Origin of the sequence: Streptomyces hoynatensis (assembly GCF_003626535.1) — a bacterium.
GTDB lineage: Bacteria > Actinomycetota > Actinomycetes > Streptomycetales > Streptomycetaceae > Streptomyces > Streptomyces hoynatensis.
Window position 1 is genome coordinate 56,052 of the sequence record NZ_RBAL01000018.1, and the last position, 85,541, is coordinate 141,592.

Here is an 85,541-nt window from a genome sequence, read left to right on the forward strand (position 1 = left end):
GCGCGGGCCCTCCGGCTCCCGCGGCCTCCGCGCTCCGGCTCCCGCGCCCTCGGGCACGCCCCACAGGGGCGGCGTGCACCGGGGGCGGGCACCGAACGGGCGCGTGGGCAGGCGGTTTCGGCGGGCGGGCCGGGTGCGTCTGCCTCAGCCGGCCAGCGCCCGCGCCTCCTTCTCCGGCGCGAGCCCCAGGCCCGGGCGCTCCCCCGGCGCCTCCGGCAGGCCCCGCAGCCAGGCCCAGGTATCGGCGACGGTCTCGCGGACCGGCCGGCAGACGAGCCCCGCGGCCAGCGCCTTCCCGGTGCCGGACCGGTGCAGGGCGTCGTGCGCCTCGCCCGGCGGCGTCCACACCGGCAGCTCGGTCCAGGGGGCGATCTGGGCCGCGAGCACCCGTTCCGGCGGGGTCCAGCACAACTCGGCGCCGGAGCCGGTGAGTTCGGCGCAGGTTTCGAGCAGCTCCCCCATGGTGGCGTGCCCCGGCCTGCTCACCAGGTTGTAGGGGCCCGCCAGGCCGCGCTCCGCGGCGTCCAGCGCCCAGGCCGCCAGGTCGCGCGCGTCGACGTACTGGATCGGCAGCTCGCGGGGCCCCGGGGCCAGCACCCGGCCGCCGCGGGCCATCCGGTTCAGCCACCACGGCAGGCGGCCGACGTTCTCCCAGGGGCCGAGGATCAGCCCGGCGCGGACCAGCAGCGTGCGGCCGGGCCCGAAGGCGGCCTCGGCGGCGAGTTCGCCGCCCCGCTTGTCGGCGGCGTACTCCGTGGCCGCGGCGTCGGGCGACCCCGCCACGAGGGGCGCGTCCTCGCCGCTGCCGGCCGCCGTCGGCCAGGCGTAGACGGACCTGCTGGAGACGTAGGTGTAGTGCCGGGCCCGCCCGGCGAGCAGCGTGGCCGCGTCGCGCACGGCGCTCGGCGCCCCGCTCCAGGTGTCCAGGACCAGGTCCCACGTGCCCTGGGCCAGGGCGTCCAGGCCGCCCTCGGCCGTGCGGTCGCCGTGCAGCACGGTGACGCCCGTGGGCGCGGGGCGGGTTCCCCGGTGGAATGCGGTGACGTCCCAGCCGCGGCGCCCGGCCTCCGCCACGGCGGCGCGGCCGACGAACTCCGTGCCTCCCAGTACCAGAAGTCTCATGGCACCAGCCTGGCCGCCGGCCGCGGCGGGAGCCGGACCGCCTCGCCCTCGGCAGATTCGCGCAGGGCCGAATGCCCCGCCCCGGGGTGGCGCGGGCGGCGGCCGGGCGCCCCGCTCAGCCGGGGGCAGGCCGCCCGGTGAGGTCGAGCAGGGCGCGCACGGTGCGCCAGTTGCGGGCGGTGGCCAGGAGGCCGGGCGGCGAGGTGGCCAGCAGGGCGCCGAGCCTGCTGCGGCCCATGCCGCCCGGGAAGTAGGCGAAGATCTCCCGCTCGCCGAGCCGGAACTCGTCGGGCGCGTACGCCGCCGCCTCGGCCGCGTGCAGCGGGTGCGCCCCGGCCGGGCCGCCGAGGAAGACGACGGAGAGCTTCGCCGGGTCGAGCGCGTCGGCGGGGAAGGGGCAGCGCGCCGCGGTCGCCGCCAGTTCGGCCGCGCTCAGCAGCAGGCAGTCGACCCGGAAGCCGAAGCGCGCGGCGAGGGCGTCCTGCAGTTCGGCGGTCAGCAGGTCCCGGCCGCCCGCGGGCGCGGTGAACACCGCGTTCCCGCTCTGCAGCCAGGTGCGCACGCCCCGGTGCCCGAGGCCGGTGAGCACCTCGCGCAGCGCGGCCATCGGCATCCGGCGCCCGCCGACGTTGACGCCGCGCAGCAGCGCCACGTACTCCGTCGTCTCCGGGGCGCCCGGCCCGTCCTGCGCCGCCGGCCGGCCGGGGCTCTGCCCCGCCTCGGGCCGGGCCGCGCGGGCGCGGCCCGGCGCCGTGCCCTGGTCCTGGCCCGCCGCCTCACTGGTGTCCATGGCGGCAAGCCTACGGCCGGGCGCGGCTCAGCTTGTCGGGGTTGCGGACGGCGTAGAGGGCGCGCACCCGGCCCGCCTCGACGTCGAAGAGGATCGCCTGCTCGTCGCCCTCGGCGCCGACCGCCCACACCGCGGGAAGACCGTTGAGCTCCACGACCCGCGCCTCGCGCACCGGGTTGCCGTGCAGGAGCGCGCCGAAGACCTCGATCACCTGCTCGCGCCCGGCGAGCGGCACCGGGTAGGCGCGGGCCTTGCCGCCGCCGTCGCTCCAGGCGACGACGTCCTCGCTGAGCAGTTCCCGCAGCGGGGCCAGGTCCCCGCTGCGGGCCGCGTCCAGGAAGCGCGCCACCAGTTCGGTGTGCTCACCGGGCGAGGAGGCGAACCGGTCCCGGCCGCTGCGCACCCGCCGGCGCGCCCGGTGGTGGTACTGGCGGCAGGTCGCCGCCGGGGAGCCGACCACCTCCGCGATCTCCTCGTAGGGCAGCCCGAACGCCTCGCGCAGCACGAACACCGCGCGTTCCGGCGGGGACAGCCGCTCCAGCAGGTGCACCGCGGCGTAGGAGACGGTGTCGCGCAACTCCGCGGTGTCCAGCGGCCCCAGCGCGCCGTCGCCCACCGGCACCGGCTCGGGCAGCCAGGGCCCGGTGTACGCCTCGCGGGTCACGCGGGCCGACCTGAGCTGGTCGAGGGCGAGCCTGGTGACCGTGGTCGCCAGGAAGGCGCGGGGACTGCGCACCGTGGCGCGGTCGGTGCCGACCCACCTGACCCACGCCTCCTGCACGACGTCCTCCGCGTCCCACATGCTGCCGAGCAGGCGGTAGGCGAGCCCGAGCAGCAGCGGCCGGTGGGCCTCGAACACCTCCTCGGGCCGCGCCACGGCGTCGGCGGGCTCAGGCGCCGGCACCGACGCCCCCGAGTTCGGCGGTGAAGCCCGCCCGCCAGGTCGCGTAGCGCGGGCGCCAGTCGAGGCTGAGCTTCGCCCTGGCGTTGTCCGCGCCGCGCAGCCGGGTCATGAAGGCCACGCCGCCGGCGCCGACGGCCAGCCTGGCCAGGGCCGTCGGCACCCGGCGCGGCGGCCGGCCGCCGACGAGGCGGGCCAGCTCGGGCAGCCAGACCGCGATCGGCGCCGGCTCGTCGTCGACCACGTTGAGGACGCCGGTGACGCTCTTGTCGAGCGCGGCGACCACGGCGGTGGCCGCGTCGTGCGCGTGGGTGAAGGAGAAGGTGGCGCCGGGGCCGCGGCCGATCAGCGGCAGGCTGCCCTTGCGGGCCTGCCGGACGAACGAGCCGCCGGGGGCGAAGGCCGATCCCGAGCCGTAGAGGTGGCCGAAGCGCAGGGTGAGTCCCCCGGCGCCGGCGACCTGCCGCTCCAGGTCGTCGGCCGCGGCCAGGACGGGGGCCAGGGCGCGCGGCGGGTTGCGCCAGGCCGGCACGTCCTCGTTGGCCGGCTCCCGGTCGTCCGGCTCGTAGTAGTAGGCGACGCTCTGGGCGACGATGCGCCGCACCCCGGCCCGCTGCGCCGCGGCGAGCAGGTTGCGGGTGCCCTCCGTGCGCAGCCGGTTGGTGGGGGCGAGCGCCCGGTCCATGTGGCGCGGGTTGATCTCGGCCGGAATCGCGGTGAGCAGGTGGACCAGCGCCTGCGGCCGGGCCCGCTCCACCGCCGCGGACAGCGCCTCGCGGTCGAGCGCGTCGGCGAGGACGGTCTCCACCCCGTCCGGCCAGTCGGCCGGCACGCGGGAGCGGGAGCGGGCCAAGGCCACCACCTCGTGGCCCGAGGAGAGGAGCAGGGGGACGAGCCGCCGGCCGATGACGCCGGTGGCGCCCGCGACGAGAACGCGCATGGGAATCCCTCCTGTGGGGCGTGCGGCCCCGGTGCGAGGTTCTCTTGTACAGGTCGGCACTGGGACGGGACAGGCGGCGCGGACGTGACGGAACGCCGGTGTGCCCTGGCTCACATGCCGGGCCGGCGTCGGGAAGTCTGCCTCAGGAGACGGGGCGCGAGTCCTCCCAGGCCCACTCGAATTCCTCGCGGTAGGTCTCGAAGAGGCTCAGCTCTCCGTCGGCGGCCGGGTCGTCGCGGCCTATCAGCTCCCGCCCGGCGCGCCGCAGCACCAGCGCGGGCGTCTCCATGCCCCTGCTGCGCCGCAGGTAGGACTGCACCACGGCCACCCCGTCCGGGCCGTCGGCGTCCACGAAGTAGGCGCTGAAGCGCGGGGTGTCGTCGGAGACGTGGATCTCGAAGGCCTCCGGGTCCCTGACCCGGGCGCGGACCCGGCGCACGTGCAGGATGTTCGTCTCGACCGAACGCGCCAGCTCCCCGCGCTTGAGGCCGAGCTCGCGCTCCCGGCGCCGCATCGCGCCGCCGGCCGGGTTGAGGAAGAGCAGCCGCATCCGGCAGCCCGCCTCCGCCAGCCGCACCAGGCGCCTGCCCGGGTAGTTCTGCACCAGCAGCCCCAGGCCGATGCCGATCCCGTCGAGCCGCCGCGCGCCCCCGAACAGCTCCTCGGCGGGCAGCTGCCGCTGGAGCCGCACGCGGTCCGGATGGACTCCGGCCACGTCGGTGAACCGGTCCCCCACCAGCCGCTCCACCGCGTCCGCCGGCAGGCGCCCCGCCGAGGGGGGCGCGCCCGAGTCGAGCAGCCGCAGCAGGCGGGCGCAGGCGCGCTCGGCCTGTTCGAGCACGGCGCGGTTCATGCCCCGGTTGCGGCTGACGGCGCTGCGCGCCACCTCCAGCTCGTCGAGGGTCAGCTCCACCTCGCGGCGGTTCTCCAAATACGGCGCGAAGCAGGGCCAGTGCTGCACCATGAGTTCACGCAGCTGGGGAAGGGTGAGGAAGGCGAGCACCGTGTCATCGGCAGGATCGAGCAGATGCCCCTTGCGGCGGCTCACCTCGCGCAGGGCCGCCGCGCGCTGCACCCACTCCTGGCCGGTGGGCCCGGCCGCGGCGATCTCCCACTCCGGTCCGTGCACCGGTTCGTACACCGGGCGCAGCACCGCGGCCACCACGGACCGCAGCCGCTGTTCGACCAGATTCAGCCAGACGTACGCGCGGCCCGCCCGCTCCACCCTGGTGCGGACCTCGGACCAGTCCTCCGCGGTCCAGTCCAGGTCGACCCCTATCTCCACGGGCCGGGGTACGGCCGCGCCGGCCGGCGCCTCCGTGGTCTCGCCCCCGTTTCCCGGGGGTAGTTCAAGACCCGAAGAGCTCAACGCCCGCACCGCCTTCCGCCCCACCGATGGATCAAGGAAGCCTACTGCGGCGGCCCTCGCCCGTGCAGCCGACTCCCGAATCCGCCGGGCTCACGCGACCGGCGGCCCAGGGCGCGCGGGGACGCCGTGACCGGGGGCACCCGCGGGGCGCCGACCGCGACCTACCGGCTCCAGCTCCAGCCCGGCTTCCCGCTGGCGGCGGCGGAGGAGACCGTGCCGTATGCGGCCGCCCTCGGCGTCTCCCACCTGCACCTCTCCCCCGTCCTCGAATCGGTGCCCGGCTCGGGACACGGCTATGACGTCACCGACCACGCCCGGGTGCGGGAGGAGCTCGGCGGCGAGGAGGGGCTGCGGCGCCTGGCCGCCACGGCGCGGGCGCACGGGCTCGGCCTGGTGCTCGACATCGTCCCCAACCACATGGCGGTGCCCGCGAGGGCCGAGCTCAACGGGCCGCTGTGGGAGGTGCTGCGCGACGGCCCCGGCTCGCGTTACGCCTCCTGGTTCGACATCGACTGGGCGGCCGGCGGGGGCCGGGTGCTGCTGCCGGTGCTCGGGGCGCCCCTCGGGGAGGCCCTGGCCGATCTCGCCGTGCGGGACGGCACCCTGCGTTACGGCGACCGGTCGCTGCCGCTGCGCCCCGGCACCGAGGACCTGCCGCTGCCCGAGCTGCTGGACGCCCAGCACTACCGGCTCGCCTGGTGGCGCCTTGGCCGCACCGAGCTCAACTACCGCAGGTTCTTCGCGGTGTCCGAGCTGATCGGGGTGCGGGTCGAGGACGAGGAGGTGTTCGAGGCGACGCACGCGACGGTGCTGCGGCTGGTCGCGGAGGGGGTGGTGGCCGGGCTGCGCGTCGACCACCCGGACGGGCTCGCCGACCCGGCCGGCTACCTGCGGCGGCTGAGCCGCCGCACGGGCGGGGTGTGGACCGTGGCCGAGAAGATCCTCGGCCCCGGCGAGCGGCTGCCGGAGGACTGGCCGGTGGCGGGCACCACGGGCTACGACGCGCTCCGGCACGTGGACGCGGTGTTCGCCGACCCGCAGGGCAGCGCCGAACTCGCGGAGAGCTACCGGGAGTTCACCGGAGTTGCGGCCGATCTCGGCGGGGAGTGGGCGGCCACGGTGCGCCGCGCCTCGCACCACATGCTGGAGCGGGAGCTGGCCGCCGAGACCGCGCGGCTGACCCGCGACGCGACCGCGGCCTGCGCCGCCGACCCCGAGCTGCGGCTGCGCGACCACGCGCCCTGGGCGCTGCGCAAGGCCCTGGTCGAGACCCTGGTCAGGCTCCCGGTGTACCGGCCGTACGCCACCGGCGGCCGGCCGCCCGCGCCGGCGGACGAGGCGCTGCTCACCGCGGCGGCCGAGCAGGCGCGCGCCGCCTTCGCGGTGCCCGGGGAGGCGGCGGCGGTCACCACCGTGCGCGACCTGGTGCTCGGCCGGCTCGACGGCAGCCGGGAGGCCGCCGCCTTCCGGGTCCGCTTCGGGCAGGTCGCCTCGGCGCTGCGGGCCAAGGCCGTGGAGGACACCGCGGGCTACCGGTACGCGGCGCTGCTCTCGGCCGCCGAGGTGGGCGGCGACCCGGGCGCCCCGGCCCTGCCGCCCGAGGCGTTCCACGCCTTCTGCGCGCACCTGCAGCGCAGGTGGCCGCTGAGTGGGACCGTGCTGTCCACCCACGACACCAAGCGCAGCGCCGACGCCCGGGCCCGCCTCGCCACACTCACCGAACACCCCCATGTCTGGGCCGAGTTGGTCGCCCGCCTTACCGCGGAGACCGCCGCCGCCGGGGCCGGTGCCCCGGATGCGCACCTGGCCTGGACGACCTGGCAGACGGCGTTCGCGCTGGGCCGGCCGGATCGGGAACGGCTGCTCGGCGCGGTGCTGAAGTCGGTGCGCGAGGCCGCGCTGGCCACCAGCTGGACCGGGCCGGACGCGGCGTACGAGGCGGCGGCCGAGCGCTTCGTCGGCGCGGCCTGCGGCGAACCCGCCCGGCTCCTGGCGGCGTTCGAACGCCGCGTGGCCGGCGGGGTGCGGGCCAACGTCCTGGGCGCGGCCCTGCTGCACCTGACCATGCCGGGCGTCCCCGACGTCTACCGCGGCAGCGAGACCCTGTACCTGGCGCTGGTCGACCCCGACAACCGGCGGCTGCCCCCGCTGCCCGCCGGCCTGCTCGCGGACCTCGACGGCGGCCGGGTCCCCGGGGGCGCCGGGCGGGACCTGCCGGCCGAGAAGCTGTGGCTGACCGCGACCGCGCTGCGGCTGCGCCGCGCGCATCCCGCCTGCTTCGGCCCCGAAGGCGACTACCTGCCGCTGGCCGCCGAGGGCCCGGCCGCGGCGCACTGCCTGGCCTTCTCCCGCGCCGGGCGCGTGATCACCGCGGTCACCCGGCTCCCCGGGGCGCTGGAGCGCCGCGGCGGCTGGGCCGGCACCCGGCTGCCCCTGCCGCCGGGGCCGTGGCGCGACCTGCTCACCGGCCGCGTCCACCGCGGCGCCCCCGGCCTGGCCACGCTCTTCGCCGAGGCCCCCCTCGCCCTGCTGCACGCGGGCGAGGGCGAGGCGCTCAGCGCGCGGGCGTGACCAGGCCGGACTCGTAGGCCGCGATCACCAGGTGCACCCGGTCGCGCGCGCCGAGCTTGGCCCGCAGGCTCGCCACGTGGGCCTTGGCCGTGCCGGGGCTGATGCGCAGCCGCGCGGCCAGCTCCGCGTTGGTGAGCCCACGGCCGACGAGGGCAAGCACCTCCCGCTCCCGCGCGGTGACCCCCTCCAGCACGGGCGCGGGCGGCGCCGGCTCCGGCCGCCCGGCGAACTCCGCCACCAGGCGGCGGGTGACGCCCGGCGCGATCAGCGCGTCCCCGCGGGCGACCACGCGGATGGCCGCGAGGAAGTCGTCGAGGCCCGTGTCCTTGACGAGGAAGCCGCTCGCCCCGGCCCGGAGCGAGGCGTACACGTGGGGGTCCTCGTCGAAGGTGGTGAGGATCAGCACCCGCACCGTGGGCAGCTCGGCGGAGATCATGTGGGTGGCCTCGATGCCGTCCATGCCCGGCATCCGGATGTCCATGACGACCACGTCCGGGCGCAGTTGCCTGGCCAGCCCCACCGCCTGGCTCCCCGTCCCCGCCTCGGCGGCCACCTCCACGTCCCCTGCCTGCTCGACGGCCATGCGCAGGCCCGCCCGCACCAGCGGCTGATCGTCGGCGAGGAGGACCCGCACCCGGCCCGCCGCGCGGTCCTGCGGCCGGGGGTACCCGCCGCTCACGGCCGCTTTGCCGGCCGGGCCGCCGGCCGGGCCGCCGCGGCCAGGGGCAGGCGCGCGCTGACCAGGTAGCCGCCGCCGGGACGCGGACCCGCGGTGAACTCCCCGTCCAGCAGGGCGACTCGCTCCCGCATCCCGGGAATCCCGTACCCCGGCGCGCCCGAGGGTGCCGCCGGGCCACGCCCGTCGTCGGCCACCTCCACGCGCAGCTCCGCCGCGCGCCTCTCCAGCGTCACCACGCAGCGCCCGGCCCGCGCGTGCCGCACCACGTTGGCCAGCGCCTCCTGGACGATGCGCAGGGCCGAGCGGTCCACCGCGTCAGGCAGCGGGCCGCCCTCCTCCCCCAGCCGCCGCAGCTCGACCGCGAGCCCGGTGCGCGCCGTCGTCTCGACCAGCCGGTCGAGGTCGGCGAGCCCGGCGAGGGGCCCGAAGCCCACGGCCTGCGCCGCCCCGGCGCCCGGTTCGTCCCCCGCCCCGGGCCCGGCCCCGCGCAGGATCGCGAGCATGCCGCGCAGCCCCTGGAGGGTCTCCCGGCTCGTCGCCTCGATCGCCCGCAGCGTGCCGCGGGCCCGTTCCGGCTCGCTGTCGAGGACCCGGCTGCCCGCCCCGGCCTGGATCGCGATGACGCCGATGCTGTGGGCCACCATGTCGTGCAGCTCGCGGGCGATGCGCAGCCGCTCGTCCGCGACCACCCGGGCCGCGGCCTCGGCGCGCAGCGCCTCGCCGTGCTCGCGGCGTTCCCTCACGGACGCCCCGGCCAGCCAGGCGAGCAGCACGACGAGGGCGAGCAGCAGCGTCAGCGCCACGAACCCGGGCGCGAACACCCGCCGGCCGCCGCCGTCGGCGTACAGCGACAGCTGCACCGCCGCCTCCAGGACGGCCAGGGTGAGGGCCGCGGCGGCACGCCCGGCGCGGGGCGGTCCCAGCGCGGCCACGGCCCCGGTCACGAGGGCCGCCCCGGGCAGCAGCGGCCAGATCCGCTCGGCCGGCAGCCCCGCCGCCGTCCACCCGGCCACCTCCGCGAGCAGCACCGCGAGCACCGGCCACGGCCTGCGCCCGGCCCAGCCGAGCGGCGCCGCCAGCGCCGCGGCCAGCGCCACCAGGGCCGGGCCCGGCAGGTCCACCGCGCCCTCCCCGGGACCGCCCGCCGCGAGCGTGGCGCACAGCAGCACGCAGAACAGCAGCGCCGCGCACCACGAGACCGCCGCCGGCGGATCGGCGCGCCACCGGCGCGCGGACGCCGGGCCCGGCGACGGGCCCGGCGCCGGTCCTGACGAAGGTCCTGACGACGGGAGGGAAGGCGAGAACACGCGCCGATCGTAGGCGGGCGGGCCCCGCGCGGACATCGGTCCAGGGGCCTATCCCGCAGGGCCGAGGCGGCGGCCCCGATGCCCGCCGGGCGGCCGATGCGGCGCGGCCCGCAGCCGCGGCAGCGTGGGGCGGGTGATCGAAGTCAAGGGACTGACCAAGCGCTACGGCGGCGTGCTCGCCGTCAGCGACCTCAGCTTCACCGTGCGGCCCGGGCACGTCACGGGCTTCCTCGGCCCCAACGGGGCGGGCAAGAGCACCACGCTGCGCATGATCCTGGGCCTGAACCGGCCCACCGCGGGCAGCGCCACCGTCCACGGGGTCCCCTTCCCCGCGCACCGCGCCGGCCTGCGCCACGTGGGCGCCCTGCTCGACGCGGGCGACGCGCACCCGGGGCGCAGCGCCGCCGCGCACCTGACCGCCCTCGCCCGCAGCAACGCCCTGCCGCGCCGCCGGGTGGACGAGGTGCTCCACGAGGTGGGGCTGGCCGGGGCCGCCCGCCGCCGCGTCGGCGGCTTCTCCCTGGGCATGCGGCAACGCCTCGGCATCGCCTCGGCGTTGCTCGGCGACCCGCCCGTGCTGCTGTTCGACGAGCCGGTCAACGGCCTCGACCCCGAGGGCGTGCGCTGGGTGCGCGGCCTGTTCCGGCGGCTGGCCGCCGAGGGCCGCACGGTGCTGGTCTCCAGCCACCTGATGAGCGAGATGGAGAACACCGCCGACCGCCTCGTCGTCATCGGCCGCGGCGAACTGATCGCCGACGAGAGCCTGGCGGAGTTCGCGGCCCGCGGCGCGCACGGCTCGGTGACCGTGCGCACCCCGCAGGCCGCCGCGCTCGCCGCCGCCCTCGCGGAAGCCGGGGCCGAGGTGCGGCCGGCGGACGCCGCACTCCTCACCGTCCGCGGCCTGACCGCCGCCCGCGTCGGCGAACTCGCCCACGCGCGGGGCATCCCCCTGCACGAACTGACCCCGGAAGCCTCCACCCTTGAGGACGCCTTCATGCAACTGACCACGGACCGCGCCGAGTACCAGGCGGGTGAGCGCCCGTGACCGCCCCCGCCGCCTCCCGCCTCGCCGGCCCCCGGCGGCCGGAAGGCCCCGGCCGGCCCGCCGGGCCCACCGGCGAGCCCGGCGCCCGGCTGCGCGACCTGCTGGCCGCCGAGTGGACCAAGCTCTGGTCGCTGCCCTCCAATCGCCGGCTGCTCGGGCTCGGCGTGCTGCTGATGCTCGGGCTCACCGCCCAGAGCAGCCTCGACGCCTACCGCGGCTGGCCGGGGCTCGACTCGGATCAGCGCGCCCACTTCGACCCCATGGCGGAGGCGTTCAGCGGGGCCGGCATGGCCCTGCTGATGATCGGCTCGGGCAGCCTGGGCGCGCTGGCGATCGTCGGCGAGTACGCCACCGGCCTGATCCGCACCACGCTCACCGCCGTGCCGGCCCGCACCCGGGTGATGGCGGCCAAGGCGGCCGTCCTGACCGCCGTGACGCTCGTGGCCGGAACCGCCGTCTCGCTCGGCACCTTCCTGCTGAGCCAGGCCATCCTGTCCCGGCGCGGCATCGGCCTGGGCCTCGCCGACCCGGGAGTCGGGCGGGTGCTGGCGGCGAACGCCCTGCTCGCCCCGGTCTCGGCACTCGTGGGCCTCGGCGTGGGGGTGGTGCTGCGGCACACCGCGGGCGCCGTCGTCGGCACCTGCGCCCTCCTGGTCGTCGTCCCCGGCTTCTTCAAGCCGGGCGTCCACCAGTGGGCCAACGAGCTGTACGCGCTGTTCCCCTCCTACGCCTGGCGCAACTGCCTCGGGCTGCGGCACCCCCCGCACAGCGAGGCACTGCCCACGGTCGCCGGCTCCTGGTTCGCCTACGCCCTCTGGGCCGTCCTCGCCCTGCTCGCCACGCTGCTGGTGATCCGCCGGCGCGACCTCTGAGCGCGGCCGGGAAACGGGCCGCGGCGGCGGGCCGGGGCGGGGGGCCGCGGCGGCGGGCCGGGGCGGGGGGCCGCGGCGGCGGGCCGGGGCGGGGGGCCGCGGCGGCGGGCCGGGGGCCGGGAGAATGAGCCGGTCTGCCGCCCAAGCGGGGGCTGGGAGGTGGGGCGGCAGACCGGAGTCGTAGTCCGCGCGTGCGGGGCGCGTCTCAGCGGGGCAGCGTCCCGAAGCCGCCGGGGAAGGGGACGCCGGGCGCCGGCGGGGCGAACCGCCCCGCGGCGGCGGGCCGTGGGGCACGGGGCGCGGAAACGCCCGCGGCCCGGGGCCTCGCTCGGTCTCTCATCGTGCTGCGTCCCTTCAGCCGTGCAGAGAGGGGGCGGCCCGGCCCGCCCAGCGGGTGGGAGCGCTCCCAAGCGCGACCGTAGCGCCGGGCCGGCGCTTCTGTAAAGGGTTCGTACGCGGCCGGCGAGGCGGTCCCGGCGGCGGGGGCGGCCGCCGCCGGGACGTGGTGGGGCGCCGCCCCGGGGTCTCAGGCGCTGCAGGAGAACTGCGTGGCCGAGGTCGGCGGGCTGCCGTTGGAGGTGAAGCCGAAGGTCACCGAACTGCCCGCCGGAATACTGCCGTTCCAGGGCGCGTTGGTCACCATGATCATGTCACCGTCGGGGTCGAGTACGCCGTTCCAGAGGCTGGTGATGGAGTTGCCCGATGACTGACCCCACATCACCATCCAGGTCGGCAGGGTCGAGGTGCCGGTGTTGGTCACCTTGACCTCGGCCTGGAAGCCGCCGGACCAGCTGCTCACCGTGCCCAGGCTCGCCGTGCAGGCGGCCGGGACGCCGGGGTCGTCCGGGTCGCCGGGGTCACCCGGGTCGCCGGGGTCCACGTCGCCGACGCCCGGCACCGTCACCTCGCCGTGGCCGCCGTCGAAGACGACGTCGGAGCAGCTGTAGAAGGTCTCCTGGCTGTCGGAGCGCGACCAGACCGTGTAGATGATGTGCGGCCCGCTCTTGCCCGAGGGCAGCTGGGCGTCCCAGTAGTACTCGGCCTCCGCCGTGCCGACCTGTCCGCGCCTGGGCGGGTCGGTCTCCGCGTGGAAGGGCTGCTCCTCCAGGTCGTCCCAGGTCAGCGGCTGGGTCGGGTCCCAGCCGTCCTTGGTGACGTACTGGTAGAACGTGCCCGGGTGCGCCGCCCACGGGTTGTAGGTGAACTCGTAGTTCGCGCCCGAGGTCAGGTGCGTGTACGGCCAGTCCGTGCGCGGCAGGTCGAAGCCGGAGAAGTCGTAGACGGTGGCGCCGCCGCTGCACAGCTCGCCGTCGGGGATGAAGCCCTCGGTGCGGCCTCCGCCGTCCGAGCGCAGGACGGCGAACCAGTTGTAGAAGCCGCTCGCGCCGCTCTCGGCGAGCGCCGCCTGGCAGGCCGGGTTGGTCGGCGCGATCGCACCGCTGGCGTTGAGGCTGTACTTCCAGCACAGGTACGTGCGGCTGCCCGGGGCCATGGGAGCGCCGTGCGCCGACGCGGTGCCGCCGGTGAAGAACACCAGGCACAGCGCGGGCAGCGCGGCGAGAAGCGCCAGAAGAGAGACTCTCTTCAATCGGCGCGTGCGGGGGGTTGACGGGTCTCTCATCGCGTTGCGTCCCTTTCGCCGTGATGAGCCAGGCCCTCCTCACCTGAGGAGGAACTGTGAGTGGGAGCGCTCCCAAAACACTGGGACGTGGAGCCCAGGTGCCGTGACGGTAGCGCCGGGCAACGCTTCTGTAAAGACACGGCGCGGGTGGTGTGGACGCCGGGGCGGCCTGCCTTGCCGGCAACCATCGGGTTTGCGCCAGGCCGGAGTTGACGGCGCCTCGCCCCGCGGGGCGCGGGGCGCTCGGGTCCCGGCGCGCGGCCGGTGAGGCGGCGCCGGCGCGGCCGGTGGCGTGGGCGCCGGGGCGCGCGGCGGCGGCGGGGCGCGGTGTCGCCCGGGGCGACGCATCCGCACGCACGGTGGCGCGGGCGCCGGGGCTTGCGGCGGCGGCGACCAGTTCGCACGGACGGTGCGCGAAGCCGGGCGCACGGGGGTGACGCGTCGGCGCGCACGGCGCGCGAACGCCGGGCGCTCAGCGGCGGCGCGTCGCCGGTCCGGGGCGCGGCGCCGGGGCGTCCGGTGCGATGCGCGGGGGCGCACGACGGTGACGCGTCGGCACGCACGGCGGCGACGCGTCGGCGCATCCGGTGGTGCGGCGCCGGCGCGCACGGTGACCGCGCGCCGGCACGCACGGCGGCGCGGCGTAGTGCCGCACGGTGCGCGGCGTGTTGGGGCGCGCGGTGGCGTTGCGTTGGGGCGGACGGTGAGGGCGCGCCGGGGGTGGGGTGGCCGTGGCGGGGGCGCGTTCGGCGGGCGTGGGCGCGTGTCAGGGGCCCGCGGCCCGGGGAGGGGCTGTCCTTCCGGGGGGCCTCAGTCGCCGAGAAGGCTCAGGTCGTCCTTGACGAGGGTCCTGGTGCGGAGCAGTTCGGTGATGAGGTTGTGGTTTATCGCGTTGCCCGCCGGGGGCGCGACCTCCTCGTCCAGCAGTCCGCTCACGCCTCTCCCGCTGAGGTTCCTGCGCACCTTGGCCACGATGTGGGCCGCCTGCTTGGGGGTCCAGGTGTGCCCCGGGCCGAGGGCGTTCAGCCGGTCGGCGACCTGGGCCCAGGTGAGGGGCTGCGGCGTGGGGTCGTTGCGCAGGTAGCGCTGGGCGAGGCAGACGAGCACCAGCTTTTCCCGCTCGCCGAGTTCGTACGGCTCCTCGCCCGTCTCCTCCTCCCGGGAACCGTCCCGCGCCGTGGGGGGGCGCAGCCCCGCGGAGGCGGTGACGCGGATCTCCAGGAGGTACTCGGCGCGCCGCGTGACGACGAACAGCGGGGTGTAGCCGGTCGGCAGCTCGGCCTGGTTGCCGCCGAGCAGCAGCCGGGAGTCGGGGAACCTGATGGGGGCGCGGCCGATGTTGGTCAGCATCCAGCGGGAGTACTCGCGGGTGATCACCCCCTGCCGGCGGCTGACGTGCTTGTCGTGGCCGCCGACGGAGACGTGCACCTCGGGCTCGTTGCGGCCGAAGACCAGCGTGAAGCCGGCGTCGGGCGCCACGCTCATTCCCCCGTTGGCGCCCAGCACGAACAGCGTGCCGGCCGGTGCCGGCGCCGCGGTGGGGGGTGGGCCGCCGCTGAGGCTGCCCGTGCCCCTCGGCAGCAGGATGACCTTGCTCGCCCCGTTCGCCATGCACGTCCCCTTCCTCGGCGGGCCCTCCGGCCCCTCTCCCGGGTCCGACGGCGGCCGCTCACGCTAGCCCGCCGGGGCCGGGACGGGTCCCGGGCCGGCGCGCGAGGCTGGGCGATTCGGCGTTTCCCGCGGCGGCACGGTCCCAGCGCGCTCCCTCGCGTACCGGCGAACCGGCGAACCGGCGAACGGGCTCGGGCGCCGCCCCCCGGGCACCGCCCCCGGGCGGCGTCCGGCTCTCGCGGCCCGCCCCCGCCGCCCGCGCCGCCGTCGAGTGGTGGGGGCACGGCGCCGGTGGCACGCTGAAAGCAATGTTCCCGAATGCCACGAGGTGAGAACGGCATGACGATCACGAGCAAGCGCGAGGAAGCCACCGAGCAGATGGCCGGCACGTCCGGCATGCCCACGGCCAATTTCGTTCCGGACGCGCTGAGTCGCAGTAGCGAAGAGACCGGCAAGGTGGTGCGCTCGGGGGAACCGACCAGCACCTTCTGGCACTTCGCCGACTTTCGCTGGCACGGGGAATTCCTGCACACCGAGACGCTGCCGACCTCGCAGGTCAACGACTTCAGTCAGGTCGCCGTGTCGATTTGTGAGCTCGACGCGAACAGCAGGCCGTTCATCGGCAATGCCCGGCTTGAGGTCTACAACGTGGCGCCGTTCAGGGACGGCCGCATCATCGTGCGCGGGAACGTCGAGTGGCAGAGCGACCTCAACGTCCGGCTGAACTACATCATCGTCAACTAGGGTTTCTGTCCACGGAGGTTGGTGACAGCGATCGCTGAGGTCCGATCTCTGAAATGGGTGAGGGCCTTCTGGCTCGGTGTGGATTGCGACATCTGTACCGGCGACCGGACAGGCCCTCATGCCGCACCGTAACGCACCACTGACGGAGAGCGGCCGTCTGCGGGTGGACCACCCGCCGCCGCACGCTCCCGACTCTCACCCACCGCAGCTCCCTCACTGCGAAGAGCGACTACGATGGGAAGGGCCCGTCCCGGCGCGCGGGGAGGAACGAGCGGTGGCCAGTGGCGAGTTGGGCTTCTCCCTGCTGAACGACGAGCCGGTGCCGGCCGTGGACGCCGACCTGCTGGGCGCCGGCGGGGTCGCCCAGGAGCTGGCCGCCCTGCTCCTCGCCTCCCGGCAGGCGACGCCCTTCACGCTCGCGGTGGACGCCGGCTGGGGCATGGGCAAGAGCAGCCTGATGCGGATGATGGACGCGGAGCTCACGCGGGCCGAGGGAGTCCACACCGTCTGGTACAACGCCTGGACCTCGACCGGCGCCGATGCCCTCGAAGGGCTCATCAAGTCGGTGCTGACGCGCTTCGATCGCCGGCTGCTGCGCCGGGCGCTCGCGCGGCTCGCCGGGCAGGGCGCCCTCGCCCGCGCCGCGCGCGCCTCCTCCGTGCTGGCCGCCGGGCCGTTCGGGGTCGCCGGGCTGGTCGACCAGCTGTGGCGGTCTCTCTCGGCGAGTCCCGAGGCCCGCAACGAGATGCGGGAGGCCCTGCGGGACCTGACCCAGGAGTGGTCGCCGCCCGGCCCCGGCGACTCCAGGCGGCTCCTCGTCGTCTTCGTCGACGACCTCGACCGCTGCGCGGAGGAGACGGTGCTCGCGGTCTGCGAGGCGGTGAAGGTCTACCTGGACGTGCCGGGGCTCGCCTTCGTCGTGGGCTGCGACCGCACGGCGCTCGCCCCCGGCGGCCTGCTGCGTGAACTCTCCCCCGCGGGCACGGCGTTCATGGAGAAGATCTTCCAGACCAGTTACCGGGTGCCCGCGCCCGCCAACCGGGAGGTGCGGGCCTTCGTTCGGCACTGCGCCCGGCAGTCGGGCATCCACTCCCTGCTGAACGCCGACCTGGTCTCCCTCGTCGCCGCCCGCTCCGAGGGCAATCCGCGCCGCATCAAACGGCTGATCAACGGCCTGGTCCTGGAGATGAGACTCAACCCGCTGTGGCAGGACTTCGGGCCGAGGGCCGCGGACGCGGCGGTCAGGACCCTGCTGTTGCAGACCCTGTACCCGGGGTTCTACCGGATGCTGGCCGGTCCCGGCGCCGTGCACGGCGACGTCCTCGCGGAGTTCCGCACCTACCGGCGGGTCAGGCGGGTGCTGCTGCGGCTGCCCGAGGGCAGCCCGGGCGAGGTGGACGTGGCGCGGTTCCTGACGGAGCACGAGGTGCCGCCCCCGGCCGGGGACGACCCGGCGGAGAGCGCGGCGGCCCTGGAGCGGCTGGAGGCCCAACTCCCCAGCGGCTTCCCCGAACTGGCCGTCGACCAGGATTTCACCTCGCTGGTCGAGGACCTGATGGACCTGCCCAGGGCGGGCGAGTTGATCCGCCTGCTGAGGCGCCAGGCGCCCCCGCCGTCCTCCGGCCTCGGCGGCGGGCACTTCCCCGGGCACCTGCCGCACGGCCCCGAAGGCGAGGAGCGCACCGCGCGGGACGCCCCGCTCGCGGGACTGCGTGTGCTGTGGATCGACGACAACCCGTCGAGCGTTGAGGGCGAGGCCCTCGAACTGCGCCGCGCCGGGGCCCTGGTGGCGGTGGTCAGGAACCGGGCCGAGGCCATGATGCACCTCGCCGCCGGGCCCCGCGACCTGCTGGTCTCCGACATCACCAGGGACGGGGACAAGGAGGCCGGCTTCCTGGACGTGGCCCGGCTGCGGGAGGACGGCCACTACACGGGACCGGTGATCTTCTACACCGGCCGGGTGACTCCCTGGCGCGAGGCGCGGGCCGCCGCCCTCGGCGCCCTGGGCATCACCGCGGACCCGGACGTCCTCCAGCGCCTTGCCCTCGCCGCCGGACGCCGCCCCACCCGCTGAACCCGGCGGCCGGCCACGGGGTGGCGCGTGGCGTGTCCTTCCGCCGACGCCCTCCTTGTCAGGCTCACCGAGTGTGCGCCGGGCAGTGCGGTGGGGCCGGGCGGTCTGCGGGTCGGGTTCACGGGGTGGGGGTGGGGGCGCGGCCGTCGCGGGGGCCGAACACCTCCAGGGCGTCGGCGTCCGTGGCGCGGGCGTACAGGAAGTAGTCCGCCCACTCGGCGGCCTCGGGGTAGCCGGACTCGCGGCCGACGCGGGCGACGGCCTCCGCGATGCCGAAGTCGGTGGTGCGCAGTTCGACGCCGGGGCCGAGCAGGGCCCAGTGCGCGCCGCTTCGGCCGTACGGCATGCCGACGCTGCCGGGGTTGACCACCAGGCGCCCGTGGGCGAGCCGCACGAACGGCATGTGTGTGTGCCCGCAGACCACCGTCCGCAGGGCCGGGTCGAGGCCCTCGAACACCTCCTCCCAGCGATCGAGGCGCGAGTCGACGAGGACGACCTCCTCGTCGTCCCTGGGCGTGGCGTGGCAGAACAGCACCTCGCCGAGGCCGCGCACGGGCAGGGAAAGCCAGCGGGGCAGGCCGCCCAGCAGCTCCAGGTGGTCGGGACGCAACTGCTCGGCGGCCCAGGGTGCGATGGGGTCGGGAATCTCGCCGAGCCGTCCGGCGCGGTACTCCACCAGCTCCCGGTCGGCGTTGCCGCCGATCCACACGACGCGCTCGCCGAGTCCCCGCAACAGGTCGATTACCTCGGCGGGTTGGGGGCCCGCGGCGATGTCGCCGGTGAGGACGAGGCGATCGGCCGCCTGCACGTCGGGCTCGGCGAGCACCGCCTCAAGAGCGGGCAGGACCCCGTGGATGTCGGAGAGTACGGCTATCCGGTTCAGCATGGTGACACTCTGGGGCCGGTGGGGCCCGCGGCGGGAGGGGTGTTCGCCCGCCGCGGAGCGGAAGGAGGGCCGAACGCCGGTGAGGCGGCGAGCCGTTGCGCGGGCCGCCGCGCACGGCGGGCCGGTGGGCCGGGGAGCCGTGGTTCCCCGGACGGCCGGCGTCAGGGCGCCGTCGGCCCGGCGCCCTGACGCGGGTTCCGGTGTCTCAGGCCACGGCCGTGCCGGTGACCGTCGTGCCCGTCGCGTCCCCGAGCGCGGGTGGGCCGTAGGTGAGGACGTGCGGATCCCAGGCCGGCCGGAAGGGAACCACGGCCTCACTCCTCGCCCTCGGGCAGCAGGATCTCGAACTTCTTCGACCGCTCGCCCGTGGTCTCCTCGACGTAGGAGAGGATGCCGCCCGGGCCGCCGATCCGGAGGACCGCCTCTCCGGTGGCCGTGAATCCCGGCGGGTACCGGCCGGAGAGTTCCTCCCCCGCCGGGGACTCCTCCAGGGCGCCGAGGCTGGGGTAGGCGTCCTCGCGCGCCTTCCACTCGAAACCGTATCCATAGGGTGCGAACCAGCCCTCGTCCTGCCCGAGGTTGACAATCGTCAGCCGAAGACGCGCCAACACCCCGTCGTCGTCCGGCACATAATCGACGCCCTCCACGGTGAGCGAGAACTCGGTCCGGAGCGAACGATCCTCCGGGTGGGTGGACACCCAGGTCACCGTGTCCCCCGGCGCAAGCCGCGGCGGCTCCTCCGCCGGCTCTTCTTCCGCGGGGGACGCGGAGGCCGTGGCGCCTGGCTGCCCGTCCTCGGCAGAGGCCGACGTGGACGCCTCGCCTTCCCGCGCCTCCGGCTGCGGCTGCGAGGAACACCCCGCCCCACCGGCCACCGCCAGCACCACCAGCCCCGCCGCGAGCACGCCGCGTAACCGCATGTCTCCTCCCCTTCTGGCACCGTCCTTCGATGCCCAGCCCGCGAGGGGGGACTCCCCACCCTCGGCGCATCATGATCACACAAAGCACACGGCTCGCGCGCGCCCATTGATCGTCTGGACAGCCGGTGAAGACGGACTGCGCGGCCGCCCGTTCGCGGCGAGCGGTCAGAGGGGGCGGACGACGCGGGCCGGGTTGCCGACCGCGACCACGTTGGCGGGAATGTCCCGGGTGACGACCGCCCCCGCGCCGATGACGCTGTTCTCGCCGATCGTCACCCCGGGCAGCACGATCACGCCGCCGCCGAGCCACACGTTGTCGCCGAGGGTGATGGGCCGGGCCGCCTCCAGCTTGTCCCGCCGCGGCTCCGCCTCCAGCGGGTGGGTCGGGGTGAGGAGTTGCACGTTGGGCCCGATCTGGCAGTCCTCGCCGATGGTGACGGCGGCCACGTCCAGGGCGGTGAGGTTGAAGTTGACGAAGGTGCGGGCGCCGATGGAGAGGTGGCTGCCGTAGTCCACGTACAGCGGCGGCCGCACGTGCGCCTCTTCCCCGAGGTGGCCGAGCAGTTCGGCCAGGATCGGCCGGGCGGCGCCGGCGTCCTCGGCATAGGCGGCCTGGTACCGCGCGGCGAGGCGCGCGGCCCGCTGCTGCCGCACGGCGATCTCGGGGTCGTCGGCGATGTAGAGGTCGCCGGCCAGCATGCGCTCGTGCTGGCTGCGCGGGTCCTGGGCGAAGTAGTCCTTCGGCATGGCCACGACCGTATACGCAGGCAACGCGCCGTCCGCGCCACCCCCTTGCCCCCGCAAGGGCCGCCGACCGGCCTCCGACCGGGCTGCCGCCCGGGCCGCGGGGCCCGCCGGACCTCGTGCCCGGCCGCCGGGCGGCGCAGGTCACAGGCGCAGGGCCCACAGGGTGGCCCCCGCGTCGAGCAGCACGGTCGCCTCCTCGCCCGAGGCCAGGCCGCTGAGCTGCGTCTCTTCGAACTCGCCTTCCCAGACGGGGTGTCCGGTCTCGACGTCGACGAGGGTGACCCGGGCCCAGTCGGACAGCAGGCCGCGCGAGGAGGTGCGGTAGAACGCGGCGTAGCCCCCGCTCACCGTGATCGCCTTCGCCTTTCCCTCCGTGTCGCGCCAGCGCTCCGCCCCGTCGGCGGCGTCCAGGAACACCGCCCCGTCCTCGGTCGGCAGCAGGTACCCGCCCGCCACGGCGTGCCCGGCGCCGTCGGGCCCGGGGCGCGCGGTGCCGCCGTAGGTCCACCTCACCTCTCCGGTGCGGCCGTCGTAGGCGGTCGGCTCCAGGCGGTCCCCGCCCGCCATGGGCACGAACACGGTGTCACCCACCACCAGCACGTCCGGCGTCCGGTAGTGGGCGTCGAGGTGATCCTCGACCTCGTATCCCCACAGGTACGGCATCGACCACACCACCTCGCCCGTCGCCGCGTCGCGGCCGAAGAGGAAGATGTCCTCCACGTCGCCGTCGGGGTCGGGGTCGCTGCCGAAGCAGACCAGGCGGTCGTCGCCGATCGCGTGCACCGGCGCGGTGATCTCGGCGGGCAGGGACCAGAGCACCTCGCCGGTCTCCGCCCGCACCGCCGTCCACAGGTCCTGCAGGAGCACCAGGTCCCCGGCGAGGGCGATGTCCTGGGGGGAGAGCGTGTCCGCGTTGCCGAAGGTCCACCGGGTGTCGCCGGTGCGCGGGTCGAGGGCGGCCGTCTCCTCCTCGTCCGCGACGACCAGCAGCCCGCTCGGACGGTGCAGGTAGAGCGCCTCGGTGAGCACGGCCCGGTCCCACAACGCCTCGCCGCTCGCCGCGTCCAGCGCGTGCACGCGGGCGGCGAAGGACTCGGTGACGGCGGTCATGAAGAGGACGGTGTCCCCGGCGACCCCGATCTGCGGTCGGCGCCTGATGCCGGACCAGTCCGTGTCGAAGGGCACCTCCCACAGCGGCCGGCCGGTGGCCGCGTCCAGCGCGCTGAGGTGGCAACCCCCCTGGTCCACCTCCTCGCCGGTGCGCCCGGCGACGAAGCAACGGCCCCCGGCGAGGGCGGCGGGCACCTGCTCGGCGTCCAGGCGCACCTCGGAGCCGACCCGGCGCGACCAGGCGACGGGGTCCTTGTCCGGCTCGCGGCCGAGCAGGTTGGGCACGACGACCAGCGCGGCCAGCCCGAGCAGCCCGGCCGCGCCGCCCAGCACGAGGCGCCTGCCGGGGCGTTCCACGACGGGCGCGGCGGCAGGCGCGTCGGACTCGTCACGCCCGTCGGACCCGTCGGACCCGTCGGAGGTGGCAGGGGTGGCCGAGGCGCCGGCGAGCGATCGCGTCGGCCCCGCCCCCGGCAGGTCCGCCGTCAGGGCGTCCGGGCCCCCGGTCCCGGCCCCTCTTCCCCGCCCGGCCCGGTCCAGGACGGTCGGCACGTACCCGGAACCGGCGCCCCGCGCGTCCCCCTCGGCCCCCTCGGCCCCCGCTTCCTCCCGGCGTCCCGCGGTCCCGGCCCGCCCGCTCCCCGTTGCCCCGGCCGCCCGGTCGCGCAGTTCCTCCGTCATGAGCCAGAGTTCGGCCTCGAGTTCCCGCGCCGAGCGGTACCGTGAGCGGGGGTCCTTGGCGAGGAGGGTGAGCACGAGATCGTCCCACTCGGAGTAGAGGTCGGGCGCCAGGTCGCTCGGGGCGGGGGGCTGGTCGGCCAGGTGCGCGGTCAGGTAGCCGACGGCGTCGGGGGACTCGAACGGCAGCCGCCCGGTGAGCATTTCGAAGAGCACGCAGCCGAGGGCGTACAGGTCGCTTGACTTCTCCGGGCGTCCGCGGGCCTGTTCCGGCGCCATGTAGGGCGGCGAGCCCACCATGAAGCCGGTGCGCGTCACCCTGCCCCCCGCGATGCCTCCGCTGCCCTCCCCCGCGGCAGCCGGGTCGGCGGCGCGCGCGATGCCGAAGTCGAGCACCTTCACGGTGCCCGCCTCGGTCACGAAGACGTTCGCCGGCTTGATGTCGCGGTGCAGGACGCCGGCCTCGTGGGCGTGGGCGAGGGCCCCGCAGATCTGCCCGCCCCACACGGCGACGTCCCTCTCGTGCAGGGGCCCGTGGGCCAGGACGGCCTCCAGCCCTTCGCCGCGCAGCAGTTCCATCACCAGGAAGGGCGTCGTGCCCTCCTCGGTCACGGCCTCGCCGAGGTCGTGCACGGTGACGATGTGGGGGTGCTGGAGCGCCGCGGTGATCCGCGCCTCCCGCAGGAAACGCGCCCGCGCCTCGTCCCCCCGGCTCCCCGCGCCCGCCAGAACGGAGATCACCTTGATGGCGACGGCCCGGCCGAGGCTCTCGTCCCTGGCCTCGAAGACCTCCCCCATGCCGCCCTGCCCCAGCGGCCGGAGCAGGCGATAACGCCCGGCAAGCACACGCTCGTTCACGGTTCCCGATCCCCCCGCTCCCCCACTGCAACGGTTCCCGTCCGCAGGCGCATCGTAGCCGGAGCGGCCCCCGTGTGCCGAGGCCCGCGGGCGAGGGGGCGGGCGGGCGGGCAAGGGGCCTTCGGGCCGCCCGCGGGTCGCCGAACCGGGCCCGTGACAGGGATGACGACATTCGTATGACGCCAGAGCACGCGAGGGATTGACATGCACTTGACCAGATCCTACGTTCCAGGCGTCATTTCGAACTCTGTTCGATATGACGAACGCCGGGCCGCCCCCTCGCGCACGCGCGCACGGTCCGGTCGCCCGCAAACCCCCCACCACAGAGGTGTGATGTGTTCGACAAGAACAACGGGGCCTCGGCAGGCGCCCGAGTGGGACCGCTCCCACGCCTATCGTTCCTGGTCGGAGCCCTGGTGCTCGCCGTCGTGAGCACGCTGGCCGGCCTGTCGCCCCTCGCGGGCCGCGCCGGCGCCGCCGTGCCCGCGGCGGGTGGCACCTACCAGCTGAAGGTCACCAACGGCGGCCGGTGCATCGACGTACCCGCCGCCTCCCACGACAGCGGCGTCAAGCTCCAGCAGTGGGGCTGCACCGAGAACTCCCCCTGGCAGCAGTTCACCCTCGTCTCCGCAGGCTCCGGCCGCTACCTCCTGCAGAACACCGAAAGCGGCAAGTGCATCGACGTCACCGGCGGCTCCACCGCGGTGGGCACCCGGCTCCAGCAGTGGGGCTGCGCCGCCGGCCAGGCCAACCAGCAGTGGTCGCTCACCGCGAGCGGCACCGGCACCTACCGCCTCACCAGCGCGAGCAGCGGCCTGTGCATCGCCGTCCAGGGCGCCTCCACCACCAACGGCGCCGCCATCATCCAGGACACCTGCACCGACAACAGCAACAAGCAGTGGCTCTTCAGCCCCGTCGGCGGCGCCGGCGGCCCGTACACGGTGGCCGCGGACGGGACCGGCACCTACCGGACCGTGCAGGCGGCGATCGACGCGGTGGGCACCGGCAACTCCAGCCGGGTGACCCTCACCATCAAGGCCGGCACCTACCGGGAGAAGGTGACCGTCCCCTCGAACAAGCCCTACATCACGCTCCAGGGCATGGGCGACTCGCCCGACGACGTGCTGATCGTCAACAACTACAGCGCCGGCGAGTACGGCACGGCGGGCAGCGCCACGGTGGTCGCCCAGGGGCACGACTTCGCGGCCACGAACCTGACCATCTCCAACGACTTCGACGAGAGCACCAGGCCCAGCGGCCAGCAGGCGCTCGCCCTGTACCTGGACGCCGACCGGTCCGTCCTCGACGGCGTCCGGCTGCTCGGGGACCAGGACACGCTCCAGGTCCACGACGACGCCAGGGCCTACGTCACCGGCTCCTACATCGAGGGCACGGTCGACTTCATCTACGGGGGCGGCACCGCCGTCTTCAGCGACTGCGACATCTACGAGAAGCGCTCCACGGGCGGGCCGATCACCGCGGCGAGCACGCCCGCGGAGAACACCTACGGCTTCCTCTTCTACCGCTCCTCTCTCACGGGCGCCACGAACAACACCACGCAGCTCGGCCGGCCGTGGCGCGCCGACGCACAGGTCCTCTACCGCGAGTCCTCGCTCTCGGCCAGCATCGCCACCGCCCAGCCCTGGAGCGACATGTCCGGCAACTCCTGGGAGAACGCGCGCTTCCTTGAGTACCGGAACACCGGGCCCGGGGCCACGGTCAACGGCAACCGGCCGCAGCTGCCCGACTCCCAGGCGGCCGCCTACACCCCGCAGCGCTACCTGGCCGGCTCCGACGGCTGGAACCCCGTCGGCTGACCCCATCCCCCAGGAGAGAAGACATGAGCAGGCAACGCATCAAAGGACGCGGCATTCCGCTCGCCGTCCTCGTGCTCTCGCTGTGCGCCTGGCTGCTGGGCGTTCCCGCGGCGCAGCCGGGCAACGCGGCCACCGCCTCCCCCACGGCCGTGCCCGCGGCGGGTGGCACCTACCAGCTGAAGGTCACCAACGGCGGCCGGTGCATCGACGTACCCGCCGCCTCCCACGACAGCGGCGTCAAGCTCCAGCAGTGGGGCTGCACCGAGAACTCCCCCTGGCAGCAGTTCACCCTCGTCTCCGCAGGCTCCGGCCGCTACCTCCTGCAGAACGCCGAAAGCGGCAAGTGCATCGACGTCACCGACAGCTCCACCACCGCGGGCACCCGGCTCCAGCAGTGGAACTGCCACAGCGAACAGACCAACCAGCTGTGGACCCTCACCGCGAGCGGCACCGGCACCTACCGCATCGCCGGCGTGAAGAGCGGCCTGTGCATCGCCGTCCAGGGCGCCTCCACCACCAACGGCGCCGCCATCGTCCAGGACACCTGCACCGACAACGGCAACACACAGTGGTTCTTCTCCCCCGTCGGCGACGGCGGAGGCCGCACCTGGCCGAACACCCCCGACGGCTTCGCCGCCACCGGGGGCGGGACCACGGGCGGGGCCGCGGGCAGCACGGTGACCGTGACCACCTACGACGACCTGGTGAAGTACGCCACCTCAAGCAGCCCGTACGTCATCAGGGTGGCCGCCGCGATCACGGTCACGCCCTACGGGCACGAGATTCCGGTGACCTCGAACAAGACGCTGATCGGCGTCGGTACCTCGGGACAGCTCGTCAACGGCGGCCTCGGCCTCGGCGCGGGCGTGCACAACGTGATCATCAGGAACCTGACGATCCGGGACACGCAGATGGCCGACGACGATCCCGACGACAAGGTCTACGACTTCGACGGCATCCAGATGGACACGGCCGATCACATCTGGATCGACCACAACAGGATCGAGCGGATGAACGACGGCCTGATCGACAGCCGCAAGGACACCAGTTACCTGACGGTGTCCTGGAACGTCCTGGGCGACGTCAACAAGGCCTTCGGCATCGGCTGGACCGACAACGTCACCGCCCGCATGACGATCCACCACAACTGGATACACGACACCAACCAGCGCAACCCGAGCATCGACAACGTCGCGCTGGCGCACCTCTACAACAACTACATGCAGAACATCACCTCCTACGGGAACCTTTCGCGCGGCGCCTCGCGGACGGTGATCCAGAACAGCTACTACGAGAACGTGAACAACCCCTACTACCACGACACTTCCGCCGCCTCGCTGACCCAGAGCGGCAGCATCCTGGTCGGCTGCACCGGAAAGCAGCAGACCAACGGCACGACGTTCGACCCGGGTGACTACTACGCGTACGCGCTCGACCCGGCCGCCGACGTTCCCGGCCTGGTCCGCACCTACGCGGGCCCGCAGTCGAACATCGGCGTCTGACCCGGCCGCAGGCCACCGGGGTGTGGGCCCCCGCTCCAGGGCCCACACCCCGCTGCGGGAAAAGGCGGTGGACGGGCCCTGTGCGCCCGCGCTAACGTGCCCGGCACGCCCGTTCGTGCAAGAGGAGTGAGAAGGGAGGCGGCCGAGATGTCCACCCACACCGCGTCGCGCTTCCCCCACCCGTCCACCGGGCGTTGACCTGGGTGCCCGGGAGCGCGTCGCTTCCGGAAGGAACCCCATGACCGAGTTGGTCATTCGCGCGCTCGCCGAGGGCGAGGCGCGCCCGCTTTTCACCTCCCTGCCCGACCCGGGTCTCGTCGGCCGCGCGCTGCTCGACGCCCCGCACGACAGCTACGCGACCCGCGCCGAGGGCGGCGCCTACCGGCCCGAGTGGACCTGGGTGGCGCTGCGAGAGGGCGCCGTGGTGGCCAGGGCCGCGTTCTGGGGCGGGCCCGAGGACGCGGAACCCGCCGTGCTGGACTGGTTCGACTTCACCGATCGGGAGGCGGGGGTCCGGCTGCTGCGCGCCGTGCCGCTGCGGGCCGAGTACGAGCTGCTTCTGCCGGCTGGCTGGCGCGAGGACCCGGCGGTCCTGGCGGCCGGCGAGGCGCGGATCTCCGCGGCGGCCGAGGCCGGCTACCGGCCGCTCGTGGAGCGCTACCGCTACCTGTGGACGCCGGAGAACGGGCTGCCGGAGCGGCCGGGGCGCCTGGAGTTCCGGCCCGAGCCGGACGACGAGGTGATCCTCGACGTGCTGCGGCAGGTGCACCGCGCGACCCTCGACGCCCACGCCAGGCGCGCGGTGGAGCGCGGCGGCGTGGATCTCGCGGCCCGGGAGGAACTGGACTTCTTCCGCTGGTGCCCCTCGCCGCGCGAGTGGTGGCGGCTGGCGTACACGCCGGGCGGCGAGCTGGTGGGCATCCAGGTGCCCGGGCACAACCCGACCTCGCCGATCGTCGGCTTCGTGGGGGTGGTGCCGGGGCAGCGCGGCCACGGCTACGGCTACGACCTGCTCGCGGAGTGCACCCACGACCTGGCGGCCAGGGGCGCGGACCGGATCGCGGCGGCCACCGACGTCGGCAACGCGCCGATGGCGGCGGCCTTCGCCCGGGCGGGCTACCCGGTGGTGCAGCACCGGTACTGCATGACGCCGCCGTGACCGGGTCCCGACCCCGCGCCGCCCGGCCCCGGCGGTCCCTTCCCCCGGCGGGTGGCCCCGGCCGGCGCGGCGGGGACGGCGTGCGCGGGGCGGCGTGCGGGGACGGCGTGCGCGGGGCGGGCGGGGACGGCGTGCGCGGGGGCGGCGCCTGCGGGCCGGGCGCGATGGCCGCCGGGCCCGGTGGCGTGGGCGGGCCGGGAGCGATTGCCGCCCGGCCCGCGGGCGCGGAGCATGGTGCCATGCGCTTCGAGGTGTGGGCGCCCCGCGCCCGGCGGGTCACGCTGTGCCTGCGCGAGGAGTCCCACGCCATGCGCCCGGACGCCCCCGGCCGGGCGGATGGCTGGTGGTGGGCCGAGGCGCCGGCCGCGCCCGGCGACCGCTACGCCTTCTCCCTGGACGGCGGTCCGCCGCTGCCCGACCCGCGGGCCAGGTGGCTGCCCGAGGGCCCCGAAGCCCCCGGCGCGGTGCCCGCCCTGGAGGAATACCCCTGGCGGCACCCTTGGCCGGGGCGCGGGCTGCCCGGCGCGGTGCTGTACGAGCTGCACGTCGGCACCTTCACCCCCGAGGGCACCTTCGCGGCGGCGGCCGGGCGCCTGCCGCACCTGGCGCGGCTCGGCGTGACCCACGTGGAGCTGATGCCGGTGAACCCGTTCCCCGGGCGCCACGGCTGGGGCTACGACGGGGTGGCGCCCTGGGCCGTGCACGAGCCGTACGGGGGGCCCGAGGGGTTGCAGCGGTTCGTCGACGCGGCGCACGGCCTCGGGCTCGGCGTCGTCCTCGACGTGGTGCACAACCACCTGGGCCCCTGGGGGAACCGGCTGCCCGAGTTCGGCCCCTACTTCACCGAGCGGCACCGCACCCCCTGGGGCGCGGCCGTGAACCTGGACGGCCCAGGGCACGAGGAGGTGCGGGCGTACTTCCTCGGCAGCGCGCTGGCCTTCCTGCGTGACTACCGCCTCGACGGGCTGCGGCTCGACGCGGTCCACGCGCTCGCGGACGACAGCGGGCGGCACTTCCTGGCCGAGCTGACCGCCGCGGTGGACGCGCTGGCCGGCGAGCTGGGCCGCCCCCTGTTCCTGATCGCCGAGTCCGACCAGAACCAGCCGCGCACCACCGCCCCCCGCGAGGCCGGGGGGCACGGGCTGCACGCCCAGTGGAACGACGACTTCCACCACGCCCTGCACGCCGCGCTCACCGGCGAGGCGCAGGGCTACTACGCGGACTTCGCCGCGGACCCGCAGGTCGCCCTGGCGAAGACGCTGACCTGCGGCTTCTTCCACGACGGCGGGTACTCCTCGTTCCGCGGGCGGCCCCACGGGCGCGCGCTCGACCGGAGCGCAACCCCCGCGCACCGCCTGGTCGGCTACGCCCAGACGCACGACCAGATCGGCAACCGCGCGCTGGGCGACCGCCTCGTGTCCCTCGCCGGGGAACGCCGTGCCGCGCTGGCCGCGGCGCTGGTGCTGTGCGGGCCGTTCACGCCGATGCTGTTCATGGGCGAGGAGTGGGGGGCCCGCACGCCGTGGCTCTACTTCACCGACCACCCCGATCCCGCACTCGCCCGGGCGGTACGGGAGGGCAGGCGCCGCGAGTTCGCCGCCCACGGCTGGGACCCCGGCGAGATCCCCGACCCGCAGTCGCCGGCGACCCGGGAGCGTTCCTGCCTGGCCTGGCCGGAGCCGGGCGAGGAGCCCTGGCTGCTCGCCTGGCACCGCCGCCTGCTCGCCATCCGCCACGCGCACCTGCCGCCCGGCCTGCGGATGGCGCAGGTGGAGGTCGAGGTCCCCCGCCACGAGGCGAACGGGGAGGCGGCCACGGAAACCGGCGCGAAGACCGGCGTGGCGGCCGACGTGGGCGCGGGCGGCACGGGCGCGGGCGGGGACGGCACAGGTACGGGCGCGGGCGGCGGCGGCACGGGTGGCACCCACGCGGGCGGCGGGGGGAACGGCGGAACGGCCCGCGAGGCAGCAGGCGAGGGCCGCAGGCGAGGGCGCGGCTGGGGGCACGGCCAGGGTGACGCGGCCGGTTCCTGGCTGGTCCTGCACAACGGCCCGCTGACCGTCGCCGTCAACTTCTCCCCCACCTCCTGGGCCGAACCACCCCTGGGCCCCGGGGAGTTCACGCCCCTGGCGGCGACCCACCAGGAACCGGGCGAGACGGAGGGCGGCGCGCTGCCGCTGCGGCTTCCCCCCGAGTCGGCCGCCGTCTGGCTCCGCACCGCCGACCGCTGAGCCGGCACCCCGGCCCCGGCCCCGCCACCACTGCCCTCCGGCCACCACTGCCTTCCGGCCGCCGTCGGCCGGGCCACCACCGAACCACCGCCAGGCCACAACCGGCCGCCCGCCCCGCGCGGCGCGGAACCTCCCCCGCGCTCAGCCCGCGGCGCGGGTGGACCGGCTCTGCCGGCGGCGTTCCCACCTGTTCTGGTGCCGCACCACGACGCCCCCCGTGCCGCCGTTCCCGGTCAGCCGCAGCAGGGGCGCCCCCGGCGTGCGGTCGGAGACGGTCTTGTCCCGCACGCCGCCGAGGCCCGGGTTCATCTCGTCGGTCTCCACCGCCCAGCCGACGGGGACGATGAGGACCACCCCCGCCATCTCGCCGTTCGCCTCGACCTCCACCACCTGCCAGGGGCATTCCGCGTGCGTGAAGTCGAGCTTGACGCCGCCGAGGCCGCCGAAGGCGGTGATGTGCGCGGGAACGCGCCAGCGCCCGTTCTTCCGCACGCCGTGCATCCCGCCCCTGAGCACCAGCGGCTTGACGGGCGCGGGCGGGGCCACCGTCGGAAGATCCGCGGTGAGGCGGTCCAGCTCGCCGTGCGTCTTGGCGGTCAGCGCCCGCTCCAGGCGCTCGTCCAGCTCGGCCAGGTCGATCCGCCCGTCGGCCGCCGCGTCCCGCAACCGTTCCACGACGGCCTCGCGATCGGCATGGGAGGCACGCAGCTCGCCGGGAACGGCGGGCCCGGGGAGCCCGCCGTCGGCGGTGGGCTCGGGGATGTGGTCGGCCATGACCACGATCATAGGTCCGCGGCGGCACTCAGTGCCCTCGCCGGGCACTCAGCCGAAGAAACGTTCCCAGGCGGGCCCGGCCGCGTGAACGGTCGGTGGCCGACGGACCCTCACGGCTCCGGTACGCGGGTGGTGCGGGTGAGCTCGACGACGAGCTGGTTGCCGAGGAACCAGGGCGCTGCCGGGTGCCCGTAGGGCAGGTACCCGTCCTCCCCCGCGACCAGCCCGCCGCGCGGCCCCGGCGTGAACGCGCCCCCGAACACCCCCCACACCCGCGGCTTCCGGCAGCGCACGAAGACCGGGGGCTCCAGGTGCGGGCAGTGCCGGGTGGCCACCTCGGCGCAGGGCGCGCACACCGGCGGCTTCCTGCACAGCAGCCCCTCCGGCCAGCCCGGCACCTCGTCTCCGGCCTCCGGCCGGCGCATGAGAAACAGCCAGCCCTTCCCGGTCCGGCCGGCCTCCCGCCCGCACACCTGGCAAAGCCGCTCCCCCATGGCCCGCCGCTGCCGCGCCGGATGCATGACGCGGTAGTCGGGGCGCCCCGCCCCTGGCGCGTGAACCATGCGCGCCCACAGCACGCCGTGCCGGTCGCGGTCGGCGGGCGTCTCGTCCCGGTAGGCCAGCCCCCGCCCGTCCGGCCGCACGGTCAGTCGCCCGCCCGCGGTGACCGGCTCCCCGCTCCACCGCGCGACGTAGGGGACCGGGAGCCCCTTCGGCCCCCACGTCCGCAACGCCCGGGCGCCGCCCCCGAGATCCCCGGCGGGCCCGCTCATCGCCCCCTTCCTTCCAGGTGCTTGCGAATCGCCTCCGTCAACTCGGCCAACCTCCGCTCCAATTCATCAAGATCCGGCTGCACGGGACGCGACGGCGTCCCCTCTTTCGCGGGTTCGGGCCGCGAGGTCGTACTCACGAGATGCGTCACCTGCCGCTGTTCGTCCGGCGGTTGATGTCGGGCGCCGCAGGACACCGCGGCAACCACCACGGAATGTCGTGAAGTTGACACGGTCGGCTACCGACGGCATTAGAGTGCCTTTCGCTGGTACGCGATGCAAGACTTCATTCCGCTGTTACGTTTCTTTCTTTTCGAACGCCCGTATGGCATTGCGGAGTGAGTCAACACGCCATTACATTCCGGGGCCTTGCCGCCCTTCACACAGGAGACCAAGGGGAAGACGCATGGCAGAGGGCACGACGGGTTCGACGGTGCCGAGGCGGCAACTCGGCCGCCACCTCCGCGATCTACGCGGCAAAGCGCGAATGACCGTGCGGGCGGCAGCACATGCGCTCGAATGGTCGGAGCCGAAGATCTGGCGCATCGAGACGGGGCAGACCAGCCTGCGGAGCTTCGACGTCCAGGCGATGTGCGGCATCTACGGCGCGCCACCCGACCTCACGAAAGCGCTCATGGCCCTGGCCAAGGAGACAAAGGCCCGAGGCTGGTGGCACAGCTACGGCGACATCATCCCGGAAGGCTTCGATGTTTACGTCGGGTTGGAAGAGGCAGCGGCGAGTCTCTCCTTCTACGGAAATGACGTCGTGCCGGGACTTCTGCAAACGGAGGGATACGCGCGGGAGATCATCAGAACTCACCTCAAGGAAATCGACGAGCAGGCCCTTGAGGGACGCGTCCGGCTCCGCGTAGAGCGCCAGGCACTCCTCACGCGAAGCACGGCGCCGCCCACGTTCCGCGCCCTGCTGAGCGAGGCGATCCTGCGGCGGCCTATCGGCGGATCTGCCGTGATGCATGCGCAGCTGGCACATCTCGTCTACATGTCCGAACTCCCCAACGTGACGATCCGAGTGGTCCCCTTCTCGGCAGGAGCGCACCCGGGCGTGGTTGCGGGCCCGTTCGTCATCCTCCGGTTCCCGGCCAACGGGGAGGGCCACGACTCCGAGCCACCGACGGTCTACGCCGACGGCTACACCGGCAGCCTCTACCTCGACAAGCCCAAGGAGGTCCAGCAATACGACGATGCGTTCGAGGGAATCTGCAAGGCAGCGCTGGATGAACAGGCATCCCAACGTCTGATCGCTGAAGTAGCAGGGAGCCATGAACGCGGTTGATCGAGTTAACCCCAAGTGGTTCACTTCGAGTTACAGCAACGGCAACGGCAACTGCGTCCAGGCCGCCCGCGGCGCACCCGGCGCGGTACCCGTCCGCGACAGCAAGGACACCACCGGCCCCGTCCTCACCTTCACCACCCACGCGTGGAACACATTCCTCACCACGCTCAAGAACGACGAACCCAGCTGATACCAGCAACTCGCCGAACGGCAGGGAGCCATGAACACGGTTGATCTACGCAACGCCCAGTGGTTCACGTCCAGCTACAGCAACGGCAACGGGGAATGCGTCGAGGCCGCCCGCGGGGTGCCCGGTGCGGTACCCGTCCGCGACAGCAAGGACGACGCCGGCGCCGTCCTCACCTTCACCACCCACGCGTGGAACACATTCCTCACCACGCTGAAGAACGACGACCGCGGCTGACGGCCGACCCCAAACCCCCGCCCTCCCCACCGGACGAGGGCGGGGGCGCAGGCACGCACGCCGGCAAGGCAGCCTCAACCCTCCGCGGCCAGGCGGGCGGCGAGGGCGATGAGGACCGTACCGGAGATCTGTTCGAGGCGGCGGCGGACGCCGGGGCGGGAGAGGACGGCCCGCAGGCGGCCCACGCCCCAGACGTACGTCGCGTAGTAGCCGGTCTCGAAGACCGCCCACAGCGCCGCGAGGCCCACCATCGTCGTCAGGTGCGGCGCCCCCTGGGGCACGAACTGCGGCAGGAAGGCCATGGCGAAGATGCCGGCCTTGGGGTTGGCGAGGTTCAGCAGCAGGCCCGCCCGGTAGGCGCGGGCCGCGGAGAGGGGGGTCTGGGGCTGCGCCGTCTCCAGGCTCTCCTCGCCGGCGCGGCGGGCGGCGCGCAGGGTCTGGATGCCGAAGCCCACCAGGACCACCGCGCCGACGAGCCGGAAGATGTCGTACGCCAGCCGTGAGGCGTCGAGCAGGGCGGTCAGCCCGAAGGCCGCGAACAGGCCCCACAGGAAGACGCCCGTCTCGTTGCCGAACACGGTGAAAATGCCGGGCCTTCGGCCGCGCAGCGAGTTGCGGATGATGAGGACCGTGCTCGGCCCGGGGGCCGCGGCTATCAGCGTGCAGGCACCGAGAAACGCAACCAGTTCACTCCCCATGCGCCCCATCCTGGCGACGGGCCGGGGCGGGGCACCACCCCTTTTTCCCCGCCGCCCGGCGGCGTGCCTCCGCCCGCCCCGCCCGGGGCTTTCCCCGCCGCGCGGGCTCAGGCGGCGGAGGCCCAGGCGACGAGCGGGCTCAGGCGGCGGGGGGCGCGTCGGCCGCGGGTTCCGGCCTCGGCGCGGGCGCCGTGGAGTCGCGTACCACGAGCGAGGTGCCGAGGGTGGTCTCGGCCGTCGCCTGGTCCGCGTCCTTCGCCTCCACGGCCTGGATCAGCAGGTCCACCGCGGCGCGCCCCGCGGCCGCCGTCGGCATGGCGACCGTGGTCAGCCGGGGCCGGTTCAGCCGCCCGACCACGGTGTCGTCGATGCCCACCACGCTCACCTCCTCGGGCACGGCCACGCCCAGCGCGTCCAGGCCCTCGATGAGGCCGACCGCGACCAGGTCGTTGTAGGCGATCACGGCCGTGGCCCGGGCCTCGACGACCGCCCTGGCCGCCGCTATCCCGCCCTGCTCCGTGGGCGAGTTGGGGGCGAAGAGCGTCATCTCCAGACCCCGCCCGGCCGCGGCGGCCTCCGCGGCCCGCCGCATCTCGGCGCTCGTCCACGAGTTGCGCGGGCCGCCCGCGAGCAGCAGGCGGCGGTGCCCGAGCCCCGCGAGGTGCTCGACGGCGAGGGCGGCGCCGTGCGCCACATCCATCAGCACCGCACACAGGCCGGGAACGCGCCGGTTGACCAGCACCAGCGGCACCTCGCCGCCCAGCGCGGCGATCTCCTCGTTGGCCAGCCGAGGGCTGACCAGCACCAGGCCGTCCACCTGCCGGGCCAGCGTCCGCAGCAGTTCCTCTTCCGCCCGCGGGTCCTCGTCGGTGTCGGCGACGAAGACCTGGTAGCTGCACAGGCGGGCCCGCGACTGGGCGGACTTGATCAGCGGCGGGAAGAAGGGGTTGGCGATGTCGGCCACGATGAGGCCGATGTTCTGGGTACGGCCGGTGGTGAGGGCACGGGCCGTCTGGTTGGGCCGGTAGCCGAGCTCGGCCGCGGCGGCGAGGACGCGTTCGCGGGTCTCGGCCTTCACGAGGTGCGAGCCGGAGAAGGCGCGGGAGACGGTGGAGATGTGCACGCCGGCGGCCTGGGCGACGTCGCGGATCGTCACGGCCACGTCGACCGCGCTCCGTCCGGTCTCGGCCCGGCCCGCCGGCCGGCGGATGTGCCCTTGGCGGCTTGGCTGTTCACCCGCCACACCTTAGCCTCAGGCCCCCCGGCGGCCACCCCGCGCACCCCGCCGCCGCGATCGTGCCCGGGCACCGGGAGCGGCGGCGCAGCGCGAACGGCACCGCAGCGGGAGCGGCACCCATACGGCCGCGAGCGGCACCGCACCCCAAGGGCCGCACCGGGACCGGTGCCGCCCCACGCGGCACCGCACCGCAAAAGCGGCACCGCACCGCACCGCACCCGGCGCCGCGGGCCGGGTGCGCGGGCCTCGCCCCCGCGCGGCCCGGCGGCCCCGGGCCGCGGCCCTCAGGACTCGGCGTCGGCCGGGGTCAGCGTGAGGGCGATCGAGTTGATGCAGTACCGCAGGTCGGTGGGCGTCCCGTAGCCCTCGCCCTCGAAGACGTGCCCGAGGTGGGAGCCGCAGGTGGCGCACCGGACCTCGGTGCGGGGGCGGCCCGGGATGGAGTGGTCGGGCCTGGTCTCCACCGCGTCGGTGTCGGCCGGGTCGTAGAAGGAGGGCCAGCCGCAGTGCGACTCGAACTTGGTCGAGGAGCGGAAGAGCTCGGCCCCGCAGGCGCGGCAGTGGTAGACGCCGACCGTCTTGGTGTCGGTGTACTCGCCGGTGAACGCGCGCTCGGTGCCCGCCTCGCGCAGCACGTGGTAGGCGTCCTCGCCGAGCTCCTCGCGCCACTGCTCCTCGGACTTCTCGATCTTGTATCCCATGCGTGTGTCTCCTTGGTTCTCCAGGGCACGTCAGCCGGCGAGCCGGGCGAGGATCTCGGGACCGAGGTCGGTGACGTCGCCCGCGCCCATGGTGACAACGAGATCCCCTGGCTTCGCGATTCCCGCGACGGCCTCGGCGACGGCGCCCTTGTCGTGCTCGGCGCGCACCTCGGCCCCCGCGGCGCGGGCCGCGTCCACGATCAGGGCGCTGGTGACCCCCGGGATCGGATCCTCGCGGGCGGGGTAGATGTCGAGGACCAGGCAGGCGTCGGCCAGGGCGAGGGCCTGCCCCATCTCGGTGGCCAGCTCCCTGGTGCGGCTGAAGAGGTGCGGCTGGAAGACGACGAGCACCCGGCCGCCCGCGGCGCCCTCGCGCAGCGCCTCGATGTCGGCCGTCATCTCGGTCGGGTGGTGGGCGTAGGAGTCGACGACCCGCACGCCGGCCGCCTCGCCCATGCGCTGGAGGCGGCGGCGTGCCCCGGTGTAGCTGCCGAGGGCCTTGGCCAGGTCGCTCTCGGGCACCCCGGCGGCCACGCCGGCCGCGAGCGCGGCGACGGCGTTGTGCGCGTAGTGGCGGCCTGGCACCGCGACGCGGAAGGCGAGTTCGCGGCCCTCGCGTGCCACGGTGACCTCGCTCTCCAGCCCCTCGCTCACCAGCCGCTTCACCCGCACGGTGGCGTCGGCCGACTCCCCGTAGGTGACGAGGGTGAGGCCGGCGCGCCCCGCCAGGCGCGCGGTCAGCTCGCGGGCGCCCGCCTGGTCGGCGTTGACCACCAGGGTGCCGCCGGGCACGATCCGGTCGGCGAACCGCTCGAAGGACTCGTAAACCTCTTCCAGCGAGGCGTAGTTGGCGTGGTGGTCGAGCTCGACGTTGAGGACGGTCGCCACCTCGGGGCGGTAGCGGTGGAAGCTGCGGTCGCTCTCGTCGGCCTCGGCCACGAAGAGGTCGCCCGTGCCGTGCTCCGCGTTCGAGCCCGGCGCGTCCAGGTCGCCGCCGATCGCGTACGAGGGGGCAAGGCCCAGCTCGGTGAGGGCGACGGCGAGCATCGAGGTGGTGGTGGTCTTGCCGTGGGTGCCCGCCACGGCGATCGCCCGCCTGCCCTCCATGAGGGCGGCGAGCGCGGCGGCGCGGTGCACCGTGGGGATGCCGCGCCTGGCGGCCTCGGTCAGCTCGGGGTTGTCCGGGCGGATGGCGCTGGAGACGACGACGCAGCTGGCGTCGGGGGCCAGGTGGACGGCGGCGTGGCCCAGGTGCACCTCGACGCCGAGCGCGCGGAGGGCGGCGGCGGTCTCCGAGTCGCGGGAGTCGCTGCCCGCCACGCGGGCGCCACGCCGGCTGAGGATCTTGGCGATGCCCGACATGCCCGCGCCGCCGATGCCGATGAAGTGCGGTTTCTCCAGCGTGGGCGGGATCGCCGGTGTCATCGATGTCTCTCCCTGGTCGAGGCGTGCCCCCTGCGTGCCCCCCGATTGTCGCACCCGGCCGGGACGGCGCCGGTCATTCCGAGTGGGCGAACAGCTTGAGCACGGGCACGCCCACCTTGTGCCTGGCCCGGGAGGCCCAGTCGCGGTGGAAGAACTCCTCGACGTAGTGCGGGGCGGTCAGGACGATGACCTCGTCGGCGCCCGTCTCCTCGACCACGGAGGCCAGCACGTCCAGCGGGTGGTCGTCGATGAGCCGCCCCTCCGCCTCGACGCCCACCTCGCGCAGCGCCTGGATCGACTGGGCCAGGGCCCGCCGGCCCCGCTCGTCCCGGCGGTCCTCCTCCGGCGCCTCGGCCTCGCTCACCGCCTCCGTGAACTCGCCGAGCGCCACGTCGTCCAGCGCCCGCAGCAGCCGGTCCTGCTCGCCGCGCGGCTGCATCAGCACCACGAAGGACTGGGGTTCCTCGCCGTGCAGGGTGGTGACGAGCTCGACGTCGGTCGGCGCCATCGGCTTTTCGATCATGAGAATTATCGTGATCACTGGGAGCGCCCCTTCGTCGGTGCCGGGTCACGCGCGCCCCGACGGAAGCCATCCTCCCCCGGGGGCCTCACGGGGTGTTGCGCTTTTCAGCCTGCCCCGATCAGGATAAGCGGAATACCATATTCCGCTCTCCCGAATGCGGCTTTTCCCGTTCTCTCCGTCCGCTCCGCCCCCTTGCGCCTTCTTGTACCCTTCCTCCGGCTCTTTCGCCTTCCGCCGCCCCCGGGTACCCCGCCCGGCCGGGAGCGTGCCTCCCGTTGCGCGGGCACCGGGCCGGGGCGGCGCCGGGGGTTCAGCGCCGCCGGTAGCGGGTGAACAGGAAGCCGGAGTCCTCCAGGACGTCGGTCAGCTCCAGTTCGCGGGGGGCGTCCAGCTCCGGGCCGCTGACGATCCTGGGCGCGGTGCCGGCCGTGTACCTGGGCGCCCAGCTCAGGCACAGCTCGTCCACCACCCCCGCGGTGACGAGCTGCCCCAGCAGCCGCGGGCCGCCCTCGGTGAGCATCCGCGGGTAGCCGCGGCGGGCCAGCTCGGCCTTGACGCGTGCGGGCTCGGCCCCCGAGCCCTCCCCGGCCGTGATCACCTCCACGCCCGCCTCCCGGGCCAGGGCCAGCCCCGCGTGCGGCGCCCTGGCCCCGGTCAGCAGCAGGGTCGGCACCAGCGGCTCGGCGAACAGCGGCAGCGAGAAGTCCAGGTGCAGGCTCGCGCTGAGAACGGCGATGGCCGGGACCGGCGCCTGCCCGGCCGCGGCCCGCCGCTCGGCGAACTCGGAACGGGCGCGGGCGGGCCGGTACCGCTCCTCGCGCACCGTCTCCGCCCCGACGATCACCACGTCGGCGAGCTGCCGCAGCACCCCGAAGACCCGCTTGTCCGCCGCAGAGGACAGCGGGCGGGAGCGCCCGCCGTGGTGGGCGGCGCCGTCCGCGGAGGACACCATGTTGGCGCGCAGCCACCCGGCGCCCGGCAGGCGTTCCTCGGGGTAGGCGTAGGCGTCGGCGATCTCGGACAGGTCCCACTCCCGGTCCACGAGGGCGGCCGGACCCGGGGCGGCGGGGAACAGGCGTCGCATGGGGCGCAGTGTGGCACACGGGCCGACTCGGGCCAGGAAGGTGGGCGCGGCCCGCTCCGCGTACAGTGGGAGACTGTGTCCACTCGCACCACCCAGGAGTCCCCCGGCCCGATATCCGGCCCCGTGGCGCTGAGCGCCAGGGAGCCCAGGGTGGCCCCCGAGCGGCTGGTCGCCGAGCTGGTCCCGCCGCTCCGTTTCGAGACCGTGCGGTTCGACACCTACCTGCCCGACCCGAAGCAGCCGAGCCAGGGCGCCGCGGTGAAGGCGCTCGACGCGTTCGCCTCCGGGCTCGGCGAGGGAGCGCGGGCGGGCACCGGCCGCGGCGGGCTGTGGCCGCGGCGCGCGCGCCGCAGGCAGCCGCCCGAGCCGCGCGGGATCTACCTGGACGGCGGCTACGGGGTCGGCAAGACGCACCTGCTCGCCTCCCTGTGGCACGCCGCCCCCGTGCCCCGCGAGGCCAAGGCGTTCGGCACCTTCGTGGAGCTGACCAACCTCGTGGGCGCGCTCGGCTTCCGGCGGACGGTGGACACGCTGGCCGGCCATCGGCTGCTGTGCATCGACGAGTTCGAGCTGGACGACCCGGGCGACACGGTGCTGATCTCCTCGCTCCTCGGGCAGCTCGCCGCCCGGGGCGTGGCGCTGGCCGCCACCTCCAACACGCTGCCGGGGCGCCTGGGCGAGGGCAGGTTCGCCGCCGCGGACTTCCTGCGCGAGATACAGGGGCTCGCCGCGCACTTCCGCACCCTGCGCATCGACGGCGAGGACTACCGGCACCGCGGGCTCCCGCGGGCGCCGGAGCCGCGCCCCGAGGAGGAGGTCATCCGGGTCGCGCACGCCACGCCCGGCGCCTCCCTCGACGCGTTCGGCCCGCTGCTCGACCACCTGCGGCGGGTCCACCCCAGCCGCTACGGCGCGCTGCTCGGCGGCGTGGAAACGGTCTGCCTCACCGGGGTGCGGCCGGTGCCCGACCAGGCCACGGCGCTGCGTCTGGTGGTGCTCGCCGACCGGCTCTACGACCGGGAGATCCCGGTGCTCGCCTCCGGGGTGCCCTTCGACCGGCTCTTCGGCGAGGAGATGCTAAACGGCGGCTACCGCAAGAAGTACCACCGCGCCGTCTCCCGGCTGACGGCGCTGGCCAGGGATGCCGCGGCCGCCGCCTGAGGCGCCGGACGGAGCGGACGGACCGGGCGGGCCGGACGGCCGGGGGCGCGTGCCCGAGCGCGGGCGCCGCCGGGCCCGGTGCGGGGCTCAGCGGCGGCGGGCGAGGCGGCAGGCCAGCGCCACCGCGGCCGCGGCGACCAGGAGCGCGGCGGCGCAGGGCAGCAGGGGCCAGCGCGTGGTCCCGTCCTGCGAGCCCCCGACCAGGCTGCCGACCGCCGCGTTCGCCGGCGAGGCGCCCGCCACCAGGAACAGCACGGCCCCGGCCACCGTCGCCGCCAGGGAGGCCGCCCGGCCGCGCAGCAGCGGACGGCCGGCGAGCGCCCCGATGACCAGGCCGAGCAGGGCGCAGGCCACCATGGCCAGCAGCCCCGCCGCGGCCGCCGGGCCCCTGGGCACCTCCGTCCGGTGATCGGCCCCGTGCGGATCGCTGATCAGCGCGACGAGGCACACGGCCACCGTGCCCGGCGCCAGCGAGGCCAGCAGCGCGGTGACCAGGCTCGCCAGGTGGGTGCGGGCGGGTCCCGCCGCGGCCACGACGCAGTCCCGCGCCGCGGGCGGCTCCACCGTCAGGCAGGTCCGCGTCAGCCAGGCCGCCACCGGCAGCAGCGCCGCGGCGGCGAAGCCGAGCGAGTCCAGCACGGGCTGCCCTGACTGCACGCCGATCCCGAGCAGCGCCGCGTACAGCACGAGCGGGGCGAGCGCGCGGTGGGAACGCAGCAACAGCGCCGCGTCGTACCGCACCAGGACCGCCAGCGCCCTCATCCGCGGGTCTCCACCGAGCGGATGTGCCAGGCGGGTTCCGCCGCCAGCAGCGCGCGGAGCAGCGCGTCGGACTCCGCGGCCGTCACGGTCAGCCGGAACGCGCCGCCCGGCAGCGGCTCGGGGCGCGGCCCGCCGGGCGGGACGCCTGGCGGCGGCCCGGCGGCGCCGGGCGGCGCGACCGCCTCGACCACCACCCGCGGCCCCGGGGCCGGGCCGCCGGCGGCGGGCCTGCCGCCGGCCTGGCGCAGCCGCCCGCCGTCCAGCCGGTGGACGAGGGCGCCCGCCTCGCGCAGCCGCGCCGGGTCGTGGTCGACGAACACCGCGGCACCGCCCGCGGCCACCCGGTCCAGCACCGCGGCGTCCAGCGTGCGCCTGGCCTCCTGGTCGAGTCCGGTCCACGCCTCGTCGAGGACCACCAGCTCCGGCTCGGCCAGGAAGGCCTGGCTCACGGCCACCTTCTGGCAGCTCCCCTTGGACAGTTCGCGCAGCGGGGTGTGCGCGTGGCCGGCGGCGCCGAAGCGCTCAAGCCACTGTGCGGCCGCCCTGGCCGCGGCGGGCCCGCGCAGCCCGTGCACCCGGCCCAGGTGCGTCAGGTAGCCGAGCGCGGTCAGCCCGAGGGCGGGCGGGAACCGCTCGGGAACGCAGGCCGTGCGCCGCGGGCGGCCCCCGATCCGGCCGCGGCTCGGCGCGTCCGTGCCGGCGACCAGCCGCAGCAGGGTCGACTTCCCCGAGCCGTTGCCGCCCTGGACCCGGACCAGCGCGCCCGGCGGGATGTCGAGGTCCACATCCCGCAACACCCATGGCCCGCGCGGACGGTAGCGCCTGCTCACCCCCTGGAGTCTCACCCGGCCGACCTTAGCCCAGCGCCGCCGACTCCCCCACCCGTTCTGAGGCCAAACCTCAGATATTCCTCTGAACATCCCGGCGTGCGGTTCCCGGGACGGTGAACGGGAGACAACCTCTTCCAAACGAAGTCTCAACCGAACGAAGTCCCAACGAACGTCCCCCAGGAACGTTCCCTGCGCACACCCGGCAGACGTCCCTGCGGGCGTTCGCCGTGCACGTCGCACATCTCGGGGGGTACGCGTGACAGGAGCCGTACAGCCCGCGAAACCCGTGGGGTTCGCGAGGCGGGAGGGACGAGCGGCCGGGGAATCGGTGCCGCTCGGCCTCGGCATCGGGTGGCGGCCCGAGATCGCCGAGGGCATCGAGGAACTTCGGGGCATCGACTGGGTGGAGGTGGTCGCCGAGAACACCTGCGCCGACCACCTGCCGGACAGCCTGGTCCGACTGCGCCGACGCGGCACGACCGTCGTGCCGCACGGGGTGTCGCTCGGCCTCGGGGGCGCCGAGCGGCCCTCCCCGGGCCGGCTGGTGGCCCTCGCCCACCTCGCGGAGTCGCTTCGGGCCCCGCTGGTCACCGAGCACATCGCCTTCGTCAGGGCGGGCGGCGAGCTGACCGGAACCCCGCGGATCGAGGCGGGGCACCTGCTGCCGGTGCCGCGCACCCGCGACGCCCTCGACGTCCTGTGCGAGAACGTCCGCATCGCGCAGGACGCCCTCCCGGTGCCGCTGGCCCTGGAGAACATCGCGGCGCTCTTCGCCTGGCCCGGCGAGGAGCTGACGGAGGGCCAGTTCCTCAGCGAGCTGGTCGAGCGCACCGGCGTCGGGCTGCTGATCGACGTCGCCAACCTCTACACGAACCAGGTCAACCGCGGCGAGGACCCCGCCGCCGCGCTCGACGCCCTGCCGGCCGGGTCGCTCGCCTACGTGCACGTCGCGGGCGGCGTGCTGCGCAACGGCGTCTGGCACGACAGCCACGCCCACCCGGTGCCGCCGCAGGTGCTCGGCCTCCTCGACGAGCTGTGCCGCAGGTCCCGGCCGCCCGGCGTGCTGCTCGAACGCGACGAGGCGTTCCCGCCGGTGGCCGAGCTCGCCGCCGAACTCGACGCCATCCGCGGCGTGGTGGAGGGGGCCCGCCATGGCTGACACCCGGGTGGCGCCGGGCGCCACGGACCTGGAGCCGGCCAGGCGGCGGCTCGCCGCCGCCCAGGCGGAGCTGCTGACGGCGCTCACCGCGGGCGGGCCGCCGCCCGCGGGCTTCGACCGGGAGCGGCTGCGCATCCAGCGGCAGGCGCTGGCCGCCAAGCGCGCCTCGGTGCTCGGCAAGGTGGCGCCGGAACTGCCGCGGATCCTGGGCGGCTCCTTCCGGCCCGCCGCCCTGGCCTACGCCCTGGCGCAGCCGCTCACCGGCGGCTACGGGCAGGACGCGGTCGCGTTCGTGCGGCGGCTGCTGGCCTCGGGGGAGGTGCCGGACGCCGCCACCCGCCGGGAGCTGAAGCGGTGGCTGCGCGCACGCACCGGCTCCCCCCACCCCTTGCGGGCCGCCTGGCGGCTGCGCCCGTTCCGGCAGGGGAGGTGAGCGGCATGGCCGGCACCTTCGCGCTCGTGCTCTGCCTGATCCTGGCCGCGGCCCTGGCCCACCTGCTCGTCCAGCGCGGCCGGGCGCGGTACTCCGCCGAGCGGGCCGCGCGGCTCGCCAAGCACACCACGATCACCCGGGCCTACGAGGCGGCGTTCCTGGCGGGCGGCCCCGGCCGGGTCGCCGAGACGGGCCTGTGCGCGCTGCTGGAGAAGGAGCGCCTGGCCGTCGAGGACCGCCAGGCCCGCCTCCTGCGCGCGGTGGCCGACGACGCGGTGGAGCGCGAGGTGATCGCGCAGTGCGGCACCGGGTGGGCGACCCCGCTCCGCGACGTCCTGTGGGGAGCCGCCCACGCCGAGGGGGTGCAGGCGATCGGCGACACGCTCGCCGCCCGGGGCCTGCTGACCCGCCCCGAGCGGCACGCCGCCCACCGGCGGGCCGCCGCGCTCAGCCTGTCCCTGTCCACGACGGTGCTCGCCGTCTCGGGCCTCGGCTACCTGATGGGCCACGAGGCCCTCGCCCTGACGTTCTGGCTGGGCGCGGGCACCCTCCTCGCCTCGGCGCTGCTCCGGCCCCGCCGGTCCATGCTGACCGGCTCCGGGCGCGCGGCGCTGGCCGCCCTCAACCGCCGCGGCGCGCGGGTGCCCTCCGACCTGGTCTGGCAGGTGGCGCTCCGGGGCGTGGACGCGCTGCCCCCGGATCTGCGCCTCCAGTTCGCGGGCAGCCGCCTCATCGGCTCCGCGGCGGGCCGCGGTTCCTCGGAGGCCGCCTGGGCGGCCTGCGGGGCGAGCGGCAGCAACTGCGGCGGGGGCGGCGGCTGCGGCAGTGGGGGCGGAGGCGGCTGCGGCGGAAGCGGGGGCTGCGGCGGCGGTGGAGGCGGCGGCTGCGGTGGTGGCGGCGGCTGCGGGGGCGGGGGCTGCGGCGGCTGAACCGCGCCACGGAGGACCGCCGGGACCCTCCCGGTCCCGGCGCCCTGCCCTCCGCACGGCCGCCGACGGCCAACCTGCGCCGCCCGGCGGCTCCCGATCGCCCCGGCCGGCCCCCGGCTTCGGCGGGGCTCGCCCGCCCGGCCGGGCTCAGGCCAGCCCGGCCACCAGCTCCGCAACCTGCTTGCGCCGGCCGGTGAAGAAGGGGGTCTCCTCGCGCACGTGCCTGCGGGTCTCCGAGCCGCGCAGGTGGCGCATCAGGTCGACGATCCGGTACAGCTCGTCCGCCTCGAAGGCCAGCAGCCACTCGTAGTCGCCGAGCGAGAACGAGGCCACGGTGTTGGCCCGCACGTCCGGGTACTCGCGCGCCATCCGCCCGTGCTCGGCGAGCAGCCGCCGCCGCTCCTCGTCCGGCAGCAGGTACCACTCGTAGGAGCGGACGAAGGGGTAGACGCAGACGTAGTCGCGCGGGGTCTCCTCGGCCAGGAAGGCCGGGATGTGCGACTTGTTGAACTCGGCCGGCCGGTGCAGGGCCATGTTGGACCACACCGGCTCCAGGGCGCGCCCGAACCTCGTGCGGCGGAAGCGGTTGTACGCCTCCTGCAGCGCGTCCGGGCTGCCCGAGTGCCACCAGATCAGCACGTCGGCGTCCGCCCGCAGCCCGGACAGCTCGTAGGTGCCGCGCACCGTGACGTCCTTGCCGGCCAGCTGCCCGAAGAGCTCCTCGACCTCGTCGGCGTAACCGGTCCTGTCCTCGGGCAGCGCCTCCCGCAGCCGGAACACCGACCACAGCGTGTACCTGATGACCTCGTTGAGCTCCCTGGCCCGCTTGCCCGCGCCGACCGCGGGGTTCTCGGATGCAGCAGTCATGGGGCTATTCTCCCGCCTCCTCGCGGCGGCCGGTGGGCAGGGTGCGCAGCAGCTCGCTCGCGGCCTGCCGCGCCCCGGCCACGCAGGCGGGGATGCCCACCCCGTCGTAGGAGGCGCCGCACAGCCGCAGGCCGGGCAGCCCGGAGAGGAAGCTGCGCACCCGCGCCACGCGGGCCGCGTGCCCGACCGGGTACTGCGGCAGGCCGTTGACCCAGCGGGTGACCAGGGCGTCCACCGGCTTCGCCGTGAGGCCGGCGGCCTCGCCCAGGTCGTCGAGGGCGGCCCGCACCAGTTCGGCGTCCTCCCAGCCCAGCGGCCCCTCGTCGCCGTAGCGCCCGACCGAGGTGCGCAGCAGGAACAGCTCGGGGTCGGCCCCCGCGGCCCAGTCCCACTTCCCGCTGGTGAACGTGGCCGCCTTGATCACCTTCCCGTCCACCGCGGGCACCAGGAAGCCGCTGCCGCGCGGCAGCCGGGCCAGCTCCGCGCGCCGGAACGCCAGGGTGACGATCGCCATCGAGGCGTACTCGATCGCCGCCAGCTCCCCGGCCGCCGCGGGCGCCTCGGCGGCCAGCAGCCGGGCCGCGGCGGCGGCCGGAACGGCCAGGACGACGCCGTCCGCGACCAGGGAACGGCCGTCGTCGAGGGCCGCCGCCCAGCCGCGGGCCGTGCGCCGCAGCCCGGTGACCGAGACTCCGGTCTCCAGCGCGGCCCCCTTGGCGCGGCAGTCCCTGGCGACGGCCTCGGCGAGCGTGCCGACGCCCCCCTCGATGCCGTTGAACACCGGCTCCCCCGGCGGCCGCTGGGGCGCGGCCCGCTGCAGGGAACGGACGGCCGCCAGCAGCGAGTCGTGCTCGTGAGCGGCCTCGAACAGCTTGGGCACCGCGGAACGCATGGAGATCCGGTAGGCGTCGCCCGCGTAGACGCCGCCGAGCAGCGGCTCCACCAGCCGGTCCACCACCTCGTGGCCCATCCGGTCGGCGACCAGCCGCCCGATGGCCACGTCCTCGCCGAGCTGCAGCGGCGGCAGCTCGGTGTCGCGGGCGATCTGGGCCAGCCCGGCGTCGGACAGCACGCCCGTCAGCGCGGCGGCGGTGGCCGGGACGCCCATCACCTGCCCCTGCGGCATCGGCCGCAGCGCGCCCCTGGTCCAGATCGCGGCGCTGGTCACCGCGGGGGGCCGCAGCGCCTCGCCCAGGCCGACCGCTCTGGCCAGTTCGACGGCCTCGGGGCGTCTGGCGAGGATCGACTCCGCGCCGAGGTCCACCTGCACGCCGGCGACCCGGCCGGTACGAAGCTTGCCACCGAGCCGGTCCGAGGCCTCCAGCAGGGTGACGCGGAGCCCGGCGGCCAGCAACTGGTGAGCGGCGGCGAGGCCGGTGATCCCGCCGCCGACGACGATCGCATGCATGTCTCCACTTTCCCAGACCGGCCGCGGCGCCCGGCGCGGGACCTCGGGAGCCAGGGCGCCGGGCGCACACCACCGGCGCCCGTGCCCAACCGCCGCGCGGGCCAACGGCTTCCGCCGCGCCGGCGCGGGGTCCTGGCGGCCGGCTCAGCGCGCGGTCTGCTCGTGCACGTAGGACACCAGCCGGGTCAGCGCGTCCGGATCGGTGTCGGGCAGCACGCCGTGGCCGAGGTTGAAGACGTGCCCCGGCAGCGAGGCCGCGGCGTCGAGGACCCGCCTGGCCTGCGCCTCGACCGCGGTCCGCGGCGCGAAGAGCACCGCGGGATCGAGGTTGCCCTGCAGCGCCTTGCCCGGGCCCACCCGCCGCGCCGCCTCGTCCAGCGGTACCCGCCAGTCGACGCCGACCACGTCGGCCCCGGCCTCGCCGAGCAGCCCGAGCAACTCCCCGGTGCCGACGCCGAAGTGGATGCGGGGCACGCCGGTGCCGGCCACGGCGGCGAAGACCTTGGCGGAGGCGGGCAGCACCGAGGCCCGGTAGTCCGCCGGGGACAGCGCCCCCACCCAGGAGTCGAAGAGCTGCACCGCCGCCGCCCCCGCCTCGATCTGGACGGTGAGGAAGGTGGCCGCGATCGTGGCCAGCCGGTCGAGGAGGTCGGCCCACAGCTCGGGGTCGCCGTACATGAGGGCCTTGGTGTGCTCGTGGTTGCGCGAGGGCCCGCCCTCCACGAGGTAGCTCGCCAGGGTGAAAGGCGCGCCGGCGAAGCCGATCAGCGGGGTGGCCCCGAGTTCGGCCGTGGTAAGCCCGACCGCCTCGGTGACGAACCGCACGTCGTCGGGTTCGAGGGGCCGCAGCTGCGCCAGGTCGGCCCTGGAGCGGATGGGCCTGGCGATGACCGGGCCGACGCCCGGCTTGATGTCGAGGTCGACGCCGATGGCCTTGAGCGGGACGACGATGTCGCTGTACAGGACGGCGGCGTCCACGTCGTGGCGGCGCACGGGCTGGAGGGTGATCTCGGCGACGAGTTCCGGGCGCCGCAGGGCGTCGAGCATCGCGATGCCCTCGCGGGCCTTGCGGTATTCCGGCAGCGAGCGCCCCGCCTGCCGCATGAACCACACCGGCGTGTGCGGCACGGGCTCGCGCCTGCAGGCCCTGAGGAACGGCGAGCCGGCCGTCGCGTCGGCTCCTGGGTCGGGGATGGAGTCCTTCGGAGTCACGCCGAGAAGTCTCCCACGCACGGGCATTCGGCCCCCGCGCCCGGGTGTGGCGCATCGCCGCCCGGCCGCGCCTGCGCCTAGGGTTACCGGCCATGGCAGCGTCTTCGACCCACCAGGCCGACGACCGGGCACCGCGCGCGGCCCGGGAGCCGGCGGCCCCCGCGGGGCCCGGCGGCTCCGGCCCGCGGATGCCGCCCGCCTTCCTGCAGGCGGTGGCCGCCCTGGAGGGGGTGGAGCCGCGCCGGGAGGTGCGGCTGGCGCCGTTGCCGCCGCCGCGCCGCCTCGCGCCGTACGCGCACGCGCTGTCCGCCTCGGTCCGCGCCGGGGAGGAGGAGCTGGCGGACGGCCGGTTCGTCCTGCTGCACGAGCCGGCGGGCGAGGAGTCCTGGCAGGGCGTCTTCCGGGTGGTGACCCTCGCCAGGGCGGATCTCGAACCGGAGCTGGCCACCGACCCGCTGCTGCCCGAGGTCGCCTGGTCCTGGCTCACCGAGGCGCTCGACGCGCACGGCCTGGCCCGCCGGGCCGCGGGCGGGACGGTGACCAGGGCGGGTTCGCACTTCTTCGGCGGGCTCGCCGACCGGCCCGCCCGCGCCGAGCTCGAACTGCGCGCCTCGTGGACCCCGCTGGAGGCCGCCGGGGCCGGGGGCCACCTGCTGGCCTGGTGCGAACTGCTCGCGCAGTGCGCCGGACTGCCCCCGGAGACCGGCGGCCCCGCGGTCACCGCCCTGCCGCGGCGCCGCGGCCCGCAGCCCGGCTGAGCCGCGGCCCGCGGCTTCGCCGTTTAGATGCGCTTAACGCCGCTCGGGCAACTTCACTCCCCGTCCAGGCCGTCGGCGCGGGGCCCGCACTCGCCTCGTCCCGCGTGCGGGCCCGGGACGGCCGAACCGGGATCGACGAGGGAGTTGGACGATGCGGGACCACACCAGACGCTCCGTGCTGCGCACCGCGGCCGTGGCCGGGGCCGGGATACCGGCCGCCCAGCTGGCGGGCGCGGCCGGGGCGGGAGCCGCGAGCGCGCCGGGGCGCCACGCCGAGGCCGGATCCTGGCCGCCGCCGCTCGGCCCGGCCGCGGTCGGGCCGCAGGACGCGCGGTACTACGGCCTGGTGCGCCGCGGCATCAACGCGCGCCACCAGGGCTCGCCCGACGAGGTGCGCGTCGTCGGCAGCACCGGGCAGGTGGCGGACGCCGTCCGGGAGGCGGTGCGCCGCGGGATGCGGGTCTCCGTGCGCAGCGGGGGCCACTGTTTCGAGGACTTCGTCGACAACCCCGAGGTCCGGATGATCATCGACATGTCGGGGATGACGAACGTCTACTACGACGAGGAGCGCCGCGCCTTCGCGGTGGAGACCGGGGCCACCCTCTCGGAGGTGTACCGCAGGCTCTACCTGGGCTGGGGCGTCACCATCCCGGGCGGCTGGTGCCCCACGGTGGGCGCGGGCGGCCACGTGCAGGGCGGCGGCTTCGGCACGCTCAGCAGGCTGCACGGCCTCACCGTGGACCACCTGTACGGCGTCGAGGTGGTCGTGGTGGACGGCCGCGGGCGGGTCCGCACCCTCGTGGCCACCCGGGAGGAGGACGACAGGAACCGGGACCTGTGGTGGGCGCACACCGGCGGCGGCGGGGGCAACTTCGGCGTGGTGACGCGCTACTGGTTCCGCTCGCCTGGCGCCAGGGGCGGCGACCCGGCGCGCCTGCTGCCGAGGCCGCCGCGCTCGGTGCTCACCTTCAAGGCCGCCTGGTCCTGGGACGACCTCGACGAGGCGGCGTTCACCCGGCTGGTGAAAAACCACGGCGCCTGGGTCGAGGACCACAGCGACTCCGGCTCCGAGTACGCCGCGCTGCACGCCAACCTGATCCTGCTGCCCACGCTGATGGGCGCCCCGTACCTGATCGGCCAGGTCTCCGCGGAGTCGGGGGCCGAGCGGATCATGCGCGACCACCTGGACGCGATCAGCGCGGGCACCGCCGCCTACGAGGTCACCGAGCAGAAGAACGACCTGCCCTGGCTCACCGCGGCGCAGATCGGCAGCGGCGAGGGCACCGGCCGGATGTTCGGCAAGATGAAGTCGGCCTACGCGAAGAAGACCATCGGCGCGGAGCAGATCGCCACCGCCTACCGTCACCTGGCCAACCAGGACCCGGCGGAGATCTCGGGCGCGATCTCGCTGGCCACCTACGGCGGCCGGGTGGGCGACGTGGCCCCCGACGCGACGGCGTACTCCCACCGCGAGTCCCGGTTCAAGATCGAGTACGTGACGATCTGGGGCGACGCGGCCCAGACGCCGGTGTTCGAGGCGGGGATCAGGAACTTCTACCGGGCGATGTACGCCGACACCGGCGGCGTGCCGGTGCCGGGCGAGGTCAACGACGGGGCGTACATCAACTACCCGGACGTGGACATGAAGGACCCGGAGTGGAACACCTCGGGGGTGCCGTGGCACTACCTCTACTACAAGGACAACTACGCCCGGCTCCAGCGGGTGAAGGCCCAGTACGACCCGGAGAACTTCTTCCGGCACGGCCTGTCCGTCGAGCCGGCCTGAGGCGCGCCGGGGCGGCGGCCCGGCCGGGAAACCCCGGAAAGGCCGCAACGGCGGGCACCACGGGAAAGACGGGAAGGGCGGTAAAGGCACGACGCAGGGAGTGAGAGGAATGACAGGAATGGCGGGAATGGCAGGGATCGGGGGCTCGACGGGAACGGCGGGAACGGCGGAGAAAGGGGCGCGGCGGGGCGAACGGCCGAGGCCGGCGGACCGGGATCGGCACCGGCGCCGGAAATGGGCGGGGAGCGGACGAGGGAAGGGACGGAAAGGACACGCGGGGGCGGGAAAGCTCCCTCAAAAGTGCAAGGTCCCGGGTTCTGGGCCGGGATGACGAATCACCGGTTCGTGATCATTCTCTAAAGCCACCGGGGCATCCTGCCGAAGGACTCAGTGACCCTTGCACCCGGATCGCCCCGACTCCTCCCGATGAGTCGGATTCCGGTCCACCCCCACCCCACCCCTTCCGGGAGGCCCGGTGTCTGTTCTTCTCGAGCACCCCACAAGCCTGGTCGCCTACCGCCCCAACAAGCCGACCGCCATGGTCGTCGTGGCCGACCCTCGCGTCCGCTCCACCGTGACCCGCCATCTGTGGGCCCTCGGCGTGCGGGACGTGATCGAGGCGTCGTCCATCGCGGAGGCCCGTCCCCGTGTCGCCAACCCCCGAGACATCTGCGTCGCCGACGTCCACCTTCCCGACGGCTCCGGACTCACCCTGCTCTCCGAGACCAGGGCCGCCGGGTGGCCCAACGGCCTCGCCCTCTCCGCCGCGGACGACATCGGCGCGGTGCGCAACGCCCTGGCCGGCGGCGTCAAGGGCTACGTCGTCACCGGCACGCGCAACGCCCTCGGCCCCGTCACCCGGCACGGCGCCGCCCACCTCGGCGCGGCCGCGGCCAGGGGCATGCACCGCCGCCAGCCGGGCGTGCCGGCCCACCAGGGGGGGTACCGGGAGCTCTCGGGCCGCGAGGTCGAGGTGCTCAGGCTGGTGGCCGAGGGCCAGTCGAACAAGGCGATCGGGGTCTCCATGGGCCTCTCGGCGCTGACCGTCAAGAGCCACCTGGCCCGCATCGCCCGCAAGCTGGGCACCGGGGACCGCGCGGGCATGGTCGCCGTCGCACTCCGCACCGGAATCATCCACTGATCCGTCACTCCCGGCACCGGGCGCGCACCTTTGCGGCCGACAGGTGCCGGGAGCACGGAGAGACGTTGTGCACCGTACGCACAGAGTTAGTCTTAACTGGTGACCGACGCCCAGCAGACCACGGACGCATCTCCAGGAGTTTCCGCCTCCGAGCCCTCTGGCCCCGCGCCGGTCCCTTTGCTCACGCCACGAGAGGGCGTACCCCCGGTCATCACCGAGCCCGAGGAGCTCGCCGCCGCCGTCGCCGCCTTCGCGGCCGGCAGCGGGCCCGTGGCCATCGACGCGGAGCGCGCCTCCGGATATCGCTACGGGCAGCGCGCCTACCTGGTCCAGCTGCGCCGCAAGGGCGCCGGCACCGCACTGGTCGACCCCGCCGCCTGCCCCGACCTCTCCGCGCTCGGGGAGGCGCTCCGCGACGTCGAGTGGGTGCTGCACGCGGCGACCCAGGACCTGCCCTGCCTGCGGGAGATAGGCATGGTCCCCACCCGGCTCTTCGACACGGAGCTCGCCGGCCGGCTCGCCGGCTTCGCCCGGGTGGGGCTCGGGGTGATGGTCGAGACGGTCCTCGGGTACAGCCTGGAGAAGGGGCACTCGGCGGTCGACTGGTCGACCCGGCCGCTGCCCGAGCCGTGGCTGCGGTACGCGGCCCTCGACGTGGAGCTGCTGGTCGACCTGCGCGACGCCCTGGAGGAGGAGCTGCGCGGGCAGGGGAAGCTGGACTGGGCCCTGGAGGAGTTCGCCGCCATCGTGGCCGCTCCCCCGCCGCCGCCCCGCAAGGACCCGTGGCGGCGGACCTCGGGCGTGCACAAGGTGCGCCGCCGCAGGCAGCTCGCCGTGGTGCGGGAGCTGTGGACGGCCCGGGACCACGTGGCGCAGCGGCGGGATCTGTCGCCGGGGAAGGTGCTCTCCGACGCGGCGATCATCGCCGCGGCGCAGGCCATGCCGAGCGACGCGCGGACGCTGGCCGCCCTGCACGGCTTCGGCCACCGGATGGGGCGGCGCCAGCTGGAGCACTGGCAGTCCGCGGTCGACCGGGCCAGGCGGCTGCCCGAGGCCGAGCTGCCGCAGCCGGGCCAGCCCGCCGCCGGTCCCCCGCCGCCGCGGGCCTGGGCCGAGAAGGACCCGGCCGCCGCCGCCCGGCTGACCGCCGCGCGGGCCGCCGTGACCGCGCACGCGGAGCTGCTGCGGCTCCCCCAGGAGAACCTGCTCGCGCCGGACGCCGTCCGCCGCCTGTGCTGGGAGCCGCCCGCCGAGCCGGACGCCGCGTCGGTGGCCGAGGCGCTGCGCGCCCTCGGCGCCAGGGAGTGGCAGATCTCCCAGACCGCCTCCCTGCTGGCGACGGCCCTCGCGGCCTCCCACTGACGGCTCAGCGCCCGCCCCGGCGTTCGCGAAGGGTTCCGGGCGGCTCGCCGGCGTCGAGCGGTTCGTTGCGGCGGACGTCCCCCGATTTCCCGCCCGTCTCCGGGTCCGCCGCCGGTCACCCCGGGCCCTGACGCCCGCACAAGCGCCAAGCGGCGAGGGCGTGGTCCGCTCTTGCCAGCCGGTTACCCACGAGTAGCATGGCCTTGGGCCGGGGATTCACGGGGGCTCCCCGCGGTCACCCGGTCCCCTCCGGTCCTGCCCGGTCTCCATCGGGTTCTCCCGGTGTGGTCGATGTGCTCGGTGTGCCCGGTAGTCCTGGTTCCACGGTTGTGAGGAGTTGTCATCGTGCCGCGTAACGTCAGGGACGTCGTCTTCGTGGACGGCGTCCGTACCCCGTTCGGCAAGGCGGGGCCGAAGGGGATCTACCACGAGACCCGCGCCGACGACCTGGTCATCAAGTGCATCCGCGAGTTGCTGCGGCGCAACCCGCAGCTGCCGCCGGAGCGGGTCGACGACGTGGCCGTCGCGGCCACCACCCAGATCGGCGACCAGGGCCTCACGCTCGGCAGGACCGCGGCGATCCTGGCCGGGCTGCCCAAGACGGTGCCCGGCTACTCCGTCGACCGGATGTGCGCAGGGGCGCTGACCGCCGTGACCACGGTGGCCGGCTCCCTGGCCTTCGGGGCCGGGGACATCGCGGTGGCGGGCGGCGTGGAGCACATGGGCCGCCACCCCATGGGCGAGGCCGTCGACCCCAACCCGCGCTTCGTCGCCGAGAAGCTGGTGGACGAGTCCGCCCTGTTCATGGGCATGACGGCGGAGAACCTGCACGACCGCTTCCCCACCCTGACCAGGGCCAGGGCCGACGAGTACGCCGCGCGCAGCCAGGAGAAGGCGGCCAAGGCGTACGCCGACGCGCGCATCCAGCCCGACCTGGTGCCGATCGCGGTGCGCCGCACCGGCGAGGAGGGCGGGGAGCGCGGCTGGGGCCTGGCCACGGCGGACGAGCCGATGCGGCCCGGTACCACCGTGGAGGCGCTGGCGGGGCTGAAGACGCCCTTCCGCCCGCACGGCCGCGTCACCGCGGGGAACTCCGCGGGCCTCAACGACGGCGCCACCGCCTCGCTGATCGCCGCCGAGGAGGTCGCCAGGGAGCTGGAGCTCCCGGTCAAGATGCGCCTGGTCACCTATGCCTTCGCCGGGGTGGAGCCGGAGGTGATGGGCTTCGGCCCGATCCCCGCCACCGAGAAGGCGCTGCGCCGGGCGGGCCTGACGATCGACCAGATCGGCCTGTTCGAGATCAACGAGGCCTTCGCCGTCCAGGTGCTCGCCTTCCTCGAGCACTACGGCATCGCCGACGACGACCCGCGGGTCAACCAGTACGGCGGCGCCATCGCCTTCGGTCACCCGCTCGCCTCCTCGGGCGTGCGGCTGATGACCCAGCTCGCCCGCCAGTTCGAGGACCAGCCGCACGTGCGCTACGGGCTCACCACGATGTGCGTGGGCTTCGGCATGGGCGCCTCGGTCATCTGGGAGAACCCGCACTGGGAGGGCCGGGAATGAGTACCGCCAAGGCCGACGTGAGGACGAGCAGGACGACGGGAGTACGCCGGTGAGCGCCATCGCTGACACGCTGAAGGGGGCCGCCGAGGTGTTCCCCGACGAGGTCGTCACCCACGCCAGGGTGCGCCACCTCGACCTGCCGCAGCGCGCGGGCAGGTTCGCCCTCATCACGCTGGACAACGGCTTCGACCACACGAAGCCCAGCACCTTCGGGCCCCAGTCCCTCGTCTCCCTGGACGCGGCGATCGACCAGGTCGAGGCGGAGGCCCAGGCCGGGGAGATCGTGGGCGTCGGCGTGACCGGCAAGCCCTTCATCTTCGCCGTGGGCGCCGACCTCAAGGGCGTCGAGCTGCTGGGCCGGCGCGAGGAGGCCCTGGCCATCGGCGCCGCGGGGCACGCGATCTTCCGCCGCCTCGACGGCCTGGCCGTGCCGACCTTCGCCTACTACAACGGCGCGGCCATGGGCGGCGGCGTCGAGCTGGGCCTGCACTGCACCTACCGGACGGTCTCCGACGCGGTGACGGCCTTCGCGCTGCCCGAGGTCTTCCTCGGCCTGGTGCCCGGCTGGGGCGGCTGCACCCTGCTGCCCAACCTGATCGGCGCCGACCGCGCGGTCACCGTGATCATCGAGAACGCCCTCAGCCAGAACCGCATGCTCAAGGGCCCCCAGGTCCACGAACTCGGCATCGCGGACGCCCTCTTCGAGGCCGCCGACTTCCTGGAGCAGTCCCTGGTGTGGACCTCGGCCGTGCTGCGCGGCGAGGTGACCGCGCTGCGGGAGGAGCCCGACCGGGGCGAGGCCTGGGAGCGGGCGGTGGCGCGCGGCAGGTCCCTCGCCGACGAGAAGGTGCACGGGGCCGCCCCCGCCGCCTACCGGGCCCTGGACCTCATCGCCCAGGCCAGGAGCGGGGACGTGGACGCGGGCTTCGCGGCCGAGGACCAGGCGCTGGCCGACCTCATCATGAGCGAGGAGCTGCGCAGCGGCCTGTACGCCTTCGACCTGGTGCAGCGCCGGGCCAAGCGGCCGGTGGGCGCCCCGGACAAGTCGCTGGCCAGGCCGGTGACGAAGGTCGGCGTCGTGGGCGCCGGGCTGATGGCCTCGCAGCTCGCCCTGCTGTTCGTGCGCAGGCTGAAGGTGCCGGTGGTGCTCACCGACGTCGACCAGGAGCGGATCGACAAGGGCGTGGGCTGGGTCCACGAGCAGCTGGACATGCTGCTGCTCAAGGGCCGCATCGGCCAGGACGAGGCGAACCGGCTGAAGGCGTCGGTCACCGGCTCCCTCGACAAGGCGGCCGCCTTCCACGACGCCGACTTCGTGATCGAGGCCGTCTTCGAGGAGATGGGCGTCAAGCGGCAGGTGTTCGCCGAGCTGGAGGCGGTGGTGCCGGAGACCGCCGTCCTGGCCACGAACACCTCCTCGCTCTCCGTCGGCGAGATGGCCGAGGGGCTCGCCCATCCCGAGCGGGTGGTGGGCTTCCACTTCTTCAACCCGGTGGCCGTGCTGCCGCTGCTGGAGATCGCCAGGGCCGAGAAGACCGACGACGCGTCGCTGGCCACCGCCTTCGCCGTCGCCAAGCAGCTGCGGAAGTCGGCGGTGCTGGTCAAGGACCGCCCCGCCTTCGTCGTCAACCGCATCCTGACGCGGTTCATGGGCGAGGTGCTCGGCGCGATCGACGACGGCACCCCCGTCGAGGTCGCCGACCGGGCGCTGGCCCCGCTTGGCCTGCCCATGTCGCCGATCGTGCTGCTCGAACTCGTCGGCCCGGCCGTGGCCCACCACGTGGCGGGCACGCTGCACGCCGCCTTCCCCGACCGCTTCCGGGTCTCCGCGAACCTGGGCCGGGTCGTGGCGGCGGGCAAGCGCAGCCTGTACGTCTCCGACTCGGGGAAGCAGGAGCTCGACCCCGAGGTGGCGGCGCTCTTCGAGGTGGGCGGCGAGGTGCGCACGGAGGAGCAGGTCAGGGCGCACGCGCTGAACGCGATCGCCGAGGAGATCGGCCTGATGCTGGAGGAGGGCGTGGTGGCCGAGCCCCAGGACATCGACCTGTGCCTGCTGACCGGCGCCGGCTGGCCCTTCCACCTGGGCGGCATCACCCCCTACCTCGACCGGGCGGGGATCTCCGAGCGGGTCCTCGGGCGGCGCCTGCTGCCGCGGGGCGTGGCGAGCGTCCCCGAGTGACCGGGAAGGACACCCCTCCTTCGGCGTCCGGCTCGCCCGCGGCGGGCCGGACGCCGCTGGTCGTCGTCGACGGGGCGAACGTCGTGGGCTCGGTGCCCGACGGCTGGTGGCGGGACCGCCGCGGGGCGGCCGAACGGTTGCGCGACCGCCTGCGGGGGTACCCGGAGCCGGTCGAGATGGTGCTGGTCGTCGAGGGAGCGGCCCGCGGCGTCGCCTCGGTGCCAGGGGTGCGGGTGGAGTCCGCCCCTGGCAGCGGGGACGACCGCATCGTGGAGCTCGTCCGTGACGAGGGCCGCGGGCGGCGGTGCCTGGTGGTGACCGCCGACCGGGGCCTGCGGGCGCGGGTGACGGAGCTCGGCGCCGAGGTGGCCGGGCCGCGGGCGATGAATTTCGGGGGGAACCGGGGTCTGACCGGGTGAGCGCCGCCGCCCGGCGGCGCGCACGCCCACGCCTCATCAGGAGAGAGGGAGCCCCCGATGTCCACCAAGATCTTCGTGAACCTGCCCGTGAAGGACCTCGGCCGGTCGAAGGAGTTCTTCACCAGGCTCGGCTACTCGTTCGACCCGCAGTTCACCGACGAGAACGCCGCCTGCCTGGTGATCAGCGACGACATCTACGCGATGCTGCTGGTCGAGCCGTTCTTCAAGAACTTCACCAGGAAGGAGATCGTGGACGCCACGACGGCCACGGAGTCCATCCTGGCGCTCAGCGCGGACAGCCGCGAGGAGGTGGACGAGCTGGTCGACCGGGCGCTGGCCTCGGGCGGCAGGCCCTCGATGGAGCCCATGGCGGACGGCCCGATGTACAGCAGGAGCTTCCAGGACCCCGACGGGCACCTGTGGGAGATCGTCTACATGGACCCGGCGGCCCTCACGCAGCAGGGCTGAGGCCGTGGGGGCGGCGCGAGCCGCCCCCGGCCAGGCCGCCGGACCCGCGCCTGCCCGCTCAGTTCTGCAGGCCCGCGCCGGCCGGGTCGAAGCGGCCGTCGAGGCGGGCGACGAAGCCGGTGACCTGCCGGGCGATGCCGGGGCCCGTCAGCCCCACCCGGGCCAGCACCTGCTCGCGGCTGCCGTGCGGCAGGAAGTCGTCCGGGATGCCGAAGTCGCGCAGGGGCACGTCCACGTCCGCGTCGCGCAGGGCCTGGGCGACGGCCGATCCGACGCCGCCCGCGCGGCAGTTGTCCTCCACGGTGACCACCATCCGGTGCCCCGCGGCCAGGCCGGGCAGGGCCGGGTCCACCGGCTTCACCCAGCGCGGGTCGACGACCGTGCAGCTGATGCCCTGCCGGTGCAGCAGCTCGGCGGCCTCCAGGCAGACGGGGGCCAGGGCGCCCACGGAGACCAGCAGCACGTCGGGGCGCTCGGTGCCGGGGTCGGGCCGGCGCAGGACGTCCATGCCGCCGACGGAGTCGACCGCGGCGATGGCCGGCCCGACCTTGCCCCGGGAGTAGCGCACCACGGTGGGGGCGTCGGACACGGCGACGGCCTCCCGCAGCTGGGCGCGCAGCTGATCGGCGTCGCGCGGCGCGGCCAGCCTGAGCCCCGGGACGCACTGCAGCACGGACATGTCCCACACGCCGTGGTGCGAGGCGCCGTCGGGGCCGGTGACGCCCGCCCGGTCGAGCACGAAGGTGACCCCGCACCGGTGCAGGGCGACGTCCATCAGCAGCTGGTCAAAGGCCCGGTTGAGGAAGGTGGCGTAGACGGCGAAGACCGGGTGCAGTCCCCCGGTGGCCAGGCCGGCCGCGGAGACGGCCGCGTGCTGCTCGGCGATGCCCACGTCGAAGACCCGGTCGGGGAACTCCTCGGCGAAGGGGCCGAGGCCCAGCGGGCGGAGCATGGCCGCGGTGATCGCCACGATGTCCTCGCGCTCGCGGCCCAGCTTGACGATCTCCTCGCCGAACACGGAGGTCCAGTCGGCGCCGCCCGAGGACACCGGGAGCCCGGTGTCGGGGTGGATGACGCCCACGGTGTGGAACTGGTCGGCCTCGTCGTCCCGGGCGGGCTGGTAGCCGCGGCCCTTCTCGGTCAGGCAGTGGACGATGACCGGGCCGCCGAAGCGCTTGGCGCGCTGGAGCGCGGACTCCAGGGCCTGGACGTCGTGGCCGTCGATGGGCCCGAGGTACTTCAGGCCCAGGTCCTCGAACATGCCCTGCGGGGCGATGACGTCCTTGAGGCCCTTCTTGGCGCCGTGCAGGGTGCCGTACAGCGGGCGGCCGACGACCGGGGTCCGGTTCAGCATCTGCTTGCCGCGGGCGAGGAAGCGCTCGTACCCGGCGGTGGTGCGCAGGGTGGCCAGGTGGTTGGCCAGGCCGCCGATGGTCGGCGCGTAGGAGCGCTCGTTGTCGTTGACCACGATGACCAGGGGACGGTCCTTGGCGGCGGCGATGTTGTTCATCGCCTCCCAGGCCATGCCGCCGGTCAGGGCGCCGTCGCCGGTGACCGCCACCACGTGGTGGTCCACGCCGCGCAGCTCGTTGGCCTTGGCCAGGCCGTCCGCCCAGCCGAGGACCGTGGAGGCGTGGCTGTTCTCGATCACGTCGTGCACGGACTCGGCGCGCGAGGGGTAGCCCGACAGGCCGCCCTCGGTACGCAGCCCGGAGAAGTCCTGGCGGCCGGTGAGCAGCTTGTGCACGTACGCCTGGTGGCCGGTGTCCCACAGGATGCGGTCGGCCGGCGAGTCGAACACCCGGTGCAGGGCGATGGTCAGCTCGACGACGCCCAGGTTGGGGCCGAGGTGGCCGCCCGTTCTCGCCACGGCCCTGATGAGGAAGGAGCGGATCTCCGCGGCCAGCTCGTCCAGCTGTTCCGGGGTGAGCCGGTCGAGATCCCGCGGTCCCGAGATACGGGTCAGCAGCGGCACCGTTCCTCCTTGCGTCGGCCTTCGGCCCTGCGTGGGTCGTGCGCCGCAGTTTAGTGTCACGGGATCGCGGCGGCCGTTCGAGGGCGAAGGTTGGGGCGGAACACACACGGTCAGGACCGAGGTGCACGGTCCTGACCGACATGTGGCTCTTCGCGTATCAGACCCGACAGGTTTCCGATCGGGTCTGATCCTCCGCCCGCTGTTCTCTTACATCCCGGGCGTCCCGGGCGTCCCGGGCTTCCCAGGTGCCCCGGGGGCCTCATGCGCCCCCGGCGGCCGGCCCCGGGCGGCCCGGAGAGGTCCGGGCCGCCCGGGAGGGCCGGTCAGGTTCTGCCCGCGCTGCGCTGGGTCTGCCGGGAGACCGAGTCGACGACCACGGCGAGCAGCAGCACCGCGCCGGTGATCATGTACTGGATCTCGCTGGACATGCCCATGAGGTTGAGGCCGGTGGTGATCGACTGGATGACCAGCGTGCCGAGCAGCGCCGACCAGACCCAGCCGCGCCCGCCGAAGAGGCTGGTGCCGCCGATCACCGCGGCGGCGATGACGTTCATCAGCAGGTTGCCCGAGCCCAGGCTCTTGGAGGCGCCACCGGCCTGGGCGGCCGTGAACAGGCCGCCGAGCGCGGCGAGCGCGCTGGACATGCTGAACACGGTCAGCCGCACGAACTCGACGTTGATGCCCGCGCGGCGGGCCGCCTCCGCGTTGCCGCCGACCGCGTAGATCTGCCGTCCGTAGGTGGTGCGGCGGAGCATGAAGTCGGCGAGCAGCAGGACCGCGAGGAAGATGACCAGCGCCAGCGGCAGGCCGCGGTGCTGGTTCAGCTCGTAGGCGGCGACGAAGGCGGCCGCGGCGACCAGCACGGCGCGCAGCACGATCTCGCTGAGCGGGCGGGTGGTCAGCCCGGCCTGCTGGCGGCGGCGCTCCTGGCGCCAGAGCGCGAACAGGTAGCCGGCGGTGAGCACGGTGGCCAGGCCGTAGGCCGCGGAGATGTCGCTGAAGTAGTAGCCGTACATGTCCTTGACCAGGCTGTCCCTGGGGATGTTGATGGTGCCCTTGTCACCCATCACCCAGATCTGGAGACCGCTCCAGCCGAGGAAGCCGGCCAGCGTCACCACGAAGGCGGGGACGCCGATCCTGGCGAAGAAGAAGCCGTGGATGGTGCCCACGACGGCGCCGCCCGCGACCGCGAGCACGATGGCGAGGATGTCGTTGACCCCGTGCTGGTCGGACATCACGGCCCACAGGGCCGCGCAGAGGCCGGCCACCGAGCCCACGGACAGGTCGATCTCGCCCAGCAGCAGCACCAGCACGATGCCGACGGCCATGATGCCGGGGCCGGCGACGTAGACCATGATGTTGCTGAGGTTGCGCGGGGTGAGGAAGTCACCGGTCTGTGCCTGGAAGACGATCGCGATGACGATGACGCCGAGCACCACGGGTATGGAGCCGAGCTCACCGCCCCGCACGCGCCGTTTGAAGTCCTCCCAGTAGCCGGCCAGGCCCTTCTCGCGGACCAGCAGCCTCGGGTCGGGAGCGAGGTCCTCACTCATTGCCTTCACCTCCGTCCTTGCGCGCCCGCCGGCGCGACACCGCGTTGTCCGCGGCGCCGGTGATGGCGGCGATGATTTCCTCGCCCGAGGTGTCCTCGACCCGGAAGAGGCCGTTGTTGCGGCCGAGGCGCAGCACGGCGACCTCGTCGGCGACGGCCCGCACGTCGGCGATGTTGTGACTGATGAGGACGACCCCGAGGCCGCGCTCGCGCAGCCGCTCCACCAGGTCGAGGACCTGGGCGGTCTGCTCGACGCCCAGGGCCGCCGTGGGCTCGTCGAGGATGACGACCTCGGGCGAGCCGACGAGGGCGCGGGCGATGGCCACCACCTGGCGCTGGCCGCCGGAGAGGGAGGCGACCGGGATGCGGACGCTGGGGATGCGGATGGACAGGGTGTCCAGCAACTCCAGGGCCTGGCGCTCCATCTGCACCTGGTCGAGGACGGAACGGCGGCGCAGCTCGCGGCCGAGGAAGAGATTGGCGACCACGTCGAGGTTGTCGCACAGCGCCAGGTCCTGGTAGACGGTGGCGATGCCGAGTTCCTGGGCGTCGTGCGGCTTGGCTATGCGCACGACCTCGCCCTTCCAGGAGATCGTGCCCGAGTCGATCGGGTGCACGCCGGCGATGGTCTTGATGAGGGTGGACTTTCCGGCTCCGTTGTCGCCCACGAGGGCGGTCACTTCGCCGGGGCGGATCTCCAGGTCGACGTCGGTGAGCGCCTGGACGGCACCGAACCGTTTGGAGACTCCGCTCAGCGCCAGAACGGGCGCGGCGGTGGCGGTCATTGCTGGGGTCAGCTCCTTGAACAGCGTGGGGGTCCGACGGCCCCGCGCGGCCCGTGACGGAGGGCCGCGGACGGCGGGGTGCCGAGGCGGGTCACCGGCGGGCCAGTGCCCCGCCCCGCGGGTCGGGGACCCGGCTGGGGCGGGGCGGGGAGGCCGAAAGGGCCGGTGCGGCCCGGCGGATCAGCCGATGCCGGCTTCCTGGCAGGCGGCGGCGTAGTCGCCGGTGCAGATCTCCTCCGGCGTGTGGAAGCCGTCGGCGACCACGGTGTCGTTGATGTTGTCGACGGTGACCGCGACGGGGTCGAACAGGCGGGCCGGGATGTCCTCGTCCGTCGGGCTGTCGACGGTGCTGGTGGCCAGGTCGCCGGTGTCGTCGCCCTCAAGCACCCGGTAGGTCAGCTCGGCCGTGGTCTCGGCCTCCTGCCGCAGTGCCTTGTAGATGGTGAAGGTCTGGTCGCCGGCGAGGATGCTCTGCAGGCCCGCGACCTCCGCGTCCTGGCCGCCGACCGGGACGTCGGTGATGCCGGCGGAGTGCAGGGCGGTGATCACACCGGCCGCCATGCCGTCGTTGGCGACGTAGACCGCGTCGAAGCCCGGGTCGTTTCCGTTGCCGAGGGACTCGATGGCGCCGGTCATCTTCTCGTTGGCCAGCGCGGCGTCCCAGCCGTCGATGTCCTGCTCGTAGACGACGTCGACGGTGTCGTCCAGGACGGAGTGCGCGCCCTGCTTGAAGTCCCCGGAGTTGGGGTCGGTGGGCGAGCCGTTGATCATGACGACGCGGGCGCCCTCGGCCTGGTCGCCGAGGCTGTCGAGCAGGGTCTGCGCCTGCAGCTCGCCGACCTTCACGTTGTCGTAGGACACGTAGCCGGCGATGGGGCCCTGGGCCAGCCGGTCGTAGGCGATCACCGGCACGTCCTCGGCCTGGGCGTCCTCCACCCAGGAGGCGGTGGCCGAGGCGTCCACCGCGTCGAGGATGATCGCGTCCACGCCCTCGGTCAGCAGGGCGTCGAACTGCTGCTTCTGGGTGTTCGTGTCCTGGTCGGCGTTCGAGTACTTGATATCGCAGTCAGGGCACAGCTCTTTGATCTTGTCCTCGATGTAGGGCCGGTCGAAGGACTCGTAACGCGCGGTGGCGTTCTCCGGGAGGAGCAGGCCGATGGTGTAGCCGCCTCCGCCCCCTCCGTCGTTGTCCTTGTCATCGTCTCCGCCTCCGGCCTCGCCGCAGGCGGCCAAGGCGGCGGCCATCGCTATGGACGTGGCTCCGATCGCGACGAATCGCATGTACTGACGCATTGTCGGCTCAGCCTCCCTCTGGGGCCGCCACTTCGCGGCCGTGGGTCGGCTGAGAGCTAACTCCTCGGTAACCCTTGTCGTCAAGACTTAAAGCAAGTGTCAACCGAACCGATACCTTGCGAAGCTCGGCCCCCTCTGGCCACATCGCCGGTTTCCTAGGGAAATGAACCCCCCGGTGCGGGTCTGCCCATGAAGGATTTGTTTGAAATGTGTTCGTTTACTTCTTGGCGGCGGGTGCCGAGGGCCCGAGAAGCATGCCCTCGCCCATCTCGCGCAGCACCAGGGCCAGCGCGCCGAGCACCTCGGCCCGCCCGCCGAGCGCGCCGGGGACCAGGGTGAGCTGCCTGGCGGCGCTGGGGATGGCGTAGCGGCCGACCGAGTCGCGGATCGGGCCGAGCGCGATGTCCCCGGCCTCGGCCAGGTCGCCGCCCAGCACGATCCGGCTGGGGTTGAGCAGGTTGCACAGCTGGGCCACGCCGGTGCCGATGTGCCGCCCGATGTCGGCGATCACCCTGCGGCAGCCGGGGTCGCCCTCCCTGGCCAGCTGGACGACCCGGTGCATGGTGAGGTCGGGGCCGTGGCTGGCGTGCAGCAGCGGCAGGACGTGCCTGGCCGCGGTGAAGGTCTCCAGGCAGCCGCGGTTGCCGCAGCGGCAGACCGGGCCCGACTCGTCCAGCGTGATGTGGCCTATCTCGCCGGCCGTGCCGCCGGGGCCGCGGTAGATCTGGCCGTTGATCACCAGGCCCGCGCCGACGCCGCTGGCGACCTTGATGTACGCCAGGTCGCGCGAGCCGCGGCCGCTGCCCCAGACCAGCTCGCCGAGGGCGCCGAGGTTCGCGTCGTTGTCCACGTGGACCCGGACGCCGGTCCTGGCCTCCAGCTCCTGGCGCGGGTTGGTCCCGCGCCAGCCGGGCAGGATCGCGGTGGAGCCCAGGGCCCCCGAGGCCACGTCGATCGGCCCCGGCACGCCGAGCCCGATGCCGATGATCTTGGCCCGTTCCACGCCCGCCATCGCCAGCAGCCTGCCGACCAGCTTCTCGGCCCGGTCGAAGCCCTGGTCGGCCGAGGCGTCCACGTCGAAGGGCTCCGCCTCCTCGGCGAGCACCTGGTGGGCGAGGTTGCCCACCGCGACCCGCAGGTGCGAGTGGCCGAAGTCCACCCCGACCACGATGCCCGCGTCACTGGAGAGCGAGACGCTGCGGGCCCGGCGCCCGCTGGCCGAGGTGGTGCGCACCTCGACGGTGCCAAGTTCCTTCAACTCCCGAACGATATTGGAGACCGTGGCGGCGGAGAGGCCGGTGGTCCGCGCGATGTCCGCCTGCGTCAAGGAACCCGCCGCCCGCACGGCCCGCACCACCCGCTCCAGGTTGGCGCGGTGCAGCGAGGACTGCGATCCCGGAGTATCCACGGCTCACTCCACTTCCGCCTCTCGGGGGCGGGCTCCCCTGGGAGCCCGCCGGCCGCCCCGACAGCGGTAGGAAGGAGACGGCGCCGCGCCCACTATATGAACTCAGGACCGGATGTGGGGGAACGGAGAGGAAACCGCAGCGGCCACCGCGGGGGCGCGCTACCGTATCGCCCCCGCCGTCAGGCCGCTCTGCACCTGCCGCTGGAAGGCCACGTAGACCACCAGAACCGGCAGCATGGCCAGGGTCACCCCGGCGTACAGGGCGCCCCAGTCCCCCTCGTAACTCTGCCTGATCATCAGGGCCGCCAGGCCCTGGGGCAGCACGGCGTCGTCGGCGTCCTCGACGTTGAGCACCCGGGGCAGGACGAACTGGTTCCACTGGCCGAGAAAGTTGAAGATCCCGATGCTGATCAGCCCGGGCCTCGCCATCGGCATCATGATCTGGAAGAACGTTCGCGTGTGGGAAGCACCGTCGAGGGTGGCGGCCTCCTGCACCCCGGTGGGCAGGGTGCGGAAGAAGGACACGAGGAAGAAGACGGTGAACGGCAGCGAGTAGGCGATGTAGACCAGGATCAGGCCCTGCCTGGTGTTCAGCAGCCCGAAGTTGTCGAGCACGAAGAACAGCGGCACCAGCGCCAGGAAGATCGGGAACATCATCCCGCCGACGAACAGCAGGTGGATCAGCCGGTTCCCGCGGAAGGAGAACCGCGCCAGCACGTAGGCCGCCATCGAGCCGAAGAGCATCGTGCCGGTGAGCGAACCGGCCAGGATGATCAGCGAGTTCAGGGTGTAACGGCCGAGGTCCGCGGACCTCCACGCGTGGCTGAAGTTGCTCAGGTGCAGTTCGCCTGGCAAGCCGAAGGGGTGGGCGACGATGTCGGCGTGCGCCCTGAAGCTGGAGACCACCACCCACAGCAGCGGCCCGGCGGCCAGCACCGTCCACAGGACCAGGAAGGAGTGGGCGAAGACGTTGAGCACGCCGCCGCTGGTGGCGCGCCGCCTGGTGTCCCCGTCGGACCGGGTGACGCTCATCGGTGTCCTTCTCCTCACATCTCGATCCGGTCGCGCCGGCCGAGCAGCAGCATGATCAGGGCGAAGACCAGGGTGACGAGGAAGAGCGCCACGCCGATGGCCGTGGCGTAGCCGGCCTGGGCCTCCTGGAACGCCTTCTTGTAGAGGTAGCTGGGCACCACGTCCATGCCGTGCTCCGGCACCATGATGTTCACGAGTGCGAAGCCGTCGAGGCCTTGGATGCCCATGTAGATCCAGCCGGTCCTGATGGTGTCCCAGGTGAGCGGGAAGGTCAGCCGGGAGAACATCTGCCAGCGGCCGGCCCCGTCGAGCAGCGAAGCCTCGTAGATCTGGGTGGGGATGGCGCTCATCGCCGCGGAGAACAGCACCACGTAGAAGCCGACGAAGGACCAGCACAGCACGGCGAGCACGCACCAGCGGGCCAGGTCGCCGCCGAGCCAGTCCTCCTGCTTCCAGGAGTCGAGCCCGACCGCGCCCAGGGTCTCGTTGACGATCCCGCCGTGCGGGCTGTAAATCCGGCCCCACATCACCGCGATCACCGCGATGGAGAGCACCTGCGGGAAAAAGTAGACGATCTTGTAGACGTTCGCCCCGCGGATGCCGGAGACCGGCTCGCTCCTGCGGTGCCTGCCGCCTGCGGTGAGCATGAAGGCGAAGAAGAGGCCGAGCGCCAGGGTGATGAGTGGGCCGAGCACGAGCAGCAGCACGCTGTTGCCCATCGCGTCCCAGAACTTCTCGTCGTGCCACATGCGTTCGTAATTGTCGAAGCCGGTGAACGAGAATTCGCTGTCGAATCCCGACCAGTCGGTCATCGAGTAGTAGAACGCCTGCAGGAAGGGCGAGATCACGAAGACCAGGTAGATCAGCACCGGCGGGACGAGGAACCAGACGATGAAACGGTGCTGGTCCAGCTTGCGGTACCGCCGGTCGTAGCGCACCCGGTCGGGGGTGAGCCGGGGCGGCAGGAAGAACGCCGCCGTGAACAGGGCGCGTTCGCGCCAGGTGAGCCGGTCCCTCGCCGGGACGGCGCCGCTCCCCGCCGCCGTGCTCTCGCGTTCCGTTGTCGTGGTTGCCATGCCGCCCCTCGGCCTCAGCCCCTCCGCTTCGCCGGCGTCCTCAGACGTGCCTGGTCTTCAGGATCGAGTCGTCCTGCGCCACGGTGTCCGCGGCGTTCTGGCAGCGGGTGATCGCCTCGTCGGGCTCGATGTTCCCCGCCATCATGTCGGCGATGGCGCCGCCGATGTCCTCGTTGTTGAGCGTGGAGTACCAGTCCTGAATCCGCGGCAGCACGAGGTTGTCGCCGGCCGCCTCGAAGGTCTCCTTGGCGCTGGTCAGCCCGGGGCCGAGCTCCAGGTCGTCGGCGGCGCCCCGGACGCAGGTGAGCGAGGAGGTCAGCTTGGTGAAGTTCGAGGCCGACTCCTTGCCCAGCATGATGCGCAGGAACTCCAGGCCGCCGGCGGCGTTGGAGGCGTCCGCGGGGATGAAGAAGGGCGCGCTGCCCGAGGCCCAGAGCGTGCCGAACGGCATGGCGTCCGAGGAGTCGAGGCCGGTGGGCGCGCCGACGGCCATCCGGAAGTCCTCGGGGGTGTTGGCCTTGGACTCGTTCTCCACCCAGGAGCCGTTCGGGATGAACAGGGCGTGGTACTGGTTCCACTCGTCCTGCGAGTCCTCGTGGCTCATCCCGGGGCTGCCTTCCAGGATGTAACCGCGGGCGGTGAGTTCGTAGTACGCCTCGAAGACGGCCTTGACGGCGTCGTGGCGCCAGGCGTTGGGCTCCAGGTTGTCGATGGCCGCCAGGACCTCGGGGCCGCCCACCTTGGCGATCATCGGGTACATCGTGAAGTTGAAGTAGTAGGGGTACTGCCCCGCGTAGGTCCAGCCCGCCATGCCCTCGCGCTTGGCGGCCTCGCAGACGGCGAGCATCTCGTCCCAGGTCTGCGGATACTCCGCGCCGATGCGCTCCAGGGCGGTGCGGGAGTACCACTGGCCGTAGATGGTGAACGCGTAGTTGAGCTGGTAGACCTCCTGACCGCCGTACTGGCCCATCTCGACGATGGTCGGCATCAGGGTGTCGCGGACCTTCGTGTTCGGGTCGTCGAGCGAGGGCGCGTCGAGCAACTCGGTGAGGTCGTAGACCTGTTCGTCGTGGATCAGGGCGGCGATCTCCATGGCGTGGGCGCCGTCGTTGTCGATGACGTCCGGCGGGCTGCCCTGGACCAGCCGGGGCTGCAGCTGGCTGCTGATCTCCTGGGTCTTGGTGTGGTCGACCGAGCCGTAGCTCTGCTCGTAGATGGCCTCGGCGTCCTTCGCGTACTGGTCGCCGAAACCACCGTCGAATATGACGACTTCGAGCTCGCTGTCGGTGACGCCGAACGGGTTGTCGGCCGAGGTCTCACCCCGCTCCTCGGGCTCGTTGTCGCTCCCACCACCGCTGGCGCAGGCGGAGAGAGCGCCGAGCGCGGGAACGGTGACCAGCCCCGCTGCTGCCGATCTCCTCAGCAGCGTGCGGCGGTTGAGGTACGGACGGGAAGTCATGTGCGCGTCCTCGCCTTCGTCAACGATCAGACGGCCGGGCCGACCGGATTCCGACAGGTATAGTCCACTTGCCTCGGCCGGGGAAGATCGCGCGCAGCGTAGCCCGCAGGATTTTCCTAGTTGAGATCTCCCGCACACACGAGCGCGGGCCGCCCACCTCGGCAAAAGGGGGCGGCCCGCGCTTTTGTGCGTCAAGGCCCTTATGGCGCAGAGGAGTTCATAGGTGCACTCCCGTCACATGCGGAACAGAGCGTCACTTGCGGATCAGGGAACGCAGCACGTACTGGAGAATGCCGCCGTTTCGGTAGTAGTCGGCCTCTCCCGGGGTGTCGATGCGCAGGACCGCGTCGAATTCCACGCCGGTGTCGGTGGAGACCTGCACCGTCGCCGGGATGCCGCCGTCGTTCAGGCCGGTGACGCCGGAGATCGAGAAGGTCTCCTCGCCGGTCAGGCCCAGGGAGGCGGCGTTCTGCCCCTCGGGGTACTGCAGCGGCAGGACGCCCATGCCGATCAGGTTGGAGCGGTGGATGCGCTCGTAGGACTCGGCGATCACGGCCCGCACCCCGAGCAGCGCGGTGCCCTTGGCGGCCCAGTCGCGCGAGGAGCCGGAGCCGTACTCCTTGCCCGCGAGGACGATGAGGGGCACCCCGGCCGCCTGGTAGTTGCGCGAGGCGTCGTAGATGAAGGAGACGGGCCCGCCCTCCCGGGTGAAGTCGCGGGTGTATCCGCCCTCGGTCCCCGGCGCGATCTGGTTGCGGAGCCGGATGTTGGCGAAGGTGCCGCGGATCATCACCTCGTGGTTGCCGCGGCGCGAGCCGTAGGAGTTGAAGTCGCGGCGCTGGACGCCGTGTTCGGTGAGGTACTGCCCGGCGGGCGAGTCGGCCTTGATCGCGCCGGCCGGGGAGATGTGGTCGGTGGTGACCGAGTCGCCGAGCTTGGCGAGCACCCGGGCGCCCGCGATGTCCGCCACCGGCGAGGGCTCCGCGGTCATGCCCTCGAAGTAGGGGGGCTTGCGGACGTAGGTCGACTCCGGGTCCCAGTCGAAGGTCGAGCCGGTGGGGATCGGCAGGGCGTTCCACTGGGCGTCGCCCGCGAACACGTCGGCGTAGCTCTGGCCGAACATCTCCTGCCCGATGGCGGAGGCGACGACCTCCTCGATCTCCTGCTCGGAGGGCCAGATGTCGGCGAGGTACACCGGCTTGCCCTCGGGGTCGGTGCCGAGCGGCTCGCGGGTCAGGTCCACCTTCATGCTGCCGGCGATCGCGTAGGCCACGACCAGCGGCGGGGACGCCAGGTAGTTCATCTTGACGTCGGGGTTGATGCGGCCCTCGAAGTTGCGGTTGCCGGAGAGCACGGACACGACGGCCAGGTCGTTGTCGTTGACCGCCGTGGAGATCGCCTCGGGCAGCGGGCCGGAGTTGCCGATGCAGGTGGTGCAGCCGTAGCCGACGAGGTTGAAGCCGAGCTTGTCCAGGTACGGCGTCAGGCCCGCGCGCTCGTAGTAGTCCATGACCACCTTGGAGCCGGGGGCCAGCGTGGTCTTGACCCAGGGCTTGCGGCTCAGGCCGCGCTCGACCGCCTTCTTGGCCAGCAGGGCGGCCCCGACCATGACCGAGGGGTTCGAGGTGTTGGTGCAGGAGGTGATGGCGGCGACGGTCACCGCGCCGTGGTCCAGCTCGAAGGTGGTGCCGTCCTCGCCGGTGACGGTGACCGGGCGGCTCGGGGCGCCGTTGCTGTAGGCCGGGGCGTCCGAGGCGGGGAAGGACTCCTTGCTCGCCTCGTACTCGTCGGTGGCCGGGACGTAGGAGCGCACGTCCTGCGCGAACTGCCCGCTGGCGGCGGTGAGGGCGATGCGGTCCTGGGGGCGCTTGGGCCCGGCGATGGACGGCACGACGGTGGCCAGGTCCAGCTCCAGGTACTCGGAGTACTCGGGCTCGGCGGTGGGGTCGTGCCACAGGCCCTGCGCCTTGGCGTACGCCTCGACGAGGGCGAGCTGCCCCTCGTCGCGGCCGGTCAGCCGCAGGTAGCCGAGGGTCTCCGCGTCGATGGGGAAGATCGCCGCGGTGGAGCCGAACTCCGGCGACATGTTGCCGATGGTCGCCCGGTTGGCCAGCGGGACCGCGGCCACGCCCTCGCCGTAGAACTCCACGAACTTGCCGACCACCCCGTGCTTGCGCAGCATCTCCGTGATGGTGAGCACCAGGTCGGTGGCGGTGGTCCCGGTGGGCAGCCGGCCGGTCAGCTTGAAGCCGACCACCCGCGGGATGAGCATGGAGACCGGCTGGCCGAGCATGGCGGCCTCGGCCTCGATGCCGCCGACGCCCCAGCCCAGCACGCCGAGGCCGTTGACCATCGTGGTGTGCGAGTCGGTGCCGACCAGCGTGTCGGGGTAGGCCTGGCCGTTGCGCACCATCACGGTACGGGCCAGGTGCTCGATGTTGACCTGGTGCACGATGCCGGTGCCCGGCGGGACGACCTTGAACTCGTCGAACGCCGTCTGGCCCCAGCGCAGGAACTGGTAGCGCTCGCGGTTGCGGCCGTACTCCAGCTCGACGTTCTGCCGGAACGCGTCGGGGGTGCCGAACCTGTCGGCGATGACGGAGTGGTCGATGACCAGCTCGGCGGGGGCCAGCGGGTTGATCCGCGCCGGGTCGCCGCCCAGCTCCCTGACGGCCTCGCGCATGGTGGCCAGGTCCACCACGCAGGGCACGCCGGTGAAGTCCTGCATGATCACGCGCGCCGGCGTGAACTGGATCTCCTGACTCGGCTGCGCCTGCGCGTCCCAGCCGCCGAGCGCCCTGATGTGATCGGCGGTGATGTTCGCCCCGTCCTCGGTGCGGAGCAGGTTCTCCAGCAGCACCTTCAGGCTGTACGGAAGCCTGGCCGAGCCCGGCACCTTGTCCAGCCGGAAGATCTCGTACGACTCGTCGCCCACCCGCAACGTGCTGCGGGCGTCGAAGCTGTTCGCCGACACGACTGTCTCCTTCAACACATGAATTCGCGCGTTCTCCCGCAATCCTGCCGCCCGCACCCTGACCACACTCGCTAAGGCCACCCTTAGCGAGCGCTCGGCGCACGACGGGAGCGCGGCCCGCCACAAGATATCTCGATGTCGAGATAACTCTAGTACATCCCGGCCGCCTGGCGGTGGGACCCGGTGCGCCGGCTCGTCGAAGGCCGGCGTCCGCGCCGAACCCCGTGCGGCGCCGGGCTCGGGGTTCGCCCTCGCGGAGACTCGTGCGGCGCGGCATGACCTGCCGTTTGCGACGCCGCCGATATGCGCCATCGGCGAGACTGCCGAGGACAACCGGCCGGAAGGAGAGGCGGCGGGGTGCGACTCGAAGGGTGGCACGGCTGGGTCGGCACGTTCACCGGGGTGGTGTTCCTCACGGTGGCGGCACTGCCGTTGGCGGTCCTTGCGGCCTGGGCTCTGGCCCGCAGGCGGAGGCGCGCCGGTGCCGGGGCGGCGCGGTCGTGGCGCAGGTCGCTCGCCGAGGTCGGCATCGTCTACGGGACGGTGCTGCCGGTCTGGCTGATCCTGCTGCCGGGCGACGAGGACGGGGCGGTCGTGAACCTGGTGCCGCTGCGGGACCTGCTCACGATGGACACGGGCCAGATCGTCGGCAACCTGCTGGTGTTCGCGCCGCTGGGGTTCCTCGCCCCGCTGCGGTTTCCGGGACTGGCGTCGGCACGGCGGATTCTCGCGCTCGGGGCGGGCTGCGCGCTCCTGGTCGAGACGGCGCAGTATGTCCTGCCGCTGGACCGGGTCTCCTCCGTGGACGACGTCCTGCTCAACACCGCGGGCGCCGCACTGGCCGCACTGGCGTCACGCCGCTGGTGGACGCCGGCGCAAGCCCGCTCCCCGCGGGAGGAACGGGCCGGAAACCCAGCCCGGGCGGCTCGCGGCGACGGGGAAACTCGCACCGACGGGAAAAGGGCCTGAACTCTCCCGGCCCGCCGCGCGATCGAGGCCGGGGCACGCCGGCCTGACCCGCCCGTCGGCACCGGCCGACGGGGTCCGCCGCACGACTGTCCCAGTTATGAGATATCTTCCCTGATATGAGAAACACGCAGGAGGTGCGCGCCGCGGCTCCCGAGGGCGCGGCCCCGGTCGGCCTGGAGGCCCGGCTGGCGGCTCGCCTGGGCGCGCTGCGGCTCGAACGCGAGTGGTCGCTCGAGGAGCTGTCCGCCCGCACGGGGGTGAGCCGCTCCACGCTGTCCCGGCTGGAGCGCGGCGAGTTGAGCCCGACGGCGACGATGCTCGGCCGGCTGTGCTCCGCCTACGAGCGGACCATGTCCCAGCTGCTCGCCGAGGTGGAGTCCGAGCCGCCCCGCGTGGTGCCCGCCGCGCGGCAGGCCGTGTGGCGCGACGAGGACTCGGGCTTCGTCCGCCGCTCGGTCTCGCCCCCACACCCGGCGCTGCGCGGGGAGCTCGTCGAGGGGGTGTTGCGGCCGGGCGCCGACATCCCCTACGAGGCCCCGCCCGTGCCCGGGCTCGAACAGCACCTCTGGCTGCTCTCCGGGGCCCTCGAGGTCACCACGGAGGGCGCGGCGTACCGGCTGCGGGAGGGCGACTGCCTGCGCTTCCGGGTGTGGGGGCCGACGCGCTTTCGCTGCCTGGGCGAGGCGGAGGCACGGTACGCGCTGGTGGTGATCCTGCCGTGAGCGGGACAGAGTGCGCGAAGCACACCATCGAGCGGCTGTCCGCCGCGGAGTTCCCGGCCGCCGCCGGGGAGTTGGCCGGGCTGCTCGCCGAGGTCGTGGCGGGCGGCTCCTCCCTCGGCTTCCGCACCCCCTTCGGCCGGCGGCCCGCGCTGGACTGGTGGCTTTCGCGCGAGCCGGCCGTCGCGTCCGGCAGCCTCGTCGTCTGGGTGGCCAGGGGACCCGAGGGCGTCTCGGGCACGATCAGCCTCGCCAGGGAGCACCGGGAGAACGGCCGGCACCGGGCCGAGATAGTCAAGCTGATGGTGAGTCCCGCGGCCCGCGGACGCGGCCTCGGCAGAAGGCTGCTGGCCACCGCAGAGGAGGCCGCCGCCGCGGACGGCATCCGCCTGCTGCTGCTCGACACGGAGGCGGACACCCCCGCCGACCGCCTCTACCGGGCCGCGGGCTGGACACCCTACGGCCTGGTCCCCGCCTACGCGACGGACCCGGGCGGCGCGCTCAGGGACTGCACCTTCTTCTACAAGTTCCTCCCTGAGCCACCGGCCGCCGCGGCGAGCTGAGCCGGGCCTGTGGGCCGGGCGCTCCTGGCGGGCCGGGCACCACCGGGGCGGCGGCCCGGGCCCGACGGAACGCCCGGCCGCCCGCCCCACCCGTCGGCGGCCCCACCCGTCGGCGGCCCCGCCCGTCAGCCCACGGGCCCGTCAGCCGTCCAGCCGGTCGGCCACCCAGCGCACCCGCGGCGCCAGGCGCCCGGCCAGGGCGCGCGCCTCGCCGGACAGGGCGCCCGCGCCGGGGACCAGGCGCGGGCCCCACAGGGCGAGCAGCGCGTCCCCGGGGGCGAGTTCGGCCGCGCGCAGCATCAGGAGGGCGGCCCGCTCCGAGGGGCCGCCGGTGCCCGCCCGGTGTTCGGCCAGCGCCTCGCGCAGCAGGCGGTGCGCCCGGTCCACGCACAGCAGGCGGCCCAGTTCGGCCACGGGGGCGCGGGAGTCGTCCACCCGCAGGTCGACCGGCTCGTCCTCGCCGACGACGAGCAGCGCGGCCGACTGCCTGCCGCGCCGGTCGCCGCCCGCCTCGTCGCCGGCGGCCAGCGCGGCGAGCAGCCGCTCGGCCAGCGGACGGCCGGCGGACGTGCGCCAGCCCTCGGCCAGGGCCTTGAGTACCTCCTCGCCGGCCAGCGTGTTGCCCTGCACGCTCACCTGCTCGCCCAGGAGGTGCCCCGCGGCACCCGCGCAGTCCTCGCCGGTCCAGGCGGCCACCCCGCCCCGCGCGTCGAGCACCGCCAGCTGCCTGGTGGCCGCGTCGGGCAGCCGGGCGAGCGCGGCCACCGCCTCCGTTGCGGCGGCGCCGCGGGCGAGCAGGTCGAGGGCCGCCTCGGCGTGCCACGGGCTGGAGGACGCCTGTGCCACCGCGAGCCCCACCCCCCGCCTCGCCACGGGCACCCGGGCCCCGGCCGCGAGCACGCAGCTGGCCACCGCCACCCCGCTCAGCCCGGCCGCGGCATCGTGCGCGATCACCGAAAAGGTCATGAAGGGCAGCCTCGCCCACCGCGATTCGGCGGCGCGAGGGATTTTCCCGGCGGCGACCGGCCGCGGGGGAATGCCACGACGGCCGCCCGGCCGGGCGTTCGCGCCCGGTGGCGGCCGGGGTGGCGGGCCGGCCGGGAGGAGTCCGGCCGCGGAGGGTCCGGCCGGGAGGAATCCGGCCGGAAGGGGCGGGGCCGGGGCGGGTGGCGGGAGGCGGCGCGGCCCGCCCGCGGCCTACTCGGCGGGGCCGGCCGCCAGGGCCGTCCTGACCAGGGAGAGCACGTCCTCGTCGGCGAGGCCGAGGCCGCGGGCTTCGGCGATGAGGGAACGGGCGGCCGTCAGCAGGCGGGCCCGGCCGCGCGTCGACTCGTCGGCGCGCACCACGGCGCCACGCCCGCGCCGCAGTTCGATCAGCCCCTCGTCGCGCAGCCGCTGGTAGCCGCGGAGCACGGTGTGGACGTTCACGCCGAGGGAGGCGGCCACCTCGCGGGCCGGGGGGAGGCGCTCGCCGGGGAGGGTGGTCCCGTCGGCGAGCGCGCCTCGCACGCAGGCCGCGATCTGCTCTCCCAGCGGCACCCGTGAGTCTGGCTGGACGCGCAGCAGCATGGTCAGGAATGTTCCTTCCGCACACCGTCGGCGCGCTGGAGCAGGCCGTTGAGCAGCGCGGCGGCCGTGCCCGCGTCGTCCACCGTGACGACGAACTCCTTGCCGCCGCGCAGCCGCGCGGACAGGGCCTCCCCCGAACGCACCACGACGCCCGATTTTCCGGGCCTGACGCGGTAACCGTAGCCGCCGAACTCGGCCAGCGGTCTGACCTCGCGGCTCGCCGCCCCTTCGATCCGCCGCATCGGCACCCGCAGCCGCGGCCGCGGCAGCAGCGGAGAGGCGATCATGAGGCCGCGCCCGTCCACGGTGACCCGCAGGCTGGCGAACAGGCCGTTGAGCACGGCGGTCAGCAGCATCAGCACCCCCACGGGGCGCGCCGAGGGCACCGCGACCAGCACCAGGCCCAGGGCGGCGAGCAGGCCGGCCACCACCCACAGCACCGGCGAGGCGATGGCCTGGCTCCACACCGCGCTCTCGCCCGGGCCCAGGCGCAGGGCGGGGGCCGCCTCCCGCTCGGCCTGCGGCGCCTCGTCCGGGCCCGCGAGCAGCCAGCAGATCAGGCCCACCAGCAGGGCGATCGGCAACACCATGGCCAACTGCCAGAGGTACAGGGCGGCTTCGGAGGCGTCGGTGACGTCGGCGTTGGCGGAGAGGGTGAGCGAGAACAGGTAGCCGAGCAGCGCCGCGAGCCCCCCGCCCAGCGCGATGCTCCACCGCTGCGGGTACCGCACGGCGAGCGCGCAGAACAGCACCCCCGCGCCGCACAGGAATGCCGCACCGCCCCAGAGGGCGGCCTGGCGGCCCAGGTATCCGTCCGCCCCGCCGCCCGTCGCGAAGTGGGTGGCCACCGGGTCGGGCAGCCGGTCGTGCAGCCGCGCGCACCACAGCCCGTAGCTCAGGAGCGCCAGGCCGAACGGCGCCGCCACCACGGCGAGTCGGCGGATGTGAACGCTCACGGGTCCCCTCCTCACTGCCATCCTCCGCCCAGGCAGAGGAAATTGTTCGCATTCACCTAGAACAACCTAACCATACCCACGCCCCGGTCGCCCACCACCCGAATGGCGGTGCCCGCCATGCGCCATCTCATATCTGAGATAGGCTCGTCCATATGATCGACGACTACCTCGCCCGGATCGGACAGCTCATTCGGGACGCACGTCAGCATCGTGGCTGGACGCAAGTGCAGCTCGCGGAGGCGCTCGGCACCAGCCAGAGCGCCGTCAATCGCATCGAGCGGGGGAATCAGAACATCAGTCTTGAGATGATCGCGCGCATCGGCGAGGCCCTGGGCAGCGAGATCGTCTCCCTGGGCTATGCCGGCCCGATGCATCTCAGAGTCGTCGGCGGGCGGCGGCTGAACGGCGGCATCGACGTCAAGACGAGCAAGAACGCCTGCGTCGCCCTGCTGTGCGCGACGCTGCTGAACTCGGGCCGCACGGTGCTGCGCCGCGTCGCCAGGATCGAGGAGGTCTTCCGCATCCTGGAGGTGCTCAACTCGATCGGCGTCCGGACCAGGTGGATCAACGAGGGCGTGGACCTGGAGATCGTGCCGCCCTCCGACCTGAACCTGGAGTCCATCGACCTGGAGGCGGCCAGGCGCACCCGGAGCATCATCATGTTCCTCGGCCCGCTGCTGCACCGGATGGACCACTTCAAGATCCCGTACGCGGGCGGCTGCGACCTGGGCACCCGCACCGTCGAGCCCCACATGATGGCGCTGCGCCGCTTCGGCCTTGAGGTGACCGCGACCGAGGGGATGTACCACGCGACGGTCAACCGGCAGGTCAGCCCGGACCGGCCGATCGTCCTGACCGAGCGCGGCGACACGGTCACGGAGAACGCCCTGCTGGCCGCCGCGCGGCACGACGGCGTCACGGTCATCCGCAACGCCTCGCCCAACTACATGGTCCAGGACCTGTGCTTCTTCCTGGAGCAGCTCGGGGTCCGCATCGAGGGAGTGGGCACCACCACGCTCACCGTGCACGGCGTCCCGGACATCGACTGCGACGTGGACTACTCGCCCTCCGAGGACCCGGTGGAGGCGATGAGCCTGATCGCCGCCGCGGTGGTGACCGAGTCGCAGCTGACGATCCGCCGGGTCCCGGTGGAGTTCCTCGAAATCGAGCTCGCCGTGCTGGAGGGCATGGGCCTCGACCACGACCTCGGCCCGGAGTACGCGGCGGACAACGGCCGCACCCGGCTCGCGGACGTCACCGTCAGGCCCTCCAAGCTGGAGGCGCCGATCGACAAGATCCACCCCATGCCGTTCCCCGGGATCAACATCGACAACGCGCCCTTCTTCGCCGCCATCGCGGCCTCGGCGCACGGCTCGACGCTGATCCACGACTGGGTCTACGACAACCGCGCCATCTACCTCACCGACCTCAACCGCCTCGGCGGGCGCCTGCAACTCCTCGACCCGCACCGGGTTCTGGTCGAGGGGCCCACCCGGTGGCGGGCGGCGGAGATGATGTGCCCGCCCGCCCTGCGGCCCGCGGTCGTGGTGCTGCTGGCGATGATGGCCGCCGAGGGCACCTCCGTGCTGCGCAACGTCTACGTCATCAACCGCGGCTACGAGGACCTGGCCGAGCGCCTGAACTCGGTCGGCGCACAGATCGAAACCTTCCGCAGCATCTGACCGGCCCCCTCGCGTACGCCCCCTCCGGCCTGCGGAAACGCCGGCCCGGAGGGGGTTTGCCGCGCCTGGCGGGAAAACGAATCGGTGCCGCCGGAGGAATCACCGCGCGCTGCCGGGGGCAGCGGCTGCATGTGCCGCGCGTGCCGCCTCGGTACTGTGCGGTCGTATGACCGACACCGGCACCGAGATCGAGATCACCGCGGACCTGGTCCGCGCCCTGTTGCAGGAGCAGCATCCCGACCTCGCGGGGCTGGCCATCCGCGAGGTGGCGGGCGGCTGGGGCAACCAGATGTGGCGCCTGGGCGATGAGCTGGCCGTGCGCATGCAGCGCATGGACCGCACCCCCGAGCCCCAGCTCAAGGAGCGGCGGTGGCTGCCGGTGCTGGCCCCGCGCCTGCCGCTTGCGGTGCCGACCCCGGTGCGCGTGGGCGAACCCTCGGCGCGCTTCCCCAAGCACTGGACCGTGATGACCTGGGTTCCCGGCGAGCCGCTCGACCACTGCCCGATCAGCCGCGGCGGCCACGCGGCCGACACCCTCGCCGGCTTCCTCCGGGCGCTGCATGCAAAGGCGCCCGCCGAGGCCCCGATCCCCGTGGACCGCGGCGCCCATCCCAGGGACTGCACCGACGGCTTCGAGAACTTCTTCCGGGCCATCGCCCCCGACGACGTCGCCGGCGACGTCCGGGCCGTCTGGGAGGACGCCGTTGCGGCCCCCGCGTGGGAGGGCCCGCCGGTGTGGGTGCACGGCGACCTCCATCCGGCGAACGTCGTCGTCTCGGACGGAACGCTCTCGGGCATCATCGACTTCGGTGACCTCTTCGCCGGCGACCCGGCCTGGGACCTCGCCGCCGCCTGGGTACTGCTCCCCGCGGGCACGGCCAAACGATTCTTCGATGCCTACGCGCGCGCCGACCAGGCCTCCATCCGCCGCGCCCGCGGACTGGCCGCGATGAAGAGCCTCTTCCTCATGCTCATGGGACACAACGGAGACCTGGGCCTTCCCGGCGGCAAGCCGCACTGGGGTCCCGCAGGCCGGGCCGCACTCGATCGCGTCCTGAAGGGCCTTTGATTCAGGCCGCATTGCCCGGGCTCCCGATCCACATCGGGCCGTGCGGCAGCCCGCCGCGCGGGGCCCTCCCCGGCTCCCTCCCGGCCACCTTCCGCGGGGCTTCTCCCGGCCCCGGGCAGGGAGCCTGGCTCAGACCAGGCCGCCCGAGGAGCCGCCGTCGAGCCGGTACATCATGCCGTTGGCCACCGGGCCGAGGCGGGCCATGTGCATCAGTCCCTGGTAGCAGGACTCGAAGTCGATCAGGGCGTCGATGACGAGATTGGTGTTCGTCTTGCGGAGGAAGGCGCGCACGACCTCGGCCTCGGTGACGCCGCGCTGTTCGGCCACCCGCCGCAGCCCGGCCAGCTTCTGCGGGTCGGCCAGGGGGCCGACGAGCAGGGTGGACACGGCGGCGTCGCCTCCGCGGCAGGTGGCGGCCAGCGTTCCGGTCAGGACGCGGAGGGCCGCCTTGCTCGCGGAGTAGACGCCGTTCTGCTCGCGCGCGTGGTACATGGCGTCCGAGTTGACGACCACGCAGGAGCAGAAGTGCTCCCGCGGCCTGCCGAGCAGGTCGAGAAGCAGCCGGTAGGGGGCGAGGGCGTTGACCCGGAACACCGCCTCCAACTCGCCCAGGGGCGGCGGCCCCTCGCTCTGCGCGGGATAGCGGACCGCGTTGTAGACGACCAGTTCCGGGACGTCGCCCAGCTTCTCCGCGAGCCCGTCGAGGGTCTCGGGGACGGACAGGTCGGCCTGGACGTACGTCACCTCCGCGGGCAGCCCGGCCTCCGCGGCGGGCCGGCGGCCCAGCCCGGTCACCGCCCAGCCCTCCGCCGCCATCCTGGTGGCGAAGTGGGCCCCCAGGCTCTGGCTGGCGCCGATGATCCAGGCGCGGTTCTTCGCCATTTCTCACCCCTTGTAGCTCACGAGGAGACCGTTTCGCGTGCCGAGAAACGCGGAGAAGAGCCGTGGGCTCCTTCCCACCGCACGGTTGTAGGCGTGGATGGCCTTCCGCTCCCGCTCGCCCTCCCCGCCCTCTGCCGACTCCCCGCTGAAGTCGCCCTGCGCGAAGGCGTCGTCGGCGACCAGCAGCCCGCCGGGTTCGAGCAGCGGAAAGCAGGCGGCGAGGTAGCGGGCGTAGGACTTCTTGTCGGCGTCGATGAAGATCATGCCCACGGACTCGGGCGGCACGGTCGCCAGGTACCCGCTCGCGTCACCGACCACGATCTCCACCCGCTCTCCGACGCCCGCCCGGTCGAGGTTGCGGCGCGCCGCCCCGGCGGCGGCCGGGTCGATCTCCAGCGTGGTGAGCCGCCCGTCTTCGGGCAGGCCACGGGCGAGGTGGATCGTGGAGTACCCGAAGAGGGTGCCGATCTCGATCACGTGCCGCGGCCGCCGCAGCATGACGAGCAGTTGCAGAATCCGCCCGGCGTTGTCGTCCACCTGGATCGCGGGCAGGCCCCGTTCCAGCACCGAGTCCCGGAGGATCTCCTCAAGGACCGGTTCGCGGTTGCCGAACACGGCCCGGACGTAGTCGGTCGGGAAGGAGGCGGCGGGGAACGGGGGGCGCGGGGTGTGCGCCGCCTTCGGCTCAGCCAACGCCGGCCTCCTCGTGCCCCACGCCGGCCCCCTCGTGGCCCACGCCGTCGTAGAAGTCGAACACCGCGGAGACGTCCGGCTCGCTGCTCGGCGCGTCGTAGTCGAGGCAGGGCGCGAAGAGTTCGCGGAGCCCGGGGCGGGCGGCCACCTCCACCAGGGTGAGGGGCTCGAACCGGGCGAACATCGCGCCGCTGTCCGAGGCGCCCCACAGGTAGGCGAAGTAGGCGCCGGGGTTGGCCCGCAGCATCGGCCAGGTGAAATAGACCAGGAAGTCGCCCACCTCGCAGTGGGGGGAGAGGCCGAACCGCTCGTCCAGCCGCCGGAAGGCGTCCACGACCCCGCCCCGGGGCCTGCGGTGGACCTCGAAGTCGAGCGCCGCGGTCACCGCCCGGTCCAGGTACGTGCTCCGGTATTCGAGCCGCTTGACCCGCCGGCACAGCTCCAGCCCCGCCCGCTCCTCGGGGCCGAGGGAGAGCCGGCGGCCCAACTCCGCGTGGAACACCCATTTTTCGAACCACATGCTGAGGTTCTCCAGCCGTTCCAGGGGGAGGTACTCCAGCCCCGACTGGTTCGGTATCCGCTTGCGGATGAGCAGGTGGTTGACCGCGTGGCCGAACTCGTGCAGGAGGCTGTGCACGTTCTGGAAGGTGATGCGCGGGACGCCGTCGGGAGTCCGCCGGAACCGGCAGGAGACGTACGCCACCGGGCGCTGGACCAGTCCCCTCCAGTCGGCGCGGTTGCGGATGCCGGTGGTGGTGTTCGCCTTGACCGTCTTGTGCTCGGTGTCCCAGAGGTCGAAGTGGATCTGCCCGACCTCCTCGTCCCCGGCCCACACGGTGGTGGTCAGCACGTCGTGTTCCGTGCCCGAGGCGCGGCGCACCTCCAGGCCGAAGGCGCTGCGGGCGACGGCGAACGCGTAGTCCAGGCACTCGTCGAGGGCGAACTGCGGCAGCGGGCGGTTGCCCGAGACGGTGCGCAGGTAGGCGCCGAAGTGGTCCAGGGGGGCCGTGCTGGCGCCGGTGGCCTCCGCGACCTCCGCGGCCAGCGCGCCGTGGCGCTCCAGCGCGCGCCGCAGGTAGCGCTCGAGGAAGCCCTCGATGGTGTCCTCGGTGACTCCGCACTTCGCAAGGGTCTCCTGCAGCACGGTGGCGTGGCCGCCGGCCGCGGCCTGCCGCCGCTGCTCGCCGATGATCCGGTCGACGACGCCGGCCAGCGGCTCCTGCCCGCGGTCGCGCACCACCCGCCAGGCCCGCGCCAGCTTGGCCCGCCTGGCCGGGTCCGCGGTGCCGGCGGCCAGGCGGTAGAACACCGCGGAGGGCGCGGCGCCCGGCACCCGCACGCCCAGCCGGTTCAGCAGGGCGAGCTGGTCCTGCTGCACCGCGCCGAGTATTCCCTTCGCCTCGGCCAGCAGTTCCGCCATCCGCTCCTCGGACTCCGGGTCTTTCGCCCGGTTCTTGTTCCGCAGCTGTTCGAGCAGCCGGCGGCGGGAGTCCTCGGCCTCCGCGTCCTCGCAGCGCAGGTCGCCGAGCAACCGGGCCAGCCCCGCGTCGAGTTCGGGGTCCTTGTGGAAGCGGTCCCGCCAGGGCAGCAGCCGCTCGTAGTTGACGTGCCGCTCGTTGGCCTCCAGGTACAGGAAGACGTAGGCCACGTTGTTGAAGATGGAGACGATCTCCACCAGGGTTTCCTGGGTCAGGGCGGGCTCGTCGAGAATCGCCCGCAGCCGGGTCATCATCCCGTGCAGCGACTCGTCCATGGCCGTGACGCTGGCCCGGTCCGGGGGGGCGATGGCTTCTGCGGGCATGGCTGTCACTCCTCGTCGAGGGGCTGGAACCTGAAGTGATAGAGGTCGCCGGAGTACGAGCCGCCGTACATGCTGCCGTCCGGCCCGGCCACCGGCGTGATGTCCATGGCGGGCTGGTGGTCGGCGAGGCCGAGGACCTGGCTGCTCTCCCAGCGGAACCGGCCGTCGTCGCGTCCCAGGCAGACCACGTTCCCGCGGGCCGAGGTGGCGGCGAAGTTCCCGTCGGGCAGCACGGTCAGCGAGGTGTACTCGCGCGGTGCGCCCTGAGGGGCCGTCCAGGCCGTCGCGCGGGTGTGGACGTCGATCCCGGCGACGGTGTCGCGCACGGTGCCGACGGCGAGGACCCGGCCGGAGACGGCGGGACTGCCCGTGACCTTGGCGTCCAGCCGCACCTCCCCGCGGAGTTGCCCGTCGCGGCTGCCGAGGAACAGGCAGCGGCCGTCCACCGGGCAGACGGCGACCTCGCCCGTCGCGTGCAGGGCGGCCGGTGACGCCCGCACCGCGTGGCCGATCTCCTGCCGCCACAGCTCGGTGCCGTCCGGGGCGAGGCACAGGACGTGTTCCGCGCAGCAGACGATCGCGGTGTCCTCCCCGGTGGTGGCCGGGCCGGCGTAGGGGTCGCGGTGCGCGGCGAGGCCGCCGTGGGCCGCGTGCCAGGGCCTGGGCAGCGGCCGGTCGAAGAGCAGTTCGCCGGTGTCGAGGGAGAGGCCGGCGCAGCGGCTGTGGAACGCGGCGAGGATCAGGACCCCGGCCCCGGGAAGCACCGTGGGGGTGGCGTGGACGGGGGCGCCGAGCTTCGCCGACCAGACGAGTCCGCCCCGCAGGTCGAAGCAGGCGATCAGCCCGGTGGTCGCGGCGGCCACCACCCGCCGCCGGTCGCCGTCGAGCACCAGGGAGGCGTAGAGCGGGCCGTCGAGCCTGCGTTGCCAGTAGACCTTGCCCAGGGTGCGGTCGAAGAACCGGAGGTACCCGTCGTAGCCCCCGACGATCACCCCGGCGCCGGTGATCACGGCGGGGCTGGCGCAGACCGGCACGGGGATCGTCCGGCCGAGGGCCTTGTTCTCGTGGCGCAGGACCCGGTGGCCGCAGACGGCGGGCTCCCGGTCCCACCTGCTGGGCGGCCCCGCCTTTCCCGGCAGGACCAGGACCGACTTGCGCGGGTCGTGGCGGAAGGCCGGTCCGCCCGGTGGCCTAGGCAACGCCGGCCTCCGCCCTCGCCGGTGGCAGGGTGCGGACGGCGCGGAGGGCGCGCCAGAAGAGCGCCGCCTGGACCACGGTGGCCACGCCGTTGGAGGCGACGGCGAGGAAGGCCGAGTCGAGCACGACGACCGCGTACCAGGCCAGGGGGATGGTCAGCAGGTAGGTCGCCAGGGTGGAGGAGGCGAAGAGCAGCCCGCCGCGCCGGTGGACGATGAGGATCGTGGAGAGGGACTGGTCGAAGAAGTAGGCCGGCAGGTAGAGCAGATAGGCCATCAGGAGGGCCACGGCGAGCCCGTGGTCGAGTCCGGGGCTGGCGAAGGCGTCCACCAGCCAGGGCGAGGCGGCCACCACGAGCAGCGCCGCAGCCGCCGTGGGGACGGCGGCGTAGCCGAGCAGCGTGCGCACGGTGCCCGGCCGGGCCGCACCGTCCCGGCCGACCGCGTAGCCGTAGTAGACGAAGGTCGCCTGGAAGCAGGCCTGGGGCACGCGGCAGAACACCGTGTAGATGTTCGCGGCCACGACGCTCGCGGCGAGGGTGCCGACGCCCATCGTGCCGATGAGGGTCATGGGGATGAGGGAGCCCATGTAGTCGTTGAGGTGCCGCGCGCCGACCCCGGCGCCGGCGAGGGTGGTGGTGCGCAGCTCCGTCAGGACCTCCGCGCGCCCGGGCCTGGCGAGGCGTTCGGCGCGCGTCCTCAGCAGGCGCAGGAACATCCAGCCGGCCATGGCGGCCATCGCGGCCTGGGCCAGCACGGTGGAGGCGGCGACCGCGCTGTCGGGCGAGGGGAAGAGCCCGGCGAGCCCGGTGTACAGAAACGCCCAGTTCAAGAGCGCGTTGACGCCGAACCCGAGGAGCAGGGTGGCCAGCGACCTGTTCTTCGCGCCGCAGGTCTTGAGCGCCTCGTTGAGCGCGGTGTACAGCATGATCACGCCGATGCCGCACAGCCGCACCTGCAGGTAGTCCCCCATCGGCGGGACGAGTTCCGGCTTCTGGCCGAGGAGGGTGAGCGCCGGCTCCGCCAGCGCGGCGGCCGGCAGCGCCGCGAGCTGGCACAGCGCCAGCGCCAGCAGCAGCGTGGTGGCGAGCACGGGGAGGCGCCTGGCCGTCGTTCCTGCTCCCTCGGCGATGGCGAGCCGGCCGGAGAAGGCCTCGACCACGCCGAGAAAGAAGGTGGAGACGGCGAGGAGGACGATGCTTCCCTGTCCGACGGCGGCGACGTGGCCGACGCCCTTGGGCGCGATCATCAGCAGGTCGACCAGGCCGAACCCGGTGCCGACCAGGCCGGTCGCCAGCATCACCGTGGCGAAACTCGCGTAGTTTCCCGGGGTGAGCCGTGTGTGCCGCATCGCCTAGGGTCGCTCGTCCGCCGGGCCGGCGGGCCGGCCTGCCGACCGGGCGAGCAGGAGCTCGAAGTGCTCGCGCGCCTGCCGGGAGACCTTCTCCGCCAGGCGCAGGCCGGCCGCGAGGAGGGTCTCGTTGCGCGGCGCCAGCTCGGAGAGCGTCAGGTAGTGCTCGACGGCGCGCTCCGGCTCGCCCAGTTGCTCGCGGCAGCGGGCCGCGCCGAGCAGGTGGTGGCCGACGTACGGGGGCCCCAGCGTCACCGCCTCCTCGTAGCGCTCGGCCGCCCGCCGCCGGTCGCCGAACCTCAGGTGGGCCTCGGCGAGTTCGGCGTGGCTGGGGGCCCAGGCGGGGTCGAGCGCGATGAGCGCCTCCCCGGCCTCCAGGGCCAGGTCGGCGTCGCCGGTGACGTACATGTGCTCCTTGAGCGTGGACTCGTAGTAGGTCTTGAGGAAGTTCAGCTCGTACGGTTCCTGGCGGCGCCTGATCGCCTCCTGGGCCGCCTCGCGGGTGCGTTCCATGTAGCGCCGGGTCGCCGCCGCCTGGCGCTTGCCGGCCGGGATCATCGCCAGGGCGCGGTTCCAGGCGGAGAGCGTGGTCGGGTCGATGCGGCCGGGGTCCCTGGCCAGCGCACAGCCCGTGGCGACGTACCACCTGAAGTCGTCCTCGTGCAGCTCCCGGCGTTTGAGGTACCACACGACGGCCTGGGAGCAGACGTCGATGACCCTGGCCCGGGGCACCGGGCCGGACTCGATCGCCTCGCGCATGCGCCGGAACGCCTCGGGGGACGAGGCCCCGTCGTCGCGGCGGTTGGCGACCATGAAGTCGAGCATCGCGACCTCGAGCCGCTCCCGCGGGTCGGCCGCCCTGGCGGCGGCCGGCCGCAGCAGCCGGGAGGCGGGGCCGATGCGGGAGACGGTGATCAGCGCGGAGGCCACGTTGACCAGGCCGGGGACCGAGAGGTCGGCGGCGTTGTCCGCCAGCTCTCCCAGCCGCGCGAGCGCGGGCCCGGGGCGGTCGCTCAGGTCCGCAAGCGGGGCGTAGGGCCGCCCCTCGAGCAGGGCCACCTCCTTGAGGACGCCCGGCTCGAAGACCTGGGTGAAGGAATATCCGAAGCGATCGAGGCGGAGTTCGCGGTAATGCTGCACGCAGGCCCGGGAGAAGAGGTCGGCGGGACGGCCCGGGGTGTGGTCGAGCGTGAGGAGGGTTTCCTGGAACGCGTTCCGGCGGATCTTCATGGCAGGCGACCCCACGTAGGCGAGTAAGGCTCGAACGGCTGGCACGCGGGCGCGTGCCAGCCGCGACGACCGGATCGAGCGGTCAGGACAGGAGCTCGTCGAGCTCGGTGTCCACGCCCTCCAGCGCGTCGTCGTCGGTCTCCTCGCCGAACAGCTCACTCGCCAGGGCGTCGGCGTCGAAGAAGAGTTCCGCGGTCACGGCCGGAAAGAAGGCCGGCTTCTTTTCGAACGGGTAGCTTTCCATTCTCACTCCTTCCCTCTAAAGGTTGTCTCGTAAGGGGTCAGCCGTGGGCGAGGTTGTGCATGTGGGCGACGCCGATGGCCGCCCAGTAGACACCGTTGCCACGGCGGCGGCAGTCACGGAGGATCTTCCAGGTCTTCATCCG

At 74.1% G+C, this 85,541-nt stretch carries 72 protein-coding genes and 2 pseudogenes; 28 read left to right on the forward strand and 46 right to left on the reverse strand.

The window, feature by feature from the left end; all coding sequences use genetic code 11:
* Positions 1 to 144: 144 nt before the first annotated feature.
* From D7294_RS24650 to D7294_RS24670, 5 genes are all read right to left on the reverse strand, one after another.
* Positions 145 to 1,122 (reverse strand): NAD-dependent epimerase/dehydratase family protein, encoded by a 978-nt coding sequence (locus D7294_RS24650; protein WP_120683449.1) that lies wholly within the window; start codon positions 1,120 to 1,122, stop codon positions 145 to 147.
* A 115-nt stretch (positions 1,123 to 1,237) separates the two neighbouring features.
* Positions 1,238 to 1,912: a DUF1697 domain-containing protein gene (locus D7294_RS24655; RefSeq protein ID WP_120683451.1), complete on the reverse strand. Its 675-nt coding sequence runs from the start codon at positions 1,910 to 1,912 to the stop codon at positions 1,238 to 1,240.
* 10 nt (positions 1,913 to 1,922) lie between these two features.
* The gene (gene sigJ / locus D7294_RS24660; protein WP_206619561.1) at positions 1,923 to 2,816 is read right to left on the reverse strand and encodes an RNA polymerase sigma factor SigJ; all 894 of its coding nucleotides are present in this window, start codon (positions 2,814 to 2,816) and stop codon (positions 1,923 to 1,925) included.
* Positions 2,803 to 3,753 carry an NAD-dependent epimerase/dehydratase family protein gene (locus D7294_RS24665; protein ID WP_120683453.1) on the reverse strand — a complete coding sequence of 317 codons (951 nt, stop codon included), beginning with the start codon at positions 3,751 to 3,753 and terminating at the stop codon, positions 2,803 to 2,805. The genes sigJ and D7294_RS24665 overlap by 14 nt, the downstream gene beginning before the upstream one ends.
* 142 nt (positions 3,754 to 3,895) lie before the next feature.
* Entirely contained in the window at positions 3,896 to 5,122 is a 1,227-nt protein-coding gene (locus tag D7294_RS24670; protein ID WP_120683455.1) for an SAV2148 family HEPN domain-containing protein, read from the reverse strand.
* A 126-nt stretch (positions 5,123 to 5,248) separates the two neighbouring features.
* Here D7294_RS24670 and treY point away from each other — a divergent pair, with 126 nt between their 5' ends.
* Positions 5,249 to 7,693, forward strand: coding sequence for a malto-oligosyltrehalose synthase (treY, locus tag D7294_RS24675; RefSeq protein ID WP_120683457.1), 2,445 nt, complete (start codon positions 5,249 to 5,251; stop codon positions 7,691 to 7,693).
* Here treY and D7294_RS24680 read toward each other — a convergent pair.
* Together D7294_RS24680 and D7294_RS24685 are read right to left on the reverse strand one after the other, a co-directional pair.
* On the reverse strand, positions 7,677 to 8,372 hold the full coding sequence (locus tag D7294_RS24680; protein ID WP_277751114.1) for a response regulator transcription factor: 696 nt from the start codon (positions 8,370 to 8,372) through the stop codon (positions 7,677 to 7,679). The genes treY and D7294_RS24680 overlap by 17 nt on opposite strands.
* On the reverse strand, positions 8,369 to 9,679 hold the full coding sequence (locus D7294_RS24685) for a sensor histidine kinase (protein ID WP_241562598.1): 1,311 nt from the start codon (positions 9,677 to 9,679) through the stop codon (positions 8,369 to 8,371). Before D7294_RS24685 ends, D7294_RS24680 begins: the two co-directional genes overlap by 4 nt.
* A gap of 133 nt (positions 9,680 to 9,812) precedes the next feature.
* Here D7294_RS24685 and D7294_RS24690 point away from each other — a divergent pair, with 133 nt between their 5' ends.
* Together D7294_RS24690 and D7294_RS24695 are read left to right on the forward strand one after the other, a co-directional pair.
* Complete coding sequence (locus D7294_RS24690; RefSeq protein ID WP_174248430.1) at positions 9,813 to 10,724, forward strand: ABC transporter ATP-binding protein; 912 nt, start codon at positions 9,813 to 9,815, stop codon at positions 10,722 to 10,724.
* Complete coding sequence (locus D7294_RS24695) at positions 10,721 to 11,596, forward strand: ABC transporter permease (protein WP_120683463.1); 876 nt, start codon at positions 10,721 to 10,723, stop codon at positions 11,594 to 11,596. The genes D7294_RS24690 and D7294_RS24695 overlap by 4 nt, the downstream gene beginning before the upstream one ends.
* Before the next feature lie 526 nt (positions 11,597 to 12,122).
* Here the strand turns inward: D7294_RS24695 and D7294_RS24705 are convergent.
* Together D7294_RS24705 and D7294_RS24710 are read right to left on the reverse strand one after the other, a co-directional pair.
* Positions 12,123 to 13,217, reverse strand: coding sequence for a lytic polysaccharide monooxygenase auxiliary activity family 9 protein (locus D7294_RS24705; protein ID WP_120683465.1), 1,095 nt, complete (start codon positions 13,215 to 13,217; stop codon positions 12,123 to 12,125).
* Positions 13,218 to 14,027: 810 nt separating this feature from the next.
* Positions 14,028 to 14,828 carry an FHA domain-containing protein gene (locus D7294_RS24710; protein WP_120683467.1) on the reverse strand — a complete coding sequence of 267 codons (801 nt, stop codon included), beginning with the start codon at positions 14,826 to 14,828 and terminating at the stop codon, positions 14,028 to 14,030.
* Between the two features lie 339 nt (positions 14,829 to 15,167).
* Between D7294_RS24710 and D7294_RS24715 the strand changes: the two genes are divergently transcribed.
* Together D7294_RS24715 and D7294_RS24720 are read left to right on the forward strand one after the other, a co-directional pair.
* Positions 15,168 to 15,572 carry a hypothetical protein gene (locus D7294_RS24715; protein WP_120683469.1) on the forward strand — a complete coding sequence of 135 codons (405 nt, stop codon included), beginning with the start codon at positions 15,168 to 15,170 and terminating at the stop codon, positions 15,570 to 15,572.
* 274 nt (positions 15,573 to 15,846) lie between these two features.
* Positions 15,847 to 17,646, forward strand: a complete 1,800-nt coding sequence (locus tag D7294_RS24720) for a P-loop NTPase fold protein (protein WP_241562599.1) — start codon at positions 15,847 to 15,849, stop codon at positions 17,644 to 17,646.
* Positions 17,647 to 17,764: 118 nt separating this feature from the next.
* Here the strand turns inward: D7294_RS24720 and D7294_RS24725 are convergent, their stop codons facing one another.
* From D7294_RS24725 to D7294_RS33440, 4 genes are all read right to left on the reverse strand, one after another.
* Positions 17,765 to 18,532, reverse strand: a complete 768-nt coding sequence (locus tag D7294_RS24725) for a metallophosphoesterase family protein (protein WP_120683473.1) — start codon at positions 18,530 to 18,532, stop codon at positions 17,765 to 17,767.
* Between the two features lie 314 nt (positions 18,533 to 18,846).
* Positions 18,847 to 19,452, reverse strand: a complete 606-nt coding sequence (locus tag D7294_RS24730) for a hypothetical protein (protein ID WP_120683475.1) — start codon at positions 19,450 to 19,452, stop codon at positions 18,847 to 18,849.
* A 165-nt stretch (positions 19,453 to 19,617) separates the two neighbouring features.
* Positions 19,618 to 20,199: a sugar O-acetyltransferase gene (locus D7294_RS24735; RefSeq protein ID WP_120683583.1), complete on the reverse strand. Its 582-nt coding sequence runs from the start codon at positions 20,197 to 20,199 to the stop codon at positions 19,618 to 19,620.
* 141 nt (positions 20,200 to 20,340) lie between these two features.
* Positions 20,341 to 22,845 (reverse strand): serine/threonine-protein kinase, encoded by a 2,505-nt coding sequence (locus tag D7294_RS33440; RefSeq protein WP_241562600.1) that lies wholly within the window; start codon positions 22,843 to 22,845, stop codon positions 20,341 to 20,343.
* Between the two features lie 416 nt (positions 22,846 to 23,261).
* On the opposite strand from D7294_RS33440, the gene D7294_RS24750 reads away from it, so the two are divergent.
* The 4 genes from D7294_RS24750 to treZ all read left to right on the forward strand — a co-directional run bounded on the left by D7294_RS24750 (position 23,262) and on the right by treZ (position 29,554).
* Positions 23,262 to 24,662, forward strand: a complete 1,401-nt coding sequence (locus D7294_RS24750; protein WP_206619562.1) for a pectinesterase family protein — start codon at positions 23,262 to 23,264, stop codon at positions 24,660 to 24,662.
* Between the two features lie 23 nt (positions 24,663 to 24,685).
* On the forward strand, positions 24,686 to 26,164 hold the full coding sequence (locus D7294_RS24755; RefSeq protein ID WP_120683477.1) for an RICIN domain-containing protein: 1,479 nt from the start codon (positions 24,686 to 24,688) through the stop codon (positions 26,162 to 26,164).
* 238 nt (positions 26,165 to 26,402) lie between these two features.
* Entirely contained in the window at positions 26,403 to 27,323 is a 921-nt protein-coding gene (locus D7294_RS24760; RefSeq protein WP_120683479.1) for a GNAT family N-acetyltransferase, read from the forward strand.
* A 239-nt stretch (positions 27,324 to 27,562) separates the two neighbouring features.
* A complete protein-coding gene (gene treZ, locus D7294_RS24765; protein ID WP_174248431.1) occupies positions 27,563 to 29,554 on the forward strand; it encodes a malto-oligosyltrehalose trehalohydrolase in 1,992 nt (663 codons plus the stop codon).
* A 141-nt stretch (positions 29,555 to 29,695) separates the two neighbouring features.
* On the opposite strand, the gene D7294_RS24775 is transcribed toward treZ, so the two are convergent.
* The gene (locus D7294_RS24775) at positions 29,696 to 30,328 is read right to left on the reverse strand and encodes a DUF1707 SHOCT-like domain-containing protein (RefSeq protein WP_120683589.1); all 633 of its coding nucleotides are present in this window, start codon (positions 30,326 to 30,328) and stop codon (positions 29,696 to 29,698) included.
* A 110-nt stretch (positions 30,329 to 30,438) separates the two neighbouring features.
* Positions 30,439 to 31,101: a hypothetical protein gene (locus D7294_RS24780; protein ID WP_120683481.1), complete on the reverse strand. Its 663-nt coding sequence runs from the start codon at positions 31,099 to 31,101 to the stop codon at positions 30,439 to 30,441.
* 403 nt (positions 31,102 to 31,504) lie between these two features.
* Here D7294_RS24780 and D7294_RS24785 point away from each other — a divergent pair, with 403 nt between their 5' ends.
* Genes D7294_RS24785 through D7294_RS24795 form a run of 3 tightly spaced genes read left to right on the forward strand, consistent with a single transcriptional unit; the run spans position 31,505 to position 32,816 of the window.
* Entirely contained in the window at positions 31,505 to 32,392 is an 888-nt protein-coding gene (locus D7294_RS24785) for a helix-turn-helix domain-containing protein (protein ID WP_120683483.1), read from the forward strand.
* The gene (locus D7294_RS24790; protein ID WP_120683485.1) at positions 32,379 to 32,582 is read left to right on the forward strand and encodes a DUF397 domain-containing protein; all 204 of its coding nucleotides are present in this window, start codon (positions 32,379 to 32,381) and stop codon (positions 32,580 to 32,582) included. Before D7294_RS24785 ends, D7294_RS24790 begins: the two co-directional genes overlap by 14 nt.
* Positions 32,583 to 32,612: 30 nt before the next feature.
* Positions 32,613 to 32,816 (forward strand): DUF397 domain-containing protein, encoded by a 204-nt coding sequence (locus tag D7294_RS24795; protein WP_120683487.1) that lies wholly within the window; start codon positions 32,613 to 32,615, stop codon positions 32,814 to 32,816.
* Between the two features lie 74 nt (positions 32,817 to 32,890).
* Here D7294_RS24795 and D7294_RS24800 read toward each other — a convergent pair whose 3' ends face one another.
* The 6 genes from D7294_RS24800 to D7294_RS24825 form a co-directional block, all read right to left on the reverse strand.
* Complete coding sequence (locus D7294_RS24800) at positions 32,891 to 33,514, reverse strand: LysE family translocator (RefSeq protein WP_120683489.1); 624 nt, start codon at positions 33,512 to 33,514, stop codon at positions 32,891 to 32,893.
* 139 nt (positions 33,515 to 33,653) lie between these two features.
* Positions 33,654 to 34,676 (reverse strand): LacI family DNA-binding transcriptional regulator, encoded by a 1,023-nt coding sequence (locus D7294_RS24805; RefSeq protein ID WP_120683490.1) that lies wholly within the window; start codon positions 34,674 to 34,676, stop codon positions 33,654 to 33,656.
* Positions 34,677 to 35,035: 359 nt separating this feature from the next.
* Positions 35,036 to 35,452, reverse strand: coding sequence for a peptide-methionine (R)-S-oxide reductase MsrB (msrB, locus tag D7294_RS24810; protein ID WP_120683492.1), 417 nt, complete (start codon positions 35,450 to 35,452; stop codon positions 35,036 to 35,038).
* 30 nt (positions 35,453 to 35,482) lie between these two features.
* A complete protein-coding gene (gene murC, locus D7294_RS24815; RefSeq protein WP_120683494.1) occupies positions 35,483 to 36,877 on the reverse strand; it encodes a UDP-N-acetylmuramate--L-alanine ligase in 1,395 nt (464 codons plus the stop codon).
* A 73-nt stretch (positions 36,878 to 36,950) separates the two neighbouring features.
* Positions 36,951 to 37,418: an indole-3-glycerol phosphate synthase gene (locus D7294_RS24820; protein WP_120683496.1), complete on the reverse strand. Its 468-nt coding sequence runs from the start codon at positions 37,416 to 37,418 to the stop codon at positions 36,951 to 36,953.
* Between the two features lie 292 nt (positions 37,419 to 37,710).
* Entirely contained in the window at positions 37,711 to 38,484 is a 774-nt protein-coding gene (locus D7294_RS24825; protein WP_120683498.1) for a pyrimidine reductase family protein, read from the reverse strand.
* A gap of 75 nt (positions 38,485 to 38,559) precedes the next feature.
* Between D7294_RS24825 and zapE the strand changes: the two genes are divergently transcribed.
* Positions 38,560 to 39,645, forward strand: coding sequence for a cell division protein ZapE (zapE, locus tag D7294_RS24830; RefSeq protein ID WP_241562601.1), 1,086 nt, complete (start codon positions 38,560 to 38,562; stop codon positions 39,643 to 39,645).
* An 87-nt stretch (positions 39,646 to 39,732) separates the two neighbouring features.
* Here zapE and D7294_RS24835 read toward each other — a convergent pair whose 3' ends face one another.
* Entirely contained in the window at positions 39,733 to 40,407 is a 675-nt protein-coding gene (locus D7294_RS24835) for an ABC transporter (RefSeq protein ID WP_422070736.1), read from the reverse strand.
* Positions 40,404 to 41,252 (reverse strand): ABC transporter ATP-binding protein, encoded by an 849-nt coding sequence (locus D7294_RS24840; RefSeq protein WP_120683502.1) that lies wholly within the window; start codon positions 41,250 to 41,252, stop codon positions 40,404 to 40,406. The genes D7294_RS24835 and D7294_RS24840 overlap by 4 nt, the downstream gene beginning before the upstream one ends.
* A gap of 313 nt (positions 41,253 to 41,565) precedes the next feature.
* On the opposite strand from D7294_RS24840, the pseudogene D7294_RS24845 reads away from it, so the two are divergent.
* A pseudogene (locus D7294_RS24845) lies at positions 41,566 to 42,829 on the forward strand (MbnB/TglH/ChrH family RiPP precursor modification enzyme).
* Positions 42,830 to 42,834: 5 nt separating this feature from the next.
* The gene (locus tag D7294_RS24850) at positions 42,835 to 43,758 is read left to right on the forward strand and encodes a TIGR04222 domain-containing membrane protein (RefSeq protein WP_120683504.1); all 924 of its coding nucleotides are present in this window, start codon (positions 42,835 to 42,837) and stop codon (positions 43,756 to 43,758) included.
* Positions 43,759 to 43,905: 147 nt separating this feature from the next.
* Here the strand turns inward: D7294_RS24850 and hemQ are convergent, their stop codons facing one another.
* The 3 genes from hemQ to hemE form a co-directional block, all read right to left on the reverse strand.
* Positions 43,906 to 44,625: a hydrogen peroxide-dependent heme synthase gene (hemQ, locus tag D7294_RS24855; protein WP_120683506.1), complete on the reverse strand. Its 720-nt coding sequence runs from the start codon at positions 44,623 to 44,625 to the stop codon at positions 43,906 to 43,908.
* A gap of 4 nt (positions 44,626 to 44,629) precedes the next feature.
* Entirely contained in the window at positions 44,630 to 46,033 is a 1,404-nt protein-coding gene (gene hemG, locus D7294_RS24860) for a protoporphyrinogen oxidase (RefSeq protein WP_120683508.1), read from the reverse strand.
* Positions 46,034 to 46,177: 144 nt separating this feature from the next.
* Positions 46,178 to 47,272 carry a uroporphyrinogen decarboxylase gene (gene hemE / locus D7294_RS24865; protein ID WP_120683510.1) on the reverse strand — a complete coding sequence of 365 codons (1,095 nt, stop codon included), beginning with the start codon at positions 47,270 to 47,272 and terminating at the stop codon, positions 46,178 to 46,180.
* Positions 47,273 to 47,337: 65 nt separating this feature from the next.
* Between hemE and D7294_RS24870 the strand changes: the two genes are divergently transcribed.
* The 8 genes from D7294_RS24870 to D7294_RS24905 all read left to right on the forward strand — a co-directional run bounded on the left by D7294_RS24870 (position 47,338) and on the right by D7294_RS24905 (position 56,921).
* On the forward strand, positions 47,338 to 48,003 hold the full coding sequence (locus tag D7294_RS24870; RefSeq protein ID WP_174248433.1) for a DUF3000 domain-containing protein: 666 nt from the start codon (positions 47,338 to 47,340) through the stop codon (positions 48,001 to 48,003).
* Between the two features lie 151 nt (positions 48,004 to 48,154).
* Complete coding sequence (locus tag D7294_RS24875; protein WP_120683512.1) at positions 48,155 to 49,789, forward strand: FAD-binding oxidoreductase; 1,635 nt, start codon at positions 48,155 to 48,157, stop codon at positions 49,787 to 49,789.
* A 475-nt stretch (positions 49,790 to 50,264) separates the two neighbouring features.
* Positions 50,265 to 50,930 carry a response regulator transcription factor gene (locus tag D7294_RS24880; RefSeq protein WP_120683514.1) on the forward strand — a complete coding sequence of 222 codons (666 nt, stop codon included), beginning with the start codon at positions 50,265 to 50,267 and terminating at the stop codon, positions 50,928 to 50,930.
* Positions 50,931 to 51,029: 99 nt separating this feature from the next.
* Entirely contained in the window at positions 51,030 to 52,292 is a 1,263-nt protein-coding gene (locus D7294_RS24885) for an HRDC domain-containing protein (RefSeq protein ID WP_120683516.1), read from the forward strand.
* Between the two features lie 345 nt (positions 52,293 to 52,637).
* A complete protein-coding gene (locus tag D7294_RS24890; protein ID WP_120683518.1) occupies positions 52,638 to 53,855 on the forward strand; it encodes a thiolase family protein in 1,218 nt (405 codons plus the stop codon).
* A 49-nt stretch (positions 53,856 to 53,904) separates the two neighbouring features.
* Complete coding sequence (locus tag D7294_RS24895; RefSeq protein WP_120683520.1) at positions 53,905 to 56,034, forward strand: 3-hydroxyacyl-CoA dehydrogenase NAD-binding domain-containing protein; 2,130 nt, start codon at positions 53,905 to 53,907, stop codon at positions 56,032 to 56,034.
* Positions 56,031 to 56,453 carry a PIN domain-containing protein gene (locus D7294_RS24900; RefSeq protein WP_174248434.1) on the forward strand — a complete coding sequence of 141 codons (423 nt, stop codon included), beginning with the start codon at positions 56,031 to 56,033 and terminating at the stop codon, positions 56,451 to 56,453. Before D7294_RS24895 ends, D7294_RS24900 begins: the two co-directional genes overlap by 4 nt.
* A gap of 57 nt (positions 56,454 to 56,510) precedes the next feature.
* Positions 56,511 to 56,921 carry a VOC family protein gene (locus D7294_RS24905; protein ID WP_120683522.1) on the forward strand — a complete coding sequence of 137 codons (411 nt, stop codon included), beginning with the start codon at positions 56,511 to 56,513 and terminating at the stop codon, positions 56,919 to 56,921.
* Between the two features lie 58 nt (positions 56,922 to 56,979).
* Here the strand turns inward: D7294_RS24905 and dxs are convergent, their stop codons facing one another.
* The 9 genes from dxs to acnA all read right to left on the reverse strand — a co-directional run bounded on the left by dxs (position 56,980) and on the right by acnA (position 70,475).
* Entirely contained in the window at positions 56,980 to 58,896 is a 1,917-nt protein-coding gene (gene dxs, locus D7294_RS24910; RefSeq protein WP_120683524.1) for a 1-deoxy-D-xylulose-5-phosphate synthase, read from the reverse strand.
* A 323-nt stretch (positions 58,897 to 59,219) separates the two neighbouring features.
* Complete coding sequence (locus tag D7294_RS24915; RefSeq protein ID WP_120683525.1) at positions 59,220 to 60,449, reverse strand: sugar ABC transporter permease; 1,230 nt, start codon at positions 60,447 to 60,449, stop codon at positions 59,220 to 59,222.
* Positions 60,442 to 61,233, reverse strand: coding sequence for an ATP-binding cassette domain-containing protein (locus tag D7294_RS24920; protein WP_120683527.1), 792 nt, complete (start codon positions 61,231 to 61,233; stop codon positions 60,442 to 60,444). Before D7294_RS24920 ends, D7294_RS24915 begins: the two co-directional genes overlap by 8 nt.
* A 180-nt stretch (positions 61,234 to 61,413) precedes the next feature.
* A complete protein-coding gene (locus tag D7294_RS24925; RefSeq protein WP_174248435.1) occupies positions 61,414 to 62,514 on the reverse strand; it encodes a sugar ABC transporter substrate-binding protein in 1,101 nt (366 codons plus the stop codon).
* A gap of 229 nt (positions 62,515 to 62,743) precedes the next feature.
* Positions 62,744 to 63,934 carry an ROK family transcriptional regulator gene (locus D7294_RS24930; RefSeq protein WP_120683531.1) on the reverse strand — a complete coding sequence of 397 codons (1,191 nt, stop codon included), beginning with the start codon at positions 63,932 to 63,934 and terminating at the stop codon, positions 62,744 to 62,746.
* A gap of 159 nt (positions 63,935 to 64,093) precedes the next feature.
* Positions 64,094 to 64,966, reverse strand: a complete 873-nt coding sequence (locus tag D7294_RS24935; RefSeq protein WP_120683533.1) for a carbohydrate ABC transporter permease — start codon at positions 64,964 to 64,966, stop codon at positions 64,094 to 64,096.
* Positions 64,967 to 64,980: 14 nt separating this feature from the next.
* Positions 64,981 to 66,042 (reverse strand): carbohydrate ABC transporter permease, encoded by a 1,062-nt coding sequence (locus D7294_RS24940; protein WP_120683535.1) that lies wholly within the window; start codon positions 66,040 to 66,042, stop codon positions 64,981 to 64,983.
* Between the two features lie 40 nt (positions 66,043 to 66,082).
* Positions 66,083 to 67,501: an N-acetylglucosamine/diacetylchitobiose ABC transporter substrate-binding protein gene (ngcE, locus tag D7294_RS24945; RefSeq protein ID WP_120683537.1), complete on the reverse strand. Its 1,419-nt coding sequence runs from the start codon at positions 67,499 to 67,501 to the stop codon at positions 66,083 to 66,085.
* 253 nt (positions 67,502 to 67,754) lie between these two features.
* On the reverse strand, positions 67,755 to 70,475 hold the full coding sequence (gene acnA / locus D7294_RS24950; protein WP_120683539.1) for an aconitate hydratase AcnA: 2,721 nt from the start codon (positions 70,473 to 70,475) through the stop codon (positions 67,755 to 67,757).
* 357 nt (positions 70,476 to 70,832) lie between these two features.
* On the opposite strand from acnA, the gene D7294_RS24955 reads away from it, so the two are divergent.
* The 3 genes from D7294_RS24955 (at position 70,833) to D7294_RS24965 (ending at position 72,726) form a co-directional block, all read left to right on the forward strand.
* Positions 70,833 to 71,444, forward strand: coding sequence for a VanZ family protein (locus D7294_RS24955; RefSeq protein ID WP_241562603.1), 612 nt, complete (start codon positions 70,833 to 70,835; stop codon positions 71,442 to 71,444).
* A 116-nt stretch (positions 71,445 to 71,560) separates the two neighbouring features.
* Positions 71,561 to 72,166: a helix-turn-helix domain-containing protein gene (locus D7294_RS24960; RefSeq protein WP_120683543.1), complete on the forward strand. Its 606-nt coding sequence runs from the start codon at positions 71,561 to 71,563 to the stop codon at positions 72,164 to 72,166.
* A complete protein-coding gene (locus D7294_RS24965; RefSeq protein ID WP_120683545.1) occupies positions 72,163 to 72,726 on the forward strand; it encodes a GNAT family N-acetyltransferase in 564 nt (187 codons plus the stop codon). The genes D7294_RS24960 and D7294_RS24965 overlap by 4 nt, the downstream gene beginning before the upstream one ends.
* Positions 72,727 to 72,867: 141 nt before the next feature.
* Here D7294_RS24965 and D7294_RS24970 read toward each other — a convergent pair whose 3' ends face one another.
* The 3 genes from D7294_RS24970 to D7294_RS24980 form a co-directional block, all read right to left on the reverse strand.
* Positions 72,868 to 73,692: a DUF1028 domain-containing protein gene (locus D7294_RS24970; protein WP_120683547.1), complete on the reverse strand. Its 825-nt coding sequence runs from the start codon at positions 73,690 to 73,692 to the stop codon at positions 72,868 to 72,870.
* Positions 73,693 to 73,923: 231 nt separating this feature from the next.
* The gene (locus D7294_RS24975) at positions 73,924 to 74,295 is read right to left on the reverse strand and encodes a GntR family transcriptional regulator (protein ID WP_120683549.1); all 372 of its coding nucleotides are present in this window, start codon (positions 74,293 to 74,295) and stop codon (positions 73,924 to 73,926) included.
* 2 nt (positions 74,296 to 74,297) lie between these two features.
* On the reverse strand, positions 74,298 to 75,251 hold the full coding sequence (locus D7294_RS24980) for an SdpI family protein (RefSeq protein ID WP_147450907.1): 954 nt from the start codon (positions 75,249 to 75,251) through the stop codon (positions 74,298 to 74,300).
* A gap of 152 nt (positions 75,252 to 75,403) precedes the next feature.
* Here D7294_RS24980 and D7294_RS24985 point away from each other — a divergent pair, with 152 nt between their 5' ends.
* Together D7294_RS24985 and D7294_RS24990 are read left to right on the forward strand one after the other, a co-directional pair.
* Positions 75,404 to 76,933 (forward strand): helix-turn-helix domain-containing protein, encoded by a 1,530-nt coding sequence (locus D7294_RS24985; protein WP_120683553.1) that lies wholly within the window; start codon positions 75,404 to 75,406, stop codon positions 76,931 to 76,933.
* Positions 76,934 to 77,099: 166 nt separating this feature from the next.
* The gene (locus tag D7294_RS24990) at positions 77,100 to 78,002 is read left to right on the forward strand and encodes an aminoglycoside phosphotransferase family protein (protein ID WP_120683555.1); all 903 of its coding nucleotides are present in this window, start codon (positions 77,100 to 77,102) and stop codon (positions 78,000 to 78,002) included.
* Between the two features lie 129 nt (positions 78,003 to 78,131).
* Here the strand turns inward: D7294_RS24990 and D7294_RS24995 are convergent, their stop codons facing one another.
* From D7294_RS24995 to D7294_RS25025, 8 genes and pseudogenes are all read right to left on the reverse strand, one after another.
* The gene (locus D7294_RS24995; protein ID WP_120683557.1) at positions 78,132 to 78,884 is read right to left on the reverse strand and encodes an SDR family NAD(P)-dependent oxidoreductase; all 753 of its coding nucleotides are present in this window, start codon (positions 78,882 to 78,884) and stop codon (positions 78,132 to 78,134) included.
* Between the two features lie 3 nt (positions 78,885 to 78,887).
* Positions 78,888 to 79,577 carry an O-methyltransferase gene (locus tag D7294_RS25000; RefSeq protein WP_158674688.1) on the reverse strand — a complete coding sequence of 230 codons (690 nt, stop codon included), beginning with the start codon at positions 79,575 to 79,577 and terminating at the stop codon, positions 78,888 to 78,890.
* Positions 79,570 to 81,378, reverse strand: coding sequence for a M3 family metallopeptidase (locus tag D7294_RS25005; protein ID WP_120683561.1), 1,809 nt, complete (start codon positions 81,376 to 81,378; stop codon positions 79,570 to 79,572). The genes D7294_RS25000 and D7294_RS25005 overlap by 8 nt, the downstream gene beginning before the upstream one ends.
* A 5-nt stretch (positions 81,379 to 81,383) precedes the next feature.
* Positions 81,384 to 82,577: an outer membrane protein assembly factor BamB family protein gene (locus D7294_RS25010; protein WP_120683563.1), complete on the reverse strand. Its 1,194-nt coding sequence runs from the start codon at positions 82,575 to 82,577 to the stop codon at positions 81,384 to 81,386.
* Positions 82,570 to 83,925, reverse strand: coding sequence for an MATE family efflux transporter (locus D7294_RS25015; protein WP_120683565.1), 1,356 nt, complete (start codon positions 83,923 to 83,925; stop codon positions 82,570 to 82,572). The genes D7294_RS25010 and D7294_RS25015 overlap by 8 nt, the downstream gene beginning before the upstream one ends.
* Before the next feature lie 3 nt (positions 83,926 to 83,928).
* Entirely contained in the window at positions 83,929 to 85,155 is a 1,227-nt protein-coding gene (locus D7294_RS25020; RefSeq protein WP_120683567.1) for a tetratricopeptide repeat protein, read from the reverse strand.
* 82 nt (positions 85,156 to 85,237) lie between these two features.
* Positions 85,238 to 85,399 (reverse strand): hypothetical protein, encoded by a 162-nt coding sequence (locus D7294_RS32065; RefSeq protein ID WP_158674689.1) that lies wholly within the window; start codon positions 85,397 to 85,399, stop codon positions 85,238 to 85,240.
* A gap of 37 nt (positions 85,400 to 85,436) precedes the next feature.
* Positions 85,437 to 85,541: pseudogene (locus D7294_RS25025) on the reverse strand (IS5/IS1182 family transposase); the annotation flags it as partial.

Coding starts and splice junctions, on each gene's coding strand:
- D7294_RS24650 (WP_120683449.1), bottom strand. CDS start 1,122: ATGAGACTTCTGGTACTGGGAGGCACGGAGTTCGTCGGCCGCGCCGCC.
- D7294_RS24655 (WP_120683451.1), bottom strand. CDS start 1,912: ATGGACACCAGTGAGGCGGCGGGCCAGGACCAGGGCACGGCGCCGGGC.
- D7294_RS24665 (WP_120683453.1), bottom strand. CDS start 3,753: ATGCGCGTTCTCGTCGCGGGCGCCACCGGCGTCATCGGCCGGCGGCTC.
- D7294_RS24705 (WP_120683465.1), bottom strand. CDS start 13,217: ATGAGAGACCCGTCAACCCCCCGCACGCGCCGATTGAAGAGAGTCTCT.
- D7294_RS24710 (WP_120683467.1), bottom strand. CDS start 14,828: ATGGCGAACGGGGCGAGCAAGGTCATCCTGCTGCCGAGGGGCACGGGC.
- D7294_RS24715 (WP_120683469.1), top strand. CDS start 15,168: ATGACGATCACGAGCAAGCGCGAGGAAGCCACCGAGCAGATGGCCGGC.
- D7294_RS24725 (WP_120683473.1), bottom strand. CDS start 18,532: ATGCTGAACCGGATAGCCGTACTCTCCGACATCCACGGGGTCCTGCCC.
- D7294_RS24730 (WP_120683475.1), bottom strand. CDS start 19,452: ATGCGGTTACGCGGCGTGCTCGCGGCGGGGCTGGTGGTGCTGGCGGTG.
- D7294_RS24735 (WP_120683583.1), bottom strand. CDS start 20,199: ATGCCGAAGGACTACTTCGCCCAGGACCCGCGCAGCCAGCACGAGCGC.
- D7294_RS24755 (WP_120683477.1), top strand. CDS start 24,686: ATGAGCAGGCAACGCATCAAAGGACGCGGCATTCCGCTCGCCGTCCTC.
- D7294_RS24760 (WP_120683479.1), top strand. CDS start 26,403: ATGACCGAGTTGGTCATTCGCGCGCTCGCCGAGGGCGAGGCGCGCCCG.
- treZ (WP_174248431.1), top strand. CDS start 27,563: ATGCGCTTCGAGGTGTGGGCGCCCCGCGCCCGGCGGGTCACGCTGTGC.
- D7294_RS24775 (WP_120683589.1), bottom strand. CDS start 30,328: ATGGCCGACCACATCCCCGAGCCCACCGCCGACGGCGGGCTCCCCGGG.
- D7294_RS24780 (WP_120683481.1), bottom strand. CDS start 31,101: ATGAGCGGGCCCGCCGGGGATCTCGGGGGCGGCGCCCGGGCGTTGCGG.
- D7294_RS24785 (WP_120683483.1), top strand. CDS start 31,505: ATGGCAGAGGGCACGACGGGTTCGACGGTGCCGAGGCGGCAACTCGGC.
- D7294_RS24790 (WP_120683485.1), top strand. CDS start 32,379: ATGAACGCGGTTGATCGAGTTAACCCCAAGTGGTTCACTTCGAGTTAC.
- D7294_RS24795 (WP_120683487.1), top strand. CDS start 32,613: ATGAACACGGTTGATCTACGCAACGCCCAGTGGTTCACGTCCAGCTAC.
- D7294_RS24800 (WP_120683489.1), bottom strand. CDS start 33,514: ATGGGGAGTGAACTGGTTGCGTTTCTCGGTGCCTGCACGCTGATAGCC.
- msrB (WP_120683492.1), bottom strand. CDS start 35,452: ATGGGATACAAGATCGAGAAGTCCGAGGAGCAGTGGCGCGAGGAGCTC.
- murC (WP_120683494.1), bottom strand. CDS start 36,877: ATGACACCGGCGATCCCGCCCACGCTGGAGAAACCGCACTTCATCGGC.
- D7294_RS24825 (WP_120683498.1), bottom strand. CDS start 38,484: ATGCGACGCCTGTTCCCCGCCGCCCCGGGTCCGGCCGCCCTCGTGGAC.
- D7294_RS24835 (WP_422070736.1), bottom strand. CDS start 40,407: ATGAGGGCGCTGGCGGTCCTGGTGCGGTACGACGCGGCGCTGTTGCTG.
- D7294_RS24850 (WP_120683504.1), top strand. CDS start 42,835: ATGGCCGGCACCTTCGCGCTCGTGCTCTGCCTGATCCTGGCCGCGGCC.
- hemQ (WP_120683506.1), bottom strand. CDS start 44,625: ATGACTGCTGCATCCGAGAACCCCGCGGTCGGCGCGGGCAAGCGGGCC.
- hemG (WP_120683508.1), bottom strand. CDS start 46,033: ATGCATGCGATCGTCGTCGGCGGCGGGATCACCGGCCTCGCCGCCGCT.
- hemE (WP_120683510.1), bottom strand. CDS start 47,272: ATGCCCGTGCGTGGGAGACTTCTCGGCGTGACTCCGAAGGACTCCATC.
- D7294_RS24870 (WP_174248433.1), top strand. CDS start 47,338: ATGGCAGCGTCTTCGACCCACCAGGCCGACGACCGGGCACCGCGCGCG.
- D7294_RS24875 (WP_120683512.1), top strand. CDS start 48,155: ATGCGGGACCACACCAGACGCTCCGTGCTGCGCACCGCGGCCGTGGCC.
- D7294_RS24905 (WP_120683522.1), top strand. CDS start 56,511: ATGTCCACCAAGATCTTCGTGAACCTGCCCGTGAAGGACCTCGGCCGG.
- D7294_RS24915 (WP_120683525.1), bottom strand. CDS start 60,449: ATGAGTGAGGACCTCGCTCCCGACCCGAGGCTGCTGGTCCGCGAGAAG.
- D7294_RS24920 (WP_120683527.1), bottom strand. CDS start 61,233: ATGACCGCCACCGCCGCGCCCGTTCTGGCGCTGAGCGGAGTCTCCAAA.
- D7294_RS24925 (WP_174248435.1), bottom strand. CDS start 62,514: ATGCGATTCGTCGCGATCGGAGCCACGTCCATAGCGATGGCCGCCGCC.
- D7294_RS24935 (WP_120683533.1), bottom strand. CDS start 64,966: ATGAGCGTCACCCGGTCCGACGGGGACACCAGGCGGCGCGCCACCAGC.
- D7294_RS24940 (WP_120683535.1), bottom strand. CDS start 66,042: ATGGCAACCACGACAACGGAACGCGAGAGCACGGCGGCGGGGAGCGGC.
- ngcE (WP_120683537.1), bottom strand. CDS start 67,501: ATGACTTCCCGTCCGTACCTCAACCGCCGCACGCTGCTGAGGAGATCG.
- D7294_RS24960 (WP_120683543.1), top strand. CDS start 71,561: ATGAGAAACACGCAGGAGGTGCGCGCCGCGGCTCCCGAGGGCGCGGCC.
- D7294_RS24970 (WP_120683547.1), bottom strand. CDS start 73,692: ATGACCTTTTCGGTGATCGCGCACGATGCCGCGGCCGGGCTGAGCGGG.
- D7294_RS24975 (WP_120683549.1), bottom strand. CDS start 74,295: ATGCTGCTGCGCGTCCAGCCAGACTCACGGGTGCCGCTGGGAGAGCAG.
- D7294_RS24985 (WP_120683553.1), top strand. CDS start 75,404: ATGATCGACGACTACCTCGCCCGGATCGGACAGCTCATTCGGGACGCA.
- D7294_RS24990 (WP_120683555.1), top strand. CDS start 77,100: ATGACCGACACCGGCACCGAGATCGAGATCACCGCGGACCTGGTCCGC.
- D7294_RS24995 (WP_120683557.1), bottom strand. CDS start 78,884: ATGGCGAAGAACCGCGCCTGGATCATCGGCGCCAGCCAGAGCCTGGGG.
- D7294_RS25005 (WP_120683561.1), bottom strand. CDS start 81,378: ATGCCCGCAGAAGCCATCGCCCCCCCGGACCGGGCCAGCGTCACGGCC.
- D7294_RS25015 (WP_120683565.1), bottom strand. CDS start 83,925: ATGCGGCACACACGGCTCACCCCGGGAAACTACGCGAGTTTCGCCACG.
- D7294_RS25020 (WP_120683567.1), bottom strand. CDS start 85,155: ATGAAGATCCGCCGGAACGCGTTCCAGGAAACCCTCCTCACGCTCGAC.
- D7294_RS32065 (WP_158674689.1), bottom strand. CDS start 85,399: ATGGAAAGCTACCCGTTCGAAAAGAAGCCGGCCTTCTTTCCGGCCGTG.